The organism is Streptomyces sp. NPDC033270 (genome assembly GCF_055576575.1).
In genome coordinates this window covers 455,504-565,888 of sequence record NZ_JBVIRA010000001.1, presented here as the reverse complement: position 1 = coordinate 565,888, position 110,385 = coordinate 455,504, and the positions used below count along the sequence as shown (strand labels likewise).

Genomic DNA, 110,385 nt, shown 5'->3' with positions numbered 1-110,385 from the left:
GCCTCCCGAAAGACGCTGGACCGTCCGCCAGCGTGGGGCCTCGTCGTCGGGGACGTCCGGGGAGGCGAAGTGGAACGGCACCCCGAGGTGGTGGGCCAAGGCTCGCCCTGCCTCGGCGGCGGCGGTGCCCGGCGGGGGCCCGTCAAGGCGCTGGTGGACGGTCGCCAGATGGCCCTCCCCGGACGGGTTGTCCAGGACCGCGACCAGTACCACGAACCAGTCGTGGTCGGTGTCGCCGTCCCAGAGAGCCTCGACCGCCGCCACCCGACCCCGGTGGGCGGCAGCACGGGCCGCGAGTGAGGAGACGTCGAGCGGATCGGGCCGCATGTACCGCACGCGCTCGCCGAGGACCTCGTAGCGCGCGTGGACCACCTGCTCCGCCTCGCGCAGCCCCAGCCCCAGTGGACGCAGTGCCTCCCACACGGTCTTGACCGCCATGAGCCGACGATCACGCAGCACGTTCGCGTCGACCTCCCGGCAGGTCTGACCCTCCAGGTAGGTCCACCAGCCGCTCACCGGGCCACCGGAGATTCCGTGAAGCACGTCATGAGCGACTGGCCCTGTGGGTCGAGCTCGGGTCGGACGCGAGTATCTCCCGAGTGATCGGCTGAAGGCCACCGATGGGCCGGCGCTGCGGTCGACCCTCGCGACCGGCTCCCCGCGAACAGTCATTGCGCATGGTGATCAGTATCCACTCGGGCGGTCGCGGATTCCATGGCGGATCCACGGCCATAGCGGATCCACGGCTCGAAGGCGTCGGGGGGGGGTGGTCAGCGACATGTCGGCCGCAGACTGGTCGACGCACTGGTGGCCCACGGCCGTGTTCGGTGCCGTGCCCGAGCCCGTCGAAGAGGTGTGGCACAGCCATCACGTCGCACCCGCCGGCAGGCCTGATCAGCCCGCAGACGACACTCTTCCGGAGGATACGTCTGAGCGTCCGCCCTGCCGCATGATGGAGGCGGCGCCCGCCATATACCGGAGGGCGACGGGAGAAGAGGACGTGGTGGCATGAGTGACGGAATCGAAGCCGCCGAGACGGCGACGGACGCCGTCGGCTTCAACGCCGATGTGAAACTCACGGTCAAGGCCGACCCCAGCAGAGTCCAGTTCGTCAACATGACCATCGGCACCGTTCCCGGCGGCGCCGACCAGCTGGACGGCACATGGCGCGGGGCGTCCGTGTTCGTCCCGTCCACCGGGGGCAACTTCCACTGGGACGGCAGGCCGGGACAGCAAGTCGCCTTCCTCAGCGACGGTGCGACCGGCAAGGTGGTCGTCGGTCTGCTGGGCTTCATCGGGGCCCCGGGCAAGCTCCCCGGCAGGGGCGCCTCCGGCAACGGCGAGGTGATCGACCCCGTCAACCCGCAATTCCGCGAGGCGATCACCTGGAAGATCACCTGACCGCCACGCGCCGGTCACCTCGCCGGGAGCGCGCTCCGGGAGTTTCGCGCGCTCCCGGGTACCACGAGTGAAGCCAGATGCCGGAGACGTAGGGCGGCAACGGTTCACAGTGCCGTGAACGACATACGCTCGCTCGCCGCGGCGTGCCGGCGGTGGGCCGAGCTTCGCGTGCGCGTACACCCGTCACGCGTCGAAGCGGCGGCGAGCCGCCTCGATGTGGCCGAGGTACTGGTGGGTCCAGTCGCACATGCCGTCGATGGTCACGCGTAGGGCTTGGCCCGGCTCGGTGAGGGTGTACTCGACCCGCGGTGGCACGGTGGGGTACACGCGCCGCTCGACCAGGCCGTTGCGCTCCAGCATGCGCAGGTTCTGGGTGAGCATCTTGTGGCTGATGCCTCCGATCCCCTTCCGCAACTCGCTGAATCGCAGGGTACGTTCACCGATCCCCTCGATGATCAGGAGCGCCCACTTGTTGGCGACGTCCGAGAAGATCTCCCGCGCCAGAGAGTCCGCGCGCGTCACATCCGCGTCCTCGGGCGAGCCGCTGAACTGCTTGGTCACCATCAGGTTCCCCAGTCACCGAAAAGTGCGTTCTTCCAGGTAGACGGCAACTCTCCTACGGTTCCCGAGTAACCACAAGAGACCGAGAGGGACTTGGGGCGGGCAGCGGAAGCGTTCCCACGGCCTCTCGGGACAAGGAGGCGGACAGCATGGCCATCACCCTGGTCGACCCGGCCGGATTGCCCAAGATCGATGCCTACCGACAGGTGTCGATCGCGTCTGGGTCGAAGCTGGTCTTCGTCGCCGGACAGGTCGCCTGGGACGCCGACGGGGGCACCGTCGGCGAAGGCGACCTCGCAGCCCAGGTCGAGCAGTGCTACCTCAACATCGCCACCGCCCTGGCCGAGGCCGGCGGCTCCTTCGACGACGTGGCGAAACTGACCGTCTACGTCGTCGACTGGACCCCCGACAAGATGCCCCTGCTCCTGGAGGGGATCGCTCGGGCCGCCGCGAAGCTGGGAGTCACTCCGGTCCCGCCGGGCACGCTTCTGGGCGTCGCGGCACTGGACGTACCCGACCACCTCGTCGAGGTCGAAGCCACCGCGGTCATCGACTGACAGCGCGGCAGGGGCCCACCGGGTCAGTCGGTCACGCAGAGCGTCGTTCGCGTCCGCCGGGGACGGCCGCCGAAGGGCGCGCTCACGGAAATGAATCCGGTGGAGCATCTGCCCCGGGGAGATGGTGGGATGGGGATCATGACGAGGACTGACGCAATCGTGGTGCCGGGACTGTACGTCGGCTATCCCGGGGTGGCCTTCGGTGGCTACGTCGCCGGTGTGCTGGCGGAGCGGTCCGAGGCGAAGACGGTACGGGTGGACTTCCGTGGGCCGGTGCCGACGGATGTGCCCGTGCGGATCGACGAAACGGCAGAAGGGGGCGTGGAGCTGGGCGAGGCCGAGCGGCCCCTTGCCGCTGCGCGCCCCGCCGAGCTGCGGCTTGACGCACCGGCCGCGCCCTCCTGGGACGAAGCGGTTGCCGCGACCGAGGCATTCCGGGCGGCGCCGCCCTCGGGTGTGGTCGACTGCTTCGGCTGCGGACTGCGTACTGCCGACCGCGGGCTGCGTATGCACTGCACTCCGGTGCCGGGTCGCGACCTTGTGGCCACTGCCTGGGTCCCGTCGACCGCCTTCGCGGACCCGGACGGCCTCCTCCCGGCCCGACTGGTCTGGGGTGCCCTGGACTGCCCTGGAAACTGGGCGGGCAGCCTTCTGGGCACCCAGCGTCCGGGCGCGGTCACCGCGTCCCTCACGGGCACGATTCTGCGGCCGGTCACCGCAGGTGAGCCATACATCGCCTACGCGTGGCTGCTGTCGGAGTCCGGCCGCAAGCACATGATGGGGGTGGCGCTCGCTACAGCGGAGGGCGAACTGTCCGCCGTCTCCGAGGCGCTGTGGATTGATCCGAGGACGGCGCCCTAGCGCCCGAGGTCTCCTCCCAGTACCTGGCCGTGGACGGCGGCAGGGCAGGGAATTCGTCGTTCCTGCCCGATGCCGTGCACGGCTTCTTCGCCAACGGCGGGGGCCCCTGCTACGTCGTCTCGGTCGGCGACGGCAAGCGACCCGACGCCTACCGCGTGAACCCCGCCTGCGGCCACATCGCCGGCATCTGGGCGCGCACCGACGCCGAACGCGGGGTCTTCAAGGCTCCCGCCAACCAGACCCTGAGGGGCATGCAGGCCCCAAGGCCCGACGGCTCATCCTGGGCATGGGGCACGGAGCAGGCAGGCACATGCCGCACAGCGTCTCCATCGGCCCCGCGAGGCGCACGGCCTTGACCTCAAGTGCGCTTCAGGTAGGAGCCTTTCCTCATGGACGCCGAAGAGATGCAGCGACAGTTGCAGAGCCTGACCGACCGCGCTGAGATCGCCGACCTGATGGACCGCTACCTGCGTTCCCTGGATGACGGGGTTTTTGACGAGGAGTGGGCTCGCGCGTTCCACACCGAAGACGTCACCGCGGAGATGCCCATCGGCGCCGTCCATGGCCGCGATGCCCTACTGACTCATGTCCGGCGAGGAATGGCACTGTTCGACCGAACCGTGCATCTGGGCACCAACGCCGTCATCGAGATCGACGGTGCCCGGGCCACTGCCCGTGGCGCCCAGTTGAGCACCCACGTACTGGCAGACGGCTCGGGGAGTGTCTTCATCTCCGCCGGCCATACCGACACCGAACTGGTCAGGACGGCCGACGGCTGGCGGATCTCCGCCTCGACACTGCGGGTGGTGTGGACCCAGGGCCCTCCTCCGCGACTGCCGGACGAATTCGCCCCGGCCCCCGCGGCCTAGGACTGGGGCTGGGGCTGGGGCTGGGAAGACCATGGCGATGCCGATCGGCGGTCGTGGCAGTCGAGGCCGCCACGACCGCCCTCGGGCCGGCCGCGGATTTGCGGCCGGCGAGGCCCACCGTCATCGGCCGGGCGCGCGACGGCGCCCCGTCCTGACGTTGCGGGCACGCCGACTCGTGCGATTCGGGCGCGTCTCGGACCATGGGAGGGTGGGATGGGATCCGGATTTCGGCGGGGCGGAGCCGGTGGACGCGCTCGAAGTGGCGCCGACGGCCCGGACTGCGGTGGCGTGGCTGCCGCCGCAGGAGCTGTGGCCGGCGATTCAGGAGATCCGCTGGGAGCATGATCCGCAGGTACGGCGGTGGCCGCCCCATGTGAATCTACTGTTCGGCTTCGTACCGGAGGATGAGTTCGCACAGGCTGTGCCGCTGCTCTCCGCCGGGGCGGCGGAGAGCGCCGCGTTCACGGCGCGGCTGGTCGGCGTTCGGTACTTCCGGCACCGGCAGTACGCGACGGTGTGGCTCGATCCGGCCGCGGCGGGCCTGGGACCGTGGACCCGTCTGCACCGGGCACTGGGGCTGCGGTTCCCGCTCTGCCGTGGGCGCGGCGATCGCTTCACTCCGCATCTGTCCCTCGGCCGCACTCGGGATCCGCGTCCGCTGGCCGCCGCGTGCGCCGGCCGGCTCGGTGCATCGTCGGCCGTGGTGGAGGAGTTGGTCCTGCTCTCCCGGCGCGGCGAGGGGCCCATGCGGCCCCGGGCCGTGGTCACGCTGGGCACGGGCGAGGTCCGCCGGCTGCCGGAGGATTAGGGGCCGTCGGGTGGGTGGTGTGACCGGCCGAGCGGCGGGCCGGACGGCCTCGCGAGCGGGTGGCGAAGGGGCCGCCGTCGGCCCGCTCCCGCCCTCGTCGTCATGGAAGCGTCAGGGGGGTGCCTCTTCCTGTATGAGAAGCGCCAACGTCGCACGATCGCTCCCTCGCCGGTACTTCGATGGATGCGATGCGGCGGGACCGGCGAGAGGTGAACGCGCCGCAGGACGAGGAAGGTGCACCTGTGAGCAGACCCGGTGACCGGCGCGTGGTGGCCGGCGTGAGTGGTTCGCTGGGGAGCCTGGCCGCGCTGCACCGGGCCGCCGCCGAGGCTCGCGTCACCGGAGCCACCCTGCGGGCCGTACTGGCCTGGGAGCCGCCCGGTGGGGAAATGGGCCACCGGGGTGGGCTCTGCCCGCCGCCGGTGGCCGATGGGCGTCGGCTGGCGGCCGACCGTCTGATCAGTTCGCTGGAGACCGCCTTCGGCAGCGCGGAGCCGGGGGTACCGCTGGAGTGCCTGGTCGTACTCGGCAAGCCGGGCAAGGTCCTGCTGGCTGCCGCCGACCGGCCGGACGATCTGCTGGTGATCGGGGCCGGAGCCCGCGGCCGGCTACGCCGGGCGATGTGGCCGTCCGTCGCCCGCTACTGCGTCGCACACGCCTGCTGCCCGGTACTGAGCGTGCCGCCCTCTCCTCTCCACCGCGCTTTCGATGCCGTGCACCGCCGCAATGTGTGGCGGCTCCCGCTCGACGCACGGGAGTTGGCGGACTGACCGCCCGGCTCCCAGTCGCACGGAAGCACCGGCGCCGATGGTTTCCGACGAGATGCTTCTGGATGCGAGCAGTGGAGGATCTTGGACTTCCGGCGATACCCGACCGACCTTGAAGCCGCCCTTGAAGCCGGCCTCGGCTCCCGGCTCACCGCCTATCGGGGCCGACCGCACGGCGACTCATCCGCCCCAAGCCCCTGCACCGGAGCCGACGCAGATACGAGCGGCGGGTGGGTGTGGGCACGGGGCCGAGAGCGTCGTGGTGCCAGGTGCCAGATAGTCAGCAGGGCAGCGGTCAGCAGGGCGCTGTGCCACAGCAGGGCGTCCAGTCGGCCTGCCGCGAGGTAGGCGCCCGTGGCCACGGCCGCCAGCGCGCACACGGCGCGGTCGACGATGCTCTCGACGGAGAGCAGGGTGGCACGGGGTGCGCCGTGGGGAATGGCGTCGTTGACCAGCTTGCGCTGGAGCGGGTAGGTGAAGCCGCAGACGGCGGCGAACAGGCAGAGCAGAACGATGACGGTCCATGGGACGCCGAGGGCGAGACCTGCCAGTGTCGCGGCCATCGCGAGGCTGAGCAGTGTCACCCATGACGCCGGCCGCAGCCGTGGGGTGAGCCACTGCGGGCGGGCCGAGGCCACCGCCTCCGCGACGGTCATGGCGGCCAGTACCGCGCCGTGCGAGCCTTCGCCGATGCCGTGGTCCAGCAGAACGGGCTGGAAGAGGTTGACCTGGCAGATGCGCGAGAGGGTGAAGACCGCCACGCCCTGCACCATGACCAGGGCGAGCCACGGGGTGGCGCGCAGGCTGCGCAGCGCGGCGGTGGCGTCGTGCAGGGCGGGCCGGCGGCGCGGGCCGGCCGCGTGCGGGGCGGGGGCGGCCTGGCCGGGCAGGACCAGGGCGCAGAGGAGGGAGCCGGCGGCGCTGACGGCGCTCAGTGCGTACGGCGCGCCGTGCGCGAGGTTCATGAGGGGGCCGACCAGCGGCCAGCACAGCACCTTCGCGCCCAGGCCCCAGGCCCTCGCCTGTCCCTCGGCTTTCAGATAGTGCTCGCCCGCCCCCTGCGCGCGCAGGCTGTCGTAGAGGTAGGCACTGGCGGCGCCCGAGGTCAGGGAGCGACCGGCGGCGATCGCCAGGAAGTGCGCCAGGAAGCCGGTGTAGGTGGGAGCAAGGAGGGGGGCCAGGTTTGCCGCGGTCATCACCACGGCGCCGGCGCGCAGGCAGTTGCGCGCCCCGATGCGGTCGGCCACCAGTCCGGTCGGGATCTCGAACAGGCAGAAGGCGATGTAGTAGATGCTCTGGATGCCGAAGATCTGTCCGTCGGAGAGGCCCGCCTGCCGTTGGTAGGCGTAGAAGACCGGCATCCACCACAGGAGGTTGAACAGCAGCTGGAAGGTGTTGTTCAGGCGGATGGTCCGGCGGGCCCGGGGGGCCAGAGGCGGGGGCGTGGCGGTGGTGCCCGGGTGGGTGCTGCGGCGGTTCATCGGGCGTAGGGGCGGATCTGGACCAGGTGGAAGGCTCCCTGATCGGTCATCAGCCACTCGATGTCGAGCGGACGGTCCACGTCCGGTGCGCTGAAGTGTGACTGGAGCAGCCGGCCGGCCAGGGCCAGGTGTGCCAGCCTCTCCCTCGTGGCGGCGGGCAGGTCACTGCCGCAGGAGCCGAGCGCGACGGTGCGGCCACCGCCCTCGACCGTGTTGTAGAGGTACTGCAGGGGCAGGGCCGTGCCGTCGACGACGGCCTCGGGCGATCCGGGCGAGCAGTTGAGGCAGACGTTGCGGAAGTCCGCGCGCCTGGTCGGGTTGCAGGTCACCAGTACTCCGCCGAGGGTGGCCGGCAGGTACGGCTGGACGATCACGCCCATGTAGGTGTCGTCGGGGGAGATGCCCGCCTGGTGGCGGAGCCTGACGCTGCGCGGCGACAGCAGGGAGGCCCACACCTCGCGTACGGCGTCCAGGAGGTGGTCCGCGCCGTGCACGGAGGTGACCGAGGTGTAGACGCCCGCCGCGGAGAAGCCGGGCAGGTCCTCGGCGTTGGCGGAGGAGCGGACCACGAGTCGGCGGCCGGCGGCCGGCCCGGTGGGCAGTGCCCGGAGGATTTCGCGGGCCACCTCCTCGGGGAGGGGCGTGGTGCGGACGAGTTGCTGCAGCCGCAGGCAGAGCGGCTCCACGGCCTCGGGAGTGCCGCGGTCGAGGGCCGCCTTGAGTTGCAGGATGCCCTGTCGCAGTGCCGGGGAGGAGCGCAGGAAGCGGTGCTGCAGGCCGAACGGGAGGGCGGTGCCGTCCGGCGCGCTGACGGTCCCGGCCACGAAGTCGGCCGCCGCGGCGCGGAGTTCGCCGGGGGCCGCGGGGTGCGTGGTGCCGAGGCGGGCGGCCAGATGCCGGTAGAGGTCGGGGCGGGGCGGCCGCGGCTGCCCGTGGAAGGCGGTGAGGTCGGCGGTGCGGGCGTGCAGGACGTGATGGAGCTCGCCGAGGTTGGCCGCCTTGGTGCCGTAGCGGTTCTGATCCGTGCGGCGCAGTCGGTGCAGGGGCCGTGCGGACAGGTCGTCCAGCAGCGGTGTCCGCAGCCGGATCCGTCGGCGGGGCGGGGTCGGTGCGGTCGGCACCGCCGCCGGGGCGAGCGGGACGAGGCTGATGTCGTCCTCGGTCACCCGGTAGCGGACCCAGCCGCCGTCCAGGCTGTCGGTCTCGATGAGCCGGTCCAGGTCGCGGACGATGGCGTTGGGGATGCCCCAGCCGGCGGCGAGGACGTTGGTGTGCGAGAGCGGTGTGGTCGTCGCGGTGTTGATGAAGCCCGCGACGCGCGGCACATCGTCCGGCAGGCACGGCATGGCCAGGATGTCGGATCCACCGAGTGTGCCGGCCGCGGCCGCGTACTCCTCGGTGGTAGGGAAGTGGCGGAGCCGGCCGGCGGCTTCGCCGGGGTTGAGCGGGGTGCGGGTGCGATGGCCGAAGAGCTCGTGGCTCAGGATCCGCGGCACCCGGGCGTCGCTGATGGCGGCGAGAGCGTGCTCCTGCCCGTGGTTCGCCGGCTTCAGCAGCAGCGACAGCCGGCCGTCGAGCCGGTGGCGGACGAAGGAGTAGAACTCCTCCAGCAAGGGGCCGTCCATCGTGTCGGCCTCGGTCGTCTCCAGGACGAGGAAGGGCCGGCGGCGGCCGTCGGTGTCCTGGTCGGTGTGCAAGGAGAGCACGCCCAGCAGGAAGCGGCGGTCGGGGGCCATGTAGACCGAGGCGTTGAAGGCGTCCAGGCAGGAGTCCAGTTCCGCCGGTTCCATGCCGAGGACGCGGGTGGCGATGTAGTCGACGTGGAAGGGGTGGACGGCGGTGTCGAGCAGGTGCCAGGTGTCCTCGGCGCGGTCCACCACGACCTTGAGGTACGGGTGGCCGGCGAGGGAGCCGGAGAGGCTGTGGAACAGCGGCAGTGCGAGGTGCTCGCCGACGGTCGTGCGATCGGTGGCGGGAAGTGGAGCGGCGGCCGGCGGGGTGAGGGTGGTGTTCATGAGCGGGCCTCCGTGGCGCCGGCGAGGGGCAGGACCTTCGGCAGGGCGTGCACGAGGGCCTGGAAGTCGTGGAGCACGGTCCCGGGGTCGGTGGCGGACAGCAGGCAGAGCGCTGCCATCGTGTTGGCGCCCGCGGTCGGGTCGTACACCGGTACCGGAGCACCGTCGGGGAGCGAGTTCTCGGCCACCACGGACAGCCGGCTGCCGGCGCTGAGCGGCAGCGCGTCCCGTACCGTCGGGAAGTCCCAGAGGCGACGGTCGGTCCAGGCGTCACCGGCGGCGTCGACGGCGAGCACGACGAGCGAGCCGGCCGCACCGGACGCGTCCTGGGAGGTGAGGGCCTGGGCGGGCCATTCGACCGGCCGCCCCAGCAACTGGTCGACGAGCATGCCGATGAGGTCCAGGCCGAAGACCTCTTCGATCTGGGGGATGGTCATCGCGCCCCCGAACCGTGCAGCGGTCTCGATCACCCACATCCGGCCGTCCGCACCGAGCTTGATCTCCGTGTGGGTACCGCAGTTCTCCAGGCCCAGCGCGTCGACGGCGTCACGTGCGAGGGCCACGATCCGCTGCTGGGTGTCGTCCGGCAGCGGCACGGGGGTGATGCCGGCGCGCTCGGTGAAAGGGGCCACGGTCGGCATCCGGCCACTGAGGCACACCGGGCGGAACTCCCCGTCGGCGACGACGCCCTCGACGCTGACGTAGTCGCCCCAGCCGCTCTGCTCGAACCAGCCGTCGGCGGTGCCGGGGACGATCTCCTCGACGAGGAAGTCCCCGCCGGCTCCGGCCACGTGGAGCTCGGCGTAGCCCAGCTGCGCGGATTCGGCCATCACGGCGCCTGCCCGGTCCCACGCCGCCGCTATCTCGTCGGCGGAGCGGATGATCTGGTGTGCGGTGGAACCCGCGCTCCAGGCGGACTTCAGCAAGAGGGGGAGGCGGAGCGTGGCGGCCGCGTCGCGGAGTTCCTGCTCGTCGGCCACCGGACGGAACCGCGGCTGGGAGATGCCGCGCTGCATCCAGGTGCGGCGCATCAGCCGCTTGTCGCGGGCAAGCGCGCTGGAGCCGCCGGCTCCGGCGAGGCCGAGTTTCCCACAGGCCTCGGCGACCGCGACGACCGCGTACTCGGAGAAGGTGACGACCGCGTCGGCGCCGACGGCCTCGGCCCGGGAGACGATCAAGGACACCAGATCGTCCCCTTCGGTCCCGGCGGGGCCGAGCACCGAGGCGCACAGCCGCTCGGCGACCGGGGCCGCGCTGGGAGGAAGCGTGCTGAGCGCCAGCAGGTGCACTGCCGACCGCGCGGCGACCCGTGACAGGGCATACCCCAGGGGCGGACCGCCCTTGGCATACACGAACAGCACCGTGCTCACTGGAATTCGACTCCTCTACAGGTGGGTGGGGGCCGTGCCTACCGGTGGACCGGGGCGGCCGACGGGCCCGGATCCGCTGTCCGTGCGCCGTACTTCAAGAGAAGCACCCGAACGCCTCCCGATGCGGCGCTGAGGGCTTCATGCACTCAGGCAAACGCCAGAGTTGTGGAGTTCACCGACAGCCCGTGAAGATTCCGTGATGCTGTATGGCGGTGGGGAGATCGGGCCGGCGGCCGGGGCTCATGCCTCCAAAACGGCCGAGAAGCGGGCATGTGGCCGGGGAGCTCCGGATACGCATGGCGGTGGCGCGCATACGCGCCGCCATGGAACTCGTTGAACTCTTCGCCAAAGAGGGGCCGTTGTGGACGAGACCGGTCTGAAGTCGCTGCTCGAACGCCTTCCGGTGTCCTGGTGGGAGGCCGACCGCGAACTGCGGGTGATCGACAGCGGGGGTGGTGCGTTCGACGACACGGGGACCGCGCAGCGCTTCCTGGACACCGTGTGCCGGGAGCCGTCCGGCCCGTCCGCCTCCGGAGTCGGCCACCGGCAGGCGCGGTTCGACGGCCGGCTCTTCGACGTGCACTGGCGTCCCGGCGCGCCGCGGCAGGGCCGCTCCCGCGGGCTCGCCGTGGAGGTGGGCACGGGCCCGGCCGCCGACCGCCGTTACGACGCCTTCGCCGACCTCGCCCCCGCCGCGGCCTTCATCCGGGACGCCGGCGGTCGCTACCTGTGGGCGAACCACGCCTACGCCCACCTGTACGGCACCACACCGGAGCAGGTGATCGGCAAACACGTCGCGGAGGTCGACTCCCCCGTCGACGCGGCGCGGGTCCTCGCCCTCGACGAGGGCGTGCTCACCCGCGGGAAGCCGGTGCGGCACACGCTCACCTATCACCGCCCGGACGGCAGCAGCGGGCAGGCGGCCGGCCATCGCTTCCCCGTGCAGGAGGGCACCGAGACCTGTGTGGCCGGCATCTACGTCGACATCAGCGACTACACCCGCGCGCTGCACCAGCAGCGGGAGGCCGAGGAGAGCCTGTGCGCGCTGCGCGACCACAGCGGGCTGCCGTGCGCGCTGATCTCCGCGGGCGGCCGGATCCAGCAGGCGAGCGCGGCGGCAGCCGAAATGCTGCAGATCCGGCTGTCCGACCTGGTCGGCCGCCGGGCCGACAGCGTGCTGGCGCCCGCCTCGGAGTCGGCCGGGCTGTGGCGCGGCTGGCGGGATCTGATAGTCCGCCGCAGCCGGCGGATCCAGACCTCCGCCGTGCTCGTCGACGCGCACGGCCGGCAGCGCAGGGCCCGGCTGCACCTGACGACGGTGGGGCGGGGCACGGCCCGCGCCACCAGCGTCTGGGCGGTCGTCACCCACCAGGGCATCGCCCACGAGTCCCACCCCGACCTGACGGCAAGCCAGGAACGCATCCTGTCGCTACTGGCGGTCGGCCGCAGCAACGCGGACATCGCCGTCTCGCTGCACCTCTCCCGTCAGACCGTCGACTACCACCTCAGCCGCCTCCGGGACCTCCTGGGCGCCCCCAACAGGTGCGCGCTGGTCGCTCGCGCCTACGCCCTCGGCATCCTCGTCCCGCAGTCCTGGCCCCCGCGCTCGGTGACCTTCACCCCCTCACCGAGAGCCATGTAGACGGACCACGGGCACGGCCACGGGCACGGGCACGGGCACGGTACATGGTTCGCCCTAGCAGAGGGTGATGGAAAATGGTGATATGCACAGGTTCGGCTGGCGCTCGGTACCGGGTCGCCCACTCTGGCGCGCACCGCGCCGTCTGTGGGCCGACAGACGCCGAGGCCACCAGCGAGGTCGTCGGAACCCCGGCCATGGGCGTGACGCCGCAGAAGGGGGCTCTGCGTCGCCCCGCGCCGGCGGCCGGTCCTGGAAGACGTACCTGACGTCGCTCTTCAGCCTGCGGAGCGTCGCAGGCCAGGCGTTCGTATGGCAGCTGACGGTCCTCTTCCTGCTCGCGGCCACCGCGATGGTGGTCCTGGTGCTCAAGACCACGAACGACGCCCAGACCGACGCCCGCCACCGATCACTCGCCGTGGCGGAGGGCTTTGCGCACTCCCCCGGCGTCGTGCAGGCGCTGCAGTCTCCCCACCCCACAGCGGCACTCCAGCCGCTCGCAGAAGCCGCCCGGAAGGGTTCCGGCGTGGGTTTCCTCTCCGTGCTCAGCAAGAGCGGGGTCCGCTACACCGACCCCCAGCCGAGTCTGATCGGCCGGCGTGCCCAGGGCGACATCGGGCGGGCCGCGGCCGGCCAATCGTTCACCGAGATCTTCAAGGGCGAGCCGCAGAGCGCGGTCCGGGCCCTCGTGCCCGTCACCGACGCACAGGGCACGGTGGTCGGAATCGTCACCGCGGGCGTGCAAACCGTGGATGTCGGCGCCACGGTCAGCCGCCAGCTGCCGGTCCTCGTGGGGGTCGCGGCGGGCTCGCTGGTCCTCGCCGCGGGCGGGGCGGCGCTGGTGAGCAGCCGGCTGCAGCGTCAGACGCACGGCCTGGGACCCGTCGAAATGACCCGGATGTACGAGCACCACGACGCCGTCCTGCACGCAGTCCGTGAAGGTGTGCTGATCCTGGACGCGGAGCGGCGGCTGGTGCTGGCCAACGACGAGGCCCGGCAGCTGCTCGGCATGCGCGCGAGTGCGGAGGGGCTGCCTCTGGACGCATTGGGCCTGGACCCGGAGATGGCCGCACTGCTGGGAACCGGGCGCACCATGACCGACGAGGTGCATCCGTCCGGGAGCCGCCTGCTGGCCGTCAATCTCCGGCCCACCGCTGTGCACGGTGGGTCCGCCGGATGGGTCGCGACGCTGCGCGACACCACCGAGCTGAGTGCGCTGGCCGGCCGGGCCGAGGACGCCCGGGAGCGGCTGAAGCTGCTGAACGAGGGCAGCACACGCATCGGCAGCACCCTCGACCTGGGGCGCACGGCGCAGGAACTGGCCGAGGTGGCGGTACCCCGGCTCGCCGACTTCGTCAGCGTCAACCTGTTGGAGACCCTGCTGACCGGAAGCGAGCTGCCCCCGGGACCGGTCACCGGCGCCGAGCTGCGCCGGGTGGCGCACCTGTCCGTTCTGGAGGGCACACCGGAGGCTCTGGTCGAGGTGGGCGACGTCGTGTACTACCCCGAGGACTCGCCGCAGGCCCGCTGCCTGGCGACCGGGCAGTCGGAGCTGCATCGCGTGGCGGACCCGGCCATCGACGCATGGCTGGCGACGGACCCCGCGCGCCTGGCCAAAGGGCGCGAATACGGGTTCCACTCGTGGATCGAGGTGCCCTTGATCGCCCGTGGTACGACGCTGGGAATGGTGGACGTCGCCCGGTCCCGGCACCCCGAGCCGTTCGAGAACGACGATCTGGCCCTCGCCGAGGAGCTGGTCGCCCGGACCGCTGTCTGTCTGGACAACGCCTGGCGCTTCCACCGCGAGCGCACGGCGGCTCTCACCCTGCAGCACAGCCTGCTGCCACGGCGCCTGCCGGAGCAGTCCGCCGTGGAGGCGGCCTTCCGGTACCTGCCGGCCGATCCCCGGCTGGGGGTGGGCGGCGACTGGTTCGACGTGATTCCGCTGTCCGGCGCACGCGTGGCACTCGTCGTCGGTGACGTGGTCGGACACGGCATCCACGCATCCGCGACCATGGGCCGACTGCGCTCCGCCGTACGGACCCTGGCCGATGTCGACCTGGCTCCTGACGAACTGCTCACCCACCTCGACGACCTCGTCATCAGGCTGGCCGCCGAATCCGAGCCGGACGGGGAGTCCGCCGCCCCGGGAGACGTCGGCGCCACCTGCCTGTATGCCATCTACGACCCGGTCTCGGGCCGCTGCTGCCTCGCCCGCGCCGGACACCCGGCACCGGCGGTGGCACGTCCGGACCATACTTCCGCCGTCTTGGACCTGCCGGCCGGACCCCCACTAGGGCTGGGTGGGCTCCCCTTCGAAGCGGTGGAGACGGTACTGCCCGAGGGGAGCCTGCTTGCCCTCTACACCGATGGCCTGGTCCAGTCCCGACAGCGGGGGATGGACGCGGGGATCGACGCGCTGCGGCAGGCGCTGACGGCCCCGGACCTCCCGCTGGACGCCCTGTGCGACGAGGTGGTCACCACCCTGCTTCCCGACCGCCCCGCCGATGACGCCGCCCTGCTGCTGGCCCGGGTCCAACGCCTCGACGTCGAGCGGGTCGCGACCTGGGACGTGCCCGCCGACCCCGCGGCGGTGGCCGGGGTCCGTACGGCCGCCGTCCGCCAACTGTCGGCATGGGGCTTGGAGGACAGCGCGTTCGTCACCGAACTGATCGTCAGCGAGCTGGTCACCAACGCCGTCCGGTACGGCGCCGCTCCGATCCGGCTGCGACTGATTCGCGACCGCGCGCTGATCTGCGAGGTGACCGACGGCAGCAACACGGCACCACACCTGCGCCGGGCCCGCGTGTTCGACGAGGGCGGCCGGGGCCTGCTGCTCGTCGCACAGCTCACACAGCGCTGGGGTACGCGGCAGACCACCACCGGCAAGGTCATCTGGTGTGAGCAGACGCTGCCCGCGGACGTATGAGGACTCGCCCGCCGAGCACCCGATCGTCCCGGACGGCCCGGCTGCCGGTGCCGCTCGTCAGTGCCGTGACCCGATTCCGAGGATGTCCCGGTCGGCCGACGAGCGACCGACCGGGACATCGGACTCAGGCCAGGTCGAACCGATCGAGGTTCATCACCTTGTCCCACGCTGCCACGAAGTCCCGCACGAACTTCTCCGCCGCGTCCTCGGACGCGTAGACCTCCGCGACGGCTCGGAGCTGGGAGTGCGAACCGAAGACGAGGTCGACGGCGGTGGCGGTCCACTTGGGCTCGCCCGTGGCGCTGTCCCGGCCTTCGAATACGTTCTCAGCCGAGGCCGACGCCTTCCACTCCGTGCCCATGTCGAGCAGGTTGACGAAGAAGTCATTGGTCAAGGTCTCCGGCCGTTGCGTGAAGACGCCATGTGAGGATCCCGCGAAGCCGGTGTTCAGGACCCGCATCCCGCCGAGCAGAACCGTCATCTCGGGAGCGGTCAGCGTCAACAGGCTGGCGCGGTCCAGCAGGAGCGTCTCCGGCGACAGCTTCTCCCCCGCCCGGAGGTAGTTGCGGAACCCGTCCGCCCTGGGTTCGAGCACGGCGAACGACTCCACGTCGGTCTGTTCCTGCGAGGCGTCCGTACGTCCCGGTGCGAACGGGACGGTGATGTCGTGCCCGGCGTTCTTCGCGGCCTGCTCGACGGCCGCGCAGCCGCCCAGGACGATCAGGTCGGCGAGGGACACCTTCTTCCCGCCGGTCTGCGAGCCGTTGAAGTCCTGACGGAGCTGTTCGAGGGTCTGCACCGTCTCGGCCACCTGGGGCAGGTCGTTGACCTCCCAGTCCCGTTGCGGCGCGAGACGGATCCGTGCCCCGTTGGCGCCGCCCCGCTTGTCGGTGCCGCGGAAGCTCGCCGCTGCGGCCCAAGCGGTGGTGACCAGCTGGGAGACGGACAGCCCCGAGGCGAGGATCCCGCCTTTGAGGGCAGCGATGTCCTCGTCCGCGACCAGTGCGTGATCGACCTCGGGGACGGGGTCCTGCCACAGCTGCGGCTCGGGAATCCACGGGCCGAGGTAGCGCGAAATGGGCCCCATGTCGCGGTGCAGCAGCTTGTACCACGCCTTGGCGAACGCCACCGCGAGCTTGTCCGGGTTCTCGTGGAAGCTCTTCGCGATCGGCCCGTAGACCGGATCCAGCTTCAGCCCGAGGTCCGTCGTCAGCATCATGGGCGCGTGTCTCTTCGACGGGTCATGGGCATCGGGGACAGTGCCCTGGGCCGACGGGTCCTTGGGAGTCCACTGCTTCGCGCCGGCCGGGCTCGTCGTCAGCTCCCAGTCGTACCGGAACAGGTTGTCCAGGTACCCGTTGTCCCACTTCGTCGGCTCCGCGGTCCATGCGCCCTCAAGTCCGCTGGTGAGCGCGTCGGCTCCCTTGCCGCTGCCGTAGGTGTTCCGCCAGCCGAGGCCCCGCTGTTCGAGGGGCGCCGCCTCGGGTTCCGGACCGATGTACGAGGGATCGACCGCGCCATGGCACTTGCCGAAGGTGTGGCCGCCGACGATGAGCGCGACGGTCTCCTCGTCGTTCATCGCCATCCGTCCGAACGTCTCGCGCACGTCCCTGGCGGCAGCCATCGGATCCGGGTTGCCGTTGGGCCCCTCCGGATTGACGTAGATCAGTCCCATCTGCACGGCGCCGAAAGGCGTGGCGAGTTCCCGGTCGCCGCTGTAGCGCTCGTCTCCGAGCCAGGTGTCCTCGGGCCCCCAGAAGATTTCCTCGGGTTCCCAGATGTCCTCTCGCCCGAATCCGAACCCGAACGTCTTGAACCCCATCGATTCCATGGCACAGTTGCCGGCGAAGACCAGCAGGTCGGCCCAGGAGATTTTCCGGCCGTACTTCTGCTTGACCGGCCAGAGCAAACGGCGTGCCTTGTCGAGGCTCGCGTTGTCCGGCCAGCTGTTGAGGGGGGCGAAGCGCTGGGCGCCGGCGCCGCCACCGCCCCGGCCATCGGCGATGCGGTACGTTCCCGCGGCATGCCAGCTCATCCGGATGAAGAGCGGCCCGTAGTGACCGTAGTCGGCAGGCCACCATTCCTGCGATGTCGTCATCACCTCGAAGACGTCCTGTTTCAGCGCGTCGACATCGAGGGTCGCGAACTCTTCCGCGTAGTCGAAGTCCTCGTCCATCGGATTGGACCGGGACGAGTGCTGGTGGAGAATCTGAAGGTCCAGCTGATTCGGCCACCAGTCCCGGTTCGTCCGGGGCCGAGTCGGCGTGGGGGCCGGGGAGGAGATTACCGGGTTCTCGCTTTCGCTGCCGGACACGTCCGTCCTTCTTCCTGTCGCGGTGTTTCCTTCTGCTGGCTGCTTGCTCTTGCCGGCTGGTTGCTTTGCCAACGTCAAGCACTGCGACCCGCGCTCGTAGCGCGCCATGGCGCCCGCCGGCTGGAAACGCCCGACCAGACCCGCGGTAGTCAACGCGGGCTGGCGGCCAGCGAGAACCTTCCCTCATGCACGACGTCGATGATCGAGCCTGGGTCGGCGTCCGTATGGTCGCGCACGGAAGACCGCACCGCTACGAAACACGCAGAGCATCGCCGCATCACACAATTCGAGGCATCGCTGTATCACGCAATTCGACGCACACGGCAAGGTCATCGGCGGCGCCCCCGGCCCGACGCCGATCCGTCGGCGATCGCCGTCGGCGATGACGATACGGCCGATGATGGTCATACCGGGCCCGTGCTACTCCGCGGTGCGCATGAGCCGCGCCCGGGCATGCCGGCGGCGAGCAGTTACCCGCGCGCCACCACGGGGGCGTGTCTATGGTGCAAGTAAACAGATGCACTCGATCACAGACCTTTTTGGAGAACATCCGGCTATTGACCGCCCCCATACGAGGGGAGCCATCGATCATGTCCGGCAGGACCACGAGATCTCTGGAGCAGTACCGCTCCAAACGGCATACCGCCCGCACGCCCGAGCCGACGGGTGGCGCCTCGCCCAGGGGCGGCGAGCGGCGCTTCGTCATTCAGAAGCACGCGGCTTCCTCCCTGCACTACGACTTCAGGCTCGAGGCAGGCGGGGTGCTGAAGTCGTGGTCCGTGCCCAAAGGCCCTTCCACCGACCCTCGTGAAAAGCGCCTGGCCCTGCGCACCGAGGACCACCCGGTGGACTACGTCGACTTCGAAGGCGTCATCCCGGAAGGGGAGTACGGGGCCGGGTCGGTCATCGTCTGGGACACGGGCACGTACCGGAATCTGGCCGAGAGCGAGGGCAGGAAGGTCCCTGTGTCCAAGGGAGTTGACCAGGGCCATGTGAAGGTGTGGCTGGAAGGGGAGAAACTACGCGGCGGATACGCACTGACACGTACGGGGCCAAAGGGCGGGAAGGAGCGGTGGCTTCTGGTGAAGACCTCCGACGAGGAGGCCGATGCCCGCCGCAACCCTGTGAGCTCCGAACCTGCCTCGGTTCGGTCCGGCCGCACGGTGGAGGATGTCGCCGCGGACGCCTGAAATCCGGATCAAAAGGAAGGAGGTGATCTCGGCATGGCCCGGCCTGTGTGGAATGGAGTTTTGACCTTCGGGCTGGTCACCCTGCCGGTACGGATGTACTCGGCAACCGACAGCCACACCATTCGATTCCATCAGCTTCAGCGCGGGACCGCCGACCGGATCCGCGTCAAGCGCATCAACGAGCGTACGGGGAAGGAGGTTTCCGCGGGCGATATCGTCAAGGGGCTCGAGGTAGGAGACGAGTATGTGGTCGTCGAGCCGGACGAACTCGACGAGATCGCACCGGGCCGATCCAAGGCACTTGAAATCACCGAGTTCGTGGACCTGGCAGAAATTGAGCCGGTATTTTTCGACCAGACATACTATCTGGGGCCGGCAGGGAAGGAATACGGAAAGGTCTACACACTGCCGAACCGGGCACTGACGGATTCCCACAAGGCCGGCATTGCCAGGTTCGTGATGCGCAACCGCGAATACCTCGTCGCGGTGAAAGCCGAGGACGAGGTGCTGGCCCTCCACACCTTGCACTGGGCTGACGAAGTCCGCAACCCGCACAGCGAGGTGCGCGATCTACCCGGCAAGACCAAGGTCGCGAAGAAGGAAATACAGACTGCAATGCAACTCATCGATGCGCTGACCACCCGCTGGTCACCCGAGGATTTCCACGACGAGTACCAGGAGCGGGTCCGTCGACTGGTGGAGGCAAAGAGCAGGGGTGAGAGTGTGGAGAAGGCCGAAGAACCACCCGAGTCCACCAATGTCGTGGATCTGATGAGTGTTCTGCAGGAAAGTGTCGAATCGGCTCGGAGTCGAGGCACGAAGAGCGGGCCCAGTAAAGGAAAAGGCCGGACAAAGACCAAGAAGAGCGATCTCGAAAGCCTGACCAAGTCCGAGCTGTACGAGCGTGCCACTGAGGCCGGCATCCGCGGACGTTCCTCGATGAACCGCGAAGAGCTGATCGCGACCCTTGCCGAACGAGCGCGCCATGGGCGTCGGAAAGCAGCCTGACCGGAGGGGCGGCCCCGGGGAACGCCCGGTGGCGCGCCACGCTCCCGCACGGTGGAGAGTCGCGGAGGAATGATGCCCGAACTGCCGGATGTCGAAGGGTTCCGCCAGGTGCTGATCGGCTGTGGCCGGCGGTGTGTCACGGGCATCGAGGTGCGTGACGCGGGGGTGCTGCGGGGTGTCACCGAGAAGCGGCTGCGAAAGGAATGCGAGGGAAGGCGGCTGGGGAGGGCCTGGCGACACGGCAAATGGTTGTTCGCGCCCACGGACGGCGGCCCCACCCTCGTCTTTCATTTCGGCATGACGGGCGCACTGTGGTGCTGTTCGCCTGATGAGCCGTTCGCCGTGCATGACCGCCTTGTGCTGACCCTCGACGATGCCCGTAGCCTGCGCTATCGCGATCAACGCAAGTTGCAGGGCGTGCAGTTGGCCGACGAAGCCGCCGTCGACCGGATTCTGGACCGGCTGGGGCCCGATGCCCTGGCCGTGGACCGGGCGGAGCTGACGGATCTGCTGTCCGGGCGGCGGGGCGCGGTCAAGAGCGCGCTGATGGACCAGTCCGTCATCGCGGGACTGGGGAATCTGCTGTGCGACGAGATCCTCTGGCGGGCCCGCGTCGCCCCCCGGACCGCGGCACGGGACCTGAGCGAGACGGCGTACCGGGACCTCCACGCGGCGATGGGCCGGGTGCTGCGCACCTCCGTGCGCGACGGGTGCGTACCGCCGCGGCGTTCCTGGCTCACGGGGCGACGCGACGACAGCGAGCCGCTGTGCCCTCGCTGCGGACGGCCCCTGAGCTCCGGTCGCACCGCCGGACGCCGCACCGTCTGGTGTCCGCACTGCCAGTCCTGAACGGCGCTCCCGTGAACTGGTCGTACGGAGAGGACTACGGCTCTCGGTCCAGGGCCCGGGCCGCGACCCGCAGGTCCGAGACGAGTCCCGCGTAGGGTGCCTCGCGGTCTTCGGCACGCAGAATCGCCGCCGGGTGGAGGGTCGCAACGATGAGTCCTCCGCCGCCGGTGGCCGCGCCGGAAGCCCCCTCTCTCGGCGCCCTGATGAGCGTGCCCCGGTCGTGCGTCACCCGGAACGAGCTCCCCAGCAGCGCCTTGCCCGCGGTCGCACCGAGTGCCACCACCACCTCCGGGTCGACCAGCCGCAATTCGGCGCTCAGCCAGGGGCGGCAGGCCGTCATCTCCCGCAGGCTGGGGGGTTTGTGGATCCGGCGCTTGCCCTTTGCCGCGGTGGTGAATTTGAAGTGCTTCACCGCGTTGGTGAAATAACTCTGCCCCTCGTCCAGTCCGGCTTCCCGCATCGCCTTCCGCAAGAGGCCGCCGGCCGGCCCGACGAACGGTTCTCCCTGGCGGTCCTCCTGATCGCCCGGCTGCTCACCGACGAGCATGAGGCGCGCCGAGGAACTGCCCGATCCGAACACCGTCCCCGAGGCGTCCTGGAAGAGCGGACAGCCCTGGCAGTCCGCTGCCGCACGCCGATGAGCTGCGAGCCCTCCGCGCCGGGGCAGGTAGGGGGTGGCGTCGTACTGCTTCCCGTCGTGCTGCCCGTCCATCTGGTCGCCGTGGCCCATGCTGTGCCGCCTCCTTGCGGCGGTGGGCCCCGGCCGGCCCGGCGCCCGCACCACGGGTTCCCGGACACGGGGAGCCCCTAACCGGTCGACGGGAGGATGGACACCGCTGGCCGTACGGCAGGCGAACCGTACGGACCCGACGCGAGGAGCTGAGCAGTCGTGGCTCTCCTCCCCTGGATCGCTCAAGGGTTCGCTGCTGCCGTTGATCACCCGGTAAGCGTCTGTTGATTGCCTTCGCTCCTTCTGCGGCTGCGGCGCCCCGCCCCCCCCCCCAGACAGTCCAGTCCTTCTGCGACTCCTGCGGGGCCTTCCTGCGCTGGGACCGTCCGGCACCGCCCTCACCCGCAGCGGACCCGGGACGTCCGTCCGCCGCGGCCCCTCCGACCCCACGGCCCCCGCGTCCAGACGGCGGGCGGCCCCCGGCCGCTGAGCGGAGCCGGGGGTCGCCTGTCGTCCGGGACGGTCAGCCGTCGTCAGCCGGGGCCATGCGGGAGGGCGAAGGTCTTCACCGTTTTGCCGTCGTGCTTGTAGACGACCTTGGGCGTGGCATCGGCCTGCGCCGCAGGCTTGGGGTAGGTCAGCGTGTACGTCCCGTTCGGGTCCATCCGGCTCTGCACCGGACCGGGCTTGTCCTCGTTCATGACACCCGTGACGCCGTGCTCGGGATCCTTGACGGTCGCGGTACCGGTGTTGCCGTCCAGCGTGAGGGTTTCGCCGCTGTCGACCTTGACCTCCTTGACGTAGTCCGTGGGCATGGCGAACGCCGCGCCGGTCGGTACGGCGAGGGCGGCACTGGTCACCGCGACGGCGAGGGCGGCACGCAGCCCGTTGCGCTTGGCGCGCGGGGCGTCCGACCTGGCTTGCTTGGGCATGGCTGCTCCTTCACAGATGGGCATTCGGTACAAAGGGCGCAGAAAAGCACCCATGCCCGGCACGCTAGGCAGCGCCCGTTTCAGCCGTCCCAAGATCCTGTATCAGGCATGTCGCGATCGTTCATCGGCCCCGTCTCACCGACCGGAGACCGGCTCCACCTGGCGTTCTTCCCGTGTGCCCGCCCAGGCCTTCGGGCTGCGCGAGGTACCGCTCCCGGGCACCGGCTCGGAGGTGTCGGCGCCCAGGGCGACGATCCGGTTGTCCGCATCGACATGTACGACCTTCGGACGCAGCGCGCGGGCCTCCGCATCGTCCACCTGGGCATAGCTGATCAGGATGACCAGATCCCCCGGGTGCACCAGATGCGCCGCCGCCCCGTTGATACCGATGACACCCGAGCCCCGCTCGCCCTCGATGACATACGTCTCCAGGCGGGCCCCGTTGTCGATGTCGACGATATGGACCAGCTCGCCGGGCAACAGGTCGGCGGCCTCCATCAGCGCGGCGTCGATGGTCACCGACCCCACATAGTGCAGATCGGCCTCCGTCACTGTGGCCCGATGGATCTTGGACTTGAACATCGTGCGCAGCATTTTGGACTCCTGGAAGACGGCTCCCTGCCAGCTTTCTGCAGGTCAAGGGCGGTCTTCACTCTACAACTGGCACGCGCCTGACTCGAAGATTGTGAGGAACATCGCTTCCCTCTGAGGAGTGGGCTCATGCCTGCACTTCCGTGCGATCCACGCTGTTGTGCCGTCGCCGACCAAGCGCCTGTTCAGACGCCCGTCTCGGAATGTGCGAGGACTGGTGCTGATCAGATGCCGACTTACCTGACAGCACATCAGGAACATGCGAGGCATGCAGATGGCCTGGGCAGTGGTACCGCTGCCCAGGCCGGTGTCGGGTCAGTCGGGAAGGAGGCCGGCGGTGCTCTCCAGGACGGCCATGGCACTGGACAGTTTCATCGCGGCCTGGGTCCAGGCGAGGGAGCGCGGCCCGTCCAGTACCTCTCCCGCCACCTCGTCACCGCGGTGAGCGGGCAGGTCGTGCAGGAAGGACGCTCCGGGCCACCGGCGCATGAGCGCCGGGTCCACGTGGAAGGGACGGAACACCTCCCGCCACGCCGGGTCGGCTTTGCTGGTTCCGGTGGTCTGCCACCGGGTGGTGTAGACGACGTCCACCTGGTCGGGCAGGTCGGCCAGGTCGTGTGACTCGGCCAGCGAGGCCCCTGTGCTGTCGGCCAGCCGCCGGGCGTGCGTCAGCGTGTCGGCGGGGAGGCCGTACCCCGGCGGCGTGACGAATGTGGCGTGGGCGCCGGGCACCGTGGCGATGCCGTACGCCAGGGCGGTGGCCGTGTTGTTCCCTTCGCCGATGTACAGCACCCGGATTCCGCCGAGATCGCCGTGGGCGAGGGTGAGTGTGGCGAGGTCGCACACGCCCTGGGTCGGGTGCTCCTCGGCCGCCATCGCGTTGATCACCGGCAGGCCGCCCGCGCGGGAGAGCTCCCGCAGCTCGGCGACGGGGCTCGCGGTGCGTACGACGAGCAGGTCCAGCATGGCCCCGAACACCCGCCCGGTGTCACCGACCGACTCCCCGGTGTTGAGCTGGAGGTCGTGTGGGCCGTAGGCGATCGGGGTGCCGCCGAGCCGTGCGGCACCCACCTGGAACGCGGTCCGCGTGCGCGTGGAAGTACAGCTGAACAGGAGACCGACGACGCGCTCGCGCAGGGGCCGGTCATGCGCCTGCCGATTGTGGAAGAGCTCGACCGACCTCGCGACGAGCTTGCGCAGGGCGGCGGGCTCCAGGTCCGTGAGCGAGAACAGCCCGCGCTCGTGTGCAGGGCCTGGTCGGCCGTAGAGGTCGTTCACAGGGTCTCTCCCTTTGTCAAGGCACATCCGTCAGGCGCCAAAGCGCCTCCGTCAGGCGTGCGAGCACATCCGTCAGGTCTGAGGGGACATCCGTCAGTACAAACGCAGTCGCTGTCCGAGCCCGCGGCGCACGGCGACCTTGTGCACGGCGTCCAGCAGGGCGACATCCAGGATCGCCATACCGAAGGGGTTGCTGATGACATGGCCGCCACGAGGCCGAACGGCCGGCACCTGGCCGGTCAGCACCTGGCCGAGTGTCCCGTTCAGGACACGCGCGGTGTTGTCCGCGCCGGTGGCGGCATGGCCGACTCCGGGCTCGACGCCGGGTGCGCCGACCAGCCCGTCCCGCAGCAGAGCCCCCAGGACGCGCCGGGGGTTGTCCGCCACCAGGGAGATGTCGTCCACGTAGAGGGCCTCGGCCGTCAGGAAGGCATCGGGCAGCAGGTCGGCGAGGGACACATGAGCGACGAAGGTGCCCGGCTCGAGCCACGCGGCGGGCAGATACCCGGCGTCCGTGGTCGTCGTGGTCACGATGACCGGTGCGGCCCCCGCGGCCGCCCGCGCGCTCGGCGCGATGTGCGCCACCAACTGCGGGCAGTGCCGTGTGAGCCACTGCGCCAGCCGCTCGGCACGCGCGGGATCGGTGTCGTACAGGTGCACGGTCTTCGCCTGTGGGAAGGCGGTACCGAGCATCTCAAGGTGGAGGCGGGCCAGTGTGCCGCAGCCGATGACGCTGAGCGTGTCCCACTCCACCGGTCCGAGGTGGCGCAGGCTCACCATGGTGTACCCGGCGGTGCGCGCGGCGCTGAGCCAGCCGGCTTCGGCGAGCACGACAGGGCGGGCCGTGTGGTGGTCGAAGAGCAGACTGATGCCGGCCGCGCGCTCCCTGCCGAGTTCGGGATTGCTGGTGGCCGCGTTGATGAGCTTCACGCCGCGCACCGGAGTCTCGCCGTCCGCCTCCACCGCCCCCAGCATGGCCAGCGAACGGCAGTAGGCACCCGCCTCGTTGGTCCAGGGCAGGTATCCCTCCGGCGGCATGCGGATGGCGCCCTCGGCGTGGTGCCGGAGGGCCCGGGCGATCGTGTCGCACACGTCCACGTCGCTCGCGCACGCCAGCATGGCCGCGCGGTCGAGAAAGAGCAGCTCTTCGGTCACGTGCCGCACTCCTTTGGCTCATGGGTCCGCACGGTGTCGCGTGCGGCGGTCGGCATGCGTGGGTCTTTCGACGTGTGGTCGCTCACGGGCTCGGCTCGCCGAGGAGCGAACCGGCGGAGGCGGCCCTGGGCGGCCGTAGGACCGGTGCGGAGACGACGTCCACCTCGTCGCCGGCGCCCCGGTCGCCGATTCCCTGGCTGCGCCGCCAGGCTCCGGAGTACACGGTCTCCTCGTAGCGGTCGGCGCCGTCCGGGCAGACGCACGCCGCCGCCGTTCGCCCGGGGTCGGTACGGAAGAGGCGCAGCGCCGCCGCGACGAGCGCCCCAGAACTCGCTCCGATACCAAGGCCCGTCTGCTCGCGCAGCCACAGGCAGGTCCGCACGGCCTCCTGCGGCGTGACGTAAAGCGTCGGACGGTGCCCTTGAGGCAGGAAGGACGAGGTGCAGCTCGCTCCGATCCCGGAGAGCACTCGCCTGCCCGGGGCACCGCCGAGGGCGGCCGACCCGTTGACATCGACGCCGATCAGTTCCCAGTCGGGCTCGGCCCCGGAGAGGTAGTTGCGGAACCCGGCGAGCGTGCCGCCCGTGGAGACCGCGACGAGGACGCTCATGGGGGCACCCGCGGTCTGACGGTGCAGTTCGGGTGCCGTCCAGCGGGTATGGGCGGCTGGATTGGCGGGGTTCGTGTACTGGTCGGTCCAGACGAGCCGGGGGTCGTGGCGCAGTCGGTCCCGTATGTACTTCAGGCGGTTGAGCAGGTACCCGCCGGCGTGATCGGGGGCATCCACGCTCACCACCCGCGCCCCCAGGGCCCGGATGTCACGGACCAGCGAGCCGCTGACGCGTGGGTCCACCACCGCCGTGAAGGGAACCCGGCGCGACGCCGCGATGGCGGCCAGGGCCAGACCGAGGTTGCCGGAGGTCGACTCGATGACCCCGGCATGCGCATCGATACGCAGGGCGACGTCCTGCCACAGCGCCAGAGCGGTACGGCCCTTGATCGATCCGTACGGGTTGTACGCCTCTAGCTTCAGCCACAGGGTCCGCGGCACGCCGTCGATCCGGAGACGGACGGGAGCAACGGGGGTGGGTGCCCAGTCGACGGCGGCACACGTTGGACGCCGCGGGTCCGTTACAGCGCTCTCCTCGTGCCGGCCGGACGTGGACATGGCCGCTCCTTGCTGCCGTTCGCGGTCTGGGGCGAATCGAATGCCGGTGGCACCCGAACGCGCTCGGGTTCGAGCATCTCAGCGCGCCGCCATGCGGTCATCAGCGTGAATTCGCCTTGCTGGGCCAGGTAGTGATGACCGGAAATCATGGTCCCGCGGCCGGTGCTCCCTCCCCTGCCCTTGACGAAAGCAGAATGAGCCGGACGCATACCGAAACGGCGAATTTCTCACCATGAACGCATTACTCGCCGAGGCCACACCTCCTGCATCGCGAGGGAACGGGTACCCACTGATGCCGGCCGGCCGAAGGCAGGCCGATCTTGCCCGCGATTTCACGCCAATGGGGCCTGGCTGACCACATGTTGCTTCTCCTGCCCCACTGACCCCGTCCATCAGGCTGCCGACCGATCCGGCCGTGCCGCAGAACATGCCCTGGGGATCGCCTCTGAGCAGTTCAACCGCGCCGGACGCCGCCTTCTCCTCCATGACTGCTCGGCCCGACTCGGCCATGACGCCGTGTCAGTCGAACGGTGCGAGAAATTTCCGGCACACGGCCGCCATCTTCCGTCCCGCCAATTCAGTCTGATGTCATTCGACGGGGGTTTTCCTCTCGGGTCCGGCCTGTTCGCGGTTTAGCATGAGGAGCTCGGTCCTGACACATCTCCATAGCTCGGTCCTGACACATCTCCATAGGAGGTCTGGTGGGCGTCCCGCTGTCGAACGACGCGACACACCTCACCGCAGAGTCGGCCACTGATGAACGCCAAGGGCGCGGCGCCGGAGCGCCCCACGCACCGTCACCTGAACCGGACGCCCCCACGCTGCGGGTGTCCGCCTATCACCATCTCCGCCCGGCGGACCGGGTTCCGCCGGGACGGCCCCACGTGTTCTTCGATCCGGTGGACACCGAGATCGGTGTGTGGGCGACCACCGACCTGATCCGCCCCGGCTGCACCGTCCTCGACCTCGGCTCGGGCAGCGGCGCGGCGGCCGCGGCGATGGCCAGGGCAGGCGCCCGCCAGGTGCACGGCGTCGACATCTCCGACGACAGCCTGACGTGGGCGAACGAGCACCACGCCGGGACGGACGGCGACAGCCGTGTGTCCTTCGGCCGCGCCGACTACACCGCGCTCTCATCCGCCGAACTCCTCAAGACCTGCCCGTTCTCCGCACCGCCGAGCGTGATCACCAGCAATCCGCCCTACGTGCCGCTGCCCTCCCATGAGGAAGCGAGCAGAACGTCCATCGACGGCGGAAGCGACGGCCTTCAACTCGTCAGGTATGTGGTCGGGCACGCGGAGGCCCTGCGGTCCGACCTCGCGATCACCATCGGCAGCTACACATCGCCGCGCCGTGCGGCGGCCCTGCTGCACGACCACGGCTACCGGCTCTCCGCCCTCACGCTCGGCGCGCTGCGCCTGGGGGACCACACCCGCGACAACTTCGCCAGAGTCCGCGAGTTGGAGGCCGACGGCGAGGCTCCCCTGTTGAGACTCGACGACGGCACCCCCTACTACCTCGTCCTCGGGCTGTCCTGCCGCCGTCAGGACCGCGCACCGGCCGCCGCGGCCCTCCCACCGGACGACCTGCTGCCGCTGCTTCAGACGGCCTGCCGCTCGCGGACACCGATGCTGGAAGCACTGGACACCGACCCACTCCGGGGGCGCGTTCCCGTGCGGATCGTTAACCTGCCCGACGATCCCCGGCGCCGCCATGTCTGATCCGGCGCCACAGGGCGCCACCGGCTCGTGGGCCCCGAGCCGACCGCTGTCGGTGGGGGTCGAGGAAGAGTTCTTCGTGGCGGATGCGAAGACTCACGAGCTGTGCGACATCACGCCCCTGCTCGACTCGATGGCGGGGAACCGCAGCCGGCACGGCACCGAGGACTACGGTACGGAGCTGCGATCCTGCATAATCGAAAGTCGTACCGCGATCTGCTGGAGCCTGTCCGGGCTCCGGGCCGATCTCCGCACCCGGCGCGACGCCCTGGTGCGGGCCGCCACGGAGGCAGGGTGCGCGATCGCCGCCGCCGGTACCTACCCGTCTGGTGACTGGCGGCAGGTGGGTTTCACGCCCCAACCCCGGTTCGACCACATCGCCGGCACCTACGCACGGCTCGCCGCCGAGCATCTGGCCTGTGCCTGCCACGTCCATGTCGGTGTGGAGGATCGCGACACCGCTGTGGCCGTGATCAACCGCGTGCGCCCATGGCTTCCCGCGCTGTTGGCGCTGGCAGCGAGTTCACCGTTCTGGACAGCCGAGGACACCGGCTACGCGAGCTACCGAACCATACTCTGGGCGCGCTGGCCGATGGCGGGCATCCCACCGACGCTGTCTTCCTACGCCGACCACCGTGCCCGGGTGCGCCGGTTCATCGACATCGGCATCAGCGCCGACGCCGGTCAGCTCTTCTGGGACGTCCGACCGGGCACCCGCTACGACACCGTGGAGTTCCGCATCGCCGACGCCTGCACCACGGTCGACGAAGCAGTTCTCCAGGCCGGGCTGTCCCGGGCCCTGGTCCACCGCTGCCTGACCGAGATCGCACGCGGCGAACCAGCTCCGCCGACGGACCCCGAACTGCTGGTGATCGCCAAGTGGCGAGCGGCCAGGTTCGGGCTCAGCGGAGAGCTGGTCGACCCCCTGGCGGCCGAACTCGTCCCGGCCGCCGTGCTCGTGGACCGGTTCCTCGACCACGTGCGAGGCCCGCTCACGGACGCCGGCGACTGGGCCGAGACCACCGACCTGGTGAACCGAGCGTTCCGTCGGGGCAACTCCGCCGACCGCCAACGCCGCGCCCTCACCCGCAGCCGCCGCGTCGCCGACGTGGTCGAGCTGCTGATCACCGAGACCATGGCCACCGAGTCCCGATGAGGGCTCACGAGCAAGGAAGAAACCCCATGCCGAACGTGCCCGAATGTGTGATCACCGCCTACCCGGACGGGCCGCTCCTCGTACGCGGTGCACACCGCATCGTCGACGTCGACGGCAACGAGGTCGAGGTCACCCAGCCGATAGTCGCACTGTGCCGCTGCGGACACTCCGGCCAGAAGCCGTGGTGCGACAGCACGCACAAGCTGACCCGCTTCCGTGACCCGGCCCACCGCCGCCGACGCGACTCGGACTAGAAGGTGTCCGGTGGTCGCCCAGGCGACCACCGGACACCCCTGGCCCACTCGACCCGCTCAACCCACTGTGGACGTCCCTGCCGCACGGCCGGGCGTCCACAGGGAGGGATCGCCCTCCGCCCAGCGGTTGAGCAGGTACTCGGCGGACATGCCGTCGAGGCCGGTCCACGCCGACGCGCCGAAGAGCACTTCCGCCGCGAGGGAGGGGTCCTGCTCCAGTACGGCGCCGACCAAGTCGTGCAGAGCGATCATGTCGTGCACGGAGTCGGCGATCACGTGCTCGTCGAAGAAGCCGGTGGCCTGCGGGCCGAGGCCGAGCCTGCGCATTCCCTCCGCGACCTGCTTGTTCGCCAGCGCCGAGGTCATCTCCGCGACCGCGAGATGGCCCGCCAGGGCTCCGCGCAGCCGCCGGTGCAGCCCGAACATCGACATAATGTTGACCGTCGCCAGGATCGGGCCGGGGATGAGGTCCAGATAGGCGCCGTAGCGGCCGTCCAGCTCCAGCGCGTCCATGGTGTTCCGGTAGAGCACCGCGTGTATGCGCTCGGCCCGTCCGCTGCCGAACTCGTCGAACTCGATCTCCAGCAGGGCCGTTTTGGCCTTGCCCGTCATGCGGGGGATGCCCCAGGCGTGCGGATCGGCCTCCTTGAGCTGATACGCGGAGCGCTGAATGACGTAGTCGCGCATCTCCGCCAGGCCGGCGTCGTCGCGAAGGTAGCGCGACAGCGGCGGCCCGGACTGGTTGGCGATCCCCGTCAGGGCAGCCACGACGTCCGGCTTGTCCAGCGCTTCGGAACCGCCGAACCGCTCCCGGAGCGCGGCCTCGAACCTCTCCTCCAGCCGTCCGCGCAGCCGCATCAGCGCGGGGTGCCACTCCCAACGATCGTCCACTCCGGAAAACCCGCGGTAGTGCAGCTCGTAACACACGTAGAGGGCGAGATGCAGATCGTCGTCGACCAGAGCGTCGCCCTCGACGACCTGGGCGCAGGTGAATTCTCCCGGACGGCCCGTCAGCGCGTGAAACAAGTCCTCCGTGACCGGTCCCCGAGGCTCCGGCAACACCGCGATCTCGTGCTCCGACGGTCCGACAGAAGCAGACGACACATCAACCTCCCCATACGGCACCCGGTGCGCCCACACGAGCTCAAAGCGCCCACCGACAGTAGAGCGGAGTTCCCACGTCGATCAACACCGCGCTAAGGCCCCGCCGGAGCGTTCCAGCGGGGCCTGTATGTCTCTCGCGCTCTCACACACGTCTCACCGACCGTGCGAACTCCCTCGGACCTACGAGGCCCTGACCTGGTATGACGTTCCGGCACCGGCTGGCCGGCGGGCTTCTCCGCACCAGCTCGACCGACGTCGTCCACCGGCCTGTGGCACGAGACCACACGACGCGCTCTTGGCGAGAGGTCTCAGCCACACGGGGCTGAAATGCGAGCGTCGAGACCACTCTGCCGGTTCCTGCCGTCGATCAGGACCTCCGAAAGCAGCGCTCGACCACGACCGGCGTGACAGAGTTCGGCTTTCGCGATCCGAGGCGGGGAGTGATGTGCACATCGATGGAGCTGTCGACGTGCTCGCCTGTGGAGTACTGCTGTGGGGTACTGCGTCACCTTACGCTGTCGAGGTCGCCACTGCTTCGCGTATTCCTCGACCGTCTGCTGGCCGAGCTCGCGGCGGGGCTCGGCGACGGATGGCGCCGTGGCCTTCTTCTCTGCGTAGATCTGCGCAAGGCGCTCGATCGCGTCGTCCTGCGTGCCATAACCGGACTCCTCGCGCTGCTTGCCCAGCGCGCCCCTGAACCGAATCGTCTACGGGTGCGGGCAACGGGTGGGCTTGTCACAGTCGCAGTCCTTGAAGAAGGACCCCATGCCGCGGGCGAGCTGTCGGGCCACGTATCGAGCCCTCCGAGAGGGAGCAGGAACCAGGCACAGGGGCTGCACAGGGGGCGGAAGGTCAGCAAGCGGAGATCGTGCTGCGATGCCTGCTGACCCTCTGCTGACCTGGCGGTTTCCCTACCCTACGGCGAGTCGCATGCCCGGGCAGCAGTCCCCAGCTCTTCAGGACTCATGCTGACCACTCGCCGACTCTTCCGACGCGTCGCCAGTCGGAACCGGGAGGGCTGCGCCGCCCCCTCCACTCCCCTACCGCGACGACATCGCCGGCCTACGCGACGCTCCTCGGAGTCGCGCCGTGATCGCCGTCACTGCGGCAAACAGTGGCGAGACCCCCTGTCCGATCAACACCGGTCGACGGCTCAAGGGCCCGCTGTGCCCCCTACGCTCGTGAGCGCTGTCGTCTGACGAGGAGGACCCGCATGACCGAGCCCGACGCGGTGATGGCCGAGATCGGCCGTGGTATCGAGCTGAGCCACAGCGGCGAACGGGAAGCGGCCCACCGCGTGTTCGCCGGCCTCTGGGACGCGATCGGCGCCACCGGCGACGCCTTCCATCGCTGCGTGCTCGCCCACTCGATGGCCGACGTCCAGGACGATCCGCACGAGGAACTGGTCTGGGACTTGCGGGCGTTGGAGGCGGCGGACCTGATCTCGGACGAGCGGGCGCGGCAGGGGGGTGTCGGCGGCTCGGTCGCGATCTTCTATCCGTCTCTGCACCTCAACCTCGGGGACGTCTACCGAAGGCTCGGCGACCTCGACAGTGCCCGCGATCACATCGCGCGCGGACGTGCCGCGGTCGGTGAGCTCGGCGACGACGAGTACGGGCAGCTGATCAGAGAAGAGCTGGACCGGCTCGCGCACCAGCTGTCGACGGCCTGAGGGGCGGGACCCTCGCAGAAGCACGATCGCATCCACGACATCACCCTCGGTTCGCCCCCTGCGACGCACCACACAGCAGCGGCCAGCAGCGGCCGTCCTGCCGGCAACAGGCGGATCCACACCGGGAAATGGGCAACAGAGCCCCCTGCTATGGTGCGCCGATGTCATCGATCAAGCAGTTCCAAGTCACCTTCGACTGCGCAGAACCTGCGCGCCTCGCCGGCTTCTGGTGCGAGGTGTTGGGGTACGTCGTACCGCCGGTCCCGGAGGGGTTTGCCACTTGGGAGGACTACCACCGCTCGCTGCCGCCTGAGGATCAGGTCGTCTACTTCGCATGCAGTGATCCCTCCGGTGTGGGCCCGCGCCTGCTCTTCCAGCGCGTTCCCGAAGGGAAGATCGTCAAGAACCGGGTGCATCTTTGCGTGCGGGCCGGCACCGGACTCGTGGGGGAAGAGCGCCTCGCCACACTGGAGGCCGAATGCGCACGACTGGTCGCGCTCGGTGCGGTACACCTGCGAACGCTGCTTGCCGATGGCGAGAACGAGTCGTGCATCGTGATGCAGGACATCGAGGGCAACGAGTTCTGTCTCGACTGAGCGTCCTCCGCGACGACGAGTCGGAGGGGGCGGCGCCCAGTGGAAGGCAGCACATCGCCCGCCGCGGGGCGCACGGCGGGCGATGAGTCCGACTCCGAGAATTGCGTAAAAGGACAGCGGATCAGCTCTTCCTCCGGGCGATCACCGGGCGGAGGTCCCCTTGCCGGGCGATTCCGGCGACCCAGAGGTCCTCGCTCTTGGGCACTGTGGCGAGGCCGCGTACGACCACGCCCGGGTCGGCGACCCGCTCCCACCGGCCGCGCTGTGCGTCCCAGCGCAGAGCAACCGGAGCGGCGCCCTTGCCGCCCACCGCCCAGAGCTGCCCGTTGCCGGTCCGGCCGACGGCACGCAGCCGTTGGCCAGCCCGCCCGGGCGCTCCCCTGCCCGCTCGACGGCCACCGCCTCGTCGGCGAAGACCAGCCCGGCGGTGTGATCCCGCCTGGAGACAGGCCGAACAGGCGGCCAGCGCCAGCGCGACGCCCCGGCGCACGCCGTCCGAAGCCCGCCCCAGCACCCCCGTCAGCAGCGACCCGCTGCCGTCAACTGCTCCTGCTGGTAGCGCAGTCGGGACAGCGCGATCGCGAGCGGGACGTACCGGTCGTCGCGGCGGCCGGAGGTGTGGGCGACGGCCGCCGCGAGGTTCTCCCGCTCACCGCTCAGTGGTCCCTCCGCGGTATCGGCGACCACCGGCCTGTTCCGGCCGCACCCGGTGTCCGCGCCGTCACCCCCGCCGTCCGCCCAGACCTCGGCCGCTCCCCGGGCATCGAATCCGCCTCCGAGGACGGAGAGGCGCCGGAACACGGTCTGCTCGACGGGTCGAGTAATCGAGGGCTCCAGTCGATGGCGGCGCGCAGCTCGCGGTGCCGGCCGGGCCCGGTTCTGGTGCCGTAGGTGAACAGGGTGAGCCGGTCGTCCAGGCCGCGCAGAATGTCGCCCAGCGGGAGGGAGCCGGTGCGGCCGGCGGCCAGTTCGATGGCCAGCGGAAGGCCGTCCCGCCGTCGGCAGATCTCTGCGACGGTACGGACGTTGCCGGGGCCGAGCGCGAAGCCGGGGTCGGCCGCGCAGGCCCGATCGGCGAAGAGGCGGACCGCCTCCGAGCCCTCCAGCGCTTTCGCGTCCGCGCCCTCGCCCTCGCCCTCGCCGGCCGACGCCAGCGACAGCACCCCCACCCGGAACACCACTTCGCCGGCGCCCGGAACGCCTCCCGGCTGGTGGCGAGAATCCGCAGGCCCGGGCAACGGGCAAGCAGGGTCGCGGCCAGCTGTGCGCACGCCTGTGCCAGATGCTCGCAGTTGTCCAGGACGATCAACAGCGTACGGGTGCCCAGCGCATGGACGAGTGCCTCCACGCCCGCCCGGCCACCGCGCTCCCCCACCCCAGGGCCGCGGCGACGGCCTGGGGTAGCTGCTCGCCCTCGTGGAGCGCCTCCAGCTCGACCAGCCGGGCGCGGCCGTCCCGGCCGCCGCGCACCCCCTTCGCCAGCTCAACCGCCAGCCGCGTTTTGCCCACCCCGCCGGGCCCGGCAAGGGTGCGCAGCCGCGAGGACTTCAGCAGCGTGCGCAGCCGTACCAGCTCTCGCTCCCGTCCAAACGAACGAGTCGAGTGCGTACGGCAGTCCACGGCCCTGCACGGCCGGCCCGTCCGACGCAGGTCCGTCCGGCGCAGGCCCGTCCGGCGCAGGCCCGTCCCGTGCGGGTCCCGCCCTGCGGTCCCGCGACGCGGCGAGGCCGCCCGTCACGATCGAAGGTTCTGGAGGATGACCGGCACCTGGGGAACCTCCTGCGCAAGCTGTCGAAGGTGCTGCACGTCGGGGCGGCGAACTTCTGCTGGTTCCGCGACCCGTCCAAGGCGCTGTGCCTCAAGCTCGCGTGCACCCCGAACGCCAAGAAGCCGCTGGTGGGGATGTGTGACTCGGCCCGTTGCCCGCAGGCCCCCACCACCGCAGTCACCGGCCCGTGTGGCTCGGACAGATCACCGTGATCGACACCTTCGTCGAGAGCCCGCGGGTCGCCAAGGGCGAGAAGGAACGGCTCCTGCCCGAACTCGGGACCGCCCGATCGCCTCACCCGGCCACGGCTGCCCCCTTTTCGGGCCCCGGCCGCATGCTGGAGCGCCCGCACTGTCGTCGAGTCGATGCACACCACCGTCCAGTCGACGGCGCCGACGGCATCGGAATGCTGCTGGACATGGGCCAGCAGGCGGTCCCAGGTGCCGTCGACCGGCCAGCGTCGGAAGCGTTCGTAGGCCGTCTTCCACGGCCCGTACTGCTCGGGCAGGTCCTGCCAAGCCGCCCCGGTGGACAGCTTCCACAAAATGCCGTTGACCACCTGCCGCCACTGCGAGGCCGGGTTCGAAGGCTGCCGGGTTGTCCGGATATGACATGCAGCGATGCGCACCATCTCGCACTGCGCTGTGCGTCCGGGGAACCGCGTGGGCGGGAATTGCTGCGACTTCGGCCCAGCTGCTCTTGCCGCCAGTTTCCGAGCCTGCAACGATCCCGGACACGCCCTGACCGCTACTGGCTCCATCCGCAGCTGACCAGGGATCGTTCGCACGATCACGTTCGAGGTCGTTTGGCCTTGGACGGCCGCCTAGCGGGGTAGGGGACGCGGCGTCCAGACTTGCTCTGGATCCGCAGCGCAGTATGTCGGGTCATCCCTGGCGGCCGTGGGCCACCAGGGATGGCTCAGTCTCAGAAGAACGTTCTGTCCCAGTCGCCTGTGGCCAGCGCGTGGATCGCATTCTCAAAGCCATTCGCAATCCGCTGATATCCGGCGTCTCCGAAGAACAGGACGTCGCCGTTCTCTGCCAGCAGCACTGCCTCCTCGGTCACGAATGCAGTACCGACCAGCAAGACAGGCTGACCAAGTTTTTTACTGAAGATGCGAACGTGTCGGGGAGTTGCGTGTGTGCTTCTCAGAGTTCTTTCAACAGATGTCGTGAGTTCCATCTCTGAATTCTGGAACTTCAGGACCATAGTGAGCTCACCATACCTCTCCAGAAATTCTCGGAGCTGGTCGGTGACCTCATAGCCGTCTTCGGTGTACCGCTGGCAGGCTTCTTCCACGTCCAGAGGATTGACCTGGAGGGTGGCGGACTCCGGAAGGGCGTTCCTCAGTTCCTGTAGCGCCCGCCGCTCTGGGGTGTCATTCATCCCGTCAGGACCTCTCCTCCGAATCCGGGAACCCATGTCCTGCAGTTTTCGCACATCTTGAATTTGTCTCCCCTCCTGTTGACGGTCACCAGATCAATGTTCTTGGGGTCTGCGCCGTCCTTGATCGCATTGGTGAACATCCGAGGCTCAGCACACACCCCGGGCGGGCGATTATCTATTTCCTTGCGTTGAGATTCCTCAGGCAGCGCGTCGAGCACAGCTTGTTCGTGGCCCGTTTCCGGGCCGCTGTCACCGTAATAGATTTTACCCGTGGTCCGATCCTTGCCCACGGCGTAGGCCCCAGGAGGGGTTTCATCCTCGCCGAGACCGTCAGCGACGTGCTGGACTCGTTCCTTGCCCAAGCCCATCAACTCCTTCTTGAGCGGATTGCCCTGGTTCTTCGGCATGAGGCCGAGCGGGTCGCACCACGTGTGAGGGTTGTGGACGTAAGCATCAGGATTGGGGGCGGGACTGAGGCCGAGCGGGTCCGGACTGACATAGCGGGCTGTCTCGGGGTCGTAGTAGCGGTTGAGGTTGTAGTGGAAGCCCGTCTCGGAGTCGAAGTACTGGCCGGGGAAGCGCAGCGGCGTGTTCGTCGTGCTGTCTGCTGCCCAGGCCGTGTTGCCCCAGAGGGTGGGGACAGTGCGCCAGGCGATGGTGTCGGTGGCCGTGTCGACGAGTTCGGTTGGGGCGCCGACAAGGTCGGTGACTATCGCGAAGAATCGCCGGTCGATCTGGTCTTGCGGGGCGTCGGCCGTTGCCGGCGTCGTAATGGTCTCGGTCTGCGCCAGGGGGTGCAGGCCCCGATGGTCCCAGCTCATGCTGTAGGGCCCGGGCAAGGTGGGCGCGTACGTCGTCTGTTCGGCAAGGTTCGAGCCGTCCCACGTGAAGTAGGTCCGCTCTTCTGCAGTGCTCCCGTCCGAAGCCAGACGCTCCTTGGAGATGCGTCGGCCGAACGGGTCATAGATGTATCGCCAGTGTGCGCCGTCAGGGGTGGTGACGTGGGTGAGGCGGTCTTCGGCGTCCCAGGTGTAGCGCCAGGTGGCGGGCTTCTTCGACAGACGGGTGACCTGGCGCAGAGTGGTGCGCCCGGCGGCGTCGTATTCGTAGCGGATCCGGCCGGCGGTGATGAGCTGCGTGCCGTCGTACGTCCGGGTACCGACTGCCGCCTTGCCGGCGCCGGCCGCGGGCCAGTTCGCCTCAGTCAGATTTCCAGCGGGATCGTAGGCGTACCGCTCGGTCCACGTGGTGGCCTGGACGGCTGTGACGCGTCCGGCGGTGTCGATGTCGAAGGTGCGGGGCCCGTTGAGCTGGTCTTCGACGCCGGTGAGGATGCCATCGGCGCGATAGGTGTAGTCACGGCGTTGCAGCACCGAATGCTCGGACCGCAGGATCTGGCCGGTGAGGCGGTGCTCACTGTCCCAGGAACTGGTCAACGCGAGATGGTCGCCGAGGGTGCGCTCGACCTCGTGGCCGGCTGCATCGTAGGCGAACTCAAGTCGGCCGGAGCTGGTGGTCAAGGAGGTGCGGCGGTCGGCCTGGTCGTAGGTCCAGGAGCTGGTATGGCCGCCGGGGGTGGTCCGCCCGATGCGTCGGCCGATGTGGTCGCGGGTGTGGGTGAGGGTGCGGCCATTGACGGTTTCGGTGATCAGGTTGCCGACACCGTCGACGGTGCGGAGCACAGCGACGTCGGGGCTGGTTGCTTGGAGCAGGTGTCCAGCGAGGTCGTAGGTGTAGCTGGTGACGGCTCCGTTAGCGTCCTTCTCCACCAGCTGGCCCAGTACGTCGTAGCGGTACTGGATCTGCTGCCCCAGAGGGTTGGTGCGCGAGACGAGCTGGCCGGCGGCATCCAGTTGGTAGCCGACCCTGCGGCCGTTGAAGTCGGTCTCCGACATCAACTGTCCAGCGGCGTCGTAGGTGTATTCCCAGGTTTGGCCGAGAGGGTTGGTGACGGCCACGAGCTGCATGTGGGCGTCGTAGGTAAAGGTGAGACGGGTCCCATCAGGGTTGGTGCGGGCGGCGAGCGTCTCGAACGGCGTGTACTCGAAGGTGGTGACCCCGCCCTGCCGGTCGGTGTGCGCGAGAACGTTGCCCTCGGCGTCGTACGTCCAGGTCTCGGCGTTTCCGTCGGGAGCCGTGTACGAGGTCAGGCTTCCCTCGGTGCTCCAGGTCAGCCGGGTCACGCCGCCCAACTGGTCGATGATGGTGGTGACGCGGCCGAAGGCGTCGCGCTCGTAGCGGCTGGTGGCTCCGACGCGGTCGGTGACCTCAATGGGCAGTCCGGCCGGGTTGCAGAGGACGTGGGTGGAGTTGCCGAGAGCGTCGGTGACGGAAGCCAGATGTCCGGACTCGTCATAGCCGTAGCGCGTGGTGGTGCCGGCGGGGTCGGTGAGCGAGCTGCGTCGACCGGCCTCGTCAAAGGTTTGCCGCCAGGTCAGACCGCCCGGTCTGGTGATCAGCGTCGGAAGATTCGAATCGCCGAAGTAGGCAGCGGTGGATCGTTCGCCGTCCGGACGAGCGACGGCGACGAGGCTGCCTGTGTCGTCGTACTCGAAGCGGGTCGTGCGACCGAGGGGGTCGGTCTGGGACAGCAGGGAGTCGTATTCGTCCCGTTCGAAGAATGTGGTGTTTCCGAGAGGGTCCGTCTCGGCGACGACCTGGGCGTGCTCATTGATCTGGTAGCGGGTGGTGTGGCCGAGCGCGTTGGTCTCGGAGTGGACCTTGATGCCGGTGACCGGGTCGGGGTCGCCGTAGTCGAAGTGGAACCTGAGTGAACCGTCCGCGCCGCCCTCTTCCACGACCCGGTCGAACCCGTCGTAGGTGTAGAGGTAGCGGGTGCCGTTTCGGTCGGTCCAGGACAGGATCCGGCCCTGAGCATCGTTGGCGAAGAGCATGGGACGGCCGGAGGAGTTGTAGACCTCCGTCAAGTGGCCATCGCTGTAGCCGTAGCGCGTCAGGAGGACGTCCTGGCCCTCTTCGCTCGCGCCGGCCAGATGCAGAGCGGTGATCCGTCCGGCGTCCGTGGTGGCCAGGAGGCGGTAGCCACCGGAGTGGGTCATGCTCAGCGGCGTGCCGTGGGCGTCGTAGCTGAAATCGACGCGGTGGCCTGCCCGGTCCCGTATCCCCGTGAGCAGGGCCATCGCGCCATCAGGCTGACGGGTGAACTCCCGGACCAGACCCGTGGTGACATCCGTCAGGGCGTAGTGGCCCGTCAGGCCGTCGACGTCGAGATCTAGTCGTGCACCGGCCGATGCCTGGACGGGCTCACCAGCGGTCGGATGCGGATATGCCTGCGCTGTTCGGTCGGCGCTGAGGTAGACCACGCCCTCATCGTCGATCTCCAGCCGCTCGTCGAAGGTGCACACCCAGTGGGGGCCCATCCAGCGCCCTGCCTGGTAGCCGGACTCGAAGGAGCGCCTGAACAGCATTGGCAGCGCGCCAGGCAGCGACAGGTCCATCTGGTCGATGAACATGCGCCCTGTCGCCATATCGACCGGCTCACCGCCCTGACAGACCGAGTCCTGCGGCCGGCCGGCCTCCCGAGGGTTCTCCACCTGCTTACGACCACGGCCACCAGCACCAGACGCATCGCCACGGCCGGAATGCGTGCCTTTCGAGTTCGCCGACGCTCCTCCGCCGCTACCGCCAGACCCTGAGCTGCCGTTGGGGCCCTTGGGGTCTTTCTTGCTGTCTTTGCCTAGGCCCTTGAAGTGGTCGGAGAGCGCGCGATCGTTGTCGTGATGGTTCTTGGCCATCTGCTTGACACCGCGGGTCATGTTGTCGTCGAGGTGCTTGGCGGTCTTCTTCACGCCGTCCTCGATGCCGTCGATGACCTTGTCCAGCATCGCGTTCGCCGCGTCCGCGATGGCATCCTTGCCCCGGGTGCGCCCGTGGTGGCTCCTGGCCCTGCCGATCTTGCCGCCCGCCTTGTTGCGGAACGTGCCGCCCGCACTTTGTAGCCCCGTCACCACCCGGTCGTGCTCGTCCGGGTCGAAGCTGAAGCCGCCGGCGGCGCCCGCGCCGCCCCCTGCTCCGCCACTCCCCCTGCTGCCTGTGCGACTGCCACCGGCACTGAGAAGTTCCATTGGGTTGTCGGCGGCTGACTTGGCGGAGTCCTTGGCGTCCTGGACGCCCTGGTTGAAGCCGTCCTTGCCGGCCTTGGCCGTCCGGCCGAGGTCGATGCCGTCCTGGACGCCGAGGGCATTGGCGCCGAGTTGCACAACCAGGTCGCCGACCATCGCCCCCAAAGCTTCCTCAACGGGGGTCAGGGCGATGCTGATGACCTGTTCAGCGACCTGCTGACAGACCTCCTTGAACAGCCGCTTGACGATCACGCGAGTAGCCTGGGTCGCAGCCAGCGCGCCGACCTCGGACAGCCCGAGGGTGAAGGGGGCTGCCGCCTGCGCGGCGATCACCTCCGCCGCGAGGATGCCAAGTTGCACAAGCGCACCGATCTTGGCGCCCTCAATGAGCACCGCGACACCGTCCAGGGCGGTGGCCGCCATACGGCCGCACTCACCCAGGCTCTTCAGATGCGAACCGTTGATCTTGCTCCAGTGGGCGTTGAGCGCCTCCACCGCCAACGAACCGCCCGCGGAGCCCACCAAGCCCTGGATGGCCTCATGCGCCTCGTTCGCGCCCTCGTCGATGTCATCGGCGAACTCCCGCATGGCCGTGGCCATATCGCGGTAATCGTCCTCATCCACATTCGGCCACGACACACCGATGAGATCGAGAATCTCATCCGCCCACCCCGGCAGCACAACACCCACGCGAAACACGCCCCCCGTTGATCACTTCAGTCGATCAGAGCCTCTCACCTGGGGAAACGGTTCCTCAAGTTCACAATGAGCCGAAACAAGACGTGCTGGGTGCCAAGAAGTCAGAGGCGAGCGGCGTCGACGGCGGCCGCGCCCGCGCGGCGCTGGGCACGCCGGTCGGCCTGCCGTTCCTCGCAGCGCGGGCAGTACCCCGCCGGAGTCGAGCAGCGCGCCGTCGTCGCACCGCACATCTTCGCGCTGCGGGCCCGGCAACCGTCGACCTCCTGGCACCGACGGCCGACCGGAACTGTCCCCAATACAACCAGCCCCACCACTCCCGTCACCTGGCCCGTGAGTGGGCGCGGCCAGCTGCCCGCACCGGTGCCGGACGCAGACCCAGCGAGCGCAACCTGTCACGACGGCCGCCGAACGCCCGGCCCGGTAGCCGTCGGTCATGCGGACGCGGCGTGCCCTACGCCCCGCCCCGGTAGGCCTCACATCCAGCAGATGCGACGCCTCGGGTCCGTTCGGCGCTTTCCCGGGGACAGGCCATGAAGGCGCTCATGGCCGGCGTGGAGGCGCGCCACATCTGCTGCCCGGACACCGAACTCAGCCTCTCGCCTTGTACCGGCCTCGGCGGTGTAGCCAAGGCCGGCCGAGCCAGGCAGCACCGCATATACGCGCGCCCGGACGCCCGGCTCTCCGGGCACACGCCGCTCGCGGAAGACGCCGGAAGTCATCCACAGCGCATCCATGTCCGCCATCGCCGCCTGGGCGGCCACCTCATCAGCGGCGGTGATGTCGAGCACCAACAGGCCGGGCCCACCAAGGTGATGCTCGTCGCTTCGATCGTCCATGCCTCAACCCACGACGCAGCAGCCGTCCGCAGTTCGCCGTCGCCCACAGCACCAACCCCGCGGGTGACTGAGGCACTTGTTCCTAGACGAGTTCTAGGGTTGGCCACGGAGTGGCCAACCGCCACCACGGCTGGATCCTCGTCACGCCAGCAGCGACGACGGCCAGCGGTGACGCTCAAGCTCGCGGACGATACCCGGAGTCGGTGACGGTGAACGGCCGAATCAAGCCGCCAGCCACGTGACACGTCCCGGCGCCTATGGACCGCCCCCAGGGCGCGTCCTGCCCCCAAGTGGTCAGCATGATCACCCGCCAGCCCGTCTCGCCGCAGATGATCCGGGCCGCCTCGATCCCGATCCGGTACCCCGCGGCACCGCAGTCGGCGGGCACCGGCCGTGGCTCGCCCTCCGCGGTGGTGGAGTGCTCCAGGCCAACCCCGCGACCTGGCGGGCGAGCGCGGGCAGGTCGTGGATCGTCGGCAGCGGGGCGCGCGGGTCGTCCGCGTCCTTGAGGACGGCCAGCATCCGGCGCAGCTGCTCCAGGGCGTCGCGGCCGGTGCCGGCCATCGCTCGGAACGCGGCCGAGGCGCGGGCCGGGTCCGTGTCCAGCACGACCGAACCCGGCCTCGGCCTGGACGACGATCAGGCTGATCGAATGGGCCAGCACGTCGTGCATGTCCCGGGCGATCCGGGCGCGTTCGCGTTGGGCGGCGTACTCCTCGTCCATCCGGCGTTCGCGTTCGAGGCGGGCGGCGCGTTCGACCAGCACGGCCGCCTGGGCACGGGTGCCGGCGGAGGCCCGGCCGAGCGCGTACGCGGCGACGTACAGGACGACGCCGTGCGCGCGGTGGCCGGCGAGCCGACCGTGGCGAAGCCGACCGCGCAGATCGCCAGGAACACCGCTATCCGGACCTGGAGTGGGGAGACGGACGCCACCCTGTGCACCGCGATGAGGACTCCGTACCAGAGCGGCTGCGAAGCGAGGGGGGCGGCGAGGTCGTAGAGCCGGAGAACGCGGCGCAGACCAGCAGGACCGAAGCCGGCGCGTGCTGCCGCACCGCCAGGGGAAGCGATGCCCCGACCGCTGCGACGTACCCCCACCAGTGCCAGGGGCGTCCGCTGTCGCTGTGCACGAACAGCAGGGGCGCCGCCTGGGCGACGGCGGTGACCACCGCGAGCGTGACGTCCGGCCACGGCGAACCCTCGAGGCGGCGGAGCGGGAGGGAGGGGGCAGCACAGGCACGGGAATGGATTCTTCCAATAGGTGTTCGGCAGTTCCTCAGCTGTGCGCGGTGGCAGGAGCGGTGCCGCGACGGGGGACAGTGCGAAACCGGCGAGCAGCAAGAGGCCAAAGCCGACCGCGTGTCCAGTCCGAGAAGGGAGACCAGCACGGCGAGCACGACTGCCACCGCCCGCCACACGGGAACGGTCCGGGCCGCCGCGAGGTGACAGAACATCACGAGCGGGCCGAGGAAGAGCGCTCCCGCACCGCACGCTCCCGGAACGCGCGCTGTCGGCAGGCACCGGAGCAGTACCGGGACGGACGGCCGCCCAGGGGCGTGCCGCTTCGCGACCGGCCGCCACGTGCAGGCAGCTCGGTCCCGCACGCCTCACATGTCCGCGTCGTCGTCACATGCCGCATCTGCCCGCGCGGCAACTCCCGCACCGCCAGGCGGCCGAGTGCCATGGCCCCACCGGCGGTCTCCGACATCTCGCAGTACCGTCGGCCGAAGAGGTACGCATCGCCCGGCCGTCGGGCCGAACCCCGCGGTACGCGCGGTACGCGCGGTACACCGTCGATCAAGCCTCCACAGCCCCCCTCCCCCGCAGCGGTTCAGCGTTCCCTTCTGCGGAAGCTGCCAAGAGCGAGTGGAGTGGGAGGGCCGCCGGTCATGACCCGGTGTGTGACAGGTGCGCGGGTGGCTCAGCCGCCCCGCGATGCTTGATGTTGACGGCCGAAGCCTTGGCCAGTACCAGGGGGTTCAAGAAGCGCAGCGGACCGATCAGGCGGGACGCAAACAGATACATGTGCCGCGCCACCGACTCATCGCGCGCTGCCGCCGCATACATCAGCCGCTCCAAGGGGTTGAACGGGCGGGCCTTGGCGTAATCGGCGGCCAGGTACTGGTGGCCGCTCAGCCGGCGCCGGTGTCGGCGTGCGTACACCGCGAGCGACCTGTCGAGGTCGCCCCGCCCGGCTGCGGCCGGGGCGACCGCCTCTGCCAACCATTGCGCGGACTGCAGGGCCCACCCGCATCCGACTCCCCACAGGGGATCGCCGGTCAGGGCGGCGTCGCCGATCAACGCGACGCCCGGGGCGGTCGGCTTGCGGCTGTGAAGCGGGTAGTTGACCGTTCCGGTGATCTTCGTGATGCGCTCGGCGGAGTCGAGGGGCGGTGCCTCGGGCAGGGCGCGGACGAACTCGAGGAAGCTGCCCTCCAGGTCTTCCCGGAAGGCCGGCAGCCGCTTCTTGTCCGGGAGCACCGCGAGGACCGTCACCCCGTCGTCGTTGGGAAACGCGTACGCCATGTCGGGCTCGAGGAACCAGACATGGGCGATCCCGCTGTACAGCGGAAGGTTGCGGAAGTGCGCGAGATACCCGAACCGCGCGTTCTCGTACAGCCGGGCAGGCACCCCGGCGAACTTCGCCACGGCCGAGTCCTTGCCATCGGCGCCGACCACCAGGCGGGCCCGTATCTCGCGCTCGCCCAGCGGTGTCGACGCGCGCACCCCCACGGTTCGCCCGGCTTCCCGGACCAGCCCGGTCACCTGGTGACCGAGGAGCAGGTCGACGCCGGGAGTCTCGGCCGCATGGGACCTGATCAACGGGTCGAGGGTGCTGCGCCGAATGTTGTACCCGTACGGCAGCTCGGGGCCCGCCGGCGCTGCCCTGGGCTCGATCCACCCCCAGCGGGTGTACCAGCGGGCATGGTTGCGTACGGCTCCCGCCTTCTCGAGAGCGGGGACGAGACCGAGCTCGTCCAGCACCGGGTAGGCGCTGGCCGTGAGGGAGTGGGTGCACAGCACTTTGTACGCCGCGGGGTCCGAGCGGCGTTCCAGCAGTGCGACGCGGACACCGCGTCGAGCGAGCAAGATCGCCGCTGTGCTGCCGGCGAGACTGGCTCCGCTGATGACGACGTCGTAGTCGTCTCCCGCGCTCTCAGGCCTGGTCATGCGCTGATCGCCCCCTTCGGAGTGTGGTGCCGTTCGGAGTGTGGTGCCGTTCGGAGTGTGGTGCCGTTCGTGGGAGTGGGGCAGCGCCACTCCTGTCGGGCGCATGATCATGCGTCAAGAGTTGCGAATCGAGTCCCACACGCCGCAGATCCTGCCGCCATGGAGGCGCTGGAGCCAGAGCACGCACGCTTCCTGTCCCAACTGGTCAGTAGACATGGCGACTCGCGCGGTACTCTGCCCGCCGACGCGGGAGGGAGGGAGCCGATGACGCACGCGACGACGCCGGACGGAACCCGCATCGCCTACCAGCTCCAAGGCCAGGGCGCACCGCTGGTCCTGCTGGCCGGCCAGGCCAACAACCACCACTGGTGGGACGCGGTCCGAGCCGACTTCCACCCCGCCCGCAGCACCCTCACCCTCGACTACCGCGGCACCGGCGACAGCGACAAGCCCGACCGCCCCTACAGCACCGAGCTGTTCGCCGACGACACCATCGCGGTCCTCGACGCACTCCGCATCGAGCGGGCCGACGTCTACGGCACCTCCATGGGCGGACGCGTGGCCCAGCAGCTCGCGGCCCGCCATCCGCACCGGGTGCGCGCCCTGGTACTCGGCTGCACCTCACCCGGCAGCCCGCACGGCGTCGAACGCGGCAACGACGTATGCCAGGCGCTGGCCCAACCTGACCCCGCAGTCGTGCGACAGACCCTGCTGGAGCTGATGTACACCCCCCGCTGGCTCGCCTCCCATCCCGGCCCGCACCACACCCTCGGCGATCCCGGCATGCCCGCCCACGCCCGACGCCGCCACCTCGCGGCCAGCAACCGGCACAATGCCTGGGATCTGCTGCCGGACATCAGCGCACCCACACTGGTCGTGCACGGAAGCGACGACCTGCTCAACCCCACCGCCAACGCGATGCTGCTCACCGACCGCATCCCCGGCGCCCGGCCGCACCTGATCCCCGATGCCCGGCACGCCTACTTCGAGGAGTTCCGCAGCACCGCCGGCCCGCTCGTCCTGGACTTCCTCACCACCGTCGCGGACAAGCGGTAAGTAAGCAGACCCGCAGTCGGAAACGCGCGCAGCTGGAGGTGCGTTCCCCAGGCGGCGTAGACCTTCCGCCAGGCATCCGCGCCGGTCTGCCGATCGTCGTCCTCCGGGCGGTCCGCGCAGGGCGCGCACCGGTGTCAGTCGTCGTCGCTACGGTGCCTGTCATGAGCGACATCTCCTTCTGGACGTGCCCGCCCGAGACGGCCGTCCGCAGTGCGAACTCCGACGAATACCTCATCACCCTCCTGGACCCGCCGCGGCCCGGGAGCACCGCCGAGTTGCCGCCGCACGACCATGTGCGGGCACGCGCGTTCGCCGAGGCCTTCCCTACGGTCGACGCGGTGCTGGAAGAACTTCCTCCCCTGCCCGCGTCCGAGGTTCTGCATGCGGAGACGCTCTCGGACCTGGATCTGATCACGATTGGCTGCTGGGGCCCCGTGACCCGCATATCCGATCCGGCCCTTGCCACGTACGACGCCGGCCTGACTCCGGTTCTGGAGCAGGTCACGGCCCTCCACGCGCGCCACCCCAGTGCCCTGATCGTGGGCTCCGCCGCGCCCGACTTCGGGGAGACGCACACGGAGGACGTGATCTGTCTTCCCGATGGTCTGACGCTCTCCGCTTCCGGGTTCCCCGCATACGAAGACCCGTGGTACGTCGACGGGGACCCCCGAACCGTCCTGAACGCTCTTGGCATCGACCTGGCCGATCTGACCGATGAGGACCGCGAATACCTCTACTTGGACGAGGAACCCCACCTCACCAACTGGGGGATGCTGGGCGGGCTGGTCCTTGAACACTGTGGCCGCAGATGGCCAGCAGGGCTTGAGATGTCTGTCTTCCGCGTCCGCCACACCGAGGACTACACCTCGATGATGGAGGAGATGTGGAGGTGGACGCGCTAGTGGAGGTGGACGCGCTAGTGGACGCGCCAGGTGGCAACGTGACGTACTGACGCGTCACGCCCCCGCACTGGCGTAACCGTTGATCACCGTGGGTAGTTGACGTGGCATGCACGACGTACGCACAGTAAGGGCGCCCTCCATGCTGCGGCTCGCGACCGCCTCGCTCGCCGGGACGGCCATCGAGTTCTACGACTTCTTCGTCTACGGGACCGCTGCGGCGCTGGTCCTGGGGCCGCTGTTCTTCCCCACGTTCTCATCGGTCGCCGGCACGCTGGCCGCCTTCGCAACCTTCGGCGTGGGCTTCGTCGCCCGGCCACTCGGCTCGGTGCTGTTCGGACACATCGGCGACCGGCACGGCAGACGTCCGGTTCTCCTCGCGTCACTGCTCCTCACCGGCGCCTCCACGGTCGCGGTCGGCTGCGTGCCGACGTACGACACGATCGGGGTGAGCGCTCCCGTGCTGCTGCTCGTCCTGCGGTTTCTGCAGGGGCTCGGGCTCGGCGGGGAGTGGGGCGGGGCCGTGCTGCTGACCGCGGAGCACGCGCCCGCCGAACGGCGCGCGCTGTGGACGAGCGTTCCGCAGGTCGGGCCGTCACTGGGGTTCGTGCTCGCCAACGGCGTGATGCTGACGCTGTCGGCGACGCTGTCCGACGCGCAGTTCGCGTCCTGGGGGTGGCGGGTGCCCTTCTGGGCGGCCGGGCTGCTGGCCGTGGCGGGACTGTGGCTGCGGTCGTCGCTCGCCGAAAGCCCGCGTTTTCGCGAGATCCAGGACCATGTGCGCGTGCCGCTCGTCAAAGTCGTGCGCGAGCACTGGCGGCTCGTTCTGCTGACCGCCGGCGCGCTCGCGGTGGGTTACGCGACCTTCTACGCCGTGACGACCTGGTCCCTCGCCTACGCGACGGAACGACTGGGTGTGAGCCGTACCGCCATGCTGACCTGCATCATGGCCGCGGTGGTGGTGAAGGGCTCGTTGACACCACTGGCGGCGCTGCTGGGCGACCGCTTCGGCCGGCGGCCCCTGTGCCTGGTGGGATGCGCGGCCTCCGCCCTGTGGATGTTCCCGATGGTCGCGCTGCTCGCCACGGGCGCGCCGCTGTTGATGTTCCTCGGCTTCCTGGGGGCGATGCTGGCGTTCATCACGATGTTCGCCGTGATCGCCGCGTATCTGCCGGAGCTGTACGAGCCGCGGGTGCGCTGCACGGGGGCCGCGGTCGGCTACAACCTCGGCGGAGTCCTCGGCGGGGCGCTGACGCCGATCGTGGCGACGGCGCTCGCCGAGCGGGGCGGCCCGGTGCCCTGGGGCGTGGCCGCGTATCTGACGGGGATCGCTCTGCTCAGTCTGGGCTGCTTCGCGCTGCTGCCGGAGACGCGCCCGGTACGCGTCATGGCGCCGGAGCCCGCGGCGGGGTGACCGATCAGGCGTGTTCCCTCGCGCGGGACCCGTCGGACAGGACGTGGCCACAGCCTGCGGTCCGGGGACATCTTCGGAGAGACCCAGTGACCAGTTGGGGCCGGTTCCACGGGTAGCTGCCTCACGGGGCGGCCTTCGGGTAGACGAGGTACACCGATGGACCCAGACCTGCCCTCAAGGAGGCTCCCTATGGCCGTCGCCAAATACAGCACCCTGGTACTGGACGCTGCTGAACCTGAGGAGCTCGCCGAGTTCTACGCCCGTTTCCTCGGCGGTACCTCGCGCATCGGCAGCCACCCGGACTACATCGAAATCGTCGAGGCCGCGGGCGTCCACATCGTCGTTCGACGGGACCACGGCGCCGCGCCGCCGAGCTGGCCTCGACCGGAGACCTCACAGCAGGCACACCTCCACTTCCTGGTCCCCGAGGACACCATGGACCAGGCGGAGCGCGAGGCGATCGAACTCGGTGCACGTCCCCTGCAGACGCGGGACAACGGCGGCCCGTTCGATATCCGGCGCTACGCGGACCCCGCCGGACACCCCTTCGTGCTGGCTGCCCGTGAGGGACACGGAATCACGTGAGCGAGCTGACGATGTCGAGATGCCTTGGGATTTCCCCGCTCGCGCATACGCCCGACGTTCGCGGGCACCCGCCTTTTCATCGACACAACAACGGCCAACAGCCGTTCGACGGAACCAACTTCGGCAGATGACCTACGAGGCACGACGGGCGGGATCATGACGACCGAGGAAAGCACCGTGGAAAGGGTGGAAGCGGACGCGGCGGGTGCGGAAAGGCTCGCACCGACCGAAACGGAAGCGGCGAGCGGCGAGCCGGACCGGATCGCCGCCCCCGCGGCAATGCGCCTCGCCGCGGCGCAGCTTGCCGACATGCTCAACTGCCCACCCGGCTCGGTGTCCGCGCTCAAGGCCGCCGGTGACGGCTGGCTGGCGGACGTGGAAGTGAGGGAACTCGAAAGGGTGCCGGACACCGCGAGCGTGATGGCGTCCTACCGCGTCCGCCTCGACGAGCAGGGCTATCTCCTGGAATACGAGCGCACACGCCGCTATGGGCGAGGTCAGATCGACCGTTAGGGCCTCAAGCCCCGCAGCGCGCATTCCCCCAAGTCATGGCCCGCTCCAGTCAACTGGAAGGGACAGACAAAACCGTGACTGCCATTCAGCAACAGACCCAGGCACCAGCGGTCGGCGGCAGCGGCTCGGGCACTCTGTACGACGTCCTGGAGCTCATTCTCGACCGCGGGCTGGTCATCGATGCCTTTGTGCGGGTCTCACTCGTCGGCATCGAAATACTCAAGATCGACATACGTGTCGTGGTCGCGAGCGTGGACACCTATCTGCGTTTCGCGGAGGCGTGCAACCGGCTGGATCTCGAATCCGGCCGCAAGGCACCGGAACAGCTCACCGACCTCGTCGGCGAGGCGACCGAGAGCGGCGCCAAGGGAAAGTCGAAGGGCGCGCTGGCGGGCGCCGTCGAGGCGGTCGGCGAATCCCTCCGCAAGGGCCACGACGACTCCGAGGAAACCGCGAGGCGCCCGGCACCCAAGACATCGTCGACCGCCGGCCGCCGCACCGCACGCCGGGAGGGGTGAGCCATGACGACGTACGTCTACGCCATCACCGGCGCCGGCCATCCGCTGCGACTGTCCGGCGTCGCCGGGGTCGGCGACCCCGCGGCGCCGCTGCGCACCGTGCGGACCAAGGACCTGTGCGCGGTGGTCAGCGACGCCCCGGCGGAGCTGCGCGCCAAGCGCCGGGACGTGGCGGCCCACCAGGACGTCCAGGAACACCTGATGGCCGACGGCAGCTGTCTGCCGATGCGCTTCGGGCTGGTCGGGCCGGACGACGAGCAGGTCGCCGCCGTGTTGGAAGAGCAGCACGACACCTACACCCAGCGGCTCGGGGAGCTGGCCGGCTGCCGGGAGTACCACCTGAAGGTGGCGCGGGACGAGGAGGACCTGCTGCGGGAGATCGTGCGGGACTCCCCCGAGGTGCGCCGGCTGAACGACCGCACCCGGCACAACTCCGGGCCGCACGACGACAAACTGGTGCTCGGCGAGCTGATCTCGCACGAGGTCCGGGCCCGCCAGGACCGCGCCCGCGAGGACATCCTGGCCCGGCTCGCACCAGCCGCGGTACGCATCGCGGACGGGGAACCCACCAAGCACTACTTCCTCACCACCTCGTTCCTCGTGGCGCGGGAGCACGCAGTCGTCTTCTCCCAGGCGGTCCACACCGAGGCGCAACAGCGCGGCAACGCGTACACCTTCCGGCTCTACGGCCCGCTGCCGCCGTACAGCTTCGTCTGACCGCACCCGGGCCGCGCCCTCGGCACCGGGAGACCGATCGGGCGGGAGGTCTCGATGGGGCTGCTCACCCACCTGCTGACCCTGCCGATCGCCCCGCTCAGGGGCACCGTCTGGGTCCTCGACCAGGTACTGCTCACCGCGGAGCACGAGTTCTACGACCCGGAGCCGGTATACGAGCAACTCGCCGAATTAGAACGGCAGTTGGTGGACGGGCGAATCGAGCCCGAGGAGTTCGACGCCCGCGAGGACGAACTGCTGGACCGGCTGGAGTGGCTCCAGGCCCGCCGGCGTCAACCACGAGGAGGCTGAACCGCATGTCCGACCCGCTGACCGGGCCGGGGGGAACCGCCGCGCCCATGAGGACCTCCCCCGCGCCGCCCCCGTACGGCCGGCCGGGGGCCGGGCCCGGCTCCTCCGCCAACCTCGCCGACATCCTGGAACGCGTCCTCGACAAGGGCGTGGTCATCGCCGGCGACATCCAGATCAATTTGCTCGACATCGAGCTGCTGACCATCAAAATCCGGTTGCTCGTCGCCTCCGTCGACAAGGCCAAGGAGATGGGCATCGACTGGTGGGAGCACGATCCCTCACTCTCCTCCGGGGCACGTGGGCCCGCAGCCCCGCCCCTCTCCGCCGGGGAGGAGAACCGGTGAACGGGCCGTGGCACAGCTATGTCTACGCGGTCGGGCGGGGCGGCGGCGACCTCGACGCGGTGGCCGCCGCGCTGACCGGGCTGCACGGCGCCCCCCTGCGGACCGTCGCCGGGTCCGGGCTGACGGCTCTGGTGTCCTCCGTCCCTGCCGACGACTTCGGTACGGACGGGCTCACCGAGCGGATGGCGGACCTGGCGGAGCTGGAGGCGCTGGCCCGCACCCACCACGAGGTCGTAGAGGCGGCGCACGCCCGGACGACGGTGTTGCCGATGCGGCTGGCGACGGTGTATCTGGACGACGCCCGGGTACACGCGATGTTGTCCGAACGCCCCCCGGATTTCGGTGAGTTGCTGTCCTGGCTCCACGGCCATGCCGAGCTCGGGGTGAAGGTGTACGCGGACCCGGTCCGCGCGCCCGCCGAAGCCGCCCCCGCCGCGCCGTCGGCCGGCTCGGGCCGCGCCTACCTGCGCCGGCGCCGGGACCAACATCGCCGGCGGGACGACGCGTACCGCGCGGCGGGAGTCGTGGCCGGCGCGGTCCGGGACACGGTGGCACCGCTGACGCGGGGCATGGTCGCCCACCGCCCCCAGCAGGGCGAGCTGGCCTCCGGCCCGGGCGAGAACGTCGCCAACGAGGCGTATCTCGTGCCCCGCACCCGCGTGCGGGAGTTCCACCAGGCGCTGGCCGGCCTGGCCGGCGGCGACGCCGGCGTACGGGTCGAGATCACCGGCCCGTGGGCGCCGTACTCCTTCGCGAGCCGGCCGACGCGAAGCGGGACGGCATGACGGCGAGTGAGGTCACGGCGTCCGCCGGAGGCGCCTCCGGACCGGGCGGGCCCGCCGGAGTCGCCGGTCCGCAGATCGCCCTGATCGATCTCCTCGACCGGCTCCTCAACGGCGGCGCGGTCCTCACCGGGGACCTGGTCCTGTCCATCGCCGACGTGGACCTCGTCCGGATCAGCCTCCGTGCCGTTGTCCACTCCATCGCGCAACAGGAGGCACTCCCTTGGCAGGAGGCATCCCTTCAGGAGGCATTCCCTTATGAGGCAGGACCCCCAGGACGCCACCGGGCCGACGGCGCCCGCGCCCCTCGCCCAGCGGCTGGAGAGCGACCCGGAGACGGTCGAACGCGATCTGATCAGACTCGTGCTGACGATCGTCGAGCTGCTGCGGCAGCTGATGGAACGCACCGCACTCCACCGAGCCGACCAGGGCGACCTGACGGAGCATCAGGAGGAGCGGGTCGGTATGACGCTGATGATCCTCCACGACCGGATGTCGGAACTGTGTGAGCGCTACGGCTTCACGATGGACGACCTCAATCTCGACCTCGGGCCTCTCGGTTCCCTGCTCCCGCGGAACTCCCCCTGAACCGCCGGAGCTTGGACAAACCTCTCTCGACCCACCCCCAAAAGAGACAGCAATTTCCCCTCATCCATGACAGGAGGAACCCATGGCACCCCTGCTACTCGTCCTACTGCTCGCGCTGCTGCTGTTCGGGGCCGGCTTCGCACTCAAGGCGTTGTGGATCGCCGCCGTCGTCGTGCTGGTCTTCTGGCTGCTCGGCTTCCTGATGCGGTCGACCGGGGCCGGCGGCGGCCGCGCCCGCTGGTACCGCTGGTAGCCGTCGGGCGCGCGGCCGGCCGGGCCAGGTCGGCCGCCCGCCCCCGCCCCCGGGACCGACGGTGTCACCCCGCTCCAGTCCCGAAAGCCCGGCGTGCCGCGCGGCGCCAGCGGTTGGCGGGGAGAGTCGGATGCAGGGCGGCGAGTGCGCCGCAGTACTTGGTGAAGACGGCGGGGTGCAGACCGTGGGCGTACAGGATCCGGTCCGCGTCGGTCAGGTGCCCGGTCGATTTCGTCTCGACCAGCACGAGGTCCGTGGCACAGTGCACGGCCTGTCGCGTCCTCAGGTCGATGCAGACCGGTCCCGCGTCGCACGTGAGGCGCTCGCCGTCACCCACGAAGGTCGCGCGGAGGTAGTCCGTACTGAGGAAGGGGCACAGTGTGGCGGGGCGGGGTCGCTGTGGACGGTGTCGCGGGTGACGACCGTGCGGCGGGCCCGGGAGGGCGATGCGAACCCGCTGATCCGCTCCTTCGCCCGGGTCGCGACGGCTGCCTACCGCGACGTGCAGCTCCTCCGACACTCCCGATGCCCTCCGCCCAGGCCCCCGTGTCCTCACGGATCACCGGAATTTCATCGTTATTCCAGCGGCGTCCGTCACGTTGGTGAGCCAGCGGGAAGACCTGGCACGGGTCCGGCCCGGCCGGGCGACACGGAGGTACCGGATGACGAGCATGAAGCGGCGCGACCTGTGGGGCATGGCCCGCGAGGCCCGCAGGGCGAGGGAAGCGGGGGACGTGACGCACACGGTGCAGCTCTACCTCAATCGGCCGGTGTACGGAAAGCGGGCTGTCAGGAGGGCGGACCGCGGAGTCGACGAGACGATCCGGGCCATTGAGCGCGAGGGCTGGAAGTGCTGTTCGGTCGAGCCGTGGCTCGGCACCGGCGTGCTGCTCAGCTTCGTACGGGCCGGCTGAGAGCGCCGCGCCGGGCCGGCTCCCGCTGCCCGGACGAGCGGTGTTGAGGCCGGCCACGCCTGTGGGCGAGTCCCGGCACCGCCCACGGATGGCGGTTGTTTCCCTCCGGGCCTTCCGGGATAAATGATCATTTGATACCGCACATCGATCTGCCCGAGGCGGGCGTCTTTCCAACAGCGCGAACCGCACTGGGACGCGGGAGGAAGTGCCCAGGTGAGCAACAGGTATGGCCGCCCCGCCCAGCGGCCCAACCGACGGGGGCCGGGGCACGGCCGTCCGCGGCATGTGGTGCTGGGCAGCCGGCCGGCGGGAGCGGTGGGCCGGGCCCGGTCGAGGTCCGCCGTACCCGGCGTCCGGACGCGCGGGGACGGCGCTTCGGTCCCCGCCGGGCTGCGGATGGCCGCCGCATATGCGTGGCGGCTGCTGGCAGTCGGGGTGGTGGTGTACGCGGCGTTCACGGTGCTGGGCCGCTTCCAGCTCGTCGCGGTCGCGGTGTTCCTCGCCCTGGTGGTCACCTCGGTGCTGCGGCCGCTGGTCGACCTGCTGTCCCGCCGACTGCCCCGAGCGGTGGCAGTGGTGGTTTCCGTGCTGGGCAGCATCGTGGCGCTGTTGGCGCTGCTGGCGCTGGTGGGCCACGCGGTGGCGGGGGAATGGGATCGGCTCGCGGGGGAACTCGGCGGGGGCATCGACCGGATCAAGCAATGGCTGGAAGGCCCCCCGTTCCACGTCAGTCACTCCGCGCTGGCAGATCTGCAGGGAAAGACCGCCTCCTTCCTGGCCTCGCACCGCTCCACTCTGATCAGCGGCGCGCTCAGCGGGGCCGGCCGGGCCATCGAGCTGGTCACCGGGGGTGCGCTGGCGCTGTTCTGCTCGGTCTTCTTCATCCACTCGGGCGAACGGCTGTGGCTGTGGAGCTGTGCCCAGCTGCCGGAGGCCGCCCGCTTCCGGTGGCGCGGCGCCGGGCGGGCGGCATGGCACACCTTCGCCGGCTACACCCGCGGCATCATCATCGTGGCCGGCACCAACGCCCTGCTCGTCGGACTCGCACTGTTCGTACTGCGGGTGCCGTTGGCTCTGCCACTGGCCCTGCTGGAGTTCGTCGCCGCCTTCGTCCCGCTGGTCGGGTCGCCCATCGCGCTGGCGGTGGCCACCATGGTGGCTCTGGCGGGGCGCGGCCCGCTGGTCGCCCTGCTCGTACTGTCGCTCATCGTCGTCATCGGCCAGCTCGAAGGCCATGTGCTGCACCCGCTCGTGTTGAGCTGGGCGGTGCGGCTCCATCCGGTGGTCGTCGCCATCTGCGTCATCGCCGGCAGCATCGTCGCAGGAGTCATCGGCGCTGTCGTGGCCGTACCCATGGTCTCGGTCGCCTGGTCCGTGATCCAGGCCCTCCGCGCCCCGGACGACCGTGCACCAGCCTGACGCCTCCGGTACTCCCCTTCCCCCGGTCTGCGCGCACCCCGCTGCTGCGGCTTCGGAAAAACTGTGGTTCGAGATCAAACATGTCGTATAGGCTGCGGCGATTTTTCAGAACTTCATGCTCAAGGGTGGGGGATTTCGGAATGCGCAAGGCATCGCAGGCCGTGGTGGGGGCGTTGGTCGCGATGAGCGTGCTCAGCGGCTGCTCGTTCGGCTGGGGCGCAGGCGGGGGCGAGAAGAAGAAGGTCGCCGAGAAGAAGCTGGGCGACAAGGGCACGGCGTGCGAACTGCCGGTGCACTTCACCCTCGCGACGTCCTGGAAGGCAGTGGCCATCACGCGGGCGACGGTGGACCGGATGGGCCCGCTCGGCCATCAGGGACCGCTCACACCCGCCTGCGAACTCGACGCCAAGCCCACCGGACACATCGGCTTCCTCACCGTGTGGTCCGGCACCAAGGGCACTGCCGCGCCCGGCGGCACATCCCGCGCCCTGATGAAGCAGTTCGTCGCCGCCGAGCACTTCGAGAGCAACGTCACGTTCCGCGAGACCAAGGCCGGTGGCCTGTCCGCCACCGAAGCCGGCTACACCGTCACCGACCTGTCCGCCGGCGAGGTCAGGCCCGAACGCGCGCTGGCCGTGATGACCAAGCACGGTGGCGTGGTCATCCATCTCGGAGGGCTCAACGCAGCCGAGCACAAGGCCATGCTCCCGGCGTTCGATCTGGCCAAGAAGTCCCTCGGCCTGACCTCCTGAGCGACGCGGCCGCGCCCTCCTGGACGCGCGCGGCCGCACCGCACGAACAAGCCCGCTCGGTCGAGACACCGGGACCGGCTGCCCGGCACCACGTGAGCCGCTCGCGTCAGGGCCGGCAGCCGGACGGGTGATCGGGCGTCCGGCGCGAGTCGAAGGGGGCATCACCTTCCTGGAGTCGAAGACGACAGGAGGACGAGGATGCGAGTGTCGGCCAGTTCCCATGGTGGTTCTTCGCGGGGCCTGAGTAGGCATCAGATGAAGGGCCCGGTCGCGCGTACCGAGGATTCGTTCCTGCGCGCGCTCGACGCGCTCGGCCGCCTGGAGAAGCTGGACGCCGTCATCGCCCCCGTGCAGCGTGTGGTGCGACGGCTGCCTCTGGGGCGTGCTCGCGATGTGCTGCACGGGCTGCCCATCGGTCACCCGCTGCATCCGGTGTTGGTGCAGGTCCCCCTCGGGACATGGCTGTCCTCCGCGGTGTTGGATGCCGTGCCCGGTACCGGCCGCGGCTCCCGGCTGCTGGTGGGAGTGGGCGTCCTCGCCGCTGCTCCGGCCGCGCTGGCGGGCTGGGTGGACTGGGCCGAGCAGCACGAGGACCAGATGCGTACCGGCTTGGTGCACGCCGTGTCGACCGCGGTGGCCGTCGGCCTGTACACGGGGTCGTGGGTGCAACGCGGGCGGGGCCGCACGGTGTGGGGCAAGGCCTTGGGCCTGGCAGGGCTGTGCGCGGCGGGTGCCGGAGGAATGCTCGGCGGCCACCTCGCCTTCCGGCAGGCCGCCGGCCCGAACAAGTCGGAGCCCGTGTCCCGTCTGCTGGGGGACGAGTGGCAGTCCGTGGGAAGCGTGCAGGATTTCCCGGTCGGCCAGGCGGTGCGCCGACAGCTGGGCGAGGTACCGGTGCTCGTCGTCCGCGAAACGGACGGACGGATCCACGTACTGGCCGACCGCTGCAGCCATCTGTCGGGCCCCCTGTCGAGCGGCAAGGTGACCGACGGTTGTGTGGAGTGCCCCTGGCACGGCAGCGTCTTCAGGCTCGCCGACGGCGCGAACGTCCGCGGGCCCGCGACGGCTCCACAGCCCTCGTTCCTGGTGCGTCTGGACGAGAGCGGAACCGTCCAGGTGCGGCTGCCGGGGGCCGGCTGATCCGGGGAGGGCCCCCTGCACCCGTTGCGGTGTCGCTCAGCCGGGAAGCTGGGGCAGCACTTCGGAACGATAGAAATCGAAGAATCCGCGCTGGTCAGGGCCGATCTGGCTGAGGTATACGGCGTCGAAGCCCGCCTCGACGTATGCACTGATCGCCTTCACGTACGCCTCGGCGTCCGGTCCACAGGGCACGTTCTGTGCCACCGTCTCGCGGGTGATCAACTGATTGGCCTGCTCGAAGTGGCGCGGCGTGGGCAGGACCTGGGGCAGCTCTCCCGGCAGTTGTTCGTTGGCCCAGAGGCGGTGGGCGGTCTGCACTGCCGCTTCACGGTCCTGTGACCAGCACACCTTCAATCCGCCCATGGCGGGTTTCGTCGCACCACCACCGCGCCGGAATCGCCGCACGGCATCGGCGTCCGGGGACATCGTGACGAATCCGTCCCCGATACGGCCGGCCACTTCGGTCGCGGCCGGCCCGAACCCGGAGACGTCGATGGGCACCGGCTCCTCGGGAACCGTGTAGAGGCGCGCGTTCTCGACCGTGTAGTACTTCCCGTGGTGGCTCACCTCCTCCCCCGTGAAGAGGCTGCGCATCACCTGTACGGCCTCTTCCAGCATCTCCAGACGAACAGCGGCCTGTGGCCAGCGGTCGCCGAGGATGTGCTCGTTGAGGGCTTCGCCGGAACCCACTCCGAGCCGGAACATCCCGTTCGTCTGCACCGCTGCTGTCGCAGCCGCCTGAGCGGTGACCGCGGGGTGCAGGCGCATCGTGGGGCACGTCACGGCGGTCTCGATCGGGAGCGACGTCACCTGGGACAACGCGCCGATCACCGACCAGACGAAGGGGCTCTGGCCCTGCGCATCGTGCCAGGGATGAAAGTGGTCGGAAATCCACAGTGCGGTGAAGCCGGCCTGTTCGGCCATCCGCGCCTGTTCCACCAGCGCCGCCGGGCCGTGCTCTTCGCTGGCCAGGAAGTACCCGTACTCAGCCATTGCTCCTCCGCGGGTGTGTCGGGCCTGCCGGGCACCTTTGACCGTACGGAGACGCGTGTCGCTCCGCACCTTGCGGCAGCGGCGACGAGAGCGCGGTCCGCACCCTGCGTCAGCGCCGGAGACCGCTGTGTGCGACGTGGCCGATCAGGACTTCCCCCGGCCCGTGACGAAGTCCCGGACCCGGTCCACCAGCCCGGTCCCCGGCGCGAGGATCTTGTTCGCCGGCGGCGTGACGGGGGCGGCCGGGTGCGGACGGGTGGGAGCCATCTTCTTCGCCATACGGATCTTGTCGCCGAGTGTGTCCAGGGCCTCGTCCGAGCAGGCCATGCTCAGCTGGGGGAAGAGGTTGCTCTCCTCGTCCTGCACATGGCGGCTGACCGCATCCTTGAGAGTCATGAACAGCTGGTCCAGCTGCGGGTCGTCGGCGGAGCAGCCTTCGAGCCTCTTGAGGATCTTCTCCACCTCCCCGTGGTCCTTGAGCTCCTTGTCGGCCATCGCATCGCCGTTGGCCACATGCTCGCGTACCGCCGGGTACAGGTACTGCTCCTCCGCGACGGAGTGCCGTACGAGCTCAATGGTCGCCTCGTCGATGAGGCGCTTGCGGTCGTGGTGGCCGCTGGGCAGGGCCTCGATCCGCCCGAAGAGGTCCTCGACCTCGCGATGGTCCGTGGTCAGTTCCTCGATGATGTTTCCGCCGTGCGCCATGGGTACCTCCGTAAGTTGTTAGGCGGCCCGGGAGGGCCGGATGTGGCTGATGGGTGCTTGCCTGTTGTGGCTCTTGAGGAGTGGCCGTCCGGCTCTCCGGGGCGCCCTGGCTGCTGATTGAGATGTGCGCTTAGGTCGCTGATTACGGAGCTGACAGCGGGGTGTTCCTCGGGCCGACGGCATGCCGTTGGAGACGAGGAGGGGCGAATGAGCAAGCGACAGGCCCAGGTCTGGGCAGGCATCGACGCAGGCAAGGGGCATCACTGGGCGGCGGCGGTCGACGAGACCGGCGCGACCCTGTGGTCGAAGAAGGTCGAGAACGATGAGTCGGCGATCCTGACCGCGCTCGGCGAGATCCTGGACTTGGCCGACGAGGTCCACTGGGCGGTGGATATCTCCGGCACGTCCTCCGCGCTGTTGCTGGCCCTGCTTGCGGCCCACGGCCAGCAGGCCGTCTACGTGCCCGGCCGCACGGTCAACCGCATGTCCGGCGCCTACCGGGGCGAAGCCAAGACCGACGCCCGCGACGCCTACGTCATCGCCGAAACCGCACGCCACCGCCGGGACTTCGCCTCCATCGACGTGCCCGCCCAGCTGGCCGCCGACCTGGCACTGCTGACGGCCCACCGGTCCGATCTGGTCGCCGACCGGGTACGGATGATCAACCGGTTGCGTGACGTACTGACCGGCGTCTTTCCTGCTCTGGAGCGGTCCTTCGACTACAGCAGCCACAAGGGCGCACTGGTGCTGCTGACCGGCTACCAGACCCCCGCCTCGATCCGCCGCCGGGGCCGGGCCCGGCTGACGGCCTGGCTGGCCAACCGCAGCGTCCGGGGCGCCGATGCTGTCGCCGCGACGGCGCTGGAGGCCGCGCAAGCCCAGCAGGCCGCCCTGCCTGGTGAGGATGTCGCCGCACAGATCGTGGCCGACCTCGCTGCCCAGATCCTCGCCCTGGACGAGCGGCTCAAGCGCATCGACAAGCAGATCCGCGAGACGTTCCGCAGCCATCCGCAGGCCGGGATCATCGAGTCCATGCCCGGCATGGGACCCATATTGGGAGCGGAGTTCGTCGTCGCCGCAGGCGACTTGACCGCCTACGCCGACGCCGGCCATCTCGCTTCCGCCGCGGGACTCGTCCCCGTCCCCCGCGACTCCGGTCGCCGCACCGGCAACCTGCACCGGCCCAAGCGTTACAGCCGCCGTCTGCGACGGGTGTTCTACATGTCCGCGCAGACCAGCATCGTCCGTGAAGGACCCAACCGGGACTTCTACCTCAAGAAACGCGCCGAGGGCTGCAAACACGTCCAGGCCGTCATCGCCCTCGCCCGCCGACGAGCGAGCGTGCTGTGGGCTCTTCTGCGCGACGAGCGGGTCTTCACCTCCGCCCCGCCGGTCGCGCAGGCGGCTTGACTTCGTCATTGAGACTCCTGAAGCGGTGGACCGGACAGCCCGGGCAGCGCGTGCCGGGCGCTCACCACGTGTTCCCGGGCGCGGCGACTGCTAACGGGGGGAGGGGAGCCTTGGCCCTGGTTGGCTCCGCACCGTCACCCGTGCTGCGGCATGTCGGGGCACGCCGGACGACCTGGACGCGGCCTCCGGGCCGGGAGCGGAGGGATGGCTGGGCAGCTTTCGGCGCTATGCGTGAGCTGCGCCATTTCGCCCGATAGCCCTTGCCTCTACGCTGCCGAGTGCCCGGGATCACGGGGCCGACTCCGAGGCGCCCGGGAAGATCCGCGAACCGCGGGTCCCGTGGCGCGCCAGAGAAGGGACGCCGATTGTCCACCGACATCTCGCCGGTCATAGCCTCCACCGTGCAGTGGTTGCTGCGCTCGTACCCCGTGACCGGCGGCGCCGTCGACGCTGCCCTTGCGGAGGCCCAGGCCCGCCAGGCGGCCACGGTCTCGGCATGGCTGCGTTACCCGACGGCGGCGGATGTCGCCGTAGTCGCTCTCCTTGGCCCCGGGGGCTCCGCCCGGCTGGACTGGATCACCGGAGCCGACACGTCCGGGCCCGACGCTCCAGAGGAGCCGTGGCGGAGCTGGGTCGACGAGGTCGTGGCGAGCTGGGCCGCCTGCCTGCTCACCACGCCCGAGCTCGCCGAGGAGGCGGTGACGGCCCTGGCCAGAGGTGAGCACGCCACCGGGGTGAGCCTCGACTTCCGCCGGCTGACTCGGCCCGACGAACGCGATCGCCGGGCGACGGCACTGCTGCGCCATCCGGATCTCCTCGCCCCGGTCGCGGATCTGCACCGTGCCGCGCTCGTACGGCTCCTGCAAGGCGACCAGCTCGACGCCGACCGGGTCTAGACACGTCACATGGTCCGGCTAGTTCGGCATCCGGAGAGCCCGCGACGGGCGGCCGCGCCGTCGACATAAGGGGAGCGCACGGGGAATCGTCGCGCATGCTCCGTCACCGGCGATCAAGGTCCCGCCCGGTCCCCCGGACGAACGGTTCGTCTACCTCTCCGATGTCCTGCCCACCGCCTGGCAGGCGGTCGCCTACGCGGACCCGCCGCCCGACGCCGGCATCGTGGTGCTCGGCCTGGGCCCACCGACGGGCGCGGTGCGACATCCTCCCGCTCCTCACCGACGAGGACCCGCTCGGCGTCGAGGGCTTCGCCACGCACCAGTTGCCGCTGGAGGACGGACCGCAGGCCTACAAGACGTTCCAGGCAAAGGAAGAGGGCATGGTCAAAACCCTGTTGCTGCCGCGAGTCACCCGGGCGCGCGGGTGGCTCGCGGCACCTGGGGGCGAAGGGCGGCGTTCACCGGCCGAGGGCGTTGCGGAGCTGCTGCTTGCTCATGTTGGACCGGCCTTCGATGTTCTTCTTCTTGGCCTCCTCGTACAGTTGATCCTTGGTGGGGCCCTGGGATCCGCTGTGGGACCGTTCGCCGCCGCGTTGCGAGGCGGACTTCTTGTCCTGGGTGGAGACCTTGCTCGCGGTCTTCGACTCGCCGGAGCGGGCCCGTTCCTTGTTCACGGTCCGGGCGGCGATCTCCTTCGCCCGCTTGGTCGATTCGCCGCGTTGTTCGGCGCTCTCCTTGATGTGCTCGTATTGACGCTCGCGCTTCTTGCTCGAACCTGCAGGCATGGGTACTCCTCGTCCGTAGGCGTGTAGTGCCGTCCCGGCAGCGGCCGCCGGTCACGCATCCATTTTCGCCCCTTTTCGGCAGTTGCGCCCGAGGTCAGGACAGCTGATCGCGCAACGTCCGCTCGTTCAGTTCCGCGACCGGACCGGTCCGGACCCATGCCTGCTGCGCCCGAACGGACATCGTTCAGAAGAGTTCCTCGGCGGTGGAACTGACGATACGGGCCTGCATATTGCGTTCCATCATGCGCAGGGCGGCCTCCGCGAGGTCCTGGTGGATATGCGCACAGGCGTCCGCGACGACAGTGACACCGAAGTGCCGGATATGGGCGTCGAGCGCCGAGTAGAGCACGCATTGTTCGGTGACCTGACCGCAGAGCACAATCCTGTCGATGCCGTGCTGGCGCAGCAGATATTCCAGGGGCGTCTGATAGAAGATCGAGTGTCGCGCCTTGACCACGAACAGCGAAACATCATCCGGGCGGACCGGCTCCACCAGGTCCGCGTGCGGGCCACTGAGCACGGTGTCGAGCAGTTCATCATGGTGTGAGCGCCACAGCCCGAAATTGTCATTGACGTAAATGACCTCGGCATCGCTCCGCCGAGCCCGTTCGATCAGCGAGGTGAGGTGCGGCAGGACCGTGCGCACCGAGGGCAGCAGCAGTTCGGCGTCCTCGTGCTCGTAGGAGTTGAGCATGTCGATCACGACGAGTGCGGTGGCGGACATGGCGAGGGCCCCTGATCAGCTCGGCCCCGGGCGTTCGCGTCGGCGGACGTCGAGCAGGGCACCGAGCCGGCGCAGGGTCCGCTCGTCGAAGCCTGTCCCGCCGGTCACGGCCCCACCTCCGGGAGCCGCTCCGGGAGCACTTCGCCGCGGTACGTCGTCGGTCCGTTCCTGCTCCCCACGGGTCCGCCCGCCTTTCTCCGGATGCCGCCTCTCTCACTGTGCCGCGCGGCGGACCGCCTCGCACCTGCGCCGGAGCCGGCCTGCCCGTACTGGGTCCGTGCCCCGGGCGTGGTGCCGTGCCGTCAGTCCTGGTGGTGCTTGCGGCCCGGGAGGAACTCCTGGACCTTGGCCTTCAAGCCCTGCTTGACCATCGCCGCCCGGTCGCTGTCGCCCTTGAGGACGGCGGCGGTGGCGGCCTCGATCTGGTCGAGGTCGGCGTGGGGCGGGATCGGCGGGACGGCGGGGTCGGTGCGGAAGTCGACGACGAACGGCCGGTCGGCGGCGAGGGCCTGGCGCCAGGCGTCCTCGACCTCGCCGGGCTTGTCCACCCGGACGCCGCCGAGCCCGATGGACCGGGCGAAGTCGGCGTAGGGCACATCAGGGATCGCCTGCGAGGCGAGGAACTGCGGAGCGCCGGCCATCGCACGCATCTCCCACGTCACCTGGTTGAGGTCCTGGTTGTTCAGGACGGCGACGATCAGCCGCGGGTCGCTCCACTCCCGCCAGTACTTGGCCGCCGTGACCAGCTCCGCCATGCCGTTCATCTGCATCGCGCCGTCCCCGACGAGGGCCAGTGCCGGCCGGTCCGGATGGGCGAACTTCGCACCGATGGCATACGGCACACCCGGGCCCATGGTGGCCAGCGTCCCGGAAAGCGAACCGCGCATGGTGCCACGCATCCGCAGATGCCGTGCGTACCAGTTGGCGGCCGAGCCGGAGTCCGCGGCCAGGATGACATCGTCCGGCAGCAGCGGATCCAGCGCGTGCACGACGTACTCCGGGTTGACCGGATCGGCTTCCACGGCGGCCCGCCGCTCCATCACCTCCCACCAGCGTGCGGTGTCCTTCTCGATCTTCTTCCGCCAGTTGCCGTGCTTCTTGCGGTCAAGCTGGGGGATCAGCCGCCGCAGCGTCGCCCGCGCGTCCCCGACGAGATTGACCTCGAAGGGATAGCGCATCCCGACCATGTGCGGGTCGATCTCGATCTGGACCGCCCGTGCCTGGTCGAGCTCCGGCATGAACTGGGTGTAGGGAAAGCTGGATCCGATGACCAGCAGGGTGTCGCAGCCCTGCATCAGCTCGTAGGAGGGACGGGTCCCCAGCAGGCCGATCGCGCCGGTGACATACGGCAGGTCGTCGGGGAGCGCGTCCTTGCCCAGCAGCGCCTTGGCCACCCCCGCGCCGAGCACGTCGGCGACCCGCTCCACCTCGGGGCGTGCCCCGCGGGCGCCCTGCCCGATCAGGATGGCGACCTTCTCCCCGGAGTTGAGCACCTCGGCCGCCCGTGCGAGGTCGTCCTCGGTCGGGATCGGCGCGTACGAGGCCATCCCGAGGCTGGAGGGGACCATCTTGAAGGCGTGCGACGGAGGCGAGTAGTCCAGTTCCTGGACGTCCGCCGGGACGATCACCGCGGTCACCGTCCGCCGGCCGTAGGCGGTGCGGATCGCCCGGTCGATGGCGTTCGGCAGCTGCTCGGGGACGGTCACCGTCTCGCAGAAGTCGGAGGCGACGTCCTTGTACAGGCTCTGCAGGTCGACTTCCTGCTGGTAGGAGCCGCCCATGGCGCTGCGGTCGGTCTGCCCGACGATCGCCACGACGGGTACGTGGTCGAGCTTGGCGTCATAGAGGCCGTTGAGCAGATGGATCGCACCGGGCCCGGACGTGGCCGCGCAGACGCCGACCCTGCCGGAGAACTTGGCATACCCGACGGCCTGGAAGGCGGCCATCTCCTCGTGCCGCGCCTGAACGAACTTCGGCTTGTTGTCCGCGCGTTCCCAGGCGGCGAGCAGCCCGTTGATACCGTCCCCGGCATAGGCGAAGACCTGCTCGACACCCCATTCGCGCAGCCGCTGGAGTATGTGGTCGGAGACCTTGGTCGACACGCGTGATCCTCCTTTGCGCTGGTCACCTTTCCCGCTTCTTGTCCGGCGCCTCAGGCTGCCCTTCCCGCCTGGGCGAATTCCGAGACGAAGGTCGCGCAGAAGGCCTTCAGGTCCCCCGGTTTCCGGCTGGTGATCAGCGTGTTGTGGCCCGCGGTGCACACCTTGACCTGCTCGTCCACCCAGGTTCCGCCAGCGTTGCGGATGTCGGTCTGCAGGCTGGGCCAGGAGGTCAGCGTGCGCCCCCGCACGACGTCGGCCTCGATCAGCGTCCACGGCGCGTGGCAGATGGCCGCCACCGGCCGGCCCCGCTCGAAGAAGCCCTTGACGAAGGCGACCGCGTCCTTGTCCATGCGCAGGGCATCGGGGTTGGCGACGCCGCCGGGCAGGACCAGGCCGCCGTATTCCGTCACTTCCGTCGCGCCGACCGTACGGTCCACCGAGAAGGTGTCGGCCTTGTCCAAGTGGTGGAACGCCTGAATCCGTCCGCTTCGGGTGGACACCAGTTGCGGAACATCACCCGAGTTCAGGACCGCTTGCCAGGGTTCGGTCAGTTCGACCTGTTCCACACCTTCGGGCGCTACCAGAAAGGCGATCTGCATGGGATGCCGTTCCTTTCTTCTGTGGTGTTTGATGCCTGTCTTCTGTGGTGTCGGTGCCGGCCGGAGGTCGGTGTCCGGCCGGCATGGGAGACGCGGCGGGACGGCCGCGGGCGCCCCCCAGACCGATTCCCGCCGGGCGGAACCGCTCATGCCCGTTCGGCCCCGATTAGGCCGGATGCGCCCCGGGGTAACCGAACGGCTCACGGGCTCCGCGGCGCCAGGAAGGCCGCCCTCTTCGCCCGGGTGCCCGGAGGAGTGCCGACGAAACGGGCAGCCGGACCGCGCAGACGCCTACCTCTCCCCTGTGTCGCAACGGCGCGGACGAGGGTCGAGCGGGGTGAGTACGCCGAGGCGCTCCTCGATCCGCTGCGCCGCGTCCAGGCACAGGTCCTCGCGGTACATGCCGGCCATGACCTGGACGCCCTGCGGCAGCCCGGACGCGATTCCGGTGGGCACCGCCACGGCCGGCACCCCCACATACGTCGACGCGGTCAGCAGCCGCATCGGCAGGAACGTCGCGTCGCGCTCCTCCGCGGTCCGCGGCACCACTGGCTCGGGTATCGGCTGCGTGGACACCGGTCCGAGCAGCAGCGGACAGTGCTCGAAGAAGCGGGCCCACGCGCGCTGGACCCCGAGGCGTACGCCGGTCTGCCGGATGTACTCCTCCAGCCCCACAGCCGGGTGGCGTTGAGTGTCCAGCTCGATGTGGCGGGCGCTGTCGTCGGTGAGCAGCCGCCTGAGCATCGGCCAGGCCAGGGAGAACTCGGTCCGCAGCAGTGCGCCGTAGCCGTCGAGCGCGTCCTGCAGCCGCGGTACCTCCACCTCCTCGACGGGGTGACCGGCGTCCTCCAGGGCTGCCGCCGCCGCCTCGATCGCTGCGCGCACGTCCGGGTGGACGTCGCCCCGACCGCCGGGGTCGGTCACCACGCCGACCCGCACCGGCGCGTTCGGCGCCGGCCCGTACAGCGGGGCCGGAACGGCCCGCGGGTCCTGCGGGTCCGTCCCTGCGAGCACCTCGTACGCCGCCCGCAGGTCCGCCACGGACCGGGCCAACGGCCCGTCCACCGGGAAGAGTTGGTGACCCAGGACCGGCTCCTGGTCGTTCATCCGGTGGTCGGCCGGGAACCGCCCGTAGCTCGGCTTCAGCCCCGCGACGCCGTTGAACGTCGCCGGGTTGCGCACCGACCCGCCGGAGTCGTTGCCCAGCCCCAGCGCCGCCATGCCGGTCGCCACCACGACCGCGTCGCCGCCGCTGGTGCCGCCGGGAGTGCGCTGCGGGTCCCACGGGTTGACGGTGCCCCCGAACAGCTGACTGACCGTGTGCAGCCCGGCGATCGCCAGGTCGGGCATGTTGGTGCGTCCGATCGGAATCGCCCCGGCCGCGCGCAGCCGCCGTACCGGGGGTGCGTCCGCCTGCGCCACCCAGTCGCGGAAGTACGGCACGCCGTGCGTGGTCGCCGATCCGGCGACATGGATGTTCTCCTTCACCGTGAACGGCACCCCGGCCAACGGACCCAGCCGGTCGCCGGCGGCCCGACGCCGGTCGGTCTCCCGCGCCGCCTGCCGGGCGCTGTCCTCCAGTAGCCGGGTCACCGCGTTCACCCGCGGGTTCACCGCGGCGATCCGCTCCAGGTGCGCCTCCACGGCCTCCGCCGCGGACACCTCTCCGGACGCCACCAGCTTCGCCAGCTCCGTCGCCCCCAGCGGCCACAGTTCGTTCGCCCCCATTGGGCCTCCCTTCGCTCCGAGCAACAAAGATACAGATCTGTATCTGGATACAGAAATGAATATCCGGGTACGGGTGAACCGTAGGATGCCGCCGTGACATCTGAACGCAAGCGCCTGACCCGCGAAGAGAGCCGACAGCAGACCCGACACCGCCTGCTGGCCGCCGCCGCCGAGCTGTTCACCGAACGCGGCGTCAACGGCACCTCCGTCGAGCAGATCGCCGAGCGCGCCGGCTACACCCGCGGCGCCTTCTACGGGAATTTCGAGGACAAGAACGCCCTCGTCGCCGAGCTGCTCCACGACCGCACCCGCCGCGAACTCGAGGAAGTCCGCTCCCTCACCCAGGGCGCCGCCTCCGGCGCCGACGCCCTCGACAGACTCCGGGCCTGGAACCGCGACCGAGCCCAGCACCTGCCCCAATGGCTCGCGCTGCGCATGGAACTCGTCCTGTACGCGCTGCGGAACGACGAACTGCGCCCACTGCTCGGCGCACGCGAACTCCTCGCCCGCGACGCCCACACCACCGGTCTGGAGCAGGCGTTCGCCTCCCGCGGCGTCGCCTCGCCCGCCGACCCCGCGTTCCTGGCCCTGATCGTCCACGCCCTGGAGGACGGCCTGCTCATCCAGCGCCTGCTGACCCCCGACGGCATCCAGGACGACGTCGTCGTCGACGCCTTCGACCTGCTCCTGCGCTCCTGGACCGCCCTCGCGCAGCATCCGGCCCGGGAGAGCGACGGCCAGGACCCGCCGTCACAGGGATAGGGCGGCCAGGCCCCGCCGTCGCGGCGGCGGCCGCGGGTGGCCCGGCGCCCGCGTCCGCCGACGCGGCTATGTGAGGCCGGCGAGGAGCGCGTCGAGCGCCTTGGTCAGGGCCTCGGAGTTGGCCGCGTCGAACCAGGTGGTGCGGATGCGCTCGTTGATTCCGTTCGGTGGCTCGTGGTCGCCCGCGAGCTGGTGAAGAGAGCGCCCCTCGTCAGCCAGCGAACGCTCGACGCCCTGTCTGTGTCTCCCCGGCCGTCTCGGCGGCGGCGGTGCGTACTTCGACGCACGAGCCACCGCTGCTTGTAGTGCGCGATCCAACCACCTTGAAGATCATTTCGTGCGGAGTTCTCAGGAGTTCGCGATCCCCGCAGGTTGAGCCGTCCGCAGCGCGACCGGTGCCCTCCCCATCGGACAGGCCCTAGGCTCGCCGTATGCGATCAGCGTGGGTGACAGCGGCAGGAGGGGCAGTTGCCGCCCTGGTCTGGGGCGAGTGGTTGAACTGGCGATGGTCGCGAACACTGGTCGGGAAAGGCCGTGACGGCGGTTCAGGGGCCGTGGGTTCAGGGGCCGTCGTTGTGCTGGGCTACCGAAATCCGCGTCCGCCGATCAACATCGTCAACCGGTGGCGAGTCCGCGCCGGGCTACGTTCCGTTGCCTCCGACAGTGCGCATGACACCCAGGTGATCTTCAGCGGAGGTGCGGCGGGGGGCGGCCCTGCCGAAGCCCGGTTGATGGCCGACTACGCGAAGTCTGTGCTGAGGTTCGACGGGCGCGTGCTCATCGAAGACCAGAGCAGGACGACGTGGGAGAACATCGCGAAGGTGATTCCACTGCTCGAAGGCGCGGATCGCATCAAGATCGCCTCCCAGCCGGCTCACGGACTCAAGGCCCGCGCGTACCTGCGCCGGCAGCGCCCCGATCTCGCCGAGAGACTCGTGCCCGCGGACGACTACCGCCCCGGCGAGTGGGCGGTCCTCAAACCGCTGCTGGCCCTGTACGGACTCTGGACGCTCCGCGGTCTCAAAGCCGACGAACGGAAGCTCTCGCGCTAGCCGGCTGCTACGACGCCCGCCCGGGCGGCCAAGTCACCCTTGGCGCTGCCGCCGACCGTGCGCCAGGTCGTGCGCACTCCCCATACGCGCCCCTTCATCGCCTCAGTCCTTCCGCGCCGGCAGGTCGGGGACCCTTGGGGGCGGGTGCTCATGGCGTCCTCAGTGCTCCTCGTCGATCCAGCCCGTGGTCCGCTCGACCGCCTTGAGCCAGCGCTTGTACTCGCGGTCGCGTTCGGCAGTGTCCATTCGGGGGGTCCACTCGGCGGCGCGGCGCCAATTGGCGCGCAGCGCTTCGGTGTCGGGCCAGAAGCCGACGGCCAGGCCGGCGGCGTAGGCGGCGCCGAGACACGTGGTCTCCGAGAGCATCGGGCGGACCACAGGCGCGTCCAGGACATCGCAGATCGTCTGCATCAGCAGGTTGTTGGAGGTCATGCCGCCGTCGACCTTCAGTGCGGTCAGGCCAACGCCGGAGTCCTTGTGCATCGCGTCGACGATCTCGCGGGTCTGCCAGGCGGTGGCCTCCAGTACGGCGCGGGCGATGTGCGCCTTGGTGACGTAACGGGTCAGGCCCGCGATCATGCCGCGGGCGTCCGAGCGCCAGTAGGGGGCGAACAGGCCGGAGAAGGCCGGGACGAAGTAGGCGCCGCCGTTGTCCTCGACCGTGCCGGCGAGGGTCTCGATCTCGGCCGCGCTGTTGATGAGCCCCATCTGGTCGCGCATCCACTGCACCAGCGAACCGGTGACCGCGATGGAGCCCTCCAGGGCGTAGACCGGTGCCTGTCCGCCGATCCGGTAGCCGACCGTCGTCAGCAGCCCGCTGTGTGAGTTGACGGGCTGGTGGCCGGTGTTCATCAGCAGGAAGGTGCCCGTGCCGTATGTCGACTTGGCCTCGCCCTCGGCGAAGCAGGTCTGGCCGAAGAGCGCCGCCTGTTGATCGCCGATTGCGGCGGCGACCGGCACGCCGTACAGGAGTCCGCCGGCGATGCCGTACACCTCGGAGGAGGAGCGGATCTCCGGGAGGACGGCGGCCGGGATCCCCATGGAGGCGAGGATGCTCGCGTCCCACTCCATGGTGCGCAGATTCATGAGCAGGGTGCGCGAGGCGTTGGTGACGTCGGTGACGTGGACGCCGCCGGCCGGGCCGCCGGTGAGGTTCCAGATGAGCCAGGAGTCCATGGTCCCGAAGAGGATGTCGCCGGCTTCGGCACGCTCGCGCAGGCCCTCGACGTTGTCCAGGAGCCAGCGGATCTTCGGGCCGGCGAAGTACGACGCCAGCGGCAGACCGGTCTCCCGGCGGAAGCGGTCCTGGCCGACGTTGCGGCCGAGTTCCTTGCAGAGCGCGTCGGTGCGGGTGTCCTGCCAGACGAGGGCGTTGTGGACCGGCTCACCGGTGTTCCTGTCCCAAAGGACGGTGGTCTCGCGCTGGTTGGTGATGCCGATCGCTCTGAGGCCGGCGCGGGTGATCCCGGCCTTGTCGAGGGCGCCGGTGACCACCTCTTGGACGTTGGCCCAGATCTCGCCGGCGTCGTGCTCCACCCAGCCCGGCCTGGGGAAGATCTGCTCGTGCTCCTTCTGGTCGACGGAGACGATCCGGCCGTCCCGGTCGAAGACGATGCAGCGACTGGAGGTGGTGCCCTGATCGATCGCGGCGATGAACGGGCCGGCGGTGTGCGCGTCGGTCACAGTGTGCTCCTGGAGCGGCTCAATACGGTGCGGGGGACGGCGGGGCGCGCTGTGCATGCAGGCAAACGGCCGGCTGGTGCGGGGAAACGCTGCTCCAACTCGTCGACCGCCCGGCCATGGCCCGATCGGGGCGGCGCTGCCCCGATTACCGTCCACTGTTCGACAATGTCGACCGGTGGCCGGCAGTCTTGTCGGGCCCGCGCATGACGTCAAGGGGTTGCCCGCCGGTAACCTCGGCGCCCCCTCAGGTCTGGAAGGCCGTAATCATGGGATCGATTCCGAAAAATCGGTTTGCCGGAGTGGCACGATCGGCCAAGCTGGGACGATGCCTCGCAGAATCATGTTCGTGCAGCTCAAGACGGGCTACGGCACCGACCGCGGGCCCTCGTGGATCGGGTGGGTGGACTTCTCCAAGACCTGGAAGACGGCCTACTTCCAAGGGCGGACCCTGCGGCGCGGCACGGGTCTCGGACTGTCCGACGCGAACTTCTACGACGTCGAAACCCATGAGGATTTCTGGATATCCGGACCGAAACGCGACCGGAGCGACACACGGTACGGACCGGACGGGCCGACCGTGGAGGATGACGCCGCGGACGCCTACCGGGCGTTTCTCCAGGGGGCGGCACTTCCCGGACGGGAGGACGGCTAGGGCCTGTCCGATGGTCCCTAGGGCGGACACTCCCTAGGGGCCTGTCTGTGGTGGCGTGGCGGCGCCACAGGCCGGCGACGCCCGCACAGGGGCTGCGGAAACCACTCTCCGCTGGGCTTCCGTTCCGTGCCTGTGCGGGGCGTCGTCCGTCCTCGGTCAGGTCCGCCCGCTACCCGGGCCGTTGCTGCCGGCGATCCGTTGTTCCAGCTGCTGCACCCGCTCCACGATCCGTGGTTTGACCTGGCGGTCCTGCAGGGTCTGGGCGAGTCGGCCGAGCAGCTGGGTGGCAGGCTCACGCCTGTCCTGTTCGTCCAGCGCGACGGCGATGGCCTCGACGTTCCGGGTCAGCCGGATATGGCCGAAGGTCTCGGCCGCGGTGTCGAGGTCCTCGTACGCGTGCCGGGCCATCTGCATACCGGCGTCCGCGTCCGTTCCCCGCGCCTCGATGCGCCGCGCGCCGCCGTCGGTCATGACCTTGCCCGGGATGGTGGCGGCCGTGCTCAGGCATGCGGCGGCGTGTTTGGCCACCAGTTCGTCGGGGATCCGGTCGGTCACCTCGCGCAGTACGTCGTTGGCGTCGTCCATCACCCGGCTGCCGCCCAGCGCCAGGACGCGTCCGACGGTGTCGGTGCAGACGTCGTCCGCGAGCCGCTCCTGTTCGCGGCTGGCCGGGCGCTCCACCCGGATGGGGAGCGGGGCGGCCAGGACCTGGCCGGTCGGGCCGGCGGACACGGCGGCCGAAGCGTTCTCGGGGGCGGTGCGCAGTGCCGCGTAGACCTGGTACGCGCCCGGCTCCGCGATCTTCCAGCCGCCGACGCCGAAGGACAGCACCACCTGCTCGTACAGCGACTCCCCGGGCTGCATCATCACGGGCGCGGGCTGCTTGCAGTAGCGCAGATACGGCTGGAGGACGCTGGCTTCGGTGCCGTCCTCACGCCGGACGAAGACGCTGAGGTTGTCGCCCACCAGCGTGTTGCGGTCCACCATCTTCGGGACGGTGGAGGTGTTGGTCAGCTTCAGCTCACCGATCACCGGCTCCAGCATGGCGAAGCGGTACGCCCCTTGCCGGTCGGCGGCGCGGTTGACCCGCAGGGTGAGTTGAAGCGCCCCGTCGGCCCCGCTGCGCCGTGCCTGTTCGAATCCGTGGTGGTCGAACCACGGGATGTTGCCCTGCTCCACGAACCGCTCCGGGGCGTGCCGCAGGAAGCGCAGTTCGTCCTCGGAGAAGAAATAGCGGAAGTCCGAGAAGAACGCCTGCGGTCCGCCGGTCACCAGGAACGGGTAGTTCATGAAACTGCGCCCCTGGGGCTCGTCGGTCAGCGGCATCCAGGGGGTGCGCAGGGACTTCTGCCATGCGTGGGCGAGGTTGAAGCAGTGGCCGATCTCGTGCACGGCGGTCCAGAAGCCCATCCTGCGGACGTAGGCCTCGGGCGCGGGGTCGTTCGGCGGGCGATCGGAGATGAAGGATTTGGAGAAGATCGCGCAGCCTTGCCGCTGGGCGGCGCCGATGTCGTCGAACATGATGCCGCCGAGGTCCTTCCCCTCGTCGTGCAGCCCGGCGAAGAGCGTCCACACCTGCCACTGGGCGATGCCCTCACCGGTGGGGCCGGGTCGCCATTGGGACCAGTGCTGCTGCATGGCGTCGTGCATCTCGATGTCGGACCAGCGGCCGTTGACGGCGGCCGACAGCGGAATCACGTTGCTGCCGCCGTTGCGGGTGACCTGAATGCCCTGGCGGGTGAACGCGTCCTCCACGGTGAGCGTGATGTCGGGGAGGTCCTGCGGCCGCACCGGATGGTCGTGCAGCGAGTAGGCGTCGATCTGCACGGCGTCCTCGACCCGGTCGTACTCGATGCCGACCTCGCGGAAGTGCGGGGTCGCCTGGGTGTAGCCGACCACCTCGTCCGGCACGCCCGGCTTCATGAAGGTCACCACGGCGCCGAACGGCTGGAGCGGTGGCTGGCCGGTGAGCTGCACCCGGACGCTGGTGCCGGGGCGCAGCGAAGCGTTGCCGTCCCGGTAGCTGATGGGGCCGACGAGGGAGCCGTCCGCCTGCCTGACGACTTCGGCGAGCCAGGTGGACCCGCCGGTGGGAAGCCGCCAGACGGTACCGGACACGGTCATGGTGGGCGCCGGCCCGTCCACGTCCACGCGCAGTTCCTCGAACGAGCCTGCGGCGGCCCTGGACCCGACGGTCTCGGCCGGTGTCTGACCCGCCGTCGTCCACTGCTCGGCGGTCGGGCCGGACTCCGGCACGGCCGTGGGTGCTGCCATGGGCGCGGCGGCCGACTGTGCCTCACCGGATAGGCCCGTACCCGGCATTGGCATGGCCTGGGCACCGCCCCGTTCCAACAGATGGGAAATCGGCTGCTCGGTGCGGCGATAGACGCCGCTGCGCTGGCCCTGGGCGCGGGCCTGTTCGGCGTCCTGGCCCACTTGGGGCCTGATGCCGACGTCACCGACGGTACGGTGTGCGATTTCGTCCACTACGGCACGGACGAGTGTGTCGAACTCGCTCCGCGAGCCGGATTCTTGCGTGGTCATGCCGCCTCCTGGACCCGGGCGTGGCCGGGCCGTGGTGGGGCAGGGCGGGAATGGTCCCAGCGACGGGACACCCGGTGAGCCGGCCTGCCGGGCACATCGCGCCCTGGCGGATGAAGGTGGTGTGGCCGGGCGTCGCCGCGGCACGGGGCCGAACCGTCGGCGTCCGGCGTCAGTCGGTCTTGGTCCTGTGGCCGGAGATCCGCACAGGGAGCCCAGGCCCTACGGGGAGGCCGTCGCGACGTTCCGACCGCCTCTACTGCCAGTGAAAGCCCGACGGGTGCCCGCTGCAACCGGCCAGGTCCGTCATCGTCCTTCGTCCGTCGTGGTCCTTCCTCCGTCGTCGTCCTTCGCCCGTCGTCGTCCTTCCTCCGTGATCGATCCTCATCCGAGGGCCCGGCAGCGGTAAGGAAGCGATCCTCACAGGTAGCGGGGGCGGTCACGGCTGGTGACGGCGACGGGGCTGCCCTCGGCGGTGAGGCTGATCCGTACCGACTTGGTGACGGGCGCGTCGACCTCGGTCCTCAGCGGCGGACTTCCCTCGACCCGGACCTCGACCGAGTGTCCTCCGTCCGGCACCTCGACCTCCACGGACCGGGCCAGGCCGATCTGCAGCCGGGTACGTACATCGGTCTCGTCCAGCACGACCGTGCCGTCCACCGAGACCGTGACGTGCTGCCCGCTGAAGCCTTCCTCCAACGCGATCTTCAGAACGTTCATGGCGTCAATCTCCCCGCGAGCGGCTACGACAACGGTCAGCGTTGGTATGTGCCCAAACGGTCAGCGTTGGTATGTGCCCATCACGACGCCGCTGGCCAACTCCCGCCCCTTCACGGCGCGATGCACCGCGTCGACGGTCGGCTTTCCGTGCAGGGGAAGCGGCTCCGACACGGCCCACAGGCGGAAGAAGTAGCGATGCCTCCCGTGCCCCGGCGGAGGCATCGGGCCGCCCCATCCCACCCGGCCGAATCCATTGGGCCACTCCTGACCACCGGGGGGCGACTCCCCTGCCGCCACACCGGAACTCCGCGGGTCGATACCGGTGACCAGCCAGTGCAGGAACGACCCACCCGGGGCATCGGGATCCTCGCAGAGCAGGACCAGCTCCGATGTACCGTCAGGCACCGCCGACCAGGTCAGCGAGGGCGACACGTCATCGCCCTCCCCCGTGTGGCGTCGAGGGATCTCTTCATGGTCGGCGAACGCGCCGCTCGTCAGCTCAATTCCCGTCATGCGCGCGGCTATACCCGAAGCGGCCCGGTCGGGACCGGCCCAGGCCCGCAGAACCCCCGATTGGCGGAGTACGCCGCCCGTTGGAGCCGGGAACCGTAAGACGGACCGACAGGGAGCACCGGATGCCGACGAGAATCCTGCTGGAGGGACGTCCCGGAGCGGGCAAGACGACCGTTGTCCGACGGTTGGCCGCGCTCCTGCGCGCCCGCAGGGTCGTCGGCTTCACGACGGAGGAGATCCGGCAGGGCTCCACCCGGTCCGGTTTCGCGCTGGAAGCGCTGCAGGGCGGTCTGCGAGCCGTGCTCGCCCATGTCGACTTCCCGGGGCCACCGCGGGTGGGCCGGTACGGCGTGGACCTGGGCGTCATGGAGCGGCTCGCGCTGCCTCCGCTGAGGTCGGCGGCGGCGAATCCGGTTCCCGGGGAGCTGGTGCTGATCGACGAGCTCGGGAGTATGGAGCTGGCGTACACCGATTTCCAGGACACCGTCCGTCGCCTGTTCGAGTCCGACGTCGACATCGTCGCCACGGTCCATGCGAAGAACGACCCGTTCACCGACGCACTCAAGCAGCGCGCCGACATCGAACTCGTCCAGGTGACCCGGGCGAACCGGGACGCCCTCCCCGTGGATCTGGCGGACCGGCTGGAGCGGCCGTGACGACCGTCACCGACCGCACCTGCGCACAGCCGTAGCCTCCTCCTTCCCCCTTCCCCCTTCCCCCTTCCCCCTTCCCCCTTCCCCCTTCCCCCTTCCCCCTTCCCCCTTCCCCCTGACGACCGTCCGCCGCGTGCGGTCAGCCCATGCTCTTGGCTCCGTCCAGGCACTCGCGGATGATGTCGGCGTGGCCGGAGTGCTGGGCGGTCTCGGAGATGACGTGCATCAGCACCCGGCGGGCCGACCAGCGCTCGTCGGGCTCGAACCACGGCGCCTTGGGCAGCGGCTGGGTGGCGTCCAGATCGGGCAGGGTGGCGACCAGCTCGTCGGTCCGGCGCGCCACTTCGGCGTAGCCGTCCAGCACACCCGCCAACGTCTCACCCGGCAGCATCCGAAACTCGTCGGCCCGACGAGCCCAGTCGGCCTCGGTCATGGCGGTGAAGTCGCCCATCGCGGTCGGGCCGTCCAGGATGAAGTCGCCCCAGTTCCGCTCCACCGAGGTGACATGCTTGATCAGGCCGCCCAGGCACAGCTCACTGGCGGTGGTACGCAGCCCCACCTGCTCATCGGTGAGGTCACGGGTGGTGAATCGCAGCATGTGCCGCTGCTTGGACAGCATCGCCAACAAGTCTGCGCGCTCGCCGGTGGCTGCCGACGCGGGGGCCGAAGTGTGGGTGGTCGGCTCATTGACAGTCATGATCTCCGCCTTGTCGTGCGTGGTCCTGTGATGGTCCTGATTCCGTGTCGCAAGACCAAGCTAGTGAGCATGTAGGTCAGATGGAGACCTACATTGGCGCAGCAGTCCGTACCCGGGCCACAGGTCGTACCTGGCCACCGGCAACTCGGCCGGCAGGGACAGCAGCGCCGTCCGGCCATGCGGCGGATTCTGCGTACACCCTTCGCAAGATTGGCAAATGGTGGAGGGAAGATTCGCAGAAGTTGGCAGGCGTCCACGATTGATGGCACTCAGTGCCAGTGTCAGAGTCATGACTGCGGCCCGCCGGACACCGGCGACCACCGCTCGGATCCGGGGCGCGATTGCTGCCCTGACGTCGGAGATCCCGGCGACGGCGGGGTCGCGTACCGGCAGCGTTGCTCACCTCCGCCCCACGGCATGACGGCGGGCCGCGCCCCACTCGTAGGACACACAGTGCCATCTCCCTTTGCGTAGATGGGAGATTGGCAGTCGAGACATACCGAGGAGACGGTGACAGTCATGGCAGAGGCGAGGACGCAGGCGGCCGAGGAACTCGCGCGGCGCTGGGCCACCGACCCCCGGTGGCAGGGCATCGAGCGCACCTACAGCGCCGACGACGTGATCCGGCTGTCCGGCAGCGTGCGCGAGGAGCACACCCTGGCCCGGCGCGGCGCCGAACGGCTGTGGCGGCAGCTGCACGAGCGGGACTACATCCACGCGCTCGGCGCGCTGACCGGCGGTCAGGCCGTCCAGCAGGTCAAGGCGGGCCTCCAGGCCATCTACCTGTCCGGCTGGCAGGTCGCCGCCGACGCCAACCAGGCCGGGCACACCTACCCCGACCAGAGCCTGTACCCGGCCAACTCCGTTCCCCAGGTGGTCCGTCGGATCAACAACGCGCTGCTGCGCGCCGACCAGATCGCCACCGCCGAGGGCGCGGGCGACACGACGGACTGGCTCGCGCCGATCGTCGCCGACGCGGAGGCCGGATTCGGCGGCCCGCTCAACGCCTTCGAGCTGACCAAGGCGATGATCGCGGCCGGTGCGGCCGGCATCCACTACGAGGACCAGCTCGCCTCCGAGAAGAAGTGCGGCCACCTCGGCGGGAAGGTGCTGGTGCCGACCTCTCAGCACATCCGGACCCTCAACGCGGCCCGGCTCGCGGCCGACATCGCCGACGTGCCGACCCTCGTCGTCGCCCGCACGGACGCCCTGGCGGCCAATCTGCTGACCAGCGACGTCGACGAGCGCGACGCGGAGTTCGTCACCGGCGAGCGCACGGCGGAGGGCTTCTACCGGGTCCGCAACGGCATGGCGCCGGTCATCGCCCGTGGCCTGGCCTACGCCCCGTACGCCGACCTCATCTGGGTCGAGACCGGCACTCCGGACCTGGCGCAGGCCCGCGAGTTCGCCGAGGCGATCCACGCCGAGCACCCGGACCAGATGCTGGCCTACAACTGCTCGCCGTCGTTCAACTGGAAGGCCGCTCTCGACGACGACCAGATCGCCAAGTTCCAGCGGGAGCTGGGCGCGATGGGCTACCGCTTCCAGTTCATCACCCTGGCCGGCTTCCACTCCCTCAACCACGGCATGTTCGACCTGGCGCGCGGCTACGCCGAGCACGGCATGACCGCGTACGTCGATCTGCAGGAGCGGGAGTTCGCCGCGCAGGCGCACGGCTTCACGGCGGTCAAGCATCAGCGCGAGGTCGGCACCGGCTACTTCGACCTGGTCTCCACCGCCGTCAACCCCGCCTCGTCCACCACGGCTCTGAGCGGCTCCACGGAGGAGGAGCAGTTCCACTAGGACACCGCCTCGGGCCGCCCCGTCCGGGGTGGCCGTCCGGTCCGTCCCCGGCCGAGCGGGGGTCGTACGACCGTCCCCGTCCGACCCCCGCTCCGCTCCCTCCCGCAGGAGAACCCGATGACCACCAGCGCCCTCACCCACCGCGTCCGCGTCCTCGCCGGCCCGGGCGACCGTCACGACGAGATCCTCACCCCCGCCGCCCTGGACTTCCTCGGGCACCTGGCCACCGCCTTCGGCGAGCGCCGGCAGGACCTGCTGAAGGAGCGCCGTCGCCAGGCCCTGCGCCTGGCCGGCGGTTCCCCGCTCGACTTCCCGCTGGTCACCTCCGCCGTGCGCGCCGACCCGTCGTGGCGGGTCGCCGCGCCGGCTCCGGGCCTGACCGACCGCCGCGTCGAGATCACCGGCCCGCCGGACCGGCGCATGACGGTCAACGCGCTCCACTCCGGCGCCCGGGTGTGGATGGCCGACTTCGAGGACGCCACCGCCCCCACCTGGGACAACGTCATCGGCGGCCAGTTGAACCTGCTCGACGCCATCGAGCGGCGCATCGACTTCACCAGTGCCGACGGCAAGGAGTACCGGCTCGCCGACCGCGACCGGCTCGCCACCATCGTCGTCCGGCCGCGCGGCTGGCATCTCGACGAGGGGCACCTGGAGTTCGCCGGCGGACCGGTGCCCGCCGCGCTCGTCGACTTCGGCCTGTACTTCTTCCACTGCGCGCAGCGCCAGATCGACGCCGGCCGCGGCCCGTACTTCTACCTGCCGAAGCTGGAGAACCGCTACGAGGCCCGGCTGTGGAACGACGTGTTCGTCCTCGCCCAGGAGCTGCTCGGCATCCCCCGCGGCACGATCCGCGCCACCGTGCTCATCGAGACGATCACCGCCGCCTTCGAGATGGAGGAGATCCTCCACGAGCTGCGCGAGCACAGCTCCGGCCTCAACGCCGGCCGCTGGGACTACCTGTTCAGCCTGATCAAGACCTTGGGGCACCGTACCGGCTTCCTGCTGCCGGACCGGGCGAAGGTGACCATGACCGCCCCCTTCCTGCGGGCGTACACCGAACTGCTGGTGCGCACCTGCCACAAGCGAGGCGCCCCTGCGATCGGCGGCATGGCGGCGCAGGTGCCGAGCAGGGACCCGGCAGCCAACGAGGCGGCGCTGGCCAAGGTCCGGCTGGACAAGGAGCGCGAGGCCGAGGCCGGCTTCGACGGCTCCTGGGTGGCCCACCCCGGCCTCGTCCCCCTGTGCCGCGAGGTGTTCGACGGCGTTCTCGGCGACCGGCCGCACCAGATCGACCGTACCCGCGACGACGTGGCGGTGAGCGCCGCGGACCTGCTCTCGGTGCGCCGGATCAGCGGTCCGCCCACGGCGGAGGGGGTACGTGCCAACGTCGCCGTCGCCCTGCGCTACTTCGCCGCCTGGCTGCGCGGCCAGGGGGCGGTCGCCCTGTACGGCCTGATGGAGGACGCCGCCACCGCCGAGATCGCCCGCGTGCAGATCTGGCAGTGGCTGCGCCACCGGGTCGTCGACCGCGAGACGGTCCTGCGGCTGCTCGACGAGGAGCTCGCCGCGCTCGGCGCCGAGTACCCGTGGGCGGCCCTCGACGCGGTGCGGGACCTGTTCGAACGCAACGCGCTGGCCCGGGAGTTGCCGAGCTTCTTCACCCCGGACGCCTACTCCCGCCACCTCGTGCGGAACGCGGAGAGCCGGTCATGAGCGCGGGCATCCAGCGCGTCGGGGTGGTCGGCGGCGGCCAGATGGGCGCGGGCATCGCCGAGGTGTGTGCGCGGGCCGGTCTCGACACCGTGGTCTGTGAGGCCGACGCCACGGCCGCCCGCGCCGCGCGGGAGCGGGTGGCCGCCTCGCTGGACCGCGCCGTCCAGCGGGGGAAGCTGGAGCCGGCCGCGGCCCGGCAGGCCCTCGCCCGCCTGCTCTTCACCGGCAGCCTGGCGGACCTGGCCGACCGTCAGCTGGTCATCGAGGCCGTGGTCGAGAACGCCGACGCCAAGACGGAGGTGTTCGCCGCCCTCGACAAGATCGTCGAGGATCCCGGGGCGGTGCTGGCGACCAACACCTCCTCCCTCCCCGTCATGCGCCTGGGCATGGCGACCGGCCGCGCCGACCGGGTCGTGGGACTGCACTTCTTCAACCCCGTTCCGGTGCTGCCGCTGGTGGAGATCGTGACCTCCCTGCACACGGCCCCGGAAACGGTCACCCTCGTGGCGGACTTCGCCACCGGTGTCCTGGGCAAGACGGTCGTCCGCTCCCAGGACCGGGCCGGCTTCGTCGTCAACGCGCTGCTCGTCCCCTATCTGCTCGCGGCGATCCGCATGGCGGAGTCGGGCTTCGCCACCGCAGCGGACATCGACACCGGCATGGAGCTGGGCTGTGCCCACCCCATGGGGCCGCTCAGACTCGCGGACCTGATCGGGCTGGACACCGTCGCCTCGATCGCCGAGTCGCTCTACGACGAGTTCAAGGAACCCCTCTACGCCCCTCCCCCGCTGCTCCAGCGGATGGTCGAGGCGGGGCTGCTGGGCCGCAAGACCGGCCGGGGGTTCCACCAGTACGACCAGAACTGAGGGGTCTGGTCCGGCCGGGCTGAGGGGCCCGGACGCGCCGCCGGTGAGGGATCCGGCGGCTGCTCACAAGAGGGCGGGAAACGCATGTGCGGCGTTTCCCGCCCTCGTTGCGCTTCACACCTGTCGACCGCGTGTCTCACCTCACCTTCCGAATGAGGGACCTGGACGTCCCGCGTCACCGGACGGCCCTTAGGCTGACCAGTGCAGCTGGTTCGCCCCGTCCGCCAGGCGGGATGCGTCGCAAGAGGGAACCCGGTGGGAATCCGGGACTGCCCCGCAGCGGTGAGCGGGAACGACCGCCGTCATACGCACTGGGTCCGACGAGAGGGCCTGGGAAGCGACGGCCATTAGGTGTCCTCCCCCGTGAGGACGTGCCCGCGAGTCCGAAGACCTGCCATCTGCCCGGGTGCGAACGACTCGCATCCGGATATCCCGGTGACCTCGAGGGCGGGTCGGCGTACCTACCAGGCGGATGACCGCGCCATGTCGCGCGAGGTCGTCCCGCACGGTTCGCCACCCCTTCGCGCCTTCGTCCCGTCGCCGGGATCTCAGGGATTCGTCTCGCGAAGGAGATCTCCGTGAACACCAAGTCCGCAGCCGCGGCAGCACACGCCACCGTGTACGGCTATCCGCGCCAGGGCCCGGACCGGGAACTGAAGAAGTCGATCGAGGGCTACTGGAAGGGCCGCGTCACCGCCGACGCCCTCCGCGCCACCGCCGCCGAACTGCGCCGCACCACCTGGCAGCAGCTGGCCGGGGCCGGCCTCGACGAGGTCCCGACCGGCGACTTCTCGTACTACGACCACGTCCTGGACACCACCGTCATGGTCGGCGCGATCCCCGACCGCCACCGGGCCGCCGTCGCGGCCGATCCACTCGACGGCTACTTCGCGATGGCGCGTGGCACGCAGGATGTCGCGCCACTGGAGATGACCAAGTGGTTCGACACCAACTACCACTATCTGGTGCCCGAGTTGGGCCCTGACACGACGTTCACCGCCGACTCCGGCAAGCAGGTGGCCGAGCTGACGGAGGCCCTGGCACTGGGTCTGACGGCCCGGCCGGTCCTGGTCGGTCCCGTCACCTATCTGCTGCTGGCCAAGCCCGCGCCCGGCGTGGCCGCCGGCTTCGACCCGCTGACCCTCCTGGACCGCCTGCTGCCCGTGTACGCCGAGGTCCTCGCCGACCTGCGCGCCGCCGGCGCCCAGTGGGTGCAGCTGGACGAGCCCGCCCTCGTCCAGGACCGCACACCGGCCGAGCTCAACACCGCCGCCCGCGCCTACCGCGAACTCGGCGCCCTCACCGACCGCCCCCAGCTGCTCGTCGCCTCCTACTTCGACCGCCTGGGCGACGCCCTGCCCGTGCTGGCCAAGGCTCCGGTCGAGGGGCTCGCGCTGGACTTCACCGAGGCCGCCGCCGCCAACCTGGAGGCCCTCGCGGCCGTCGGCGGACTGCCGGGCAAGCGACTGGTCGCCGGCGTCGTCAACGGCCGCAACATCTGGGCCAACGACCTGGAGAAGTCCCTCGCCACGCTCGGCACCCTCCTCGGCCTGGCCGACCGGGTCGACGTGTCGGCCTCCTGCTCACTGCTGCACGTCCCCCTCGACACGGCGGCCGAGCGGGACATCGAACCGCAGGTCCTGCGCTGGCTCGCGTTCGCCCGGCAGAAGACGGCCGAGATCGTCACCCTCGCCAAGGGCCTGACCCGCGGCACCGGCGCCATCACCGCCCAACTGGCCGCGAACCGGGCCGCCCTGGCTTCCCGGGCCAACTCCCCCATCACCCACGACCCGGCCGTCCGCGCCCGCACCGGCGCGATCACCGGGAGCGACGCCCGCCGCTCGCAGCCCTACGCCGAACGGACCACGGCCCAACGCGCCCACCTCCGCCTGCCGCTGCTGCCGACCACGACCATCGGCTCCTTCCCGCAGACCGGCGAACTGCGCACCGCACGGGCCGACCTGCGCGCGGGCCGGATCGACCCGGCCGGGTACGAGGAGCGGATCAGGGCCGAGATCCAGGAGGTGCTCGCCTTCCAGGAGAAGGCCGGTCTGGACGTCCTCGTCCACGGTGAGGCCGAACGCAACGACATGGTCCAGTACTTCGCCGAGCAGCTCACCGGCTACCTCGCCACGCAGCACGGCTGGGTCCAGTCCTACGGCACCCGCTACGTCCGCCCGCCGATCCTGGCCGGCGACATCTCCCGCCCCGAGCCGATGACGGTGCGCTGGACGGCCTACGCGCAGTCCCTCACCGACCGCCCGGTCAAGGGCATGCTGACCGGCCCGGTCACCATGCTCGCCTGGTCCTTCGTCCGCGACGACCAGCCCCTGGGCGACACCGCCCGCCAGGTCGCCCTGGCCCTGCGCGACGAGGTGGGCGACCTGGAGGCGGCCGGCACGTCCGTCATCCAGGTGGACGAGCCGGCGCTGCGCGAGACCCTGCCGCTGCGCACCGCAGACCGCCCCGCCTATCTGGCCTGGGCCACGGAGGCGTTCCGGATCACCACCAGCGGCGTCCGCCCGGACACCCAGATCCACACCCACATGTGCTACGCCGAGTTCGGCGACATCGTCCAGGCCATCGACGACCTCGACGCCGACGTCATCAGCCTGGAGGCCGCCCGCTCCCACATGCAGGTCGCCCGCGAACTGGCCGCCCACGGCTATCCGCGCGAGGCCGGGCCCGGCGTGTACGACATCCACTCGCCGCGCGTGCCGAGTCCGCAGGAGGCGGCCGAACTGCTGCGCACCGGCCTGGAGGCCATCCCCGCCGAGCGGCTGTGGGTGAACCCCGACTGCGGTCTGAAGACCCGGGGCTGGGCCGAGACCCGGGCTTCCCTGGAGAACCTGGTGGCGGCGGCCCGCACCGTGCGCGGCGAGCTGCCCGCGTCCTGACCGGACGGCTCCCGAGGGGCCGGGGCCACGGGTGCCCCGGCCCCGACGCCGACGCCGAGGAGCAGTCCTCGGCCGAGTACGGGGAACTGCGATGCCCCGACGCCCGCAACCGATCGGGCGCCGATCCCCTCTTTCCTGGAAAGACCGTCAAGGGGGAAGCACCGTGGGTTGGTCACGTATCGCGATCGGCACCGCCGTCGCGGTGTGCGGCGGAATGGTGGTGTGCGCTGTCGGCGCGTCCGGCAGCGCAGCGGCCGACGACGGCAGTCGCGCCAGGAAGAAGACGCAGCTGCTGTTCCAGTCCCACGGCGAGCGGCCGGGTGAGCTCGTCGACCTCCAGGTGGTCGGCGTCGCCACGCGGCACGAGCAAGTCGTCGTGAAGTCCCCGGCCTTCACGCACACCGTCCGGCTCGCCTACCAACGGGACCGGATGGCGGAGCCCTCGTGGGGTCTCGGCTACCAGGCACGGGGCCAGATCGCGATGACGGCCAAGCGCGGCAGGTACCCGCTCACGGTCGAGATCGCCGGGCACGTCGTGAACCGGGGAAAGGTCCATGTGGTGGCTTCGCCACGGCCGTCGTTCGAGGTGAGTGGTTCCCTGCAGGGTGCGCGCCCCGGCGAGTCGGTGGGGCTGTTCTTCGACGACCTGTATCCGGGGAAGACCGGCAGCTCCTTCACGGTGCACTCGAAGGCGTTCAAGGGGCCGGTCCCGCTCCGGCACGACGACCACGGCGGGTACTGGAACAATCCCCGGATGTTCGAGGCGGTGCCGAGCGTGCTGCCGAACACCGCGGACGGCACGTACAAGGTGGTGCTGACCGGCCCGGACGGGCGGCGGATCGCCGAGCGCCGGCTCGCGGTGCGGGCCGCCCGGCCCGGCGACTCCGACTACAAGGGCAAGGTGCGCGGCCCGGAGTTCTTCGGGAAGCACGGCGACCCCGACGCATCCACCCGCGGCTTCCGCGTCAAGGCCGGCGGCCGGATGCATGTGTTGTGGCGGGACGCTTCGCCCGACGCCGGGGAGGAGAAGCGACTGACCGCGACCTCCCCGGCGTTCGAGGAGCCGGTGCGGCTGGAGCGGGACGACAGCAAGTCCGGCGACGGCGACGACCCGCGCTTCTACGGTCTGGCCAGGATCCGGTCCGGTCTGGACGGCGGCAGCTATCCCGTGACGGTCGTCAGCCACCACGGGCGGGTCAAACGTGCCAGCCGGATCGTCGTCACGGCGGTGCCGGGGCAGCACCGCGACAAGCCGGGGCACGACGGCAACACGCCGGGGCGACCACGCGATCGCGGGAGCTTCCCCACCGTGGCGGTCATCGGCGGCGCCGCCGCGGCGCTGGCGGTGGGCACCGGCGTTGTGCTGCTGGTCCGGGCCCGTCGGACCCGGACCGGCGATTCCCGCTGATCCCGCTTGGCGCCCGACTACGCGCCGGAACCGGCCTTGCGCCGACGCACGACGAAGACCGCCCCGGCACCCGCGACGACCGCGGCGCCACCGAGGGCGGCGACGGTCGGCAGCGCGGAGGAGGAACCGGTCGTGGCGAGCTTGCCGGTGGCCGGGGCCGCGTCGTGGGTGCCGTGCGCCGCGGGCTTGTTCCCCGCGGTACTCGTGCCGCCCGCCGCCCCCGGCCCGTCCGTCATTCCCTGCTTACCCGACTTACCCGGCTTGCCGGGCTTCCCCTTGGCGTCCGCGACCTTGCCGGGCTTGCTGCCCGCGGGCAGCACCTTGAAGTCGAACTGGCTGATCTTGTCGAAGCCGCACTTGCCGTCCTCGCCGTACGAGTGGCCGATCGTGAAGAAGTAGCCGGTTCCTGCCTTGGCCTTCTTGCCGATCTTGATCCGCATCCTGGCGTCCGCGTGCTCCCCCGGCTCGAGGCGCTTGACGGTGGTGAAGTCGTCGTTGTCCTGGAACTTGGCGCCTTCGCCCTCGATGGGCTTCCACTTGCCGGTCGCCGGGTTGTACCACTGGACCGTGACCGCCAGTTCAGCGACGTCATCGAGCTTCGGGTCGGCGGTGCCGAGGGAGAGGGAGATGTCGGTCTCCATCACCGTGATCTTGGATACGTTGGTCACTCGGTAGGCGAACTCGTGCCAGCCCGACCCGGCGACGATCTTGCCCGGGAGGCCGCGCAGCCCCGTCTTGCCGCGATCCACGTCGAAGATCGGGGAGCAGAAGGTCGGGCGGGTCCAGGCGGGGGACGGCGTCTGGCTCGGCGCGGCCGACTCGGCGGCGGTCGACTCGTCCGATGCGGAAGCACCCGACGTGCCCGCCTCCGGAGCGCTCGGCTCGGCCGACTCGCCCCCCGGCGTGGCGGTGGCGGACGCGGCGGGGGCGCCGTCGGCCGCCGGCGCCTCCCCCGCCGCCCATGCGGCAGGGGCCGCGAGCAACGTCACGGGGCCGATGACGGCCGTGACGACTGCGGTCGCCAGAGCGCGGTGAAGCTTCATTGAGACCTTCCTCGGAAGTCAAAGCGGCCGCCGCGAGGGGTTCTGCACGGTACGGCCGTACGCATACACGTACGTGACCTGCGCATTCCCCCGAAGGTTGCACACCGGACGAACACCCCCCGAGTGATCGTCCTCACAGTCGCCCCTGTGTCGGGGGGCGGGCCGGCACCGCACAGCGTGGCGAAGGACGCCTCGCTGCCTGGCCGTTCAACAAGTTGACGCACCAACAACCGCTGTACGGCCCGTGGATGTGCGGAGTATTGTCGCTTATGTCTGGATGCGCGGCCCGCATCCCGCGGGGCGCGTATAGACCCGCACCAGAGTTGGATTGGGTCGACATCATGATTCGCAGGTCAGGTACGGATTCCCCGAAGCGGATGCACCGTCGTCGCGTCACGACCGTCCTGGTTGCCGTTGCCGCAGCCGCAGGCGCCGCATCGGTCGGCGCATGGAGTGGTGGCGCACCCGACGCAGACGGCCGCCAGATTGGTGAGCACGGGTACTTCAGAGCGTCTGCCGTGGTCGCGATGGCACCCGCTTCCCTCGCGGCCCCCACGGCTCCGAGCGCACCGGCGGCGGAGACCGATGTGACGATCGGCGGCTTCGCGTTCTCACCGTCGACCTTGACCGTCAGCAAGGGCACCACGGTGACCTGGACCAACAACGATTCGGCTCCGCACACGGTGACCAGCAGTGGCTCGGGCCCGCTGAATTCGCCGACACTCGACACCGACGGTTCGTACAGCTTCACGTTCGACTCCGCCGGCACGTTCAGCTACTACTGCGACCTCCACCCGTTCATGCAGGGCACGGTCATAGTGAAGTGACGAAGTGAGAGGAGACGCGGCGGGCAGGGAGTGCAGGCGCGCGGACGACGTCTGACGCCGACACGGCCGCCGCCCCCGCACGGCGTGGCGGCCGGCCGCGCCCGGGGCACAGCTGCGCGACATGGCCGCCGTCACACCGTCACAGCGCCAACCAGACCGCCTCGTCCGTCCCCAGCCGGCCGTCCTCGATGTGCCCGCTCGCCAGCACCACCGCGTCGTGCTCCGGAAGGGGATACGGCTCGGAGGAGAGGTTGACGACGCAGGCGAAGCCCGGTTCGCGGGTGAAGGCGAGGACTCCGGGTGGGGTGTCCAGCCAGGTCAGGCCGGAGTCGCCGAGTGCGGCGTGGTCCCGGCGCAGGTGGAGGGCGCGGCGGTAGAGCTCCAGCATGGACGTCTCGTCGCCGGTCTGCACCTCGACGCTGAGGGTGTGCCAGTCCGCCGGCTGGGGCAGCCAGGGCGCGCCGGTGGCGTCGTCGGGGCTGAAGCCGAACGGTGCCTCCTGCCCGGACCACGGGATCGGGACACGGCAGCCGTCGCGGCCGGGGTCGGTGTTTCCGGAACGCTCCCAGATGGGGTCCTGAAGCACGTCCTGGGGCAGGTCCTCGACCTCGGGCAGGCCCAGTTCCTCGCCCTGGTAGACGTATGCGCCACCAGGCAGGGCGAGCATGAGCAGGGCGGCGGCGCGAGCGCGCCGGATGCCGAGGCCGAGGTCGAGGGGGCCTTCAGGCCGGTAGGGCACATTGGCGGTCCACTTCCTGACCACCTTGCGTCCGAAGCGGCTGGGGTGGCGTACGACGTCGTGGTTGGAGAGCACCCAGGTGGCGGGGGCACCGACGGCGCCGAGGCTGGCGAGCGAGCTGTCGACGACCTCGCGCAGCGCCTTGGGGTCCCAACTGGTCATCAGGAAGTCGAAGTTGAAGGCGGTGTGCAGGCCGTCCCGTCGTACGTAGCGGGCGAGCCGCTCGGGGTTGGGCGCCCATGCCTCGGCGACGAACTTGCGGTCGCCGGGGAACTCGTCGGCCACCCGGCGCCACGAGCGGTAGATCTCGTGCACCTCGTCGCGGTCCCAGTGCGGGTGGTCGACCGGAGCCTGGTCCTCCGGGGAGCCCGGGTCCGCAAGGGCCGGCAGGTCGGGCAGTTCGGGGTGCTTGATCAGGCCGTGCGCCACATCGATACGGAAACCGTCGACGCCGCGGCTGAACCAGAACCGCAGGATGTCCTCGAACTCGGCGCGTACTTCCGGGTTCTTCCAGTTGAGGTCCGGCTGCTCGGGGGCGAACAGATGCAGGTACCACTGCCCGTCGGGCAGCCGCGTCCAGGCCGGGCCGCCGAAGCAGGACTTCCAGTCGTTGGGCGGCTCGGCGCCGTCGGGGCCGCGCCCGTCCCGGAAGACATAGCGCTCGCGCTCCGGGCTGCCGGGCCCGGCGGCCAGCGCGGCCTGGAACCATGTGTGCTGGTCGGAGGTGTGATTGGGCACGATGTCGGGGATGACGCGGATGCCGCAGCGATGCGCCTCCTCGATGAGCGCCTCGGCCTCCGCGACGCTGCCGAACAGCGGGTCGATCTCCCGGAAGTCCGCCACGTCGTATCCGTGGTCGGCCATCGGCGACTTGTACCACGGGTTGATCCAAATGGCGTCGATGCCAAGGGACTTGAGGTAGGGAAGGCGTGAGCGGATGCCGGCGATGTCACCGATCCCGTCGCCGTTCCCGTCGGCGAAGCTGCGGATGTAGACCTGGTAGATGACGGCGCTGCGCCACCAGGGTGCGGTGCTGGGCATGGTCGGGCGTACTCCTTGGGGAAGGTGTGCGGAAGGCGGTACGGACAGGCCCTAGGGCCTGTCCGCCCCTGACCCATCGGACAGGCCCTACTTCGCCGCGCCTGCGGTGAGGCCGGCGACGATCCGGCGCTGGAAGATCAGCACCATGATCACGAGCGGGACGGTGACGAGGACGCCGGCCGCCATCTGACTGCCGAACGGCGTCTCGAACTGGGTGGCCCCGGAGAACTTGGAGATCGCCACGGGTGCGGTCTGCATCTCCGCCTTGTTCGTCATCGACAGGGCGATCAGGAACTCGTTCCAGGACGCGATGAAGGTGATGATCGCGGTGGTGAAGATGCCGGGCGCGGCCAGCGGGACGATGACCTTGCGGAAGGCCTGGCCGCGGGTGCAGCCGTCGACCATGGCCGCGTGCTCCAGCTCGTCGGGCATCTGCCGGAAGAACGCGGTGAGGTTCCACACCGCGAGCGGCAGGGTGAAGGACATGCTGGGCACGATCATCGCCTGGTAGGTGTTGATCCAGCCGAAGTCGACGAACATCTTCAGCAGCGGGACCGTGATCGACACCACCGGGAACATCGAGGTGGCGATGATCAGGGTGAGCACCAGACGCTTGAGCCGGAACTCCAGCCGCGCCATCGCATAGGCGGTGAAGGTGGCGAGGAGCAGCGCGAGGACGGTGGTGATGCCGGCCACGACGATGCTGTTGAGCAGGGCGCGGGTGAAGGACTGGGAGGGGTCGAGGACCGCGAGGTAGTTCTCGAACGAGAAGCGGGTGGGGATCAGCGAGTTGTCGAAGATGTCCGACGTGCGCCGGAGGCTGGAGACCAGCATCCAGTAGAACGGTGCGAGGCAGTAGGCGACGACCAGGGCGACTCCCGCGTACAGCGGCCACTTGCGCCAGTTCAGCGAGTTCGTCATGCCGCCACCCCCGTACGCAGACGCAGGCGCCGCCGGCCGCGCTTGGGGGCCGCGTCGTCGTCCGCGACGACACTGGCGCCGAGCAGCCGGACGAAGGCCAGCGCGATCAGGAAGACATAGACGAAGAGGATCACCGCATAGGCCGCGGCGGGTCCGAACCGTACGTTCGCCGCCTGGTCCTGGGCGAGCATCGACAGCGTCTCCACGGAGCTCTTCTGCGCGCCGATGAGGATGTACGGCAGATCGAACATGCGCAGCGCGTCGAGCGTCCGGAAGAGCACGGCCACCAGCAGGGCGGGCTTCACCAGGGGCAGGGTGATGTGCCAGAACTGGCGGAGCGCACTCGCCCCGTCGAGCTTGGCCGCCTCGTAGACCGCCTTGTCGATCACCTGGAGGCCGGCCAGTACCAGCAGCCCGATGAACGGCGCGGTCTTCCATACGTCGGCGATGATGACCGCGACCTTGGCGTGGAAGCCCTCGGTCGTCCACAGCACGTGCTGGCCGGTGACGGCGTTGGCGATGCCGTCGCTGTTGAAGATCCATCGCCACAGCAGACCGCTGACGGCGGTGGGTACCGCCCACGGCACCAGGATGCCGGCCCGCACCAGGGCCCGGCCCTGGAACGCGCGGTGCATGACCAGCGCCATCGCCACTCCGATCACGGCCTCCAGCGCGACCGTGGTGACGGTGAGGAAGGTGGTGTTCCAGAACGCGTTCCAGAACCGGGCGCCCGCCTCGCCGAAGATCGCGGTGTAGTTCTCGGCTCCCACGAACGGATCGGTGTCCCGGACGAATCCGGTCTTCGGGTCGAGTCCGGGGGTGCCGAACAGCGAGTCCTTGAGGGCCACGATCGTCGGGTACAGGACCACGATCGTCAGCACGAGCAGTGTCGGGGAGATCAGCAGGGCCGCGAGCCGTCCGGACCCGGAGGTCGCCTTGCGCTGTCGTCCCGGGGGTCTGGCCGGTACGGACAGCGGGGCCCGGGGCGCTGCCGTGGTGTGGGTGGTCGCCATGGCGTACTCCTCGTTCCTCAGTCCGTCGCGGGCTGCTGCCGCAGGGTCTTCTGGAGGTCCTTCAGTGCCTGTGCGCTGCTCTTGTCGCCGGTCAGGGCGGCATAGCCCTCCCGTTGGACCGCCGCGGTGACATCGCCGTACTGGAACACCCGGGGCCGCGGCACGGCGCGCAGGACCGACTTCTTGAGGGTGGGGAGGTACGGGTACTGCTCGATCAGCTTCGGGTCGTCGTAGAGCGCGTGGTAGGTCGGCGCTCCCGGGGCCCGGGACAGCGTGAAGCGCTGGATCTCCTGGCCGGCGAAGAACTTCATGAAGTCGATCGCGGTGGCCTTGTTCTCCGCCGAGGCCGACAGGGCCAGGTTGTGGCCGCCGAGGCTGGAGGTGCCGGGGCCGTCGAGGCCGGGCAGCGGCGCGGCGCCGAACGTGCCGGCGACCTTGCTGGAGCTGTCCTTCTTGGACGTCAGGGAGTACATGTACGGCCAGTTGCGCAGGAAGACGAGCTTGCCGTTCTGGAAGGCGCGGCGGCCGTCCTCTTCCTGGTAGGTGAGGGCGTCCTTGGGGATCGTGCCGTCCCGGAAGGAGTCGACCAGGAAGTCCAGGCCCTTCTTCGCCTGCGGGCTGTCCACGTGCGGTCGGCCCTTGGAGTCGGTGACGACGCCGCCGGCGGAGTTCACCGCCTCGGCGAAGTTGACCGTCAGGCCCTCGTACTTCTGGAACTGTCCGGCGTAACACGAGGTGTCCTTCGCCCCGGGCAGCTTCTTGATCTTGGCGCAGTCCGCCTTCAGCTGTGCCCAGGTGACCGGCGGCTGGGCGATCCCGGCCTTCTTGAGCAGGTCGGTGCGGTAGTAGAGCATCCCGCCGTCCGAGCTCATCGGGACGGCGTAAAGACCACCGCGGTACTCGCCGGTCTCCACGATCGGCTTGAGCATCTGCCGCAGCGCGAAACGGTCCTCCGGCAGCCGGTCGATCCAACGGTGCGCGGCGAACTCCGAGGTCCACACGGCGTCGAGGGACAGCACCGTGTAGGCATCGGACTTCGTCTGCGCGTTCTGGATCATCTGCTGACGCTGGGCGTCGGGGTCCGTCGGCAGCTGGACGAAGGTGGCCTTCTCCTTCGGGTGCAGCTTGTTCCAGCGGTCGAGCACGGACTGGATGACGCCGCTGGCGTCCTTGCCGGCGACGTAGGTGATGGGGCCGCGCCCTTCGAAGGAGGGCCTGCCGCCCGCCGCGGTGACGGCGCCGCTGCCGCCGCAGGCCGCGACGGACGCCAGCCCGGCGAGAGCCGCACCCGCGCTCAGCGCTCTGGTGGTCCTGGTCTTCACTCTGTCTCTCCTGGTCGAGCGGTACGGAACGTCGATCCTGTCGAGCGGTGGGAAGCGACGAGCCGGTCACCACGGCAGCACAAGGCCGGCGGGGCGACATCGAGGGAAATGTGAGGGGAAGGCGAGAGAGGGCCATGAAAACACGACAGATGCGCTGTGACTGCGCTACCGCCCTCGTTGAACATGGTTAAACCGCAGGTCAAAGCGTCAGAGGTTCGCTCCGAACGAGTTGCTTCGACCACTGCGTGACAGCGCTTTCAAGCTAGGAGTCCACACAGGGGAAGTCAATGCGTTACGTCGCGGTAATCCGCAGGTCATTCGCGTGCACTCTGCAGCTTTCACTAGGGGCGACTCGGTTGAATTCTGCCGTGCCCCGCAATGACAGCGCTGTCATTCGTCGGCGTGCACTTGTGCTCGCTGTGCTACCGTCCGCTCATGCCTCCAGCTCAACGGCACCCCACGATGGCCGACGTCGCCGAGCGGGCCGGGGTCTCCGCCTCCACCGTTTCGCGCACGCTGCGCGGTCTGTCGACGGTCTCGCCCGAGGTCCGCGCGCGCGTCGAACGGGCCGCCCGCGAGCTGAACTTCGCGGTCTCCCGGCAGGCCGCCAGTCTCGTCACCGGCAAGACCGGGGTGGTGGCGGTGCTCACGCCCACGCTCAATTCCTGGTTCATCGGCTCGGCGGTCTCCACACTCGGGCCGCAACTGCGCGCGGCGGGCATGGACCTGCTCGTCTACGTCACCCCGGACATGACCGAGCGCGCCGACTTCTTCGAGCGGCTGCCGGCCCGCCGGAACGCCGATGCGCTGCTGGTCTTCTCCTTCGACCTCACCGAGGAGGAGACCGCGCGGCTGGACGACCTCCAGATGCCGGTGATCTACGTCAGCCAGCACGCCGACGGGTGCCCGAGCGTGTATGTCGACGATGTGGCCGGCGCGCGCCGCGGCACCCGGCATCTGCTCAATCTCGGGCACCGCCGTATCGCCTTCTTCCAGACGATCGGCGCCAGCGGATTCGCCTTCAGCTCCAACGAACGGCTCGTCGGCTACCAGCAGGCGCTCACCGAGGCGGGTGTCCCGTTGGACGACGATCTCGTGGTCGCGGCTCCCGTCGCCGACAAGCGCAGCATCGCGGAAGCCGTCGGTGAGCTGCTCAGCCTGCGGGACGCGCCCACGGCGATCTTCGCCGAGCAGGACGAACTCGCCGCCTCCATCATCTGGACGCTGCGCAAGTCACGTATCGACGTGCCGGAACGGCTCTCCGTCCTCGGCTTTGACGACCATCCGATCGCTGAATGGTCCAACCTCACCACGATCGCCCAGTCCCCCGAGGACATCGGCCGCGCCGCCGGCGAACTGGCCTGCTCCCTCGTCAACGACCCGGACACCGACCCGGCGCAGCACATCGTCCTGCCCACCCGGCTGATCCCCCGGGGCAGCACGATCCCACTGCCGGACGGCAGGGAGACGGCCGGCGGCGCGGGGGAGGCCGGGGCCTGACGACCGGCAAGGCCGTGCTCGCCCCGTCAAGGGTCCGCCGAAGAGGGCGCCACCACGGCCAAGACGGCCGGCCGGCGCCTTGAGTTCGTCCACTTCCACGCTCTTGACCATGCGGTCAACGCCAGATGCAGTTGACCGCTCGGTCAATAGCGGAGTGTCCGCGGTGAAACCGCTACCAGTAATGTCGTCGACCGCCGACCGCGTGCCCTACCGAGCCGAGAATCCACAGCACCGCGCCAATGACGAGCAGCACGATCCCGATCGTCCACAGGATGGCGATGCCGGTCAGGAAGCCGATGATCAACAAGATGACTCCGAGAACAATCACAGTGCTCTCCGATCTCGTATGCGTCTTCTCTCAGATTGGTCCCGCCCTTTGGTAAGGGCAACCGCTGGCGAATCGACGCCCGGTGCGGAGATGTCCGGCCAGTGGTGAGCGGGCGGTTCAGCCGTCCTGCGCCCGCTCCGCGTCGTGCCGCTCCTGCTCGGAGGTCACGGTCTCGTCGAGCTGCCGACGCTCGTGCCGGGCCCGTTCCCGGTCTTTCGGGGAAGCCTCGGTGACATCGAGGAAGATCTGGTGGGCCGTCGGCCACCTCTCCCCCATCTCCCGCTTCACCCGCACCAGCACCTCCTCGACCTCTTCGCTGTCCAGTCCGCCGACCAGATCGATCCGGGCCGCGACCAGCATCGAGCGGGGGCCCAGCCGCATGGTCTGCAGCCCCGTCACCGTGTCGATCTCCGGCTGCTGGTCGAGGAAGTGCCGCATCGCCTGACGCAGCGCCGGGTCGGCGGCCTCGCCGGTGATCGCCCCGCGCGACTCCGCGGCAAGCTGGTAGGCCACGAACATCAGCAGCACCCCGATGATCATCGATGCGCCGGCCTCCCATCCCACCTCCCCGGTGAGCATGTGCAGCCCCATGCCGGCCATGGCCACCAGCACACCGATACAGGCGGTGGAGTCCTCGGCCAGCACCGTGCGCAGCGCGGGATCGTCGCCCGCCCGGATCATGCCCAGCGTGCCGCGCCCGGCCGCCCGAGCCTGGCCGCGCACCTGAACCAGGGCGCGGACAAGGGAGCCCCCCTCGGCGATCAGGGCAACGGCGAGGACGATGAGCCCGGCCACATAGCCCGCGTGGCTCTCCGCACGGCCCGAGCGCAGCGCCTCGACGCCCTGGAAGAAGGAGAAGCAGCCGCCCATGACGAAGATTCCGACGGCGGCGAGCAGCGACCAGAAGTACCGCTCCTTCCCGTAGCCGAAAGGATGCCGACTGTCCGGAGCCCGCGTGCTGCGCTTGAGCGAGGCGAGCAGAAACAGTTCGTTGAGGCTGTCGGCGAGAGAGTGCGCCGCCTCGGAAAGCAGTGCGGGGGAAGCCGCGAAGAGCCCGCCGATCAGCTTGGCCACGGCGATGACCAGATTGGCGCCGAGGGCCACGAAGACCGTGACCGCGGTCTTGGCGTCCTTCTCACCCTTGTGGAGTTCCTGCCCGTCGTCCGTCAAGCGTCGCCTCCGGTGGTCGATCGGATAGCCCACATGAGCGTATTCACCCGTGGGCGGAGCCGCGCACACCCCGCGGCCGTGTTGCGCCGCTGTTCCAGCGCGACGCGGAGACGGGTCCGTCAGACGATGAGCAACCCCAGCAGGGTGACGCCCGCGAGGAACCAGGCCACATAGTCGCCCACATGCCCGGAGTGCAGCCGCCGCAGCGCGGTGGACCAGCGAGCCGGTTCACCTGTCGGCCGCCGTACGGCCAGCCATGCGAGCGTCACGGCCAGGGCGGTGGCCAGCAGGTCCCCCAGCACACCGGGCGTCGTCCAGTGCGGTGCGGGAGTGGGTGCGGGCTCCTCCGGCCGGTCGTGCAGCACGGCCGCGAGGTAGCCGCCGTGGTCGGTGAAGGCGTCGGCGGCCTGGCCCGCGCCGGTCCACAGGCCGGGGACCAGGCCGACCGCGAGCCCGCCGGCGAGCAGCAACGCGGGTACCACGAGCATGCTGTCCGGGATCCGCGACAGCCGGCCGCCCCGGGTCTCCGGTTCCTCCGCCTTCCCGGTCGTCTCCTCCGGGGCATCGGGCGGACGGGTGCCCAGGCCGAGGAACACCCGGGCTCCGGCCCGTAGCACGGCGCCGCCGGTCACCGCCGATACCAGGACGAACAGCGCGGTCGCCCAGCTGCTGGCCGCTTCCTCCACGACCGCTTTGCCGAGGCCGGTGCCGAACGGCGGCAGCCCGGCCAGTGCCAGGCCGCCCATCGCGAACATCACCGCCACCCAGGGCAGTTCGCGGCCCGCTCCGTGCAGCTGGTGCTCGTCGACGCTGCCGAACCGGTCCAGCAGGATCCCCGCGCAGGCGAAGAGCGCGGCCTTCACACCGGCATGGGCGAGGACGTAAAGGGCGACACCGCCGACTCCCTCCGGGGACAGCAACGCCAGGCCGATGAGGAACAGCCCCGTGTGCGCCACCGTGGAGTAGGCGAGCAGGCGCTTGAGATGACGCTGCTGCCAGCACAGCACCGCGCCCATCGCGGCCGTCAGCACCCCGAGGGTCAGCAGTGCCCGGTGCGCGTCGGGCGCCGGAAGGCCTCCGGGACCGGCGAACACCGTCCAGTAGACCCGGGCCGTACCGTAGAGACCCAGCTCGACCATCACCCCCGACAGCAGCATGCACACCGGTGTGGGCGCGACCGCATGGGCATCGGCCAGCCAGAAGTGGAACGGCACCGCGGCGGCCTTGACCAGCAGCCCGGTGACGACGAGCACGAACGCGGCGGCCGTCGGCGCGTCCGGGCCGCTACCGGGGTGGGCGTCCAGCGCACCACCGATCTGCGCCAGGCCGAGTTCGCCGGTGTGGGCGTAGAGCAGTCCGATGCCCAGCAACGTGGCGTATCCGCCGAGGGAGTTGACCACCCCGAACACCAGGGCACCCTGGACGGCGCGGGCCTCCTCGACGCGGTAACCGGTCAGCGCGTAGGCGACGACGCCCATCAGCTCGAAGAAGACGAAGGCGTTGAAGAGGTCCCCGGTGAGCACGAAACCGCACATGCCCGCCTGGAAGAGCAGCACCAGCCCGGGGAAGGAACCGGCATGGCGGCGCGGCGGTTCGTCGAAGTACCGCCAGGCGTAGGCCAGGGCGGCCAGTACCAGCAGCGAGACCAGTGTGGCGAGCCCGAGCCCGATGCGGTCGCCGACCAGCACGATGCCCACGCTCGCCCCGCCGTGCGGCCGCCAGCCGCCCACCCACTCCACGGGCCGCGCGGTGGACGAGGGGGTGGCGGCCGAGGCGTACAGGGCCAGCGCCGCGGTGGCCGCCGCGAAGAGGCACCCCAGGGTCTCGGCGAGGTACCGCGGCAGCCGCCGACCGGCCCCGACCAGCAGCGCCGCGCCGAACAGCGGGGTGGCGACGATCAGCGGCAGGACCTGCGCGACGGTCACCCCCGCAGCTCCGAGAGCTCGTCGGGGTCGACCGTCCGGTGCCGCTTGGCGACCTGGATGACCAGGGCGAGCAGCAGCGCGGTGACGGTCGCCCCGATGACGATGTCGGTGAGGGTGAGGGCCTGGACGACGGGGTCGACGACCGGGCGGGAGCCCGGGGCGAGGTCGGAGAAGACCGGGGCGGTGCCGCCGCGCCGGTAGCCGACGGTGAGCAGCAGCACATACGTCGAGGACTGGCATACCGCGAGACAACCCACCGCGTGCAGGAGATTGCGGCTGGTCACCAGCCCGTAGCAGCCGATCAGGAACAGCCACCCCGCGATCAGGTACGGCAGCACGCTCATGTCCCGGCCTCCGCCCGGTCGTCGCCCCGTCCGTTCTCGATCTCCACTGCCTGGTCCAGGAAGCGGGCCAGCAGCACGACGACCCCGGCCGCGACCTCCACGCCGATGGCGGCGTTGAGGAGCGGGACGGTGCCGCCGGAGGCGAGCGTGTTGAAGGTGCCGAGCGGAAGGAAGTTGGCGAGGAAGGCCGCCCCCACCAGCAGCCCGGCCGCGCCCACGAGGACATAGGCGGCCTCGCCCGCCGCGTCCGCCACCTCGTACCGGCCCACCGGCCTGATCCGCTCCAGCGCCCGGTAGTCCACCGCGAGGTAGAGCAGATGCAGCGCGGTCGCCACCACCACGCCGCCCTGGAAGCCGCCGCCCGGGCTGAGCTGGCCGTGCGCGACGACGTACAGGCCGATGAGGAGGGTGACCGGCAGCGCGAGCAGGGCGTAGCGGCGCACCGGTGGGGCGACCCCGGCCGGCTCGGGCGGCAGGCGGTGTTCGTCGCGGGTCTGACGGAGCAGGACCACGGTGCCCAGGACCGCGCCGAAGAGGATGGACTCCTCGCCGAGGGTGTCGAGGGCCCGCTGGTCGAAGTTGACCGAGGAGACGGTGTTGGCGGTGTGCCGGGCGAGCGCCGCCCGCACCGCCCGGTCGCCGTACGGATGCCAGCGCCCGCCGAAGGGGGGCAGACCCCAGCAGGCGACGGCGAAGAGCACGGCCGTGCCCAGCCCGCCGAGGGCCATGACGCACAGCCGCAACCGCATGCTCATGCCCGCTCCTCCCGGCGCTCGCTGCGCGCCCTGCGCCGTACCTTCCGTACGGTCAGCAGCACCATCAGCGGCGTCAGCACCGAGCCGACCGCCAGCTGGGAGAGCGCGACATCGGGGGCCTGCAACAACAGGAAGAGGGTGGCCAGCGCCAGCCCGAGCAGGGAGAGCAGGAAGGACTGGCGTACCGGGTCGCGGACCAGCACGGTCCCGGTCCCGGCCGCGGCCACCAGCAGCAGCCCGAGCAGCACGGGCAGGTCGTCAGCCATCGGGCGCCCCCTCAGCGGGCGCGGGCGGCCCGTCGTCCGCGGCGACGGCGGTCAGCGCGCGCCTGGCCACCCTGCTGCCCAGCACCAACAGCGCGCCGATCACCAGCAGTTTCAGCAGCGCTCGGCCGGGGCCGGCGGCGATGCCCAACGGCACCACCACCGCCGCCACCGCGCAGTAGTTCAGCCCGGTCGTCGCGAGCAGCGAGCGCGGCCGCGGCGGACCGGCGGCCAACCGGTCGGCGAGCAGCCGCACATAGAGCAGGGTGCCGGCCGGCCCCAGCACGCAGAGCACCAGCGCGGTGTCGACATAGGCGGTGCGGCCGAAGCCCTTGGCCAGTAGCAGGAAGACCAGTGCGAGGAGGGTGGTGGCCAGGTTCTGCGCGGGCACCCGCCGCCCGAGAGGCCCCGAGGCCGCGCCGTACGCGGCCGGGGTGACGCCGCACAGCAGCAGCGCCGTCCCCGCGGCGGTCCAGCCGTTCACCGGCCGCCGGCCGCGCGCCGCGCCCCGCGTGCCGCACCGGCGGCGATCAGCCCGGCCGCGGCGCCCACGATCCACTCCAGTGTGTCGACCGGGCCGATGAGCACGATCCACAGCAGTGTCAACGCCGCCCACCAGCCGATGAGTTCAGCGCTCGCCGCCAGCTGCCGGGTCACCGCGTACGCACCTCCTGCCGACCGGATCCCGGCCACAGGCTCACATGCGGGGCCGGGGCCGCCCCGTCACCGCGCCGCGCGTTACTCCGTCGGAGTGCGCGGCGCACGCGGCGGCCGGGGGTCTGCTGCGGGCGCACGCGCGGCTACCGGCAGTCGCCCGGCGTGATCCTGGGTGTGCCGTGAGCGAGCCATCGCGCGGCGACGCGGGGTGTCACGGGGGCCTACGGACCGCGACGCTCCTGGGGGACGCCCCAAGACTCCCCGCGAGATTGTTAAATATGCAAACAAATGCAGCATATACCATGTAATGGCGTCTTTGATCTGGCGCGGGCAGCATGCCGTCTCCGACATCGGAGCAGGAACATGGCCGCAGGTGAAGAGGGCGGGACGGCGCCGGGTCGGCGCCCGTCCAGCCGGAGGACCGGCGACAAGACCGCTCACAAGACCGCCGGGAAGAGCAGCGGTACACAGGGCGGCAGCCGGACGAGCGAGGACGGAACGAAGCGCGCGGCCCGCCGCGTTTCGGCATCGCAGGCCCTTCGGCGTGCGGCCCAGCAACTCCAGGAGCTGCTGGGCAAGGCGCCCGAATCCGTCTCCGCGGTGAAACCGACGGCGGACGGCTGGCAGGCGGACGTGGAAGTCCTGGAACTGGAACGCGTCCCCGGGACCACCAGCGTGATGGCGAGCTACCGGGTGACGTTGGACGAGGAGGGCGAACTGATGGCGTACGAGCGCACCCGCCGCTACACCCGGGGGCAGATCGACCCCCGCAGTTGAGGTGGCTGCGGGTGTCGCTCCGCCGCCGCGTTCGCCGGACGAGGAACACGGCCGCTCCACGAGCGGGGTGAGCCGGTGAAGGGAGGCACCGTGACTTTGGTGCCGCAGGGAGAAGGAACCATCGCCAGGGGCGGCCAAGGCGGCTCCGGCAACCTCTACGACGTGCTCGACCTGATTCTGGACCGCGGTCTGGTCATCGACGTCTTCGCCCGGGTGTCACTGGTGGGCATCGAGCTCGTGAAGGTCGACGCCCGCATCGTCGTGGCGAGCGTGGACACCTATCTGCGCTTCGCCGAAGCCTGCAACCGCCTCGACCTGGAAGCCGGGAACAAGAAGCCCAACGAGCTGACGGACATCGTCGGCGAAGTGACCGAGGGCGGCTCCCATGGCAAGGCCAAGGGCGCTCTGAGCGGAGCCGCGGAAGCGGTGACCGACGCCCTCAAGGGCAGGAGCGGGGACGACGAGAGCGACGAGGACGACGAAGGTCACGAGGAAGCCGAGGAGCGGCAGAAGGAGCCCGCCGGGAAGCGGGAGCGGCCGGCCCGTCGATCCGTGCGGCACCGGAAGGAATGAGCGATGTCCGTCTACGTCTACTCCATCGTCGCGATCACGCATCCACAACGCCTCGACGGCGTGGACGGCGTGGGTGATCCGCCCACCGCGCTGCGCACCGTGGCGGCCGGCGAACTGTCCGCCGTCATCAGCGACGCCCCCGAAGAGCTCCGGCCCAAACGACGCGACCTCGCCGCCCACCAGGCCGTCCAGGAACGGCTGATGGCCGACGGTACGGTCCTGCCCCTGCAGTTCGGCTTCATCGCCACGGACGAGGACGCGGTACGCGCGGTGCTGGAGGAGCGGGTCGAGCGGTTCACCGAACGGCTGCAGGCCCTTGAGCGCTGTGCCGAGTACCACCTGAAGGCCGCGCAGGACGAGGATGCCCTGCTGCGCCAGATCCTCCTGGACTCCGAACAGGCACGCGACCTCAACGAGCAGATCATCGGTGGCCTCGCCGGGCCCGACGCCTCGCTCGCCCTCGGTGAGTTGGTCGCCCAGGAAGTACAGGCCCGCCAGGACCGGCTCGCCACCTCGATCATCGAGGCGCTGCGCGGCCTCGCCCGCGAGGAGCGCGTGTCCGAGCCCACCGGCGACGACTTCCTGAATGTGTCGTTCCTGGTGGACGAGGACCACGCGGACCGCTTCCGCACCGCCGAGAAGGAGCTCGCCGACGACCTGGGCAGCGACTTCGACCTGCGGCTGCGCGGTCCGCTGCCCGCCTACAGCTTCGTCTAGGGAGTCCCCATGGGCCTGTTGACGCACCTCGCCACCCTTCCGCTGGCACCGGTACGGGGGGTGGCCTGGGTCATGGAACGGGTGGTCGAGGCCGCGGAGCGCGAGGCGTACGACCCCGGGCCCGTCGAGCGGGAACTCGCCGAGCTGGAGCGCCGGCTCCTGGCAGGCGAGATCGACGAGGAGACCTTCGACCGGCGCGAGGACGAACTGCTGGACCAGTTGGACGAGATCCGGGCCCACCGCCAGGGCACCGTGCCCGACCCGGGCACCGCGTCCGACCCGGGCACCGCGTCCGACCCGGGCATCGAGGAGAGCGGCCGTGAGTGAACCCGTTGCCAGGAGACTGGGCGACTACCCGTCCAGGGCGACCCAGTACGGCCAGGGCTCCTCGGCCAACCTCGCCGACATCCTGGAGCGGGTCCTGGACAAGGGCATCGTCATCGCCGGCGACATCCAGATCAACCTGCTGGACATCGAGCTGCTCACCATCAAGCTGCGGCTGCTGGTCGCCTCCGTCGACAAGGCCAAGGAGATGGGCATCGACTGGTGGGAGCACGACCCGGCCCTTTCGTCCCGGGCCTCCGACGGCTACCACTCACTCGCCGAGGAGAACAAGCGGCTGCGCGCCGAGATCGAGGAGCTGCGCGAGGGCGCCGAACTGCCGCCGGCCGAGGAGCGGCAGCGCACCTCGCGTGCCTCGAAGCCGTCGCGGACCACCGGCGGCAAGCGGACCAGCACCGACACCCGGGAGACGAAGCGGGACGAGCCATGACCGGCACCGTCAGCTATGCGTACGCCGTGGCACGGGACCCCGACGGCTCGTTGGAGGACGCGCTCGCCGGACTCCCGGGAGTGGCCGACGCACCGGTGCGGCTGGTGCGCACGGGGCAGGACGCCGACGTGGTCGTCGCGGTGAGCCCGGTGCCCGCGCAGGACTTCGAGGAGGACGCGCTGCGGGCCCATCTGGAGGACCTGGACTGGCTGGAGTCGGTCGCCCGCGCCCACCACAGGGTCATCGAGGCGCTGGCCGCCCGCACCACCGTCCTGCCGCTCCGGCTGGCCACCGTCTACCTCGACGACGAACGGGTGCGGCTGATGCTCGAAGACCGCCGGCAGGCGTTCACCGACCGGCTCCTGGCGCTGGACGCGCATGTGGAGTGGGGCGTCAAGATCTACGTCGAGGCGGCGGCCGAACAGCCCGACGAGCCTGCACCGGACACCGGCCTGAGCCCCGGCCGGGCCTACCTCAGCCACCGCAGAGCACAGCGGCACGCCCGCGACGACGCCTACCGTGAAGCCGAGCAGGCCGCCCGGCGGGTGGAGGACGCCGCGCGTGCCTACGCGGTCGACCGGGTCCAGCACCGGCCGCAGCAGGGCGAACTGGCCCGCGGCCCCGGCGAGAACGTCGTCAACGACGCCTACCTCGTCCCCCAGCGGCACGCGGAGGGATTCCGTACCGACGTGCTGCGGGTCGCCGAGGGGCTGCCCGGCGTACGCGTCGAGGTCACCGGGCCCTGGGCCCCGTACTCCTTCGCCACCCCCGCCGAAGCCGCACCGCTGAAGAGAGCTGCGCCGTGAGGGCCGCGGGCGGACCGCCGGCCACACCCGGGACGACCGCGGACGAGCCGCTGCCGGACCGGCAGATCGCGCTGATCGACCTGCTGGACCGGCTGCTCAGCGGCGGTGTGGTGCTCACCGGGGACATCGTCCTGTCCATAGCCGACATCGACCTCGTACGCATCTCGCTGCGCGCACTCATCGTCGCCATCAGCGAGGAGAACCCCGGCCCCTGGTCCGCCGCCCTCGCACCCGCCGGCGCGGCCCTGCGAGGCGGCCATGACGAGTGACGGGGCCGACCGCCGGCACGGCACCCGCTTCGACGACGTCGCCGATGCGGCGACCCGCGCCTTCCGACTGCTGCCCGCGGCGCCGCAGGACACCCTGCCCCCGCCCGGCGCGGCGCGGCACCGGCCCGCACACCGGGTCAGCACCGACCCCGACACCGTGGAACGGGACCTGGTCAAGCTCGTCCTCACCCTCGTCGAACTGCTGCGGCAGCTCATGGAGCGCCAGGCCCTGCAACGCGTCGACGCCGGCGACCTCACCGAGGAGCAGGAGGAACGGCTGGGGGCGACGCTGATGATCCTGCACAGCCGGATGGTGGAGCTCTGTGCGCGGTACGACCTGACCATGCAGGACCTCAATCTGGACCTCGGTCCGCTCGGCACCTTGCTGCCACCGTCCGAGTGACGACCGATGACCACCACACGTCAATGACCACCGAACGACGACGGACTCAAAACGGGAGCACACCATGGGTATCGGAAAGAAGACCAAGAACCTCGGCGAAATGGCCGGAGGGAAGGTCAAGGAAGTCATCGGAAAGGTGCGCGGAGACACACAAGTGGAACAGAAGGGAAAGGCCGAGCAGCTCAAGGGGAAGATGAAGCAGGCCGTGGAAAGGGGCAAGCACCCGTTCAAGCACTGATCAGGTCAAGCACTGATCAGGTCAAGCACTAATCAGGCCGGGGCGGAAAGACGGAGGAGGTGGAGGAGGCGGAAGAGGCGGAACTGCCCTCAGGGGGACCGCGGGCGTCAGGCGGGAAGCGGTCCTCGGGCGGGAGCGGGCCCAGGCGAGAGCGGGCCCGTCACTCCTCTTCGTCTTCTTCGTCTTCGTCGGCCTCCTCCTGCTCGCCGTTCCCGCCGTCTTCCTCCTCCTCGTCCTCCTCGTAGCCCTCCTCGTCCTCGTAGCCCTCCGCGTCCTCGTCCCCCTCCCCTTCCTCCTCCATGGCCTCTTCGTGGGTCCGTACGACCTCGCCGTCGCGCACCTCACCGCGCCAGCCCTCCGGCGCCTCGTCCGCGAACGTCACGTAACGCTGGAAGTGCTTGAAGTCCAGCCGCAGCCGCCGGCCCTGGGCACGCCACAGATTCCCGGTCTTCTCGAAGAACCCCGACGGGTAGTACTCGACGACCAGCACGATGCGGGTGAGATTGGGCGCCAGTTCGTGGAAGCTGACCGCACCACGGGTCGACCCCTTGCTGCCTTCGGACGTCCAGACGATGCGGTCATCCGGTATCTGCTCCTGGACGGTCGCCTTCCAGCTCCGCGTCGACGGGCCGACCTTCACCTTCCAGTCACTGGCCGTCTCGTCGTTCACCGACACATTGCGGACGCCCTTGGTGAAGCTGCTGAACTTGTCGTACTGGGTCCAGTAGTCGTAGGCGGTGCGCAACGACACACCGACATCGAGCACTTCGACGATATTGGTGACCTTCGGGCTCCCCGAGCCGCTTCCCTTTCCACCGCCCAGGGCATCCTTCGCCTTCTCCACCACCTTGTCCTTGACGTCCTTCGCCTTTCCGGTCAGCACGGCCTTGATGGGGGAATCCCCCTTGAGCAGGCCGGCTCCGATGGAGGACAGTGACCCGCCGTTCTCGGCGACGTCGGTGAGCTGCTCCGTCACATCACCCAGCTTGTCGCCGGCACGTTCGGCCAGATTCCCGGCCCACGCCGTGAGGAAGTCACCGAGCTCCTCGCGGAGTCGCTCGACCCCCGAGTCCACGTTGCCCTGTTCGGTCTTGGCCATGCCCGGTCACCTCCGGCCCGTAGCGCGCGACGTCGTCTTCCTGGTGGTCTTCTTGGCGGATTTTTTGGCGGACTTCTGGGTGGTCTTTTTGGCCGGCCGCTGAGCCGTTTTCTTTGCGGCCCGTCCGGTGGATTTCTTCGCGGGCGACTTGGTCGTCTTCTTCGCTGTCCGCTTCGTACTCTTCTTCGCGGGAGCCTTCTTTGCCGCGGCCTTCTTGGCCGGAGCCTTCTTCGCCGTGCTCTTCTTCGCGGGAGCCTTCTTCGCGGCGGCCCTCTTGACCGGCGCTTTCTTGGCCGGAGCCTTCTTCGCGGCGGTCTTCTTCGCGGCGGTCTTCTTGGCCGGGCGTTTCTTCGCCGCGGCTTTCTCGGGTGCGGCCTTCTTGGCCGGTTTCTTCTTCGCGGGAGCCTTCTTCCGCGCGGCGGGTTCGGCCGACGGCCGCCGCCGGGCCGCCTTCGCCGGCTCCGCCCGCTCTGTGCGCCGGCGGCCGCGGCGGCGCGGCCGTTCCTCGGCCTCTTCCTCGGGCTCCTCGGCCTCTTCCTCAGGCTCCTCCGCCTCCGGCTCTTCTTCCTCCTCCTCGGGCTCCTCTTCCTCCTCCACGCCCTCCTCGTACTCCTCCTCAGGCCCGCCTTCCTCCTCGTACTCCCCCTCTTCGCCCTCGCCCTCCTCGTACTCCCCTTCTTCGCCCTCTTCCTCCTCTTCCCCCTCTTCTTCCTCCTCCGGCGCCCCACCGCGTTCGAGCAGGCTGGTGCGGTCGTGAAGCGAATCGGCGAGTTCGGTCAGACGGCGATTGGCGGCGGTCGCCAGGGCCTTCCGGCCGGCGTCCATGACCTCGCCGCGCAGCTGCTCCCCCAGCTCCGTGACCTGGGGAAGCTCGCCGAGCCGCCGTACGCCCTCGGCCAGTAGCTGGCGCGGTTGCAGTCCGAACTGCCGCCCGGCGACATAGGAGGCGGCCGTGAGAGCGAACCGGCCCTTCTTCGTTCGGCCCAGTACGTACCCACCGGCCAGTGCTGCGGCGAGCATGATCTTGGTTCCGTCGTTCATGGATGCGTTACCTTCTCCCGGCGGTGCTGCCGATCGGCGCCTCCCTTCCAGAGTGATGCGTGTGGCGACCTGCGCATCTTGAGCGGCCCGAAGGTGGGGATCCGGGACGTTAGGCCAAATGAGTGAACGGCTCCGGGAAGGGCCCTGGTCGGGCTCTTCCCGGAGCCGTTGAGTTTCCGAGAGGGACGCGGTCACCGGTCGGACGACGGTCATCGGCCGGCGTTCGTCCGGCTACTTGTAGTAGCGGTTGTCCTCGACGTCGACCACTGGTGCGCCAGGGGAGGGCGGCTGGGTACGCCGCCGCTTGAGGATGCTCACGTACGCCGCCAGGCCGATGACGCCGACGGCCATCAGAATGACGCCCACAAGGTCGAGGTTGACTCCGGCCATGTGCCAGTCCACCGCGAAGGTGAGGACGGCTCCCACCGCGAGCAGACCGATGCACCCGCCGATACCCATCGTGTCAGCCTCCGTAACTGGTGTGCCCATTGCTTCCGTTGCGGATCGCCTACCCGCAAGCGGGCGGCTTACCCGGCTCCGGCGGCCTCCCGCACCTCCTCGGCGACCTCCCGGTCCAGCGCCGCGCGCACCAGCGCCGAGGCGAAAGCGGCCGCCTCGTCCGTCGTGACCAGCCGCGCGAGCTTCGTACGGTCGCCCGGTAGCCCCAGCCGCTCCGCACCCTGTACGGCCTTCGGATCGAGAAACGGAGCGAACTCCGTCCAGACTCCCTGCACCTCGCGCAGGAAAATGGCGGATCCCGTAGGCCCGATGCCCGGCAGTTTCTGCAGCGCCCGGCGCAGCTCACCGGCATCGTCGCCGGCCGCCTCCCGCAGCCTCCGCAGATCGCCGCCGCATTCGCCCAGCAGCAGCTCGGCCCCCTCCCCCAGCCGGGTGGCGGTGCTCTCGTCATAGCGCCGGTAGCCGCCCTCGCCGAGCGCGTCCACGCGCTGCTGCCAGGTGGCGTCGAGCATCCGGCGCGGGGTGCTCATCCCACCGCCGAACAGGGCCCTCGCCGACGCGACGGCCACCGAGGCGCGGATCCGCGTACTGAGCAGATCGGCCAGCACCAGGAGCTGGTAGAGCGGCTGCGGGGTGTTCCGCAGCTTGATGCCGCACTCTTCGGCATAGGTCTCGCCATACCGGTCCAACAGGGCCCGGACCAGGGCTCGTTGCCTACTTCCCGCTTTCATGGCCGCTCTCCTCGACATGCGACGGTGCGGTGCGGTCCGTCGTACGGTGGATGGAACGCTCTTCCCTTTGGACGGAGGACGACATGACAGTGCCGCCACCCCCAGGGCCGGCCGGCCCCACCCGCCCGGATCCGGTCCCGCCCACACCAGGGCCGGAACCCGGCCCGCTGGGTCCGCAGCCGGGCCCCGGTCCCGGACCGGTCCCCGCACCCGGCCCCGACCCGGTGCCACCGCCCCCTCCACGCCCCGAACCGGATCCCGTGCCGCCCAACCCGGCGCCCCCGACGCCAGGTCCCACGCCCGGCCCGGCCCCCGATCCGCGCCCCGCCCCGCACACCGGACGGCCGGGCACCGCTCTGCCCGGCCGTCCGGCGCGCCCGCACGCCGCCCGGGCCCCCGACGTCATGCATGGCGACGGGCCGCCTTGAGGCAGCGGATCATTTCCTCGGCGTACGGCAGTGCCACACACAGGCCCACACCGAGCCCGAACCCGGCCAAGTACCGGGCGGGCAGCGGCGACGACTTGGGCAGCAGCTTCCAGTCGTCGGCGTCCCGGGCACCGCGGAGGAGGCGGCGGACCTGGTCGGCATGGAGCGTTCCCAGGAACGCCAGGGCCGTGAGCGGCAGCACTTCGAGGAAGCTGTGGATGTGCTGCTCCAAGGGGCGGACCTCCCGCTCCTCAACGGCCGTTCTCACGTCCCACAGCGCTGTGGCGCCGTGTGCCAGTGCCGCCCATCACCGACAGCACGAGCGGATTGACCCTGGCCAGCAGCCCCAGCGCGACCGGCACCCCGGCCTCCGCCATCATCAGCGCATGGAGCGCCGACTCGCGCACCCCGGTGGTGGACTCGATACGGGTACGCCGATGCATGGTCCAGTCAGCCACCGACGGGACGAACCACAGCGGCAGCACGCCGTACATCAGGAAGCGGCGGTTGACGCTCTCCACATCCATGGCCCCGACCGGGACGGAGAGGTCGGGCGGCCAACGCCAGGTTCGCCAAGCACGGGCGATGCGATGCCGCGTCATGTCTCGTCCTCCAGGCGGATGACCTTCTTGAGGTCCTCGGCGGCTTGGCCGTCCTTCTTCTCGTGCTCTTCCAGCAGGGCTGTGGCCAGGGCGTCCAGCTTGCGCTGGATGGCGTGTTCGGCGCGCAGCTCGGAGTTCTTCAGCAGCGCGAGGAGAAGGAGGGTGACCGCCGTCATGGCATCGCCCGCCAGCAGTTGCCACTCCACGGAGAGCCGCGCGAGGTGGACGGCCACATAGAGGGCGACCAGTGCCAGGCAGACGACGAAGAAGGCGGGGGAGCTGGTGAACAGCGATGCCTTCTCGGCCAGCTCGGCGAAGCGGCCCCGCCGCTCGCCGCCTCGGCTAGCGGGGTGACGAAGAGCCATGGGTACCGCCGTTGTCCTTCAGCTCGTGCGGGGTCAGCCGTTGCTCCGTTCGGGGGAACGCGTCGGGCTCCTGGCTCTGGACGACGTCGCCGACCGGGCCGCTCTCCGGCAGCCTCGGCTGCTCCTCGGGACGGGGCGGGCCGGGCTCATCGGCCTTGAGGCGCCGCCCCCAGGCGAAGGCGGCGAGCAGCACGGCGACCAGGGCGACACCCCCGACGACGAGGAGTACTTCACTCGCCCCGGGGGGAGCGGCCAGCTGTTCGGACAGGTCCGGATTCGATGCAGCCACAGTCACGGTCACGGTCACAGTCTCCTTCCAGGTCGGCCGCCCCACGAGGCGAGCGCCACGTGTGCCGGGCAGATCGGCCCTTGCCATGCGTCCTTGCTGCGCGGTCCTTGCTCTGCGGTCCCTGCTATGCGGTCCCCGTCGTGCCGCGTGGCAGCCGGGCCACCTCGGGCGACTCGGTGTCCAGCGGCACCGACCAGGGGGCGACCAGGCCGAGACCGACGCCCTGGCGGGGCAGCACGGCGTCCAGGAGCCAGTCGGCGGCCACCCGGACGCGGTTGCCGGGCATCGCCAAGAGGTGGTAACCGCGCGTCACTGCGCCGGCAAGCGGGCCGGAGATCGGCAGGTGCAGGGGGTTGGCGGCGGCCTGGATCCCGCCGAGATCGACCATGAAGCCCAGGTCGTGGTGTTCGTAGGCGCGCGGGGCGCCCCTGCCGCAGGAGGCCGCGACGTTGCGGGCCGCGACCCTGCCCTGCCGCTGGGCGTGCTGAGCGGTCATCGGCGTCACCTCGCCCGGACGGGTCAGATCCGGTACGGCCGCGGCGTCACCGCAGGCGAACACCTCGGGTCGCCCAGGGACGTTCAGGTACTCGTCGACGCACAGCCGCCCCTTGTCCGTGGGCAGTCCCAGGGAGGCGACCAGCGGGTCGGGGCGTACGCCCACGCACCAGATCAGCGAGCGGCTGGCGATGAACCCACCGTCGTCGAGCAGCACCCCGTCCGCCGTCGCCTCCTTGACGGAGGTCCCGGTACGAACGTCCACCCCGCGGGCGCGCAGCACCCGGTCGGCGGTGCGGGACAGCCGCGCGTCGAGTCCCGGCAGCAGCCGGTCGGCGACGTCCAGCAGCAGCCAACGCGGCCGGGGTCCCTCCCGCAACCGGGCGTTCTGACGGGCCAGCGCCTGGGTGTACAGCACGCCGTGGGCGGCGACCTCGGTTCCGGTGTACCCGGCGCCGACCACCACGAAGGTGGACCTGGCCGCCCGTTCGTCCTCGTCGTCGGACGCACCGGCCAGCTCGATCTGGCGGGTCATGTGGTCGCGCAGGTACAGCGCCTCGGGCATCCCCCGGAAGCCGTGGGCGTGCTCGGCGACACCGGGGACGGGCAGCAGCTTGTTGACGCTGCCGACGGTGAGCACCAGCCGGTCGTACGACAGGGCCCCTTCCCGGTCCTCGGCGTCGGTGTAGGCCACCCGGCGGGCATCGAGGTCGACGTCGTGGGCCTGCCCGAGGACCAGGCGGACATCCGGCAGGGTGCCGGTCAGCGACACCGACACCCGGCGCGGTTCGAGGATTCCGGCCGCCACTTCGGGCAGCAACGGGACGTACAGAAAGTAGTCGAGGGGGTTGAGCAGCACGATCTCGGCGGCTCCCTTGGCCAGCCGGGAGAGCGTGCGGGCACAGTGGTAGCCGGCGAAACCGGCTCCGACGATCACGATCCGAGGGCGACGTCGCGTCACGTGGCCTCCTGCGGTCGAGGGTGTGTCGAGTCAGGAGCAGGGGCGCTCCTTGGGAGGTACTCCTGCCACCTTGCTCCTGAAGGCGTCGCGTGCCCGTTGGCGGGCTTGTTACTCAACCAACCGGGCAAAGGGACGCACCGCCACCCGGACGCCGGAGCGTACGGCGCCGCCCAGCGGGTACGCCCGCCCGCATGGACACCACGGACAGCGACATGGACACGGTGCGCGCGGGCCGCCGGACCGTGCGCATCCACCGGCCGGACAAGGTGCTGTTCCCCGCCGACGACCTGACCAAGGCCGACGTCGTCGGCTACTACCGCCAGGTGGCCGCCGCGATGATCCCGCAGCTCCGCGGCCGGCCGCTGATGCTGGAACGGCTTCCCGAGGGGCTGGACGGCCCGCACTTCATGCAGAAGGACACCCCCGACCACTACCCCGACTGGATCCGCCGGGCGGAGGTCGGCAAGGAAGGCGGCACCGTCACGCACCCGGTCTGCGACGACAAGGCCACCCTGCTCTTCCTCGCCGACCAGGCCTGCCTCACCCTGC

Annotated in this window: 113 protein-coding genes, 4 pseudogenes and 1 riboswitch (2 of these 118 only partly in view); of the genes and pseudogenes, 59 read left to right on the top strand and 58 right to left on the bottom strand. The window is 70.2% G+C overall.

What is annotated here, in order from left to right; all coding sequences use genetic code 11:
- Positions 1-516, bottom strand: the 5' portion of a protein-coding gene (locus tag ACZ5XZ_RS02640) for a hypothetical protein (protein WP_468974165.1). Its footprint begins 6 nt before the window's first position; 516 of the gene's 522 nt are visible here — the first part of the coding sequence; the start codon lies at positions 514-516; its stop codon lies off the left edge, out of view.
- A 492-nt stretch (positions 517-1,008) separates the two neighbouring features.
- On the opposite strand from ACZ5XZ_RS02640, the gene ACZ5XZ_RS02635 reads away from it, so the two are divergent.
- The gene (locus ACZ5XZ_RS02635; RefSeq protein WP_468973835.1) at positions 1,009-1,401 is read left to right on the top strand and encodes a hypothetical protein; all 393 of its coding nucleotides are present in this window, start codon (positions 1,009-1,011) and stop codon (positions 1,399-1,401) included.
- A gap of 183 nt (positions 1,402-1,584) precedes the next feature.
- Here ACZ5XZ_RS02635 and ACZ5XZ_RS02630 read toward each other — a convergent pair whose 3' ends face one another.
- Positions 1,585-1,965: a winged helix-turn-helix transcriptional regulator gene (locus ACZ5XZ_RS02630; RefSeq protein WP_468973833.1), complete on the bottom strand. Its 381-nt coding sequence runs from the start codon at positions 1,963-1,965 to the stop codon at positions 1,585-1,587.
- Between the two features lie 146 nt (positions 1,966-2,111).
- On the opposite strand from ACZ5XZ_RS02630, the gene ACZ5XZ_RS02625 reads away from it, so the two are divergent.
- The 5 genes from ACZ5XZ_RS02625 (at position 2,112) to ACZ5XZ_RS02605 (ending at position 5,827) form a co-directional block, all read left to right on the top strand.
- Positions 2,112-2,519, top strand: coding sequence for a RidA family protein (locus tag ACZ5XZ_RS02625; protein WP_468973831.1), 408 nt, complete (start codon positions 2,112-2,114; stop codon positions 2,517-2,519).
- A gap of 138 nt (positions 2,520-2,657) precedes the next feature.
- Complete coding sequence (locus tag ACZ5XZ_RS02620; RefSeq protein WP_468973829.1) at positions 2,658-3,380, top strand: hypothetical protein; 723 nt, start codon at positions 2,658-2,660, stop codon at positions 3,378-3,380.
- 389 nt (positions 3,381-3,769) lie between these two features.
- Positions 3,770-4,249, top strand: a complete 480-nt coding sequence (locus ACZ5XZ_RS02615; protein WP_468973827.1) for a nuclear transport factor 2 family protein — start codon at positions 3,770-3,772, stop codon at positions 4,247-4,249.
- 208 nt (positions 4,250-4,457) lie between these two features.
- Positions 4,458-5,057 carry a 2'-5' RNA ligase family protein gene (locus tag ACZ5XZ_RS02610; protein ID WP_468973825.1) on the top strand — a complete coding sequence of 200 codons (600 nt, stop codon included), beginning with the start codon at positions 4,458-4,460 and terminating at the stop codon, positions 5,055-5,057.
- 242 nt (positions 5,058-5,299) lie between these two features.
- On the top strand, positions 5,300-5,827 hold the full coding sequence (locus ACZ5XZ_RS02605; RefSeq protein WP_468973823.1) for a universal stress protein: 528 nt from the start codon (positions 5,300-5,302) through the stop codon (positions 5,825-5,827).
- A 152-nt stretch (positions 5,828-5,979) separates the two neighbouring features.
- Here ACZ5XZ_RS02605 and ACZ5XZ_RS02600 read toward each other — a convergent pair whose 3' ends face one another.
- The 3 genes from ACZ5XZ_RS02600 to ACZ5XZ_RS02590 are packed head-to-tail and all read right to left on the bottom strand — an operon-like array spanning position 5,980 to position 10,690.
- Positions 5,980-7,305 (bottom strand): MFS transporter, encoded by a 1,326-nt coding sequence (locus ACZ5XZ_RS02600; protein ID WP_468973820.1) that lies wholly within the window; start codon positions 7,303-7,305, stop codon positions 5,980-5,982.
- Complete coding sequence (locus ACZ5XZ_RS02595) at positions 7,302-9,320, bottom strand: PEP/pyruvate-binding domain-containing protein (RefSeq protein WP_468973819.1); 2,019 nt, start codon at positions 9,318-9,320, stop codon at positions 7,302-7,304. The genes ACZ5XZ_RS02600 and ACZ5XZ_RS02595 overlap by 4 nt, the downstream gene beginning before the upstream one ends.
- The gene (locus ACZ5XZ_RS02590; RefSeq protein WP_468973816.1) at positions 9,317-10,690 is read right to left on the bottom strand and encodes an ATP-grasp domain-containing protein; all 1,374 of its coding nucleotides are present in this window, start codon (positions 10,688-10,690) and stop codon (positions 9,317-9,319) included. The genes ACZ5XZ_RS02595 and ACZ5XZ_RS02590 overlap by 4 nt, the downstream gene beginning before the upstream one ends.
- Before the next feature lie 361 nt (positions 10,691-11,051).
- On the opposite strand from ACZ5XZ_RS02590, the gene ACZ5XZ_RS02585 reads away from it, so the two are divergent.
- Positions 11,052-12,332 (top strand): helix-turn-helix transcriptional regulator, encoded by a 1,281-nt coding sequence (locus tag ACZ5XZ_RS02585; RefSeq protein WP_468973814.1) that lies wholly within the window; start codon positions 11,052-11,054, stop codon positions 12,330-12,332.
- Positions 12,333-12,414: 82 nt separating this feature from the next.
- Positions 12,415-15,258, top strand: a complete 2,844-nt coding sequence (locus ACZ5XZ_RS02580) for a SpoIIE family protein phosphatase (protein WP_468973812.1) — start codon at positions 12,415-12,417, stop codon at positions 15,256-15,258.
- Positions 15,259-15,382: 124 nt separating this feature from the next.
- Here ACZ5XZ_RS02580 and katG read toward each other — a convergent pair whose 3' ends face one another.
- Positions 15,383-17,572: a catalase/peroxidase HPI gene (katG, locus tag ACZ5XZ_RS02575; RefSeq protein ID WP_468973809.1), complete on the bottom strand. Its 2,190-nt coding sequence runs from the start codon at positions 17,570-17,572 to the stop codon at positions 15,383-15,385.
- 590 nt (positions 17,573-18,162) lie between these two features.
- Between katG and ACZ5XZ_RS02570 the strand changes: the two genes are divergently transcribed.
- The 3 genes from ACZ5XZ_RS02570 (at position 18,163) to ACZ5XZ_RS02560 (ending at position 20,619) form a co-directional block, all read left to right on the top strand.
- Complete coding sequence (locus ACZ5XZ_RS02570) at positions 18,163-18,762, top strand: DNA polymerase ligase N-terminal domain-containing protein (RefSeq protein WP_468973807.1); 600 nt, start codon at positions 18,163-18,165, stop codon at positions 18,760-18,762.
- A gap of 33 nt (positions 18,763-18,795) precedes the next feature.
- A complete protein-coding gene (gene ku / locus ACZ5XZ_RS02565; protein ID WP_468973804.1) occupies positions 18,796-19,770 on the top strand; it encodes a non-homologous end joining protein Ku in 975 nt (324 codons plus the stop codon).
- A 69-nt stretch (positions 19,771-19,839) separates the two neighbouring features.
- Positions 19,840-20,619 (top strand): Fpg/Nei family DNA glycosylase, encoded by a 780-nt coding sequence (locus tag ACZ5XZ_RS02560; protein WP_468974163.1) that lies wholly within the window; start codon positions 19,840-19,842, stop codon positions 20,617-20,619.
- Positions 20,620-20,653: 34 nt separating this feature from the next.
- On the opposite strand, the gene ACZ5XZ_RS02555 is transcribed toward ACZ5XZ_RS02560, so the two are convergent.
- The 6 genes from ACZ5XZ_RS02555 to ACZ5XZ_RS02530 form a co-directional block, all read right to left on the bottom strand.
- On the bottom strand, positions 20,654-21,349 hold the full coding sequence (locus tag ACZ5XZ_RS02555) for a UdgX family uracil-DNA binding protein (RefSeq protein WP_468973802.1): 696 nt from the start codon (positions 21,347-21,349) through the stop codon (positions 20,654-20,656).
- A gap of 473 nt (positions 21,350-21,822) precedes the next feature.
- Complete coding sequence (locus ACZ5XZ_RS02550; RefSeq protein ID WP_468973800.1) at positions 21,823-22,221, bottom strand: hypothetical protein; 399 nt, start codon at positions 22,219-22,221, stop codon at positions 21,823-21,825.
- 135 nt (positions 22,222-22,356) lie between these two features.
- The gene (panD, locus tag ACZ5XZ_RS02545; RefSeq protein WP_468973798.1) at positions 22,357-22,815 is read right to left on the bottom strand and encodes an aspartate 1-decarboxylase; all 459 of its coding nucleotides are present in this window, start codon (positions 22,813-22,815) and stop codon (positions 22,357-22,359) included.
- A 312-nt stretch (positions 22,816-23,127) separates the two neighbouring features.
- The gene (locus ACZ5XZ_RS02540) at positions 23,128-24,090 is read right to left on the bottom strand and encodes an ornithine carbamoyltransferase (protein WP_468973796.1); all 963 of its coding nucleotides are present in this window, start codon (positions 24,088-24,090) and stop codon (positions 23,128-23,130) included.
- Positions 24,091-24,183: 93 nt separating this feature from the next.
- Complete coding sequence (locus tag ACZ5XZ_RS02535) at positions 24,184-25,245, bottom strand: ornithine cyclodeaminase family protein (protein ID WP_468973794.1); 1,062 nt, start codon at positions 25,243-25,245, stop codon at positions 24,184-24,186.
- An 82-nt stretch (positions 25,246-25,327) separates the two neighbouring features.
- Entirely contained in the window at positions 25,328-26,413 is a 1,086-nt protein-coding gene (locus ACZ5XZ_RS02530) for a pyridoxal-phosphate dependent enzyme (RefSeq protein WP_468973792.1), read from the bottom strand.
- An 884-nt stretch (positions 26,414-27,297) separates the two neighbouring features.
- Between ACZ5XZ_RS02530 and ACZ5XZ_RS02525 the strand changes: the two genes are divergently transcribed.
- From ACZ5XZ_RS02525 to ACZ5XZ_RS02515, 3 genes are read left to right on the top strand one after another with little or no spacing between them, the layout of a single operon-like run.
- On the top strand, positions 27,298-28,134 hold the full coding sequence (locus tag ACZ5XZ_RS02525; RefSeq protein WP_468973790.1) for a methyltransferase domain-containing protein: 837 nt from the start codon (positions 27,298-27,300) through the stop codon (positions 28,132-28,134).
- A complete protein-coding gene (locus ACZ5XZ_RS02520; RefSeq protein WP_468973788.1) occupies positions 28,127-29,287 on the top strand; it encodes a carboxylate-amine ligase in 1,161 nt (386 codons plus the stop codon). The genes ACZ5XZ_RS02525 and ACZ5XZ_RS02520 overlap by 8 nt, the downstream gene beginning before the upstream one ends.
- A gap of 26 nt (positions 29,288-29,313) precedes the next feature.
- A complete protein-coding gene (locus ACZ5XZ_RS02515; protein ID WP_399144957.1) occupies positions 29,314-29,541 on the top strand; it encodes a CDGSH iron-sulfur domain-containing protein in 228 nt (75 codons plus the stop codon).
- A gap of 57 nt (positions 29,542-29,598) precedes the next feature.
- Here ACZ5XZ_RS02515 and ACZ5XZ_RS02510 read toward each other — a convergent pair whose 3' ends face one another.
- Complete coding sequence (locus ACZ5XZ_RS02510; protein ID WP_468973785.1) at positions 29,599-30,645, bottom strand: iron-containing redox enzyme family protein; 1,047 nt, start codon at positions 30,643-30,645, stop codon at positions 29,599-29,601.
- Positions 30,646-31,858: 1,213 nt separating this feature from the next.
- Between ACZ5XZ_RS02510 and ACZ5XZ_RS02505 the strand changes: the two genes are divergently transcribed.
- Both ACZ5XZ_RS02505 and ACZ5XZ_RS02500 read left to right on the top strand, forming a co-directional pair.
- Positions 31,859-32,317 carry a hypothetical protein gene (locus ACZ5XZ_RS02505; protein WP_468973783.1) on the top strand — a complete coding sequence of 153 codons (459 nt, stop codon included), beginning with the start codon at positions 31,859-31,861 and terminating at the stop codon, positions 32,315-32,317.
- A gap of 161 nt (positions 32,318-32,478) precedes the next feature.
- Positions 32,479-32,913, top strand: a complete 435-nt coding sequence (locus tag ACZ5XZ_RS02500) for a VOC family protein (RefSeq protein WP_468973781.1) — start codon at positions 32,479-32,481, stop codon at positions 32,911-32,913.
- A gap of 121 nt (positions 32,914-33,034) precedes the next feature.
- On the opposite strand, the gene ACZ5XZ_RS02495 is transcribed toward ACZ5XZ_RS02500, so the two are convergent.
- From ACZ5XZ_RS02495 to ACZ5XZ_RS02480, 4 genes are all read right to left on the bottom strand, one after another.
- Complete coding sequence (locus ACZ5XZ_RS02495; protein ID WP_468973779.1) at positions 33,035-33,223, bottom strand: hypothetical protein; 189 nt, start codon at positions 33,221-33,223, stop codon at positions 33,035-33,037.
- 209 nt (positions 33,224-33,432) lie between these two features.
- The gene (locus tag ACZ5XZ_RS02490; RefSeq protein WP_468973777.1) at positions 33,433-33,600 is read right to left on the bottom strand and encodes a hypothetical protein; all 168 of its coding nucleotides are present in this window, start codon (positions 33,598-33,600) and stop codon (positions 33,433-33,435) included.
- Positions 33,570-34,082, bottom strand: a complete 513-nt coding sequence (locus ACZ5XZ_RS02485) for a hypothetical protein (protein WP_468973775.1) — start codon at positions 34,080-34,082, stop codon at positions 33,570-33,572. The genes ACZ5XZ_RS02490 and ACZ5XZ_RS02485 overlap by 31 nt, the downstream gene beginning before the upstream one ends.
- A gap of 136 nt (positions 34,083-34,218) precedes the next feature.
- Complete coding sequence (locus ACZ5XZ_RS02480; RefSeq protein ID WP_468974189.1) at positions 34,219-34,533, bottom strand: hypothetical protein; 315 nt, start codon at positions 34,531-34,533, stop codon at positions 34,219-34,221.
- 177 nt (positions 34,534-34,710) lie between these two features.
- Here ACZ5XZ_RS02480 and ACZ5XZ_RS02475 point away from each other — a divergent pair, with 177 nt between their 5' ends.
- On the top strand, positions 34,711-34,893 hold the full coding sequence (locus tag ACZ5XZ_RS02475; protein WP_468974187.1) for a hypothetical protein: 183 nt from the start codon (positions 34,711-34,713) through the stop codon (positions 34,891-34,893).
- Between the two features lie 95 nt (positions 34,894-34,988).
- Here ACZ5XZ_RS02475 and ACZ5XZ_RS02470 read toward each other — a convergent pair.
- The 5 genes and pseudogenes from ACZ5XZ_RS02470 to ACZ5XZ_RS02450 all read right to left on the bottom strand — a co-directional run.
- A pseudogene (locus ACZ5XZ_RS02470) lies at positions 34,989-35,261 on the bottom strand (transposase); the annotation flags it as partial.
- A gap of 344 nt (positions 35,262-35,605) precedes the next feature.
- Complete coding sequence (locus ACZ5XZ_RS02465) at positions 35,606-36,067, bottom strand: SUKH-3 domain-containing protein (RefSeq protein ID WP_468973773.1); 462 nt, start codon at positions 36,065-36,067, stop codon at positions 35,606-35,608.
- Positions 36,064-40,839: an RHS repeat-associated core domain-containing protein gene (locus tag ACZ5XZ_RS02460; RefSeq protein WP_468973772.1), complete on the bottom strand. Its 4,776-nt coding sequence runs from the start codon at positions 40,837-40,839 to the stop codon at positions 36,064-36,066. Before ACZ5XZ_RS02460 ends, ACZ5XZ_RS02465 begins: the two co-directional genes overlap by 4 nt.
- Before the next feature lie 482 nt (positions 40,840-41,321).
- Positions 41,322-41,684 (bottom strand): DUF6207 family protein, encoded by a 363-nt coding sequence (locus ACZ5XZ_RS02455; protein ID WP_468973770.1) that lies wholly within the window; start codon positions 41,682-41,684, stop codon positions 41,322-41,324.
- Positions 41,685-41,859: 175 nt separating this feature from the next.
- Positions 41,860-42,357, bottom strand: a complete 498-nt coding sequence (locus ACZ5XZ_RS02450; protein WP_468973768.1) for a hypothetical protein — start codon at positions 42,355-42,357, stop codon at positions 41,860-41,862.
- On the opposite strand from ACZ5XZ_RS02450, the gene ACZ5XZ_RS02445 reads away from it, so the two are divergent.
- The gene (locus ACZ5XZ_RS02445) at positions 42,283-42,684 is read left to right on the top strand and encodes a hypothetical protein (protein ID WP_468974185.1); all 402 of its coding nucleotides are present in this window, start codon (positions 42,283-42,285) and stop codon (positions 42,682-42,684) included. The two genes, ACZ5XZ_RS02450 and ACZ5XZ_RS02445, sit on opposite strands and share 75 nt — an antisense overlap.
- A gap of 887 nt (positions 42,685-43,571) precedes the next feature.
- Here the strand turns inward: ACZ5XZ_RS02445 and ACZ5XZ_RS02440 are convergent.
- Positions 43,572-44,855, bottom strand: a complete 1,284-nt coding sequence (locus tag ACZ5XZ_RS02440) for an NAD(P)/FAD-dependent oxidoreductase (RefSeq protein ID WP_468973766.1) — start codon at positions 44,853-44,855, stop codon at positions 43,572-43,574.
- A gap of 264 nt (positions 44,856-45,119) precedes the next feature.
- Here ACZ5XZ_RS02440 and ACZ5XZ_RS02435 point away from each other — a divergent pair, with 264 nt between their 5' ends.
- The 13 genes and pseudogenes from ACZ5XZ_RS02435 to ACZ5XZ_RS02375 all read left to right on the top strand — a co-directional run bounded on the left by ACZ5XZ_RS02435 (position 45,120) and on the right by ACZ5XZ_RS02375 (position 52,833).
- Positions 45,120-45,911 (top strand): alpha/beta fold hydrolase, encoded by a 792-nt coding sequence (locus ACZ5XZ_RS02435; protein WP_468973764.1) that lies wholly within the window; start codon positions 45,120-45,122, stop codon positions 45,909-45,911.
- A 161-nt stretch (positions 45,912-46,072) separates the two neighbouring features.
- Positions 46,073-46,813, top strand: a complete 741-nt coding sequence (locus ACZ5XZ_RS02430; RefSeq protein WP_468973762.1) for a DUF6333 family protein — start codon at positions 46,073-46,075, stop codon at positions 46,811-46,813.
- Between the two features lie 139 nt (positions 46,814-46,952).
- Positions 46,953-48,224 (top strand): MFS transporter, encoded by a 1,272-nt coding sequence (locus tag ACZ5XZ_RS02425; protein ID WP_468973760.1) that lies wholly within the window; start codon positions 46,953-46,955, stop codon positions 48,222-48,224.
- A gap of 189 nt (positions 48,225-48,413) precedes the next feature.
- Positions 48,414-48,809, top strand: a complete 396-nt coding sequence (locus tag ACZ5XZ_RS02420; RefSeq protein WP_468973758.1) for a VOC family protein — start codon at positions 48,414-48,416, stop codon at positions 48,807-48,809.
- 153 nt (positions 48,810-48,962) lie between these two features.
- Positions 48,963-49,322, top strand: coding sequence for a gas vesicle protein GvpO (locus ACZ5XZ_RS02415; protein ID WP_468974161.1), 360 nt, complete (start codon positions 48,963-48,965; stop codon positions 49,320-49,322).
- Positions 49,323-49,396: 74 nt separating this feature from the next.
- Positions 49,397-49,840, top strand: a complete 444-nt coding sequence (locus ACZ5XZ_RS02410; RefSeq protein ID WP_468973756.1) for a gas vesicle structural protein GvpA — start codon at positions 49,397-49,399, stop codon at positions 49,838-49,840.
- A gap of 3 nt (positions 49,841-49,843) precedes the next feature.
- Positions 49,844-50,557 carry a GvpL/GvpF family gas vesicle protein gene (locus ACZ5XZ_RS02405; protein WP_468973754.1) on the top strand — a complete coding sequence of 238 codons (714 nt, stop codon included), beginning with the start codon at positions 49,844-49,846 and terminating at the stop codon, positions 50,555-50,557.
- Between the two features lie 54 nt (positions 50,558-50,611).
- Positions 50,612-50,866 carry a gas vesicle protein GvpG gene (locus ACZ5XZ_RS02400; RefSeq protein ID WP_468973752.1) on the top strand — a complete coding sequence of 85 codons (255 nt, stop codon included), beginning with the start codon at positions 50,612-50,614 and terminating at the stop codon, positions 50,864-50,866.
- A 5-nt stretch (positions 50,867-50,871) separates the two neighbouring features.
- Entirely contained in the window at positions 50,872-51,210 is a 339-nt protein-coding gene (locus ACZ5XZ_RS02395) for a gas vesicle protein (protein ID WP_468973750.1), read from the top strand.
- On the top strand, positions 51,207-51,995 hold the full coding sequence (locus tag ACZ5XZ_RS02390) for a GvpL/GvpF family gas vesicle protein (protein WP_468973748.1): 789 nt from the start codon (positions 51,207-51,209) through the stop codon (positions 51,993-51,995). Before ACZ5XZ_RS02395 ends, ACZ5XZ_RS02390 begins: the two co-directional genes overlap by 4 nt.
- A pseudogene (locus ACZ5XZ_RS02385) lies at positions 51,992-52,132 on the top strand (gas vesicle protein); the annotation flags it as partial. The gene ACZ5XZ_RS02390 and the pseudogene ACZ5XZ_RS02385, both read left to right, overlap by 4 nt.
- Positions 52,133-52,250: 118 nt before the next feature.
- A complete protein-coding gene (locus tag ACZ5XZ_RS02380; RefSeq protein WP_468973746.1) occupies positions 52,251-52,580 on the top strand; it encodes a gas vesicle protein K in 330 nt (109 codons plus the stop codon).
- Between the two features lie 82 nt (positions 52,581-52,662).
- The gene (locus ACZ5XZ_RS02375) at positions 52,663-52,833 is read left to right on the top strand and encodes a hydrophobic protein (protein WP_360944446.1); all 171 of its coding nucleotides are present in this window, start codon (positions 52,663-52,665) and stop codon (positions 52,831-52,833) included.
- A gap of 64 nt (positions 52,834-52,897) precedes the next feature.
- Here the strand turns inward: ACZ5XZ_RS02375 and ACZ5XZ_RS02370 are convergent, their stop codons facing one another.
- The gene (locus tag ACZ5XZ_RS02370; protein WP_468973744.1) at positions 52,898-53,353 is read right to left on the bottom strand and encodes a VTC domain-containing protein; all 456 of its coding nucleotides are present in this window, start codon (positions 53,351-53,353) and stop codon (positions 52,898-52,900) included.
- 142 nt (positions 53,354-53,495) lie between these two features.
- On the opposite strand from ACZ5XZ_RS02370, the gene ACZ5XZ_RS02365 reads away from it, so the two are divergent.
- From ACZ5XZ_RS02365 to ACZ5XZ_RS02350, 4 genes are all read left to right on the top strand, one after another.
- Positions 53,496-53,747 carry a hypothetical protein gene (locus ACZ5XZ_RS02365; RefSeq protein ID WP_468973742.1) on the top strand — a complete coding sequence of 84 codons (252 nt, stop codon included), beginning with the start codon at positions 53,496-53,498 and terminating at the stop codon, positions 53,745-53,747.
- A 213-nt stretch (positions 53,748-53,960) separates the two neighbouring features.
- Complete coding sequence (locus ACZ5XZ_RS02360; protein ID WP_468973740.1) at positions 53,961-55,166, top strand: AI-2E family transporter; 1,206 nt, start codon at positions 53,961-53,963, stop codon at positions 55,164-55,166.
- Between the two features lie 140 nt (positions 55,167-55,306).
- Entirely contained in the window at positions 55,307-55,918 is a 612-nt protein-coding gene (locus ACZ5XZ_RS02355; protein ID WP_468973738.1) for a lipoprotein, read from the top strand.
- Positions 55,919-56,173: 255 nt separating this feature from the next.
- On the top strand, positions 56,174-57,058 hold the full coding sequence (locus ACZ5XZ_RS02350; RefSeq protein WP_468973736.1) for a Rieske (2Fe-2S) protein: 885 nt from the start codon (positions 56,174-56,176) through the stop codon (positions 57,056-57,058).
- A 36-nt stretch (positions 57,059-57,094) separates the two neighbouring features.
- Here ACZ5XZ_RS02350 and ACZ5XZ_RS02345 read toward each other — a convergent pair whose 3' ends face one another.
- Both ACZ5XZ_RS02345 and ACZ5XZ_RS02340 read right to left on the bottom strand, forming a co-directional pair.
- Complete coding sequence (locus tag ACZ5XZ_RS02345; protein WP_468973733.1) at positions 57,095-58,051, bottom strand: TIGR03557 family F420-dependent LLM class oxidoreductase; 957 nt, start codon at positions 58,049-58,051, stop codon at positions 57,095-57,097.
- Between the two features lie 144 nt (positions 58,052-58,195).
- Positions 58,196-58,756: a hemerythrin domain-containing protein gene (locus ACZ5XZ_RS02340; RefSeq protein WP_468973731.1), complete on the bottom strand. Its 561-nt coding sequence runs from the start codon at positions 58,754-58,756 to the stop codon at positions 58,196-58,198.
- A 207-nt stretch (positions 58,757-58,963) separates the two neighbouring features.
- On the opposite strand from ACZ5XZ_RS02340, the gene ACZ5XZ_RS02335 reads away from it, so the two are divergent.
- The 3 genes and pseudogenes from ACZ5XZ_RS02335 to ACZ5XZ_RS02325 form a co-directional block, all read left to right on the top strand.
- Positions 58,964-60,166 carry an IS110 family RNA-guided transposase gene (locus ACZ5XZ_RS02335; protein ID WP_468973729.1) on the top strand — a complete coding sequence of 401 codons (1,203 nt, stop codon included), beginning with the start codon at positions 58,964-58,966 and terminating at the stop codon, positions 60,164-60,166.
- 365 nt (positions 60,167-60,531) lie between these two features.
- Positions 60,532-61,062: a hypothetical protein gene (locus tag ACZ5XZ_RS02330; protein WP_468973726.1), complete on the top strand. Its 531-nt coding sequence runs from the start codon at positions 60,532-60,534 to the stop codon at positions 61,060-61,062.
- Positions 61,063-61,174: 112 nt separating this feature from the next.
- Positions 61,175-61,466: pseudogene (locus ACZ5XZ_RS02325) on the top strand (hypothetical protein); the annotation flags it as partial.
- A gap of 54 nt (positions 61,467-61,520) precedes the next feature.
- On the opposite strand, the gene ACZ5XZ_RS02320 reads toward ACZ5XZ_RS02325, so the two are convergent.
- The 5 genes from ACZ5XZ_RS02320 to ACZ5XZ_RS02300 form a co-directional block, all read right to left on the bottom strand.
- Positions 61,521-61,847 carry a plasmid stabilization protein gene (locus ACZ5XZ_RS02320; protein ID WP_468973724.1) on the bottom strand — a complete coding sequence of 109 codons (327 nt, stop codon included), beginning with the start codon at positions 61,845-61,847 and terminating at the stop codon, positions 61,521-61,523.
- A 184-nt stretch (positions 61,848-62,031) separates the two neighbouring features.
- Entirely contained in the window at positions 62,032-62,571 is a 540-nt protein-coding gene (locus ACZ5XZ_RS02315) for a cysteine hydrolase family protein (RefSeq protein ID WP_468973722.1), read from the bottom strand.
- A 302-nt stretch (positions 62,572-62,873) separates the two neighbouring features.
- Positions 62,874-64,673, bottom strand: a complete 1,800-nt coding sequence (locus ACZ5XZ_RS02310) for a thiamine pyrophosphate-requiring protein (protein WP_468973720.1) — start codon at positions 64,671-64,673, stop codon at positions 62,874-62,876.
- 50 nt (positions 64,674-64,723) lie between these two features.
- Complete coding sequence (locus ACZ5XZ_RS02305; protein ID WP_468973718.1) at positions 64,724-65,272, bottom strand: type 1 glutamine amidotransferase domain-containing protein; 549 nt, start codon at positions 65,270-65,272, stop codon at positions 64,724-64,726.
- A 291-nt stretch (positions 65,273-65,563) separates the two neighbouring features.
- Positions 65,564-67,000: an amidase gene (locus ACZ5XZ_RS02300; protein WP_468973716.1), complete on the bottom strand. Its 1,437-nt coding sequence runs from the start codon at positions 66,998-67,000 to the stop codon at positions 65,564-65,566.
- Between the two features lie 93 nt (positions 67,001-67,093).
- Between ACZ5XZ_RS02300 and ACZ5XZ_RS02295 the strand changes: the two genes are divergently transcribed.
- Positions 67,094-67,762 carry a TetR/AcrR family transcriptional regulator gene (locus ACZ5XZ_RS02295; RefSeq protein WP_468973714.1) on the top strand — a complete coding sequence of 223 codons (669 nt, stop codon included), beginning with the start codon at positions 67,094-67,096 and terminating at the stop codon, positions 67,760-67,762.
- A 66-nt stretch (positions 67,763-67,828) separates the two neighbouring features.
- Here the strand turns inward: ACZ5XZ_RS02295 and ACZ5XZ_RS02290 are convergent, their stop codons facing one another.
- A complete protein-coding gene (locus ACZ5XZ_RS02290) occupies positions 67,829-68,056 on the bottom strand; it encodes a hypothetical protein (protein ID WP_468973712.1) in 228 nt (75 codons plus the stop codon).
- Between the two features lie 137 nt (positions 68,057-68,193).
- On the opposite strand from ACZ5XZ_RS02290, the gene ACZ5XZ_RS02285 reads away from it, so the two are divergent.
- Positions 68,194-68,814 carry an ElyC/SanA/YdcF family protein gene (locus ACZ5XZ_RS02285; RefSeq protein WP_468973710.1) on the top strand — a complete coding sequence of 207 codons (621 nt, stop codon included), beginning with the start codon at positions 68,194-68,196 and terminating at the stop codon, positions 68,812-68,814.
- Between the two features lie 159 nt (positions 68,815-68,973).
- Here ACZ5XZ_RS02285 and glpK read toward each other — a convergent pair whose 3' ends face one another.
- Positions 68,974-70,497, bottom strand: a complete 1,524-nt coding sequence (gene glpK / locus ACZ5XZ_RS02280; RefSeq protein WP_468973708.1) for a glycerol kinase GlpK — start codon at positions 70,495-70,497, stop codon at positions 68,974-68,976.
- A 325-nt stretch (positions 70,498-70,822) separates the two neighbouring features.
- Here glpK and ACZ5XZ_RS02275 point away from each other — a divergent pair, with 325 nt between their 5' ends.
- Entirely contained in the window at positions 70,823-71,149 is a 327-nt protein-coding gene (locus ACZ5XZ_RS02275) for a hypothetical protein (RefSeq protein WP_468973706.1), read from the top strand.
- A 156-nt stretch (positions 71,150-71,305) separates the two neighbouring features.
- Here the strand turns inward: ACZ5XZ_RS02275 and ACZ5XZ_RS02270 are convergent, their stop codons facing one another.
- The 3 genes from ACZ5XZ_RS02270 to ACZ5XZ_RS02260 all read right to left on the bottom strand — a co-directional run bounded on the left by ACZ5XZ_RS02270 (position 71,306) and on the right by ACZ5XZ_RS02260 (position 74,923).
- Positions 71,306-73,693, bottom strand: a complete 2,388-nt coding sequence (locus ACZ5XZ_RS02270; RefSeq protein ID WP_468973704.1) for a hypothetical protein — start codon at positions 73,691-73,693, stop codon at positions 71,306-71,308.
- A 417-nt stretch (positions 73,694-74,110) separates the two neighbouring features.
- Complete coding sequence (locus ACZ5XZ_RS02265) at positions 74,111-74,410, bottom strand: hypothetical protein (RefSeq protein ID WP_468973702.1); 300 nt, start codon at positions 74,408-74,410, stop codon at positions 74,111-74,113.
- Between the two features lie 60 nt (positions 74,411-74,470).
- The gene (locus ACZ5XZ_RS02260) at positions 74,471-74,923 is read right to left on the bottom strand and encodes a YbhB/YbcL family Raf kinase inhibitor-like protein (RefSeq protein ID WP_468973700.1); all 453 of its coding nucleotides are present in this window, start codon (positions 74,921-74,923) and stop codon (positions 74,471-74,473) included.
- Positions 74,924-75,045: 122 nt separating this feature from the next.
- Here ACZ5XZ_RS02260 and ACZ5XZ_RS02255 point away from each other — a divergent pair, with 122 nt between their 5' ends.
- Complete coding sequence (locus ACZ5XZ_RS02255; RefSeq protein ID WP_468973698.1) at positions 75,046-75,579, top strand: nucleoside-triphosphatase; 534 nt, start codon at positions 75,046-75,048, stop codon at positions 75,577-75,579.
- A gap of 136 nt (positions 75,580-75,715) precedes the next feature.
- Here ACZ5XZ_RS02255 and ACZ5XZ_RS02250 read toward each other — a convergent pair whose 3' ends face one another.
- Positions 75,716-76,273 (bottom strand): DinB family protein, encoded by a 558-nt coding sequence (locus tag ACZ5XZ_RS02250; protein ID WP_468973696.1) that lies wholly within the window; start codon positions 76,271-76,273, stop codon positions 75,716-75,718.
- 519 nt (positions 76,274-76,792) lie between these two features.
- On the opposite strand from ACZ5XZ_RS02250, the gene aceA reads away from it, so the two are divergent.
- The 5 genes from aceA to ACZ5XZ_RS02225 all read left to right on the top strand — a co-directional run bounded on the left by aceA (position 76,793) and on the right by ACZ5XZ_RS02225 (position 84,963).
- Positions 76,793-78,076, top strand: coding sequence for an isocitrate lyase (gene aceA / locus ACZ5XZ_RS02245; protein WP_468973694.1), 1,284 nt, complete (start codon positions 76,793-76,795; stop codon positions 78,074-78,076).
- 117 nt (positions 78,077-78,193) lie between these two features.
- Positions 78,194-79,792 (top strand): malate synthase A, encoded by a 1,599-nt coding sequence (gene aceB, locus ACZ5XZ_RS02240; RefSeq protein ID WP_468973692.1) that lies wholly within the window; start codon positions 78,194-78,196, stop codon positions 79,790-79,792.
- Positions 79,789-80,658 (top strand): 3-hydroxybutyryl-CoA dehydrogenase, encoded by an 870-nt coding sequence (locus ACZ5XZ_RS02235; RefSeq protein WP_468973690.1) that lies wholly within the window; start codon positions 79,789-79,791, stop codon positions 80,656-80,658. Before aceB ends, ACZ5XZ_RS02235 begins: the two co-directional genes overlap by 4 nt.
- A gap of 191 nt (positions 80,659-80,849) precedes the next feature.
- Positions 80,850-81,071, top strand: a riboswitch (cobalamin riboswitch).
- A gap of 165 nt (positions 81,072-81,236) precedes the next feature.
- Positions 81,237-83,555: a 5-methyltetrahydropteroyltriglutamate--homocysteine S-methyltransferase gene (gene metE, locus ACZ5XZ_RS02230; protein ID WP_468973688.1), complete on the top strand. Its 2,319-nt coding sequence runs from the start codon at positions 81,237-81,239 to the stop codon at positions 83,553-83,555.
- 163 nt (positions 83,556-83,718) lie between these two features.
- On the top strand, positions 83,719-84,963 hold the full coding sequence (locus ACZ5XZ_RS02225) for a hypothetical protein (RefSeq protein WP_468973686.1): 1,245 nt from the start codon (positions 83,719-83,721) through the stop codon (positions 84,961-84,963).
- 17 nt (positions 84,964-84,980) lie between these two features.
- On the opposite strand, the gene ACZ5XZ_RS02220 is transcribed toward ACZ5XZ_RS02225, so the two are convergent.
- Positions 84,981-86,006 carry an LPXTG cell wall anchor domain-containing protein gene (locus ACZ5XZ_RS02220; protein ID WP_468973684.1) on the bottom strand — a complete coding sequence of 342 codons (1,026 nt, stop codon included), beginning with the start codon at positions 86,004-86,006 and terminating at the stop codon, positions 84,981-84,983.
- Positions 86,007-86,533: 527 nt separating this feature from the next.
- Between ACZ5XZ_RS02220 and ACZ5XZ_RS02215 the strand changes: the two genes are divergently transcribed.
- Positions 86,534-86,833, top strand: a complete 300-nt coding sequence (locus ACZ5XZ_RS02215) for a cupredoxin domain-containing protein (protein WP_468973682.1) — start codon at positions 86,534-86,536, stop codon at positions 86,831-86,833.
- Between the two features lie 139 nt (positions 86,834-86,972).
- On the opposite strand, the gene ACZ5XZ_RS02210 is transcribed toward ACZ5XZ_RS02215, so the two are convergent.
- The 4 genes from ACZ5XZ_RS02210 to ACZ5XZ_RS02195 all read right to left on the bottom strand — a co-directional run bounded on the left by ACZ5XZ_RS02210 (position 86,973) and on the right by ACZ5XZ_RS02195 (position 91,869).
- Positions 86,973-88,613, bottom strand: a complete 1,641-nt coding sequence (locus ACZ5XZ_RS02210) for a glycoside hydrolase family 13 protein (protein WP_468973680.1) — start codon at positions 88,611-88,613, stop codon at positions 86,973-86,975.
- An 87-nt stretch (positions 88,614-88,700) separates the two neighbouring features.
- Entirely contained in the window at positions 88,701-89,534 is an 834-nt protein-coding gene (locus tag ACZ5XZ_RS02205; protein ID WP_468973678.1) for a carbohydrate ABC transporter permease, read from the bottom strand.
- Positions 89,531-90,547 carry a carbohydrate ABC transporter permease gene (locus ACZ5XZ_RS02200; RefSeq protein WP_468973676.1) on the bottom strand — a complete coding sequence of 339 codons (1,017 nt, stop codon included), beginning with the start codon at positions 90,545-90,547 and terminating at the stop codon, positions 89,531-89,533. Before ACZ5XZ_RS02200 ends, ACZ5XZ_RS02205 begins: the two co-directional genes overlap by 4 nt.
- Before the next feature lie 17 nt (positions 90,548-90,564).
- A complete protein-coding gene (locus ACZ5XZ_RS02195; RefSeq protein ID WP_468973674.1) occupies positions 90,565-91,869 on the bottom strand; it encodes an ABC transporter substrate-binding protein in 1,305 nt (434 codons plus the stop codon).
- Between the two features lie 435 nt (positions 91,870-92,304).
- On the opposite strand from ACZ5XZ_RS02195, the gene ACZ5XZ_RS02190 reads away from it, so the two are divergent.
- Positions 92,305-93,369 (top strand): LacI family DNA-binding transcriptional regulator, encoded by a 1,065-nt coding sequence (locus ACZ5XZ_RS02190; protein ID WP_468973672.1) that lies wholly within the window; start codon positions 92,305-92,307, stop codon positions 93,367-93,369.
- Positions 93,370-93,541: 172 nt separating this feature from the next.
- Here the strand turns inward: ACZ5XZ_RS02190 and ACZ5XZ_RS02185 are convergent, their stop codons facing one another.
- The 8 genes from ACZ5XZ_RS02185 to ACZ5XZ_RS02150 form a co-directional block, all read right to left on the bottom strand.
- Positions 93,542-93,697 (bottom strand): DUF6131 family protein, encoded by a 156-nt coding sequence (locus ACZ5XZ_RS02185; protein ID WP_468973670.1) that lies wholly within the window; start codon positions 93,695-93,697, stop codon positions 93,542-93,544.
- Positions 93,698-93,814: 117 nt separating this feature from the next.
- On the bottom strand, positions 93,815-94,867 hold the full coding sequence (locus ACZ5XZ_RS02180; RefSeq protein WP_468973668.1) for a cation diffusion facilitator family transporter: 1,053 nt from the start codon (positions 94,865-94,867) through the stop codon (positions 93,815-93,817).
- 119 nt (positions 94,868-94,986) lie between these two features.
- Positions 94,987-96,792: a complex I subunit 5 family protein gene (locus ACZ5XZ_RS02175; protein ID WP_468973666.1), complete on the bottom strand. Its 1,806-nt coding sequence runs from the start codon at positions 96,790-96,792 to the stop codon at positions 94,987-94,989.
- Positions 96,789-97,136 (bottom strand): sodium:proton antiporter, encoded by a 348-nt coding sequence (locus ACZ5XZ_RS02170; RefSeq protein WP_468973664.1) that lies wholly within the window; start codon positions 97,134-97,136, stop codon positions 96,789-96,791. The genes ACZ5XZ_RS02175 and ACZ5XZ_RS02170 overlap by 4 nt, the downstream gene beginning before the upstream one ends.
- Positions 97,133-97,891, bottom strand: coding sequence for an MnhB domain-containing protein (locus ACZ5XZ_RS02165; protein ID WP_468973662.1), 759 nt, complete (start codon positions 97,889-97,891; stop codon positions 97,133-97,135). The genes ACZ5XZ_RS02170 and ACZ5XZ_RS02165 overlap by 4 nt, the downstream gene beginning before the upstream one ends.
- Positions 97,888-98,157: a hydrogenase subunit MbhD domain-containing protein gene (locus ACZ5XZ_RS02160; RefSeq protein ID WP_384426397.1), complete on the bottom strand. Its 270-nt coding sequence runs from the start codon at positions 98,155-98,157 to the stop codon at positions 97,888-97,890. Before ACZ5XZ_RS02160 ends, ACZ5XZ_RS02165 begins: the two co-directional genes overlap by 4 nt.
- Complete coding sequence (locus ACZ5XZ_RS02155) at positions 98,150-98,638, bottom strand: monovalent cation/H+ antiporter complex subunit F (protein WP_468973660.1); 489 nt, start codon at positions 98,636-98,638, stop codon at positions 98,150-98,152. Before ACZ5XZ_RS02155 ends, ACZ5XZ_RS02160 begins: the two co-directional genes overlap by 8 nt.
- Positions 98,635-98,811, bottom strand: a complete 177-nt coding sequence (locus ACZ5XZ_RS02150) for a hypothetical protein (protein ID WP_468973658.1) — start codon at positions 98,809-98,811, stop codon at positions 98,635-98,637. Before ACZ5XZ_RS02150 ends, ACZ5XZ_RS02155 begins: the two co-directional genes overlap by 4 nt.
- A 363-nt stretch (positions 98,812-99,174) precedes the next feature.
- Here ACZ5XZ_RS02150 and ACZ5XZ_RS02145 point away from each other — a divergent pair, with 363 nt between their 5' ends.
- The 9 genes from ACZ5XZ_RS02145 to ACZ5XZ_RS02105 all read left to right on the top strand — a co-directional run bounded on the left by ACZ5XZ_RS02145 (position 99,175) and on the right by ACZ5XZ_RS02105 (position 103,366).
- Positions 99,175-99,588, top strand: coding sequence for a gas vesicle protein GvpO (locus tag ACZ5XZ_RS02145; RefSeq protein WP_468973656.1), 414 nt, complete (start codon positions 99,175-99,177; stop codon positions 99,586-99,588).
- Between the two features lie 90 nt (positions 99,589-99,678).
- Positions 99,679-100,161 (top strand): gas vesicle structural protein GvpA, encoded by a 483-nt coding sequence (locus tag ACZ5XZ_RS02140; RefSeq protein WP_468973654.1) that lies wholly within the window; start codon positions 99,679-99,681, stop codon positions 100,159-100,161.
- Between the two features lie 3 nt (positions 100,162-100,164).
- Complete coding sequence (locus tag ACZ5XZ_RS02135; RefSeq protein ID WP_468973652.1) at positions 100,165-100,878, top strand: GvpL/GvpF family gas vesicle protein; 714 nt, start codon at positions 100,165-100,167, stop codon at positions 100,876-100,878.
- A 9-nt stretch (positions 100,879-100,887) separates the two neighbouring features.
- Positions 100,888-101,205, top strand: a complete 318-nt coding sequence (locus ACZ5XZ_RS02130) for a gas vesicle protein GvpG (RefSeq protein WP_468973650.1) — start codon at positions 100,888-100,890, stop codon at positions 101,203-101,205.
- The gene (locus ACZ5XZ_RS02125) at positions 101,198-101,650 is read left to right on the top strand and encodes a gas vesicle protein (protein ID WP_468973649.1); all 453 of its coding nucleotides are present in this window, start codon (positions 101,198-101,200) and stop codon (positions 101,648-101,650) included. Before ACZ5XZ_RS02130 ends, ACZ5XZ_RS02125 begins: the two co-directional genes overlap by 8 nt.
- Positions 101,647-102,456 carry a GvpL/GvpF family gas vesicle protein gene (locus ACZ5XZ_RS02120; protein ID WP_468973647.1) on the top strand — a complete coding sequence of 270 codons (810 nt, stop codon included), beginning with the start codon at positions 101,647-101,649 and terminating at the stop codon, positions 102,454-102,456. The genes ACZ5XZ_RS02125 and ACZ5XZ_RS02120 overlap by 4 nt, the downstream gene beginning before the upstream one ends.
- Positions 102,453-102,725, top strand: a complete 273-nt coding sequence (locus tag ACZ5XZ_RS02115) for a gas vesicle protein (RefSeq protein ID WP_384426381.1) — start codon at positions 102,453-102,455, stop codon at positions 102,723-102,725. Before ACZ5XZ_RS02120 ends, ACZ5XZ_RS02115 begins: the two co-directional genes overlap by 4 nt.
- Positions 102,715-103,128, top strand: a complete 414-nt coding sequence (locus ACZ5XZ_RS02110; protein ID WP_468973645.1) for a gas vesicle protein K — start codon at positions 102,715-102,717, stop codon at positions 103,126-103,128. Before ACZ5XZ_RS02115 ends, ACZ5XZ_RS02110 begins: the two co-directional genes overlap by 11 nt.
- 64 nt (positions 103,129-103,192) lie before the next feature.
- Positions 103,193-103,366, top strand: a complete 174-nt coding sequence (locus ACZ5XZ_RS02105; protein WP_468973643.1) for a CsbD family protein — start codon at positions 103,193-103,195, stop codon at positions 103,364-103,366.
- A 160-nt stretch (positions 103,367-103,526) separates the two neighbouring features.
- On the opposite strand, the gene ACZ5XZ_RS02100 is transcribed toward ACZ5XZ_RS02105, so the two are convergent.
- The 8 genes and pseudogenes from ACZ5XZ_RS02100 to ACZ5XZ_RS02065 form a co-directional block, all read right to left on the bottom strand.
- Positions 103,527-104,465: an SRPBCC family protein gene (locus ACZ5XZ_RS02100; RefSeq protein ID WP_468973641.1), complete on the bottom strand. Its 939-nt coding sequence runs from the start codon at positions 104,463-104,465 to the stop codon at positions 103,527-103,529.
- Between the two features lie 6 nt (positions 104,466-104,471).
- Entirely contained in the window at positions 104,472-105,506 is a 1,035-nt protein-coding gene (locus ACZ5XZ_RS02095) for a histone protein (protein WP_468973639.1), read from the bottom strand.
- Between the two features lie 231 nt (positions 105,507-105,737).
- Positions 105,738-105,965, bottom strand: coding sequence for a DUF6458 family protein (locus ACZ5XZ_RS02090; RefSeq protein ID WP_468973637.1), 228 nt, complete (start codon positions 105,963-105,965; stop codon positions 105,738-105,740).
- 68 nt (positions 105,966-106,033) lie between these two features.
- Positions 106,034-106,696 (bottom strand): endonuclease, encoded by a 663-nt coding sequence (locus tag ACZ5XZ_RS02085; RefSeq protein WP_468973636.1) that lies wholly within the window; start codon positions 106,694-106,696, stop codon positions 106,034-106,036.
- A gap of 402 nt (positions 106,697-107,098) precedes the next feature.
- A pseudogene (locus ACZ5XZ_RS02080) lies at positions 107,099-107,651 on the bottom strand (diguanylate cyclase).
- 71 nt (positions 107,652-107,722) lie between these two features.
- Positions 107,723-108,091, bottom strand: coding sequence for a low affinity iron permease family protein (locus tag ACZ5XZ_RS02075; RefSeq protein ID WP_468973634.1), 369 nt, complete (start codon positions 108,089-108,091; stop codon positions 107,723-107,725).
- Entirely contained in the window at positions 108,069-108,392 is a 324-nt protein-coding gene (locus ACZ5XZ_RS02070; protein ID WP_468973632.1) for a DUF6479 family protein, read from the bottom strand. The genes ACZ5XZ_RS02075 and ACZ5XZ_RS02070 overlap by 23 nt, the downstream gene beginning before the upstream one ends.
- A 112-nt stretch (positions 108,393-108,504) precedes the next feature.
- Positions 108,505-109,812 (bottom strand): NAD(P)/FAD-dependent oxidoreductase, encoded by a 1,308-nt coding sequence (locus ACZ5XZ_RS02065; protein WP_468974159.1) that lies wholly within the window; start codon positions 109,810-109,812, stop codon positions 108,505-108,507.
- Between the two features lie 215 nt (positions 109,813-110,027).
- On the opposite strand from ACZ5XZ_RS02065, the gene ligD reads away from it, so the two are divergent.
- Positions 110,028-110,385, top strand: partial view of a non-homologous end-joining DNA ligase gene (gene ligD, locus ACZ5XZ_RS02060; RefSeq protein WP_468973630.1) — the start only. It continues 569 nt past the right edge of the window; the window shows 358 of its 927 coding nt (coding positions 1-358); it begins with the start codon at positions 110,028-110,030; its stop codon lies off the right edge, out of view.

Excerpts from the sequence above, each read along its gene's own strand:
- ACZ5XZ_RS02250 (WP_468973696.1), bottom strand. The coding sequence starts at position 76,273 with ATGACTGTCAATGAGCCGACCACCCACACTTCGGCCCCCGCGTCGGCA.
- ACZ5XZ_RS02560 (WP_468974163.1), top strand. The coding sequence starts at position 19,840 with ATGATGCCCGAACTGCCGGATGTCGAAGGGTTCCGCCAGGTGCTGATC.
- ACZ5XZ_RS02570 (WP_468973807.1), top strand. The coding sequence starts at position 18,163 with ATGTCCGGCAGGACCACGAGATCTCTGGAGCAGTACCGCTCCAAACGG.
- ACZ5XZ_RS02275 (WP_468973706.1), top strand. The coding sequence starts at position 70,823 with ATGCCTCGCAGAATCATGTTCGTGCAGCTCAAGACGGGCTACGGCACC.
- ACZ5XZ_RS02555 (WP_468973802.1), bottom strand. The coding sequence starts at position 21,349 with ATGGGCCACGGCGACCAGATGGACGGGCAGCACGACGGGAAGCAGTAC.
- ACZ5XZ_RS02465 (WP_468973773.1), bottom strand. The coding sequence starts at position 36,067 with ATGAATGACACCCCAGAGCGGCGGGCGCTACAGGAACTGAGGAACGCC.
- ACZ5XZ_RS02400 (WP_468973752.1), top strand. The coding sequence starts at position 50,612 with ATGGGGCTGCTCACCCACCTGCTGACCCTGCCGATCGCCCCGCTCAGG.
- ACZ5XZ_RS02320 (WP_468973724.1), bottom strand. The coding sequence starts at position 61,847 with ATGCCTGCAGGTTCGAGCAAGAAGCGCGAGCGTCAATACGAGCACATC.
- ACZ5XZ_RS02120 (WP_468973647.1), top strand. The coding sequence starts at position 101,647 with ATGACCGGCACCGTCAGCTATGCGTACGCCGTGGCACGGGACCCCGAC.
- ACZ5XZ_RS02305 (WP_468973718.1), bottom strand. The coding sequence starts at position 65,272 with ATGCAGATCGCCTTTCTGGTAGCGCCCGAAGGTGTGGAACAGGTCGAA.
- ACZ5XZ_RS02580 (WP_468973812.1), top strand. The coding sequence starts at position 12,415 with ATGCACAGGTTCGGCTGGCGCTCGGTACCGGGTCGCCCACTCTGGCGC.
- ACZ5XZ_RS02375 (WP_360944446.1), top strand. The coding sequence starts at position 52,663 with ATGGCACCCCTGCTACTCGTCCTACTGCTCGCGCTGCTGCTGTTCGGG.
- ACZ5XZ_RS02425 (WP_468973760.1), top strand. The coding sequence starts at position 46,953 with ATGCTGCGGCTCGCGACCGCCTCGCTCGCCGGGACGGCCATCGAGTTC.
- ACZ5XZ_RS02160 (WP_384426397.1), bottom strand. The coding sequence starts at position 98,157 with ATGGCTGACGACCTGCCCGTGCTGCTCGGGCTGCTGCTGGTGGCCGCG.
- ACZ5XZ_RS02105 (WP_468973643.1), top strand. The coding sequence starts at position 103,193 with ATGGGTATCGGAAAGAAGACCAAGAACCTCGGCGAAATGGCCGGAGGG.
- ACZ5XZ_RS02450 (WP_468973768.1), bottom strand. The coding sequence starts at position 42,357 with ATGCACGACGTGCTGGCCCATTCGATCAGCCTGATCGTCGTCCAGGCC.
- aceB (WP_468973692.1), top strand. The coding sequence starts at position 78,194 with ATGACCACCAGCGCCCTCACCCACCGCGTCCGCGTCCTCGCCGGCCCG.
- ACZ5XZ_RS02500 (WP_468973781.1), top strand. The coding sequence starts at position 32,479 with ATGTCATCGATCAAGCAGTTCCAAGTCACCTTCGACTGCGCAGAACCT.
- ACZ5XZ_RS02550 (WP_468973800.1), bottom strand. The coding sequence starts at position 22,221 with ATGCCCAAGCAAGCCAGGTCGGACGCCCCGCGCGCCAAGCGCAACGGG.
- ACZ5XZ_RS02085 (WP_468973636.1), bottom strand. The coding sequence starts at position 106,696 with ATGAAAGCGGGAAGTAGGCAACGAGCCCTGGTCCGGGCCCTGTTGGAC.
- ACZ5XZ_RS02630 (WP_468973833.1), bottom strand. The coding sequence starts at position 1,965 with ATGGTGACCAAGCAGTTCAGCGGCTCGCCCGAGGACGCGGATGTGACG.
- ACZ5XZ_RS02520 (WP_468973788.1), top strand. The coding sequence starts at position 28,127 with ATGTCTGATCCGGCGCCACAGGGCGCCACCGGCTCGTGGGCCCCGAGC.
- ACZ5XZ_RS02300 (WP_468973716.1), bottom strand. The coding sequence starts at position 67,000 with ATGGGGGCGAACGAACTGTGGCCGCTGGGGGCGACGGAGCTGGCGAAG.
- ACZ5XZ_RS02595 (WP_468973819.1), bottom strand. The coding sequence starts at position 9,320 with ATGAACACCACCCTCACCCCGCCGGCCGCCGCTCCACTTCCCGCCACC.
- ACZ5XZ_RS02405 (WP_468973754.1), top strand. The coding sequence starts at position 49,844 with ATGACGACGTACGTCTACGCCATCACCGGCGCCGGCCATCCGCTGCGA.
- ACZ5XZ_RS02505 (WP_468973783.1), top strand. The coding sequence starts at position 31,859 with ATGACCGAGCCCGACGCGGTGATGGCCGAGATCGGCCGTGGTATCGAG.
- ACZ5XZ_RS02455 (WP_468973770.1), bottom strand. The coding sequence starts at position 41,684 with ATGGACGATCGAAGCGACGAGCATCACCTTGGTGGGCCCGGCCTGTTG.
- ACZ5XZ_RS02170 (WP_468973664.1), bottom strand. The coding sequence starts at position 97,136 with ATGAGCGTGCTGCCGTACCTGATCGCGGGGTGGCTGTTCCTGATCGGC.
- ACZ5XZ_RS02435 (WP_468973764.1), top strand. The coding sequence starts at position 45,120 with ATGACGCACGCGACGACGCCGGACGGAACCCGCATCGCCTACCAGCTC.
- ACZ5XZ_RS02220 (WP_468973684.1), bottom strand. The coding sequence starts at position 86,006 with ATGAAGCTTCACCGCGCTCTGGCGACCGCAGTCGTCACGGCCGTCATC.
- ACZ5XZ_RS02255 (WP_468973698.1), top strand. The coding sequence starts at position 75,046 with ATGCCGACGAGAATCCTGCTGGAGGGACGTCCCGGAGCGGGCAAGACG.
- ACZ5XZ_RS02210 (WP_468973680.1), bottom strand. The coding sequence starts at position 88,613 with ATGCCCAGCACCGCACCCTGGTGGCGCAGCGCCGTCATCTACCAGGTC.
- ACZ5XZ_RS02315 (WP_468973722.1), bottom strand. The coding sequence starts at position 62,571 with ATGTCCGCCACCGCACTCGTCGTGATCGACATGCTCAACTCCTACGAG.
- ACZ5XZ_RS02620 (WP_468973829.1), top strand. The coding sequence starts at position 2,658 with ATGACGAGGACTGACGCAATCGTGGTGCCGGGACTGTACGTCGGCTAT.
- ACZ5XZ_RS02335 (WP_468973729.1), top strand. The coding sequence starts at position 58,964 with ATGAGCAAGCGACAGGCCCAGGTCTGGGCAGGCATCGACGCAGGCAAG.
- ACZ5XZ_RS02285 (WP_468973710.1), top strand. The coding sequence starts at position 68,194 with ATGCGATCAGCGTGGGTGACAGCGGCAGGAGGGGCAGTTGCCGCCCTG.
- aceA (WP_468973694.1), top strand. The coding sequence starts at position 76,793 with ATGGCAGAGGCGAGGACGCAGGCGGCCGAGGAACTCGCGCGGCGCTGG.
- ACZ5XZ_RS02145 (WP_468973656.1), top strand. The coding sequence starts at position 99,175 with ATGGCCGCAGGTGAAGAGGGCGGGACGGCGCCGGGTCGGCGCCCGTCC.
- ACZ5XZ_RS02430 (WP_468973762.1), top strand. The coding sequence starts at position 46,073 with ATGAGCGACATCTCCTTCTGGACGTGCCCGCCCGAGACGGCCGTCCGC.
- ACZ5XZ_RS02635 (WP_468973835.1), top strand. The coding sequence starts at position 1,009 with ATGAGTGACGGAATCGAAGCCGCCGAGACGGCGACGGACGCCGTCGGC.
- ku (WP_468973804.1), top strand. The coding sequence starts at position 18,796 with ATGGCCCGGCCTGTGTGGAATGGAGTTTTGACCTTCGGGCTGGTCACC.
- ACZ5XZ_RS02380 (WP_468973746.1), top strand. The coding sequence starts at position 52,251 with ATGAGGCAGGACCCCCAGGACGCCACCGGGCCGACGGCGCCCGCGCCC.
- ACZ5XZ_RS02215 (WP_468973682.1), top strand. The coding sequence starts at position 86,534 with ATGGCACCCGCTTCCCTCGCGGCCCCCACGGCTCCGAGCGCACCGGCG.
- ACZ5XZ_RS02200 (WP_468973676.1), bottom strand. The coding sequence starts at position 90,547 with ATGGCGACCACCCACACCACGGCAGCGCCCCGGGCCCCGCTGTCCGTA.
- panD (WP_468973798.1), bottom strand. The coding sequence starts at position 22,815 with ATGCTGCGCACGATGTTCAAGTCCAAGATCCATCGGGCCACAGTGACG.
- ACZ5XZ_RS02530 (WP_468973792.1), bottom strand. The coding sequence starts at position 26,413 with ATGTCCACGTCCGGCCGGCACGAGGAGAGCGCTGTAACGGACCCGCGG.
- ACZ5XZ_RS02265 (WP_468973702.1), bottom strand. The coding sequence starts at position 74,410 with ATGAACGTTCTGAAGATCGCGTTGGAGGAAGGCTTCAGCGGGCAGCAC.
- ACZ5XZ_RS02260 (WP_468973700.1), bottom strand. The coding sequence starts at position 74,923 with ATGACGGGAATTGAGCTGACGAGCGGCGCGTTCGCCGACCATGAAGAG.
- ACZ5XZ_RS02365 (WP_468973742.1), top strand. The coding sequence starts at position 53,496 with ATGACGAGCATGAAGCGGCGCGACCTGTGGGGCATGGCCCGCGAGGCC.
- ACZ5XZ_RS02095 (WP_468973639.1), bottom strand. The coding sequence starts at position 105,506 with ATGAACGACGGAACCAAGATCATGCTCGCCGCAGCACTGGCCGGTGGG.
- ACZ5XZ_RS02235 (WP_468973690.1), top strand. The coding sequence starts at position 79,789 with ATGAGCGCGGGCATCCAGCGCGTCGGGGTGGTCGGCGGCGGCCAGATG.
- ACZ5XZ_RS02135 (WP_468973652.1), top strand. The coding sequence starts at position 100,165 with ATGTCCGTCTACGTCTACTCCATCGTCGCGATCACGCATCCACAACGC.
- ACZ5XZ_RS02270 (WP_468973704.1), bottom strand. The coding sequence starts at position 73,693 with ATGACCACGCAAGAATCCGGCTCGCGGAGCGAGTTCGACACACTCGTC.
- ACZ5XZ_RS02340 (WP_468973731.1), bottom strand. The coding sequence starts at position 58,756 with ATGGCGCACGGCGGAAACATCATCGAGGAACTGACCACGGACCATCGC.
- ACZ5XZ_RS02350 (WP_468973736.1), top strand. The coding sequence starts at position 56,174 with ATGAAGGGCCCGGTCGCGCGTACCGAGGATTCGTTCCTGCGCGCGCTC.
- ACZ5XZ_RS02130 (WP_468973650.1), top strand. The coding sequence starts at position 100,888 with ATGGGCCTGTTGACGCACCTCGCCACCCTTCCGCTGGCACCGGTACGG.
- ACZ5XZ_RS02165 (WP_468973662.1), bottom strand. The coding sequence starts at position 97,891 with ATGAGCATGCGGTTGCGGCTGTGCGTCATGGCCCTCGGCGGGCTGGGC.
- ACZ5XZ_RS02615 (WP_468973827.1), top strand. The coding sequence starts at position 3,770 with ATGGACGCCGAAGAGATGCAGCGACAGTTGCAGAGCCTGACCGACCGC.
- ACZ5XZ_RS02075 (WP_468973634.1), bottom strand. The coding sequence starts at position 108,091 with ATGGCTCTTCGTCACCCCGCTAGCCGAGGCGGCGAGCGGCGGGGCCGC.
- ACZ5XZ_RS02440 (WP_468973766.1), bottom strand. The coding sequence starts at position 44,855 with ATGACCAGGCCTGAGAGCGCGGGAGACGACTACGACGTCGTCATCAGC.
- ACZ5XZ_RS02110 (WP_468973645.1), top strand. The coding sequence starts at position 102,715 with ATGACGAGTGACGGGGCCGACCGCCGGCACGGCACCCGCTTCGACGAC.
- ACZ5XZ_RS02205 (WP_468973678.1), bottom strand. The coding sequence starts at position 89,534 with ATGACGAACTCGCTGAACTGGCGCAAGTGGCCGCTGTACGCGGGAGTC.
- ACZ5XZ_RS02355 (WP_468973738.1), top strand. The coding sequence starts at position 55,307 with ATGCGCAAGGCATCGCAGGCCGTGGTGGGGGCGTTGGTCGCGATGAGC.
- ACZ5XZ_RS02420 (WP_468973758.1), top strand. The coding sequence starts at position 48,414 with ATGGCCGTCGCCAAATACAGCACCCTGGTACTGGACGCTGCTGAACCT.
- ACZ5XZ_RS02395 (WP_468973750.1), top strand. The coding sequence starts at position 50,872 with ATGTCCGACCCGCTGACCGGGCCGGGGGGAACCGCCGCGCCCATGAGG.
- ACZ5XZ_RS02515 (WP_399144957.1), top strand. The coding sequence starts at position 29,314 with ATGCCGAACGTGCCCGAATGTGTGATCACCGCCTACCCGGACGGGCCG.
- ACZ5XZ_RS02100 (WP_468973641.1), bottom strand. The coding sequence starts at position 104,465 with ATGGCCAAGACCGAACAGGGCAACGTGGACTCGGGGGTCGAGCGACTC.
- ACZ5XZ_RS02090 (WP_468973637.1), bottom strand. The coding sequence starts at position 105,965 with ATGGGTATCGGCGGGTGCATCGGTCTGCTCGCGGTGGGAGCCGTCCTC.
- ACZ5XZ_RS02600 (WP_468973820.1), bottom strand. The coding sequence starts at position 7,305 with ATGAACCGCCGCAGCACCCACCCGGGCACCACCGCCACGCCCCCGCCT.
- ACZ5XZ_RS02625 (WP_468973831.1), top strand. The coding sequence starts at position 2,112 with ATGGCCATCACCCTGGTCGACCCGGCCGGATTGCCCAAGATCGATGCC.
- ACZ5XZ_RS02345 (WP_468973733.1), bottom strand. The coding sequence starts at position 58,051 with ATGGCTGAGTACGGGTACTTCCTGGCCAGCGAAGAGCACGGCCCGGCG.
- ACZ5XZ_RS02190 (WP_468973672.1), top strand. The coding sequence starts at position 92,305 with ATGCCTCCAGCTCAACGGCACCCCACGATGGCCGACGTCGCCGAGCGG.